Genomic DNA, 115,343 nt, shown 5'->3' with positions numbered 1-115,343 from the left:
GTAGCAGGACCCGCGGACCAGTGCGAATCGGTTACTCCCCGCCCGGCAGGACGCTCACGATGCCCCGCCACAGCGCGATCGCGGTGGCGCGGGAGCTGACGCCGAGCTTGCCGTAGATGCGGTTGACGTGGTTCTTCACGGTCTTCTCGCTGAGGAACAGCTGCCGGGCGATCTCGCCGTTGGAGCGTCCGGTGGCGATCAGGTCCATCACCTCGGCCTCCCGCGCGGACAGCCCGAGCGACACGCGGTTGGCGTCCCGGACGCTGCGGATCAGGTCGTGCACGGTGAACGCGCCGGGCACCAGGTGCCCGCAGGCGCCGCCGCGGATCGCGGTCTCGACGGCGGGGCCGTCGTCGGCGGAGGCCAGCACGAACACCCGGGACGAGCGGCTGAGCGGGGACGCGTGCTGCGCGGCGCCGGCGTCCAGCAGCACGATGTCGGGCCGCAGCCGCTCGGCCAGCGGCAGCGCCGCCGCCGCGTCATGGGTCTCGGCCACGACCTCCATCTCGCTGCTGCCGTCGAGCAGGGTGATCACGTTCGCCCGCACGCGGGCGTCGCCGTCCACCACAAGTACGCGCAGTGGGGCGGTCTCATCGACACTCATCCGTCGCCCTTGGGGTGTCGTTGGCGTTTATAGGGTCGGAGCATAACCGTCCGATCATCCTGAGCCAACGAAGAACGACGCGCGCCGCCACCGCCCGAGCGCGGCCACCGACCGCAAAAGGAAAAAGCCCCGGTCGTCTCCGCGACGACCAGGGCTTCCTTTGCCTGGGGTGAGTGAGGGGACTTGAACCCCCGACATCTTGGACCACAACCAAGTGCTCTGCCAGCTGAGCTACACCCACCATGGCCGGGATCGCTCCCGGCTCCCAGTAGTGTAGCGGCTCCCGGGGAGTGGGTCAGCCGGGTGCGGCGTCAGCGGGCGGAGATGTCCGCGGCGAGGGCGCGGGCGGTCTCGGAGTCGGGGCCGGGCTGCGGGACGAACACGGCGGCGCGGTAATAGCGCAGTTCCTGGATGCTCTCGGTGATGTCGGCGAGGGCGCGGTGCCCGCCCTTCTTCTCCGGGCTGGCGAAGTAGGCGCGCGGGTACCAGCGCCGGGCCAGCTCCTTGATGGAGGAGACGTCGACCATGCGGTAGTGGAGGTGGGAGTCCAGGGCGGGCATGTCGCGGGCCAGGAACGAGCGGTCGGTCGCGATCGAGTTGCCGCACAGCGGGGCCTTCTTGGCGTCCTTGACGTGCGACCGGACGTAGTCCAGGACGATCTCTTCGGCCTCGGTGAGGGTGATGCCGCCCGGGAGCTCCTCCAGGAGGCCGGACGTGGTGTGCATGTCGCGGACGACCTTGGTCATCTGCGCGACCGACTCGGGCGGCGGCTTGATGATCACGTCGACGCCCTCGTCCAGGATGTTCAGCTCGCTGTCGGTGACCAGAGCGGCTATCTCGATGAGCGCGTCGGCGCGCAGGTCGAGTCCCGTCATTTCGCAGTCGATCCACACGAGCCGCTCGTTCATGGGTTCACCCTACGACCATGGACGACTGCGCGGGGCATCGAGTCAGCGGGCGGCTATGTGCGCGGGGACGGAAATGCCGGGGGTGAGGGCCGGGTCGGGGACGGGCGCGCCGAACGTCTGGTGGACGGGCAGGACACCGGCCCATGTCGGGAGGGCGTGGTCCTCGTCGTCGTCGCTGGGCGGGCCCTGGCGGATCTTGACGGACGCCTCGGCGAGGGGGAGGGCGAGGACGGTGGTGCCGGCGAGTTCCTTGCGGGTGGGGTGGCGGGCGGCGTCCCACTGGCCGGGGGCGAGTTGCTCGGTGACGACGCGGAGGGCCGCGAGCTTCTCGTCCTCGCCGGTGACCGGGGACGGGACGCCGTAGACCATCGCGCTGCGGAAGTTGATCGAGTGGTGGAAGAGCGAGCGGGCCAGGACGATGCCGTCCAGGTGGGTGACGGTGACGCAGATCTCCTGGGCCGGCGCGGTCATCAGGCTGGACGCGCCGGTGGAGCCGTGCACGTAGAGGGTGTCGTCGAGACGGCCGTAGCAGGTGGGGATCACGCGGGGCGTGCCGTCGACGACGACGCCGAGGTGGCAGATCAGGCCGGCGTCGAGGATCTCGTAAAGGACGGAGCGGTCGGTGCCGGCGCGTTCGGGGGTGCGGCCGAGGCTGGTGCGGGGCGTTGCGGAGAGCGGTTCCATGCCCGTTTACGCTAGGACGCGAGTGGCCTGGTCAGTAGGGCCACTTGGAATGGAAAGCCAGAGGCCACTTTGTCGATCGATCTGCCGCTCGGCATTGACCGGGACGCGCCCGAGCCGATGAACGCCCAGCTCGTCGCGCAGCTGCGGGCCGCGATGCGGGAGGGGCGGCTCGCGGCGGGGGAGCGGCTGCCCGCGAGCCGGGCGCTGGCGGCGCTGCTGGGCGTCAGCCGGACGGTGGTGACGGAGGCCTACGAGCAGCTCTACGCGGAGGGCTGGCTGGAGGGCCGGCACGGGTCCGGGACGTACGTGACGGACGGGGTGGCGGCCGATCCGGCGCCGATCCGGGAGCAGCCTCGCAGTCTGGCGGGGAGCACGCGCAGGCCGGCGCGGCAGGGGGAGATCGACCTGCGGCCGGGGATGGCGTGGGTCGGCGCGCTGGACACCCCGGCCTGGCGGCGGGCGTGGCGGCTCGCGGCGGGCATGCCGCCGCAGCAGCGGCAGGAGCCGCACGGGGTGCCGGGGCTGCGGGTGGCGCTGGCCGAGTACATCCGGCGCAGCCGCGGCGTGGCGTGTCCGGTCGACGGCCTGCTGATCACCCGCGGCGCGACGAACGGCCTGGACCTGCTGGCGGCGACGGTGCTGCGGCCGGGCGACCGGGTCGGCGTGGAGGAGCCGGGTTACCGGCGCGCGCGTTCGGTTCTGGCGGGGCGTGGCGCCGAAATCGTGTCGTGCCCGGTGGACGAGCACGGCTTGATCGTCGACGGCCTGCCGGACGACCTGCGCCTCGTCTACGCGACGCCGTCCCACCAGTACCCGATGGGCGGGGTGCTGCCGGTCCCGCGGCGGCAGGCGCTGCTGGCGTGGGCGCGGCGGACCGGCGCGCTGATCGCCGAGGACGACTACGACGGCGAGTTCCGCTACGACGTCGCGCCGCTGCCCGCGCTGTACGGGCTCGACCCGGAAGTCGTGGTCTACCTGGGCACGTCGGCGAAGATCCTCACCGCGGACATGGGCGTCGGCTGGCTCGTCGGCCGTCCGGACCTGGTGGCGGCGATCGCGCTGCGGCGCGAGGAGCTGAACGACCGGACGGCGGTCGTCCCGCAGCAGGCGCTCCGGCTGTTCCTCGAACGCGGCGACCTGGACCGGCACGTCCGGCGGATGCGCGGGGAGTACGCGCGGCGCCGCGAGGTCGTGGTGCGGGCGCTGGACGGGCTGCGGCTGCGCGGCGACACGGCCGGGCTGCACCTGGTCGTGGACCTTCCGCACGCGGTCGCGGAGCGGGTCGCGCGGGACGCGGCGGAGCGCGGCGTCCTGGTGGATCCGCTCGAACGCCACCACGCGGGCCCCCGGTCGTTCGGCGGGCTCGTCGTCGGTTACGGCTCGGCGGGCAGCCCGGCCGAACTGCGGAACGGCTGCGCGATCGTCCGCGAACTCGCGGCGGCCGCCCTGCACGAGGCGGCGCCGACGGCGGAGTCCGGGCAGGACGCGGCCGGCGCCGCGGTCGAAGGACCGGACGCCGGGCGCGTGGAGGGAACCGCGTCCGGGAGCTAGTGCGACAGTGCCGAGGAGCCGACCGGCACGGGGTCGCCCTGCGGCGGCGGATGGTCAGGATTCGACGGGACGCCCGGCAGCGGCGCCGCCCTGGAGGGGCGCGCGGGCGCCTCGGCCGGCTCCGCCCGGACCGGCTCGGACGCCCGTACCGGGTCGGGGGCCCGGACCGGGTCGGGAGCGTGCGTCGGGCGGCTGAGCAGCAGTGGCGCGTCCGCCGCCCCGGGGATCGGCGCGCGGGGCACCGGGATCGGCGCGACCGGGGTGTCCGGGCCGGTGATGCGGCGGATGTCGATGCCGCCGGGGTCGGGACGTTCGGCCAGCGGCACCTGCGACGCGCCGAAGTGGCCGCCGAGCGCCCAGTCCCGGCGGGAGCGCAGCGCGTGGTAGGACTGCGGCGACGGCAGCGGGGGCCCGGCGGGCCAGCGGCGCGCGACCCCCCACGTCTCCAGCCACGTCACGATCGCCTCGACGCCGACGAGCAGCGAGCCGGTGAACGGGATCCGGGACTGGCCCACCACCATGATCTGCACGCAGACGCGGCCCTCCCGGCCGACCGGCGGGCCGAGCAGCCGGGCCGCCCGGGTCACCGGCACGAGCTGGACGACGTCCCCGGAGCCGGGGTGCCAGACCAGGTGCGGCGGCCGTTCCTCCTTGACCAGGTCGGCCGCGGCCGAGCGCGCCGAGACGGTGCGAGGGTCGCACTCGCCGGACAGCCATACGGCACGGGGCGCACCTCCCCGTAGCGCTCCACCGTCCTGTCGTGCCGGCATGCGGCCGGCTCCCGGCAGCCATGCGTCTGCCACGGTTGCGTCCCCCCAATCGGGCGGTCTAGCCCCGAATGGTCTAGTCCTCTTCTCTTAGCCCAGCGAGACCCATGAGTCCAGCTTGCCGCCACGGGCTGGGAACGAACGGCTGGTGCTTCCGACCACGGCGAAGCCCACTCTTCGCGGCAGTCGAAGCGAAGGCGTACCCAGGCCGTCTTCCGCTTGCACCCGTGCAAACCCGTTTTCTCAGCAAGTTTCAGGCTCCCGGAGGTTTAAGGGCATTTCGGACATCATTCGTGCAGGTCAGCACCGTCATGGGGGTCCGGTTTACCGGGTTGGAGCGGTGTCCGGATGTGGCCGAGAGGTTACCGAGCGCATATTCCGGGACGGGCGGCCGGGGGATCGGGCGGGTTGCCGGGGGTCGGCTGCGCGGCCCGGACCGAGCCGCGTTCTAATGGTGGGTCATGACCGTTGACGCTGACCTTCCGGCCGGGGTGCCCGGCATCGACGTCCCCCGCCTCGCGGACTGGCTGGACCGCGCACTGCCCGGCGCCGGCCGCATCAGCGCGGTCGACCTGATCGCGGGCGGCCGCTCCAACCTGACCTACGGGATCACCCTGGACGGCGGCCGCCGGATCGTGCTGCGCCGCCCGCCGCTCGGGCACGTCCTGCCGACCGCCCACGACATGGGCCGCGAGTACCGGGTGCTGTCCGCGCTCGGCGACGCCACCGCCGTCCCCGTCCCGCGCACCCTCGCGTTCTGCGACGACGAGGACGTCATCGGCGCCCGCTTCTACCTCATGGACTTCGTCGAGGGCCGCGTCCTGCGGACCCGCGAGGACGCCGACGACCTCACCCCCGAGCAGGCGCGCGGGCTCAGCGAGGCGCTCGCCGGCGCGCTCGCCGCCATCCACACGGTGGACGTGAAGGCCGCGGGGCTTGAGGACTTCGGCCGCCCCACCGGCTACATGGCCCGGCAGCTCAAGCGCTGGGGCAAGCAGTGGGACAGCTCCCAGGAGGCCATCAAGGCCACCGGCAACACCCACGACCTGCCCGAGTACGACCGGCTCGTGGCGCGGCTGGCCGGACGGCTGCCCGCCGACGCGCCCGCCCGGCTCGTCCACGGCGACTTCCGGCTCGACAACGCCCTCGCCCGGCTGGAGCCGCGCCCCGAGATCGCCGCCGTCGTGGACTGGGAGATGTCGACGCTCGGCGACCCGCTGTCCGACCTCGGCCTCACCCTCGTCTACTGGGCCGAGGCCGGCGACACCGACCAGCTCCCCGTCGGCGCCACGATCACCTCTGCGCCCGGCTTCTTCACCCGCCGCGAGTTCACCGAGCGGTACGCCGAGCTGACCGGCTTCGACCTCGCCGACCTCGACTTCTACGTCGCGTTCGCGTGCTTCAAGCTCGCCGTCATCCTGGAGGGCATCCACGCCCGGTTCCTGCAGAACGCGACCGTCGGCGAGGGCTTCGACCAGATCGGCGCCGCCGTCCCGCTGCTGCTCGGCCGCGCGCACGGCATCCTCGACGCCGGCTCCCCCTGGTGACCCGCGCCTGATCGACGCAGCGAAGAGCGCGCCCGCCGTCCCGGGCGCGCTCTTCTCACGTCAGCACTCGTAAGAGACAGAGACAGACGCACCGGACGAGAACGAGACGGTGCCGCTCCGGTTTCCCAAACACCAGTCGCCGGAACGGGACACGTTGACGAACGCCGTGCGCCCGGCGGCCAGGTGGCCGCCGCCGCCGGCGCTGATGGGGCCGGACGTATTCGTCACGCGCCAGTTCACGTATCCGCCCACTGCGGTGACCTTGACCGAGCAGGAGTCGTTATGGCCCATGCTGCATCCGGCGGCCGTCATGCGACCGGGATGGGGCGGCGGGGGCGCGTGGGTGACGGGCTGAGACGGGGGCCTGGTCGTCGGCGTCTTCGACGGGGACTTCGACGGCGAGGGCGACTCCGAGGGCGACTTCGACGGTGAAGGGGAGGTCGACGACACGCTGGGGGACGGGTCGGTGGGGGTCGGCTCGGCGGGCGCGCTGGGGTCTCCCGGGTCGCTGCTCGATCCGGCCGCCGCCGGCGGCGTCCCCGACGCGCCCGGCCCGGACTCGCCGCCGAACGCCGCGAACGCGCCGGCCAGCACCACGATGGCCGCGACGGCCGCCGCGCCGGCGCCGATGAGCGGTCCGCGCCGCCGGCCGCCGGTGCCCCGGTCCTTCGCCCGGGCCGGCGTCGGCTCGTAGGGCAGCGGCCAGCCGTACTCGTCGAACGGCTCGGTCCACGCCGCGATGGCCCGGCGGTTGCCGGCCCGGTCCTCGGCCGTCGCCGCGGTCAGCACGTCCAGCCGCAGGTCCGCGGGGATCGCCGCGATCGGCAGCACCGACAGCAGCCGGTCCGCGGGCAGCGGCGGCGTCTGCATCTCCGTGCAGACCGGGCAGCTCGCCACGTGCCGGACGAGCGACGTCGCCGTCTGCGGCGCCAGCGGCCACGACTCGGTCAGCGCGGCGACGCTGGGGCAGTCCTTCCAGTGGTTCTGCGCGATGAGCGACGCGCGGATCGCGGCGTCCAGGTCGAGCCGGGACCGCTCCACGAGCTCGAGGGTCTCCTCCAGCGGCATGCCGAAGATGCCGGACAGGTCCACCTCGTCCAGCTCGTGGCGGATCGACAGGTCGATGGCCTCGCGCTGCCGGCCGCTGAGCGCGGTGAGCGCGCTGTGCGCGAGCAGCCGGCGCTCCTCCCGGCGGGCCAGCTGCTCGGCGGACAGGTCGTCCTCCGCCTCCGGCGCCTCCTGCCCGACGTGCCGGTTCGGGCTGTCCCGGCGGCGCATGCACTCCTTGCGGGCGATCGCGTACAGCCAGCCGCGGAGCCGGTCCGGCTCGGCGAGCCGCCCGGCGTGCTCGCGGGCCGCGATGACGCAGTTGCGCAGCGCCCCGGCCGCCTCCACGCGGTCGCGCAGCAGGCCGTGGCAGTAGTCGTAGATGAATGGAGCGTAGGCGTCGTACACCTCGGTCAGCGCGATGACGTCTCCGGCCCGCAGCGACTCCGCCAGCCTCAGGTCGTCGTTGTGCGCGGACCCCGGCTCACCGGCCACGGGAACCCTCCAGTCGAATCGGTTTCTCGAACGTGCCCCCCGGTGAGCGCGGCGAGCGCCGGCGTCTGGACGCCTGCAGGCGCGCTCTGGTTGCCCGATCTTGCCACCAACCTGCTGGAATTTCTCCCGTCCGGCCGATAATTGTGACCGTTACGGTACGCGGCGTGGCCGTATCGCCTTGACGATCAGCGGCTACGCCAGCAAATGTGATGTGGGTCTCAGTGTTGCGAGGACCGGCCTCCGCCGTCCGGCGGCGGCGCCGCGCAGGTCCAGCTGACGGCCGCCGCCGCGCTGGGCGAGAAGGAGACCGTCCCGCTGTCGGACGAGGTGCAGCTCCCCGAGAGACTGACGGTGACGCTCGTCGAGCCGCCGGCGGAGAGCGTGCCGCCGCCTCCGGCGCTGATGAGCGACGACGAGGTGCCCGTCACCGACCAGGTCACCGAGCCTCCGACCGCCTGCACGGAGATCGCGCAGCTGCCCCCTGCCGCGGTGATGCTGCACCCGGACACCGACAGGGTGCCCTTGGCAGGCTTGCTGTGGGTGGGGGCGGGCTTGGAGGAGTGGGGCGCCTTGCCGTGGGTGCGCGTCGGGGTCGGCGTGGCCGAGGTGGGCGTCGGCGTCGGGGTCGGAGTCGCGCTGCTCGTGGTCGGGGACGGCGACGTCGACGGTTCGAGGGACGTCGTGGACTCCGACGGGTCCGGCACCGACGACGACCCGGACGGGGCGGACTGCGCGCCCGTGTTCCCCGACGACCCGTCCGGCATCAGGAAGAACGCCCCGGAGACGATCAGCAGCACGGCGACCGCGGCCGCGACCGCCGGCCACAGCGCGCGCGGGGCGCCGCGGCGGCGCCCGTCCGCGGGGTCCTGATCGGGATGCTCGGGCCATCCCCAGGCGTCGAACGGCCCGGCGCGGTGCGCGACGGCCGCCATGTCCGCGGCGAGCGCCGCGTCCGTCGCGGTCGCCATGACGAGCCCGCGCAGGTCGGTCGGCATCATCGCGACCGGCAGCACGTTCAGCAGCCGCGCCGCCGACACGTTCCGCCGGCGCCGCTCGGAGCAGACCGGGCAGTCCTGGATGTGGTGGACGAGCCGCCGGACGGTCGGCGGCGGCAGCGGCCAGTCGCCGTCGTCGGCGAGGCCCGCGACGGCGGGGCACTCGTCGCGTCCCGCGTGCGCGACGTGGGCGGCGGCGAGCGCGTCGTCGAGGCGGGCCAGCGCGGTGCCGGTGAGGTCGGTGGCCTCCTGCGCGTCCAGGCCGAGGACGGCGCCGATGTCGGCCGCGTCGAGGCCGTGCCGCAGCATGAGGTCGAGGGCCTCCCGCTCGCGGCCGCGCAGCCCCGCCAGCGCCCCGTGCACCAGCCGCCGCGCCTCCAGCCTGCGGGTCAGCTCCTCGCCGTCCAGGAAGCCGTCACCGGCCTCGGGGGCCTCGTGCCGCTCGGCGGGACGGTCCGGGTCGCGCAGCCGCCGCATGCACTCGTTGCGGGCCAGCGCGTACAGCCAGCCGCGGAACCGCTCGGGCTCGCGCAGTACCGGCACGTTCGCGTACGCGGCGACCAGCGCGTCGTGGAGGGCGCTCGCCGCGGGCTCCTGGTCGCGCAGCAGCGCGTGGCAGTAGTCGTACAGCCGGGCCGCGTAGCGATCCATGACCTGGATGAGGGCGCCGGGATCGCCGGCGGCCAGCTCCCGCGCGAGACGTTCGTCGTCCGCGCGGTCGAGGGTAGGCCAACCGGACACAGGGTCCTCCCGCGGGATCGGGTGCCGCCTCGGGCGGCTCTGGTACCGCCTCGGGGCGGCGGGTCCTCGTCCGCTCTGCCGGGGGACGGGCTCAGGGAAGAAGGGGAGCGGTTCCGCTCTCCCGGCGCGCGCTCCGGGCGGTTCCCCGTCGCGGGCCGGGGAGGAGGGAAGGTCGGAGGCCCGACGGCCCCGCTCCCCGTCGGGCCTCCACAAGAAATGACGATCGACTCCGGCGCCCGGTTGACGCCGAATCCAAGAAAATCCTTGGAAATACCCGGCGCGACCGGAGCGCTACGAAGTGATGCGCCGGGACAGCATCTTCAGGAAGATCTTGGAGATCTCCTGCGGGGTCATGGCGACCTGCACGTTCCCGTTGGTCGCCGCGGCGATCTTCTCCAGCTCGTTCTTGTCGACGCCCTTGCCGAAGCCGATCATGTTGACCTGGATCGGCTTGTTCGGGTCCTTCAGCTGCCTCAGCTCGGACAGCGTCTGGTTGAGCGTCGGCCCGTCCGGGTCGTCGTTCTGGCCGTCGGTGAGCAGCAGGATCGAGTTGCCGAACTCCGGCTTGTAGGTCTTGTTCATCAGCTTGTAGGCGTCCAGCATCGTCCGGTAGAGGCCGGTGTCGCCGGTGGGCTTCGGCTTCATCTGGTTCAGCCAGGACAGCACCAGCCCGCGCCGCGTGGTGGACCCGATGCGGTCGCCGAGCGCGCCGATCGGCACCGTCTGCTTGTACGGCGTCTTGCCGTTCATGTTCGTGGAGAACAGCCACTGGCCGAGCTCGGTGTCGTTCGACATCATCGCGAGCCCGCCCTGCGAGACCTGCGCGATCGCCTGCAGCCGGTTGGTGTGCGGGGCGACCTGCTCGGCCATCGAGCCGGACACGTCGATCAGCGTGAGCATGCGCAGCCCGAGCGTCAGCTTCGACCACGCCTGCATGACCTGCGCGACCTGGTCGCTCTTCGGCGCCGGAAGCTGCCGCGGCCGGGCCGGGCTGACGCCGGAGGCGGCGTTGAAGCCGTCCGGCGCCTTGCCGTCGGACGTGCGGAACCCGAGCTCCCGCAGGTCGCCGCGGGTCGCGTCGGTCGTCATCGCCTTCTCGAGCAGGCGCGCCGCCTTGCTCTCGTTGCCGTCCTTCGTGGTGACGATGAACGGGTAGTCCATCGACAGCGTGCCCTCGGTCGGGTACAGCGCCACGGCGGGCTCCGCCGGCTTGGTCCGGTTGTAGCTCCACAGCGCCTGCTCCGACGACAGGGAGATGGGCTGCTTGCCCGTCCGGTCCTTGCGGAAGTGCGTGAACTCCGCCGACACCGAGGGGACGAGGTTCTCCCGGACGGTCCGGACGATGCCGGTGAAGATCGAGTCCCGGTTGGGGTCGTTCGCCAGCAGCATGCTCGTGACCAGCAGCGAGCCCATGCCGGCCGCGTTCTTGGTCGGGTCCGGGACCACCATCCGGACCGAGCCCGCCGGGATCATCTGGTTCTTGGTCACCGCGCCGCCCGCGACGCCGCCCGCCGCCTTCAGCAGGTTGTCCCAGGACGGGCTCGCGGTGACGCCCTGCTTCTTCAGCTGCACGGCCAGCGACTGCGGCAGGCCCACCACGATCGGGCTGGTCGCGAGCGAGGTCTTGGCCGACTCCAGGTCCTTGTCGCCGCCCTGGCCGCGGGCCAGCGAGGCCCACAGCGAGGAGTCGGGGATCCACACGTCCGGCCGCTGGTTCGACGAGTTCGACACGCCCTGCCCGGACAGCAGCGTCGCCGCCGACGCCGGGTCGACCTTCTTCACGTCGGCCCGCACGCACTTGCCGCCGACCTTGTGCTTGGCGTCGTTGAACCGGCCCGCCGCCTTGACGATCGCCGGCTGGATGTCGGGCGCCGCCGCGACCGACAGGCTCATCGCGTCGTCGCCGGAGCACCCGCCGCCGCTCTCGGCGAACGCGTACACGCCGACCCCGAGCAGCAGCGCCAGGCCCACGGCCCCGGCCATCGGGCCGATCAGCGCGGCCTTGCTCCGCTTGCGCTTGCGCTTGCCGTACTCGTAACCGCCGGTCCCGCCGCCGTAGCCGCCCGACCCGCCGGAACCGCCGCTGGAACCGCCGGATCCGCCTGAACCGCCGCCGTATCCGCCGGAGCCGCCCGCTCCCGCGGCCCCGCCGCCGAAGAACCCGGACGGCATCTCGTCCGAACTGCGGATCGCGTCGTACTCGCTGTACCCGGTCCCGGCCAGCGGGGACCTGCCGGGCGGCGGCTCCTGCGGCGTGGGCGCCGCCATGGGGTCCTGCCGCCCGGTGCCGTACCCGCCGGACCGTCCGAGCCCGTACCCGCCCGCGTCCGACGCTCCGGTGAAGCCGCCGGCGCCGTACACGGGCTCCTCGGACGAGGCGCGCGGCGTGAACCACTCGGGCGTCTCGCCCGGCCCGGACGCCCGCGGCGCACCGCCGGGCGGGCCCGGAGGGGCACCAGCGGGCGGGCCCGGAGGCGGCCCGGCCTGCGGCTCCTGCGTCAGCGGAGGGCTCTGGGAGTCCCTGGTGCCGAACCAGTCGGAGGACCCGTCGTTCGCGGGTCCGAAGACAGGCGTGGACGGGTCATAGCCCTCCTCACCCGTCCCCTCAGGGAAGTCATTGCGATGACGTCCGCTCATGGCTGCCCTCGATTCACCAGAAACCCGCCGATGTTCCACGGCACTGTAGTAGTACGAAGTAGAGGTTACAAAGAACTCAAAATCGATGATGACGCAGGTCATCAGCGTATGTCCTGACGATCCTGGCATCGCTCCCCGCCGTCACGCCCCGGTTCCGGAGCGCCACACGGCGGTGCGGGCCCTGTGATCATGGGTGGATCGGACCCGGAGACCGTGCGCGATCCTCCCGCAAACCCGAACCACCGCGCGCGGCCGGAACCGGCCGCCGCCTCCTCTTGCCCCGGTCCGGGCACCCCGTCCGCTCCGCCACAATCGGAGCATGGCCGGCTTCTTCCCCGTCACCTCTCCCACCGACCCCCGGCTGGCCGACTACACCCGGCTGCGCGACGTCAACCTGCGCAAAAGCCTCGAAGCCGAGCACGGCCTCTTCCTCGCCGAGGGGGAGAAGGTGATCCGCCGCGCGGTCGCCGCCGGCCACCCCGTCCGCTCCCTGCTGATGGCCCGCCGCTGGACCGCCTCCCTCGCGGACGTCCTTGACAGCGTCGACGCCCCGGTCTACGTGGCCGACGACACCGTCCTGGAAGGCATCACCGGCTTCCCCGTCCACCGCGGCGCCCTCGCCTCCCTCGAACGCCTCCCGCTCCCGCCCGTCGACGCCGTCGTGAAGGACGCCCGCCGCATCCTCGTCCTCGAAGACGTCGTCGACCACACCAACGTCGGCGCGATCTTCCGCTGCGCCGCCGCCCTCGGCGTCGACGCCGCCGTCCTCGCGCCCCGCTGCGCCGACCCCCTCTACCGCCGCTCGGTCAAGGTCTCGATGGGCGCCGTGTTCGCCCTCCCGTACGCCCGCATGACCGACTGGCACAACGGCCTCGCCGATCTGCGCGCTTACGGCTTCCAGATCCTCGCCCTCACCCCGTCCGCCGGCGCCGTCCCGCTGGACTCCGTCCCGCCCGCCGACCGCCGCGCCCTCCTCCTCGGCTCCGAAGGCGACGGCCTCTCCTCCCGCTGGCTCGACGAGGCCGACCACCGCGTCCGCATCCCCATGAACGAAACCGCCCTCACCCGCGGCGTCGACTCCCTCAACGTCACAGCCGCCGCCGCCATAGCCTGCTACACCCTCCTCCGCACATAGACCCTGCTTCCTGCTGTCAATGGGACGCCGAACGCGGGAAATGCCCCGGCATTGATCTCTATACGGAAAACTCGAACTCCCAGTCATGGGACGCATGCCACCGCGAGAAGCCACAGTGTCCGACTGCGAGCGTGATATCGCAGAACACCGGCCCTGACCTGATCCTCTGTGTATTGGCGCTTTCTTCGCCCTCTATCTGCCGTTGCGCCGGGCTCCTTCGACTGTGCGGAAAGGTGGCAGGCCGTTCGACGGCTCGGCTCACTGCTGAACATCCGGCGGCTGAAGGTTCACCTTCTGATTGATCTCTTCTCTGCTGGGAATGCGGCTGGAGTCCTCCGCCGCCTGAGCGAAGCCGACGGCCACCTTGATCTCTCCGGCCACGGCGGGCGCCTCCCAGTCGTAGGCCTGTTTGAAGGGAATCCGCTGCCCGGTCATCTCCAGCGCATTGCGTGCGTTGCCGCCGCTCTCGGCGAGGCCTCGCCCGAACCCGCGTCCCGCCAGCGCATCATTCCCTCCCTTGCCGATCAGTTTCCAGAACGACTTCGCCTTCATCTCCTGAAGTGACTTAACCACCTTTGCGAGAATGGCTCGGAGGTGACGGAGGATCTCCATTACCTTCTGGGCGATCCGGGAGTTACGGTAGGCGGCGATGGCCGCTCTCCGGCGGTTGCTCCTGCGGTGGCGGTCGCGGACGCCCCAGCGACGGAATGGCGGCCGCCTGGGCGGCGAGCCATGTGACGATGAGCCAACCGACGAACTGCGAGATCAGATCGCGACGCCGACCAAGCCCTACTCGTGGCCACTTATACCAGTGCGCTTTCGCGACGCCCTGGATCGCCTTCGCTCTGTCGCTGAAGGCGTCGAGGTGGGGCTGCGGTCAGGAGTTTCTGGGGTCGTGCTCGATCTCGATTCCGCCGCCGCCCTCGCTCCTCGGGTGCCCGCGTGTCGCTGAGGTCGGGCAGCCGGGACTGCACCAGTCCGACGACGTCCATGGACAGCGCGATGTCCTGGATGTGCTCCGCCATGCGCTGCTGGTTGCGGTCTCACTTACCGGCCGAACATGCCTCGGCGGGATCGGCGGTGCGTGCCCTTCGCGCGGTGCGCGGCGGCCGCCGCGCCGGCGGGCACGCGGCGCCTGCCGAGCCGTACCTGCGTGAGCAGCACCGCGATCGCCACCATCAGCGCCGCCAGCCACGCGACCTGCGTGCTCGCGACCCGTTCGAAGGTGAGGTCCTGCGCGACGGGCGCCTTGTTCCCGCGCAGCCTGCTGTTCGGCGTCACCGAGACCGTGGAGGGGGCGATCGACGGGCTGGGCGCCGCGATCGGCGGCAAGGCCACGTGGGGATTCTGCGCCGCGAACGACGAGTTCGGCGTCGGCAGCACGTTGTCGCTGGTCGATCCGGCCGCACCGGCCGAGGACGTCCCGCCGCTGGTTCCGCTGCTACCCGAGCCGCTGCCGCCACCGGAGCCGCTGCCCCCGCTCGACGACGAGCCGGTGGACGACGGCGACGGCGTGGCGCTCTTGGAGGGGGACGGCGACTTCGACGGCTTCGTCGGCGACTTGGTGGGCGTCTTCGACGGAGACGGAGTCGGCACCACGAGTTCGACCGTCACGGATTTCGCCAAGGCCTTCGTGTCGGTCGCGTCGACGGTGATGGTGAAGGTGAGTTCTCCCGACTTCTTGATGGACTTGGGCACGGTCACGGTCGACTCGATCAGGCCGCGATGTCCTGCCGCCAACTCGCCCACGGTGCAGCCGGTCGAGGTGTAGGGCGCTGCGCAGTCGCCGCCGACGGTGGCCTTGGGCGACGTCGTGATGCCGACGACCTTGATGCCCGACACCGTGCCGCCGTCCGCGATGACGTGCGTCCGCACCTGAACGGTGCCACCTGGGCGCACGCTCTCCGAGAGGGCGCTCACATCCATCGCGAGCGTTCCCGGGGTGGGCGTTGGTGATGCGGAGGTCGAGTCTGACGGGGTCGGCGAAGATGTGTCTTCGGCGGAGGCGGATGCGCCTCCGGCGGCGAGGATGGCCGCTGCGCCGAGCCCAACAAGAATCGGTTTCACCGCCGGTCGGCAGTACACCGCCCCAGCACCTCCGTCGCATCGCCTTTGAGCGCCTGTGCCCGCTGTACCCGGGAGATCGTCCCAGGAATCATGCCAACACGGATCAACGGGCCAAAGCAACCCCGTGGACGCTCACATGACTTCCTCTCGCACGTCCTCTATCTCCGTGCTCGGCGCCCAGGCCTGCCATACGCCCTGGTCAATGCGCTCCAGGCCGAGGGATTCGGCCACCGGGGCGCGCCCGCCGACGTACTCGACCCGCAGCCAGGTCTCGTGCTCGCCGACGACGACGAACCGCTCGCCGCGCCACCGGCACGTCGTGCGGACGTAGTGGAGCTCCTCGACCTCGGACGCCGGGACGATCCGCCGGAACCGGCCGGGGCGCAGCTCCTCGAAGCCGTCCGTCGGCCCCGGCGTGTAGAGCCGGATCTCGCCGTCGGCGCCCGGCGCGGCCTCGAAGTCGCGGCCGAGCCAGCGCGCCACGTAGCCGTCCCTGATCACTGCGCGGCCCCCGTCCGCCCGTCCGCGGCGTCGGGGCCGGCGGCCGCGTCGGGCCGCAGCCACGCGAGCCGGTCCGGGTCGTACATCGCGACGAACCTCTCCGAACGATCCATGCCCAGGTAGTACATCTCCGCGCCGTAGGGCAGCCGGACGCTGTCCACCTTGTACTCGCGGATGGAGCCGGCGCTTCCCGGCGCGAACCCGCCGCCGAGGAACGGGGGCCGCTCGATCACCCATCCGGCCTCGCCCCACGCGGCCATCTCCTCGGCGTCGCGTCCGCCGAAGGGGATGCGGTACAGCTCCGGGCAGTACGCGGGCCACCGGATCACGTAGACGCCGTCGTCGGCGGGGGTGAAGGGCGTGCCCTCGTAGAGCAGGCCCAGCGCCTCGTACAGCTGGACGGGCGTCTGGAGTTCCGCGACGTCGCCGGTGGCGTGCACGAACCCGCCGACGCGGTCGTAGCCCTGCTCCAGGTACCAGCCCACATGTCCGTGCGGGACGACCTTCTGCATGATCGTCGGCTGGGACACGCGGTCGTCGAGGTCCTCGGTCCGCGGCGCCGGCGCGGCCGTCACGTCCCGCACCGTCAGGTCCGCGGCGGGCTCCCGCGGCGGCGGGGGCGCGGGGACCTGCGGCCGGGCCTGGACGAGCCCGACCCGCACGGCCCACTCGCTCAGCGCCCGCACCTGGTCGCCGCGCAGGGACGCGCCGATCCGCGTCCCCGGGTTGAGCAGCAGGGCCCAGTCCTCGCGCGGCCACGCGCCGATCAGCTCGCGGAAGTCGGCGTACACGAACCGCGACTCCGGCAGCACCTCCCGCAGCCGGACGAGGGAGGTGAACACCCGGACCGCCGCGCCGTCGCGCAATGCCGCGTCCCACCGGAACTCGCGCTGCACCGGCGTCACCTCGAGCGGCGCGTCCGGCGGGATCGGCACGAGCACGTTGGCGTTCAGCAGGACGCGCAGGAACGCGTCGGAGTCCCCGCCGAGCGCGGCTTCGTAGAGCTCCTGGTCGATCCGGTTCCCCGGCTCGAAAACCGCCTCGGGCTCTTCGACGCTCTGCAGCCGCCGCTCCGGGCCGGCGGGGCCCGTTTCCTGCGGGGGCGTTGCGGTGTCGCTTGGGGCGCCGGCGGGTTCCGCGGCTCCGACGTCCGCCGGTCCGGTCTGGGCACCGAGGCCGGCGATCGCGTGCCCGCCGGTCACGGTGGACGCGTTCTCGCTGCTCGCCACATCTTGCGCGGGCTCACCTGTGTAGCCATGACCGGGGTCGGACGGGGCGTATGTCTGCGGCGTCGGAGGGCCGGCCGGCGTCCCGTCGGTGTTCGGTGGATCCGCCGGTGCGTCGCCGGTGTATCCGGACGGCAGTCCTTGCGGGCCCCTGCCGAATCCGGCGTGCTCGCTCGGAGGCGGCGCTGCTCCGGTGTCTCCCGGTGCGTGTTCGCTGCCGGACGGGTCGTAGACCTGGGGCTGTGGGCCGGTGTGTCGCGTGACGGCTTGCGCGTTGGTGTCGGCTGTGGACGGTTCGTAGCCGGGGCCTGTGGTCTCCGGGGTGCCGAGTCCGGCTCGGTCGACCTGGGGCATCGGGCCGGTGGTGGTCGGCGCCGCCTCGTGGGTCGGTGCTCCGGTGTCTCCCGGCGCGGGGACCTGCGGTTGGGGGCCGGTGTGCTGTGCGGCGCCGACCGGTGGTCCCTGCGGTGCGTCGACGTCCGCCGGGACGGTGGCGGCGGGCGGGATCGCCGTGCCAACGGGCGGTGTTCCGGCGTCTCCCGGCGTGTGGGGGAGCGGGCCGGTGTGGTGCAGGGCGGGCGTGGGCTCCGGCACCGTGGGGGCGGGCCCGTCCGGGAGGGGCGTTGACGGTTCGCCGCTCGCGGCGGGTTCGGGCTCCGGGATCGGGCCGGTGTCGGTGGACGGGACGGGCGGGGCGACGGGAACGGCGGGGTTGTCCGGAGGAGGAGGCGTCGCGGCGGACGGCGGGGTGGCGGCCTCCTCGGGCGCGGTGCGCGGCGGGCCGCTGAGGGCGCGGACCTGCTCGCCCGGCATGGTGGCGTCGATCGGGGTGCCGGGGTTGATGACGAGCGTCCAGCCGGGGTCGGGCCAGGCGGACACGACGTCCAGCAGGCTCGGCATCACGAAGCGGGACGAGCCGATGGCGTCGTTCATCCACTTGAGCGACGTGAAGAGCTGGACGGACGTGCGGCCGTGCACGGTGACGGGTCGCCACGGGAAGCCGGGGTCCTCCGGCGCGATGCCCCACGGGGTGTCGGGATCGGCGGGGACGAGGACCTGCGCGCCGAGCAGGATCTTGAAGAAGGCGTCGGTGTCGCGGCGGCGGGCGGCGTCGAAGAGCCGCTGCTCGATGTCGTTCTGCGGCTCGAAGCGGTCGGTCATCCGGGCGGCGGCGCGCTGGTCGGCCCAGGTGGCGAGGCCGGGGAGCTGCGCGGCCATGACGGTGCCGCCGGCGGGGGAGCCGGAGTTGATGGCGAGGAGCCAGCCGTGGTCGGGCCAGTAGCGCAGCGCGACGGTGAACGGCAGCTTGATGTACTCGGTGCCGGTCCCGGCGGCGTGCGCGGCCTCGATGAGCCGCTCGGGCGAGGTGAAGACCGGGACGACGGTGTTGCCGTCGACCTCGCGGGTCCGCCACGGGAAGCCGGGACGGCCGGGGCGGAGCGTGTAGTCGGTGTCGTCCGGGACGGGCAGCAGGATCTCGGTGTCCGCCATCGTCTGCAGGAACAGGTCGTGGTCGTTGTTCGCCGCGGCGCGCAGGAGTTCGCGTTCGACGTCGTTGGCCGGCCGGAACTCGGGCCGGGACGGCTCGGGCGGTGCCTCGCGGGTCAGCTCCCGGTGCTGGCCCTGCAGTTCCTCCCAGGGCGACTCGTCCGGCGAGGACGAGGACGACGATGAGGGCGACAGCGCCGGTGAAGGCGACGGTGCCGGAGGCGGTGACGGCGGTTCCGGCGAGGACGCCGGTTCCGGCGAAGGCGAAAGCGAAGGCGCTGGTTCCGGTGAAGGCGCCGGTTCCGGAGCGGGCGCCGGTTCCGGAGCGGGCGCCGGTTCCGGGGCAGGCGCCGGTTCCAGGGCCGGTGCCGGTGCCGTGCCGGACGGGAGTTCGGGGCGGCCGACCCGGGGCGGGCGGCCGTCGCCGTCGGCGACCTGGCGGACGAACCAGGCGGGCATCCGCGACTCGATCGGCAGCGGGGTGCCGCCGGGGTGGGCGGGGGCGTCGACGGCCAGCCACCAGCGGGCGTCCGGCCAGGTCTCGGCGAGGTCGCCGAAGCGCAGCGTCATGAAGTGCCGCCAGGATGGGCCGAGGCACGCGCGCATCGCCGCCGCGGAGGTGTAGGCGAGGACGTGCACGCGGCCGTCCTCCTCCTGGGTCGGCCAGGCCGGCCGCGTCCGGCCGGCGAGGACGCCGTCGACGGCGTCGTCCGCGACGGGCACCACGAGCTCGCTGCCCGCGAGGACGCGGAAGTAGCCCTCCTGGTCCCCGGCCCGTACGGTCTCCTCCAGTCGGCGTTCCAGTTCCGACGTGGGTCGCCACGCGTCGGCCACCGCCGCCACCCCCTGTTTCGTCCGTGCTCGTCCCCGACCCGCCGGGTCCCGGTGGGAGTCCCGGCGGGAAGTAGCGCGACTGCCTACGCTACAGGGGCGAACAGGACCAAAGGCCATAAACGTCTGTGCTTGCGGGCGATTCCGCAGGTCAGCGCCGTGCCGACCCCGCCAGTCGCGCCAGCGCGGTGCACAGCCGGTCGATGTGCTCCTCGGTGCTGCCGATTCCGAAGCTCGCGCGGACGGCCGCCCCCTCGCCGCAGCCCGCGCCGCCCTCCCCGTCCAGCAGGTGCCGGACGAGCGGGTGCGCGCAGAACTTGCCGTCCCGCACGCCGATGCCGTGCTCCCCGGACAGCGTAAGCGCCACGTCCCGCGCGTTCCAGCCGGTCACGGTGAAAGACACGATCCCGACCCGCGGAGACCGGTCGCCCCACAGGGTGAGCTCGCGGACGTGGGGGAGCGCGGCGAGGCCGGCGCGCAGCCGGGCGAGGAGGCGTTCCTCGCGGGCGGCGAGCGCGTCCCAGCCGGCGGCGGTGAGCGCGTCGCAGGCGGCGGCGAGCGCGATGACGCCGAGGACGTTGGGGGTGCCGGCCTCGTGCCGCTGCTCGGCGGACGGCGCCCACCGGACGGTCTCGGCGACGGACGCGCTCGCGCCGCCGCCCTTGAGGTAGGGGTCGGCGGCGCGCAGCCAGTCGGCGCGTCCGGCCAGCACGCCGGCGCCGAACGGCGCGTACAGCTTGTGCCCGGAGAACGCGACGTAGTCCAGGCCGAGCGCGGTCATGTCGAGGGGGCGGTGCGGGACGAGCTGCGCGGCGTCCACCGCGATGCGGGCGCCGTGCCGCCGGGCGACCTGCGCCAGCTCGCGGATCGGCCACAGCTCGCCGGTGACGTTGGACGCGGCGGTGACGACGAGCAGCCGGGCCCCGGCCGGCGTCGCGGCGAGCGCGCGGTCGGCGGCGTCGATCGCCTCGGCGGGCGTGGCGGGCACGGGCAGCCGCACGGCGCGCCGCCACGGCAGCAGCGACGCGTGGTGCTCGGACTCGAACACCACGACGCTCGTCCCGGACGGGACGGCGTGCGCGAGCAGGTTCATCGCGTCGGTGGTGTTGCGGGTGAACACGACCGCGTCGCGCCGCCACGCGCCGAGGAACGTCCGCACGGTCTCCCGCGCGTTCTCGTAGGCCTCGGTGGTGACCTGCGAGGCGTAGCCGGCGCCGCGGTGCACGCTGCTGTAGTAGGGCAGCGCGCGGGTGACGGCCTCGTGCACCGCCTCCAGACAGGGCGCGCTGGCGGCGTAGTCGAGGTTGGCGTACGGGACGCGGCGGCCGTCGTCCAGCGGGACGGGCGCGTCCGCGCCGATGACGCGAGGGGCGCGAACTTCCGGCCCGGTGCCGGACGTCTCAGCACTCGTGAACGGGGAGCGGGACGGTGCGGGGGCGAGCGTGGGCATGCCGGTTCCTTCCGGGGTCAGGGACCCCGGGGACGCGCCTGCGGGATCCGCGCTTGCCGGGACGCGGTGTCGCGTCCGGCCCGGTCCTCACCCGGGGCACCCCATCGCGGACGAAGGGTTGCCGGCCAGCGAGCCGGGGCTTGGCGCTGGCGCTCATGACCTAGTGCGGAAGTATATGCGGGGCCTGTGGCAGATCAAGCGGGAGGGTGCGATGCGGTACGGGGTGGTTCGGGCGCTGGCCGGGGGCGTGGTGATGCTCGGCGTGTCCGGTCTGCTGGGCGCGTGCGGTGCGCTGGGGGGCGACTCCGGCCAGGTCTGCACCGACACCAAGAAGGCGTTCCAGCAGTACGTCACCCAGGTCAGGAGCGTGCCGGCGGCGGAGCCGGCGCAGTGGGGGCAGGCGACGCAGCGGCTCGCGACCCGCCTCGACGGGCTGGCGAAGAAGACCGATGACGGGGCGCTGAAGAAGGCGCTCCAGGACGAGGCGGGCCGGCTGCGCTCCGCCGCCGCGAGCGTGCACGCCGGGGACGCCGCGCAGCTCAGCGCCGTGCTGGACGGGACGCCCTCGCGCATCGGAAAGGCGTGCGACTAGCGGGCGTCCGGCCGGAAGGCCGCGGGCCCGGCGGGTTCACCGCCGGGCCCGCGCTGCGACGCGGCGCTAATTGAACATCTGGCCGCCGCTGCCATCGTCGCCGGTGCCACCACCGCCGCCACCGCCGTTGCCTCCGCCGTCGTTCCCGCCACCACCACCGTCGTTGCCGCCGCCGTCGTTCCCACCGCCGCCATTGCCGCCGCCGTCACCGCCGCCGGGCAGCGACGGGATGATGGTCGGCAGGCCGCCGGTGGGGGGCGTCGACCCGCCCGGCTCCTCCGTCCCGCCGGACGGGCGGTGCGACGGGCCCTGCGTGGACGGCGGCTCGGTGCTCTGGCCGCCGCCGGTGGGCGGGCCGCCCCAGCCGCTGCCGGGGGTCTCGGACGGCGACCCGAACGACTCGGGGTCGTAGCCCTTGATGTCGACCGCGTCGGCCATGTACGACCGCCACATCTGGGTGGGCAGCTGCCCGCCGTACGCGCCGTACCCGGGGATGTTCAGCGCCTTGTTGTCCTCGCGGAACATCGCCACGGTGGTCGCCATCTGCGGGATGTACCCGTTGAACCAGATCGCGCGGCCCTCGTCGGTGGTGCCGGTCTTGCCGGCGACGTCGCGGCCGTCGGGCAGCTGCGCGCCGGTGCCGGTGCCGCCCTGGACGACCTGCTGCATCGCGTACGTGGCGTCCCGCGCGACCTGCGTGCTGAACGCCCGCTGGCCCTTCTCGGCGAACTTGCGGGTCTGGCCCTCGTTGTCGGTGACCGACTTCACCACGAACGGCGTGCGGAACTGGCCCTCGTCGGCGAACGTCGCGTACACGCCGGCCTGCTGGACCGGGTGCAGCGACACGATGCCGAGCGGGAACGACGTCGCGGACCGCTGCGCGGCCGTCATCTGCGACGAGGAGACGCCGAGCTTCTCGGCCATGTCGGCGATCTTGCTGTTGCCGATGTCCTGGCCGAGGTTCACGTAGGCGGTGTTGACCGAGTGCTCGGTCGCGGTGACGAGGTTGATGTTCCCGAAGTTCTCGCCGCTGTCGTTCTCGATGCGGTGGCCGCCGAAGTACTGCGGGGAGCTGCCGTCATAGCTGTCGGACAGGCTCTTGCCGTCCTCCAGTGCGGCGGCGAGCGCGATCGGCTTGAAGCCCGACCCGACCTGCGCGGTGTCGTAGAAGGCGCTGCTCGCGGCCTCGGTCAGGTAGTTGCGGCCGCCGTAGAACGCCAGCACCTGCCCGGTGTTCGGGTCGACCGACACCAGCCCGGTGCGGATCTTCTTGCTCATCCCGGCCGGGGCGGCGGCGTCGACGGCCCGCTTCGCCGCGTCCATCAGCCGCTTGTCGAACGTCGTGGTGATCTTCAGGCCGCTGCGGTTGATCTCGTCCTCGGTGTAGCCGCGCCGCTCCTCCAGCTCCTTCTTGGCCAGGTTGACCATGTAGCCCTTCTGGCCCTTGAGGACGTCGGTGATCTTCTCCTTGCCGGGCAGCGGGAACTTCATCGCGGCGGCGTCGGCGGACGACAGCGCCCCGTCGCGGACCATGTTGTTCACCACCGCGCGCCAGCGCTGCTCGGCGTACACGCGGTGCTGGCCGGTCGGGTCGGAGAAGTTGCTCGGCTGCTGGATCGCGGCGGCCAGGTACGCGGACTCGGCGGGGGTGAGGTCCTTGACGTCCTTGTTGTAGTAGGCGTGCGCGGCCGCCTGCACCCCGTAGGCGTCGCGGCCGAAGTAGATGGTGTTGAGGTACTGCTCCAGGATCCAGTCCTTGGACTTCTCCCGGCCCACCTTCAGGGAGACCATGATCTCCTTGAGCTTGCGGGTGACCGAGCGCTCCTTGCCGATGCCGCCGTAGTAGTTGCGGACCATCTGCTGGGTGATCGTGGAGCCGCCCTGCAGCTGCTCGCCGGTCGCGGTGGACCAGAACGCCCGCGCGGTGCCCTGCACCGACACGCCCGGGTCCTTGTAGAAGCTGCGGTTCTCGGCCGCGATGACCGCGTCCCGGGTGCTCTTGGGGATCTGGTCGTACTTCACCGCGTCCCGGTTCATCCCGGTCTTGGCGATCAGCGTCTTGCCGTCGGAGTAGTAGAACGCGGGGCCCTGCGCGAGCGCCTGCTCCTGCGGGGAGGGGACCGGCGTGAAGACGTAGGCGATCGCGAACGCGGCGACGAAGAACCCGAGGATGCCGAGCAGCGTGAACAGGATCCGGCGCAGGTAGCGGGCGCGCCGGCTGCGCGGCTTCTTCGGCCCCTTGCCGCCGCCGGCACCTCCACCGCCGCCGCCGGAGCCGCCGGGGCCGCCGCCGGGGCCGCGCCCGGGTGGCCCCCCTTGCCTGGTCGAAGCAGCCGGCATGGTCTTGGTATCTCCCGCCGCCGAGTCGCTCACACCAGCGCCGGCGGAGGCGCCCGGAACGTCCCGCGCGGCGCGGGGGGTATCGGGGGACACGCCCTTTTCGACCGCCGGAGATTGGGCGTCGACCGCCGGAGATTGGGTGTCGACCGCCGGAGATTGGGCGTCGGCGGCCGGGGATTGTGCACCGGCCGGCGGCGATTGCGCCTCCGCGGCGCCCGCGATGCCCGCCGCGTCCGCCTTGTCGTCGTTCTGAGATATGTCGTCGTTCAGGGCTGATTTCGGGTCGGGGGCGGTTTCTCCGGTGTCCACGGTGAGCGTCGCCGCCCGGGTCGCGGGGGCCCCCGCCGGCCCGCCCTCCCGGCCGGGCTCGCGGTCGCCGGCCTGGTCACGGGCCTGGTCACCGGCCTGGGCGGCCTCGTCCGCCGGGTTGTGGCGCGGTGCGGCGGCGTCCCCTGCGTCCGCCGCGGCGGCCTTCGCGGGCTCCTGCCCGAGATCGCGTGCCATGCCCGGTGTGCCGTCTTCCTGACCTTTTTCCCTGCTGCTCACAAGCCCCCCGTGATTATTGCGTTACCGACGATACCTGAGGGGATCCATGCGATGGGCCGCCCAATGCGCATCCTTGGCTTCCCGATAGGAGGACGGCCGCCGGGTCCTCCGGGTTGTCGTGACGGATGTCGCAAAGCCCCCCGAACGCCCGCGCAGAGCCTCCTGACGGCGTCCTGAACGCCGAGCGGCGGGGACCCAGGACCGGGTGCCCGCCGCTCGTCTCCGCCATGCGCCGTCACGCGGCGCGCGCGCTCACTTCTGCGCCTTGGCGAGGATGTCCACCACGAACACCAGGGTGTCGGTGCCCTTGATCCCGGCCTGCGCGTTGCCCGTCTTGCCGTAGCCCTCGGACGGCGGCAGCACCAGCATCACGCGGCTGCCGACCTTCGCGCCGGTCAGGCCCTTGTCGAAGCCGGGGACGGTCTTGCCGGTGCCGATCGGGAACAGCGCCGGCTGGGCGTTCTTCCAGCTGGAGTCGAAGATCTTGCCGCCCTTCCAGATCTGCCCCTGGTAGTTGACGACGGCGTCGTCGCCCTTGGCCAGCGCCGGGCCGGTGCCCTGGACGAGCGTCTTGACCTGCAGCTTGGACGGCGCGTCCACCTTCGGGATCGTCACCTTGGGCGCCTTGCCGGTGCCCTGGTCCTCGACCTTGGGCAGGTTCTTGTCGTCCAGCTTCTGCGGGGCGCCCTGCGGGCCGGCGTTCTTCTTCCCGACCGCGGCGACGTCCACGACGAACACCACCGCGTCGTTCTTGCCGAGGCCGAGCTGCGAGCCCTGGTCGCCGAAGCCCATCGCCGGCGGGACCTCCACCAGCACCCGGCTGCCGGCCGTCTTGCCGACCAGGCCCTTGTCCAGGCCCTTGACGCCGCTCTTGCCGACGGTGAGCGCCTGCGGCCCCGACGAGCCGCTCTGCGACTGCTGCTCGTAGGACGAGCCGATCTTCTTGCTGGTGCTCTGCTTCTTGGAGTCGTCGGCGTCGGTCTTCTTCGCCCACTGGTAGAAGGAGTACTGGACGAACATCGTGTCGCCGTCGGCGATCGCGGGTCCGCCGCCCTTGATCACGGTGCGCGTCTTGAGCGACTTGGCCGGCGCGAGTTTCGAGGGGATCTTCACTTTCGCCTCGGACCCGAACTTGCCCGACACCTCGATCTTCGGGCCGGGCCGGGTCACGTAGTAGGTGACGCCGCCCGCGATGGCCAGCACGGCCACCACGATCCCGGCGATCGTCGCGATCCGCCGCTTGCGGGCCTGGGCCGCGGTCAGCCCGGACGGCCGGTTCAGCCCGCTGCCGCGGCCGGCGCTGATCCCGTGCGGGGTGAACTCCGGGCTGCGGATGTTCTTGGCGTTAGGGATCTTCGCCTTGACCGCCGGCTTGTCATCCTCGGCCATGGTTCCTCACTCGCTCCGGGGTCGACGACATCACGAAAGTGACCACCCTTCCAGCACCGGCCTAAGAACAGCGTGAAAACCGCGCAAAGGAGGCCGACCCGCAATCTACCGGTCACTCCTCGTGGAAGAGCGCTCCTGGCAGGGGAACCGCCCTCGGAGGGCGGTCTCTATGGGACACAGTGACTCGTCAGGATACTGCCGCGGGGGCGCGGGCGAGCAAACGCCGCTTCCGGCCGCCGGGCAGGTCGTCCTGCTCCAGGACCGTGAAGGCGCCGTCGAGCAGCGACGCGGGCTCGCCTTCGACGACGCACCAGTCGGCGGGGAGCGTGTCATGGCCGTGCCGCGCCCGCGCGGTGAGCGCCTCCCAGGCCAGCAGCCCGCCCGGGGCGACGGTCGCGACGGCCCGCCCGAACACGGCCCGGTCCCAGAAGCCCGTGCACAGGACGAGCGCGTACCGGTCCGATCCGGGCCGCCATGCTCCGAGGTCCTCGTGGACCAGCGTGATCAGGCCGTCCAGCCCGCGGCGGCGGGCCTCCGCGCCGAGCCGGCCGAGCGCCACCTCGGAGACGTCCACGGCCGTCACGCGCCGTCCCGCCCGCGCGGCCAGCAGCGCCGACCCCGACGTCCCGCACGCCAGATCCAGGACGGGCCCGTCCGGCAGCGCCCCTCCCGGCGTCGCCTCCAAAGCCCGCACGGCCAGCGGATGCGGTGCGAACGACGGCTCCGGCGCGCTCTCGTACTTGGCGTTCCACCGGAGCCGGTCGGGATGCCCGTCGAGCCCCGCCGGCACCCCGGCGCCGCCCGCGCCCGCGGCGTCCCGCCCGCCCGCGCCCGCGGCGTCCCGCCTGCTCGTACCCGGGGTGTTCCGCCCGGCCGCGTCCTCGCCGGGGCCCTCGTTCGCGTCCGTGCCGGAGTCCATGGGGCGACCCTAGCGGCGCTCCGCGATCAGGAGCAGGAACAGCGCCGTCGGGAAGCCCTCCCGCCACCACGGGTCGTCGCGCAGCTGCTCCGGCGTCGGATGCGGCTCGCGCAGGTCCGCGATGACGAAACCGTTGTCTCGGAGCGTTCCAGAGTAGAACTCCAGCGGACGCAGCCACGATGTGATCATCGAGGGCGACTCCAGGCCGTCCACCAGGAACCGCTGGTCGACCCCACGCGAGGCGAAGTACTGCGCCGCGGGCACGCTCCCGGTCGCGCCGCGCTCGGAGTCCTGCACGTAGAAGCACGGGTGCAGGGTCAGCGACACCAGCCGCCCGCCGCTCCTCAGCACCCGCCCGAACTCGGCGATCGCGCGCGAGGGGTCCTGCAGGTGGCTGAACAGGTGGTTGCAGACGACCAGGTCGAACCCGTCGTCCTCGACGGGCAGCGCGTCGACGCCGGCCCGGGTGAACGACAGCGAACCGGGGCCGGCGCCCGCCGTGCCGGCGAGCTTCTCGGCCGCGTCGATCAGCCCCTGGCAGGCGTCCACGCCGACGACGTCGGCGCCCATCGACGCCAGCGTCCGCGCGAGGTAGCCCTCGCCGCAGCCGGCGTCCAGCACCCGCAGCCCCTTGCACGGCCCGATCGCGTCCAGCATGGCGGCGTCGGTGAGCTCGGTGCGGTACCGGTCGCGGCCCTCCCTGATCACCTTCACCCAGTAGTCCGCGTTGGCCTCCCAGCGCTTCCGGGTGAGATTCGCGATGGCTTCCGCCGTCTCTTCCACCGGCTCCCCATTCTCCGGCCCGCTCGCGGGCCTTTCACGTCACCGACCTGATGTGCGCGGCTCCTGCGCCGCGCGGGCACCCCCGAGAATGCGGCGCCCGGCTATGGCAGCCCTTTCAGCCGCCGTACCAGGGCGTTGCACGTCTCTCTGATCTTCCGGTCGCGGCAGTCCGCGCCGCGCAGTTCGAGCGCCTGCGTCAGCTCGGCGAGCCGCCCGCCGAAGGCGGGGTCGCGCCTCAGCGCCAGCGGGATGTACGTCGACGCCAGGTAGTACACGTAGGCGTCGCTGTAGCCGGCGATCTCCCGCAGCACCTCCTCGGCGGTGTTGCGCAGCGACAGGGCGCTCGGCAGGGTGAAGTCGGAGCTGATCCGGCCGTCGCGCATGTAGGTCGGGAACGACCACTCCTCGAGCGCGGCGTAGACCGGCGTCGCGTCCAGTTCCCTGCGGTACCGCTCGGCCAGGTCGAGGTCGTCGGAGCTGATCAGCGAGCCCATCACCACGCCGCGCATCATGAACGCGGTCTGCCGGCCCGGCACCTCGAAGCCGAGGTCGGCCTCCAGTGCGCCCGTCACCTTGCTGACCTGGTGGGTGAGGATGTTCAGGGCCAGGATGGAGTGGAAGGAGTAGCTCTTGCGGTTCAGCCGGGGCGCCAGCTCGACGGACGACTCGAACAGCTTGGCCGGGTCGGACAGCAGGCCGTGCCCGGGCTCGGTGGAGTAGAGCGCCTCCAGGGCCGTGTCGGGCTCGCGCCCCCAGAACCGGGCGATGAACGACGACGTCCGCTGGTTCGCCTCGCCCCGGACGATGCGCAGCCCGGCCTCCAGCGCGTTCAGCAGCAGCTGCCGGGGGACCGGGGACCGGTCGAGCGCGTTCAGATCGACGGAGAGACCTTCGGCGCCCAGATCGGACACCAACGCGTCCAGGCGCTTGCGAATCGCGTGCGCCTTCGAGTATTCGGCGATTCCCGGAATGGACGACATCAGGCTCTGTAGGGAGCGCCCGCTGACCCGGTCGAGCCATTCCGCGTTGTCCCAGAGCCGGAAGACCGTGCTCTCGTCGAGCCCCGAGAACGCGGCCACATCGGACATGTTGAGGCCCATGTCCCTGGTGATTTCAGAGAGAGACTTCGGCGCGCCGTCCGCTGTCATCACTCGCCCTAGAGCCGGCATTTCTCGACGCCCCGATCGTAGCGAAGCGCGCGGCTCCGGGGACGGTTCGCGCGGATATGCGGCCGCCTTGTGACTGAGGGTGGAGAGCATCGCGGCCGTCAGCCCCGCTTGCGCCCGATGCAGCCGACGAGCGGCAGCGGGCCGTCCAGGCGCGCCGCGTCGGCGAGCGGCAGCGCCGCCGGGTACGGGCCCACCGGCTCCAGCGGCGCGCAGATCTCCGCGATCTCCTCGCGGCCGCGAGGCGTGAACGCCAGCCCGGCGCGCCGGGCCGTCTCCGCCAGCGACTCCAGCGCCGGCGTCCGCTCGGTGTGCGTGACCACCATGTGGCTGCCGGCCGGCAGGCCGCCGAGCAGCGCCCGGACGATCCCGCGCGGGTCCTCCTCGTCCGTCACGAAGTCCAGCACGCCGAGCAGCAGCAGCGCGACGGGCCGGCCGAAGTCGATCAGCCGGCGCAGCCCCGGATGGCCGAGCAGCGCCGCCGGGGCCCGCACGTCGCCGCCGAACGCGCCGGTGTTCCGGTCGACCGTCAGCAGCGCCCGCGCGTGCGCGAGGACCAGCGGGTCGTTGTCGACGTAGGCGACGCGGCAGGACGGCGCGGCCCGCCGCACGACGTCCCCGACGTTGCGCGCGGCGGGCAGCCCGCACCCGACGTCCACGAACTGCCGCGTTCCCGACTCGGCGAGAAGCGCCGCGGCGTACTCCAGGAAGCCCCTGTTCACCTGGGCGAGCCGCGCGACGACGGGCGCCCGGTCCAGCGCCCGCTCCGCCATCTCCCGGTCGGCCGCGTAGTTGTCCTTGCCGCCGAGGTAGTAGTCGTACATCCGGGCGACGCTCGGGGCCCCCGCGGGGACCGCGGCGACGCCGCCCTCCTCGCCGCCGGTGAGCTCCGCCCACCGGCTCAGGCTCGGCATCGGCCCTGGGATCACGGGCGCCTCCACCGCTCCCCGACCGGCACCCCGAACCATGACGTGCTCGTCCCGTTCCGGTTGCGGTGGGCGCCCTGGTCGGCGGCGAGCGCCTGCATCAGCAGCCGCCCCCGCCCGCCGCCGGGAAGCTGGTCGTCCGGCGGCCGGGGCGGGCCCGGCGGGACGCCCCCGTCGGTGATCTCCACCCGGAGGAACCGGTCGAGGTGCAGGACGGTGAGGGTCACGGTGCCGCCCGGCCGCGGCCGGGACCGCAGCACCGACTCCGTCATCGCCTCGCTGGTCAGCAGCTCCAGGTCGGCCAGCTCGGAACGGTCGGCGCCGAAGCACTGCCCGACCAGTTCGCGCACGTAGGAGCGGGCGAGCCGGACGGCGGCGGGCGTCGCCGCGAGGTCGATCTCGCCGAGCAGCCGGCCGGCGGCCGTGCCGTTGCGGGCGGCGGTGGTGCCGAGTTCCAGCGAGGGCGCGGGCGAGGGAGCCGGGACGAGCGCGCCCGTCCCCGCGTCTGTTGCGTTCATGGCAGCGACGGCTTCACGTCTCCGTGTCGGGCTGTAAGCGAACATGTGCTTCTCGGCCTGGGGGAGAGTCGGACGTGGACGTGGAACGCGCGAGCGGGTCCGGCCTTCGAGCGCCATGTCGCCGCTCACACGACAGCCACTCTGACGCAGCGAACGGGCGGCAGTCACCGTCGCTTGCACGCACGCAAGGGCCCTGCGGCACGCTGCGGACCGTCACCGTCCGTCCAAGATCCGCCACGTCGGGCCGGGCGCGTCCACCGCCGTGCCGCGGGGCGGGACGGGCGGGGCCGCCCGTCCCGCCCCGGGAACGCTACCGAGCGGAACCGCCCGTCAGGGCGAGCAGTTCGGCGACGGCTCCGGTGGTCTCCGGATGCCGCTCCAGCAGCTCCCGCACCTTCCCGTCTCCAGCCGGACGCGCGGGCTCCGCCCATTGCGCCGGGTGACCGAGGAGTGCGGCGGCGGCGTCGCACGTGAGCGGGTTGGCGGCGAGCAGGTCCGCGACCGGGCCGGACGCCACCGGCTCGGCCGGCGCGGCGGCCGGTGCCGCCGACTCCCACGGCGGGGTCCAGGAGTCCAGCGCCGGCAGCGACGCCGGGAACGTGCGCGCCGCCTCCCGCACCAGCGTCGGCACCAGCTCCCGCGCGTGCTCGCGCAGCGTGCCGATCAGGTTCGGCAGCCACGGCAGCAGCACCGCGTCGGGCAGCCGGCCGAACGCCTTCGACATCGCCTCGACCACCAGCGGCGCCAGCGCCGGCGCCGGGTCCAGCGCCTGCACGAAACCGCTCATGTACAGCGGGAACGACGGCACCACCAGCGGGTTGGCGAGCAGCTCGTCGCAGCGGGCCCGCAGCTCGTCCCGCGTCATCAGGCCGAGCTGCGCCTTCGCCGCCCACAGCAGCGCCACCTTCGCGGGCGCCTCCGGATGCGACTGCCGCACCGCCAGCTCGAGCTGCGCGTGGTCGCAGCCGAGCGACAGCGCCAGGCTCTCCATCCCGAACAGGAACCCCAGCATCGCCGCGACCTGCCGGACGCCGCCCGCCTCGTCCGCGAACGCCGTCGGCAGCAGCGTGCAGTAGTGCGCGTAGCCCTCCACCACGAACGCCTGGCACCAGCGCGGCAGCTCCGGCCCGGTCGCGCGGTAGTGCGCCAGCAGCCGCCGGATCCGCCGCACCACCTCGGGCGCCTCGTCCACGGTCCGCTCCGCGGCCAGCAGCTCCACCGCGCGGGCGCCCAGCTCGCCCGCGAACCGGCCGCCGCCCAGGTAGAGGATCGCGTCCTCGACCGCCTCCAGCGCCGCCACGGCCGTCGCGTCCGGACCCCAGGCGGCGCGCCGCAGCCGCTGCTCCAGCACCTGCTCGACGCTGACGCCCTCGTAGCCCAGCTCGACCAGCTCCCGCTGGTGCCGGCCGATCGCCAGGTCCCAGCTCTCCTGGATCGGCCGCTCGCCCAGCCGCCGCGACCCCATGATCGGCCGGGCGGCGCCGTCCGGCAGCAGCCGCCGCAGGATCCACAGCAGGTCCGAGCACGGCACCAGGTCCGGCTCGGCGTGCAGGTCCAGCAGGGCGCGCTGCACGGTCCGCCGCTGCAGGTCCAGCCCGAGCGGCTCCAGCCGGTCGTGGACGTCGCGGGCCAGCGGCGGCAGCGCGTCGTAGCCGACCGCGCCGATCCGGTCGCCGCCCAGCAGGATCTCGCACAACCGCGCCACGTCCCGGCGGCCCGGCACCCGGTCCTTCTCGATGCAGGTGACGGCCGCGTCCTGGAAGTCGTACGGCGTCGGGCGCGCGCGGCCGCGCATCCCCGCCAGCAGCACCGACGTCTCGAACACCGCGATCGCGTCGGCGGTGCTGGCGAGGTAGCCGTTGCGGCGCGCCAGCCGGACGATGTCGACGCACCAGCCGAGCAGTTCCGCCTCGTCCAGCCCGTCCAGGGCGGGCGGGCCGGACAGGAACCCCGACAGCCGGTCGGCGGGCGGCTCGTCCTTGGCCGCCCCGCCCTTGACCGGCAGGGCCTTCCCGCCGCGCGGCGCCTTCCCCTGCTGCCCGCTGATCCGGAACGGCTTGACGCCGCTGCGCTTGACGGCCTTCTCCCAGGTCGCGGCGGCGATCGACACCGACCCGGACGCCAGCCCGAACTGCGCCTCGATCGCCGAATGGCTGGACGGGATCAGCCCGTACCGCCAGCGGGTCGCCGTCCGGGGCGTGATCGCGAACGGCTCGGCGTCCGAGGTGAGCCCGAACTGCTCGACGCGGCTCGCCGCGTGGAACGCCCCGCACACGTACAGGCAGTCCGCCGGGTCGGTGCCGGTCGCGGCGAGGTGCTCGCGCATCCGCGTCCACATGTACCGCTCGCGGTCCTCGTCGCGGTCGCGGCGGGCCGCGTCCTGCGGGCGGAGCCGCCGGAACAGGCTGCCGATCATCACCATGACCTGCCGGTACGTGGCGTAGTCGGCACCCGACAGCGGCTGCTCGACGTACTGGTCCCACCACTCCGACCAGTGCCGCACCTTCCCGTGCCACAGCAGGTGCTCCTCCAGCTCCGCGAACCCGGGCCGCAGCTCGCCGATCTCGATGCCGACCGAGTCGCCGTGCAGCGCCTCCTGCCGGTCGTCGTCCTCCCCGGACGCGGGGGCGGCCGCGTCCTCGGCGCCGTCGCGCGGCTGCCACTGGAAGACGTGGTCGGTGGACCGGTCGACCAGCACGATCTCCACGCCCGGCGTGTCCAGCGCGTACGCGATCGCCTGGTACTCCGCCGACGCCTCGGTGATCGGCGCGACGACGCTCAGCGGCGCCCACGCCGCCGGGAAGCCCTCCAGCCGGCTCGCGAACGCCTGCAACGCGACCGGCAGCTTGCAGTTGCGCAGTTCCGCCAGCAGCGGGGCGAGGTCTTCGCACAGCTCCAGGTAGATCACCGACGGCCGCTTGCCGCGCAGCCGCCGTGCCATCGCCAGCGCCGACGCCGGCGAGTGGTGGCACACCGGGAAGATCTCCAGCTCCTCGGCCAGCGCCCGGTCAACGTCGTCGACGATCCCGGACAGGATCCCCGCGACCGTGTCCCCGCCGAACGCGCGGGCCGCATCGGTCAGCTGCTCCCGCAGCGGCTCGAAGACGGTCACGACAGGGTGGAGATCGCCTGGCGGCCGCCGTCGAGGAAGCCGCGCCACGGCCCGTCCCGCTCGTCGTCGCGGCTGCGCGGCTCCACCACCCCGTGCCAGAACTTGTTGAGGATCGCCAGGTCCTCCGGGCTGCGGCGGGCCAGCGACCCCACCAGCGACCCGCCGAGCGTCTCGGCCTTCAGCGTCCGGTCGCCGAAGAACTGGCTGTGCAGGATCGCGTCCTCCAGGACCCCGATCTGCTCCGCCGTCGACAGCGCCGACTCCAGCCGCTCGTCGTCGCCGGTCGCCGACGCCGCCGCCGCGCGCAGGTCGGCGAAGCTCTGCAGCAGCACGTCCAGCAGCGACGGCGGCACCTCCAGCTCGATCGCGTGCCGGCGCAGCAGCTCCGACGTGCGGAACCGGACGATCTCCGCCTCGCTCCGCCTGTTCGTCACCACCGGGATCCGGACGAAGTTGAACCGCCGCTTCAACGCCGACGACAGGTCGTTCACGCCCCGGTCCCGGCTGTTGGCCGTCGCGATGATCGAGAACCCGGGCCTGGCGAACACGATGTTGTCGGTGTCCAGCTCGGGGATCGAGACGTACTTCTCCGACAGGATCGAGATCAGCGCGTCCTGCACGTCGCTGGTCGAGCGGGTCAGCTCCTCGAACCGGCCGACCACCCCGCCCTCCATCGCCGTCATGATCGGCGACGGGATCATCGACTCCCGCGACTGCCCCTTGGCGATCACCATGGAGACGTTCCAGGAGTACTTGATGTGGTCCTCGGTGGTGCCCGCGGTGCCCTGCACCACCAGCGTCGAGTTCCGGCAGATCGCCGCGGCCAGCAGCTCGGCGAGCCAGCTCTTGCCGGTGCCGGGGTCGCCGATCAGCAGCAGCCCCCGGTCGGACGCCAGCGTCACGATGGCCCGCTCCACGAAACTGCGGTCGCCGAACCACTTCTGCGGGATGTCCCGGTCCAGGCCGTCGGCGCGCTCGGACCCGAGCACGAACAGCCGCACCATCCGCGGGCTCAGCCGCCACGAGAACGGCTTCGGCCCGTCGTCGATCGACTCGAGATGGTCGAGCTCCTCGGCGTACTTCACCTCGGCCGGGGCGCGCAGCATGTCGTCGGTCATAGCTCTCCTCATGAGTGGGGGCTCGCGTCCGCTACGCGAGGAAGGACTTCAGCTCGTCGACGAGCTTGCGGATATGGCCGGAGATCACCGGCGTCCCGAGGCTCTTCAGCCGGTCGCGGAACCAGCCGTCCACCATCGCCTGCCCGGAGCCGGTCACCGACCCGACCGGGATGAGCTTCACCCCGGACCGGTGCAGCGACTCGAAGTCGGTCATCAGCGCCCGGTTGTCGTAGAAGTCGGAGATCCACACGAGCACCGTGTCGCGCGGGTCGGTGATCTTCGGCCGGGCCAGGGCCATCGCCGCCGTCCCGTCGGTGCCGCCGCCCAGCGTCGTGCGCAGCAGCACCTCGAACGGGTCGTGCGCCCACGGCGTCAGGTCGAGCGCCCGCGTGTCGTAGGCGACCAGGTGCACGTCCACCTTCGGCAGCCCCGCGAAGATGGACGCCAGGATCGTGCAGTTGACCATCGAGTCGACCATCGACCCCGACTGGTCCACCACCACGATCATCTTCGCCGGGGTGGTGCGTTTCGCGGTGCGCTTGTAGAACAGCCGGTCGACGTAGAGCCGCTCGTCCTCAGGGCTCCAGTTCGTGAGGTTCTTCCAGATCGTCCTGTCGAGATCGAGGTTGCGGAACACCCGCTTCGGCGGGACGGACCGGTCGATCTTCCCCGCGCTCGACTGCTGCACCTGCGTCCGCAGCACCTCGGCGACCTCGTCCACGAACCGGCGGATCAGCGCCTTGGCATTGGCGAGCGCGACCCCGGACAGGTTCGCCTTGTCGCGCAGGAGCTGCTCGATCAGCGACATGCTGGGTGTGAGCTGCCGGGCGAGCCGGCTGTCCGAGAGGACCTCGCGCAGCTGCATGCGCCGGACGAGATCGCCCTCGATCTCCGCCAGCAGCGGCCGCAGCCCGTCCCCCGTCCCGAGCCCGCGCCCGAGTCCGCCGCTCCCGGCGCCGTTTCCGGTTCCGTTTCCTCCGGTATCTCCGTCGCCGGCCTCCGTACCGGCACCGGAACCCGGTCCCTGCCCCGCGCCGGCGCCCGGCCCGGCTCCGGCTCCCGGATCGCCGCCGAGGGCTCGTCTCAACCGTGCCGCGTCCCGCTGCCACTCCGTGAGCTGCGCGGCGCTGACGCTGCCCGAGCCGGTCGCGAACACGCTGAGCAGCAGCTTCGAGACCAGCGCGGCCCGCCGCACCCGCTCCCGCGAATCCTCGGCCTCCGGCGCCCCGCCCGCGGTGGCGGGGGAGGGGAGGAGGCCGTCGAAGTCGGCGGCCAGGTCGGGGAAGCGCTGGACGAGGGCGTCGACGGAGACGGACGGGTCGAGGAGTGCGGCCGGCAGGCCGAGGTCGTCGACGACGGCGACGCTCGCGGCCTCCAGCGGGGTCTGCTCCTCGGAGTCGAAGAGGCGGGCCAGCAGCCGCCAGTACAGGACCTGCCGCCGGTTCTCGTCGGCCTTCGCTTCGAGTGCGGTCATTTGCGCAGCAGCCGTCCCGCTCGTTCCTGGAGGACCAGCACCGTGTCGCCGGATCTGGCCATGGCCTTCTCGGCCTTGGGGTCGGTGGGGCCGAGGGCCCAGTCGCCGTTGTGCGCGTCCACCTGCTTCTTCTTGACGATCGCCTGGACGGCGAGGGGCTGGAGCGTCCACCGGCCGGCGTCCCAGCGGACGAGCCCGATGCATGCGGACGACGCGGCCACCAGGTCGGGGGTGAGGGGGCCGCACGCCGGGAGGCGGTCCATGTCGATGTCGAGCGCGTGGCCGTCGAGCAGCAGGGTCGTTCCGTCGACCGAGTAGCCCTCCAGCAGGACGGGTTCGCCGATGCGGGCCGGATGCCGTTCCAGCGGCGGGACGGCCGCGGCGACCGCGCCGGGCAGGTGCAGCCGGGCCGAGGCGAACGGGTCGGCGACGAAGCCGAGGCGCGCCTTGTCCTCCTCCCACAGCAGGTCGCCGCCCGCCAGCACGAGGCCCTCGACCTGGACGGCGCGCTGTTCGGCCAGCGCTCGCAGCAGCACGGGACGGTCGGCGAGGACCCGCCAGACGGCCGGGCCGACGATGGTGTCGACCTTCGCCGCCGCAGCGCTGGTGCGAACCAGGCGGGCCGGCCCGTCACCCTCCGGTTCCAGGACCCAGTGCGCCTGCACCTGGACGGCCGTTCCGTGCTCGTGGACGTCCACGCCGAGAAGCAGCAGCCGCCCGTCGACCGTCTCCCGCGCGGGCGCGGCGCCGCCCGGCTGCGCCAGCAGCAGCCCGCGCGCCCACAGGTCGGCCCAGCGGCGCGCCGGGATCTCCTCCATCGTGGCGACGGGGGAGCAGGCGCGCAGTTCGGCGGCGAGCCCGTCGAGCAGGACGGCCTGGCGGCGCAGCGCGGGCTCCGCCAGCAGCGCCTCGATGACCTGGTCCGACGCGGACACCAGGTCGTGGTCGACGCCGCGCCATCCGGCGATGGCCAGTTCGCCGAGCCAGGACCGGCCTCCGGCGAGCAGGTTCTCGGGGGCGGCCGGGGTATCCTCGCCCGCCGCCCAGCCGGCGCGGGTCCGTCCGAGCGCGGTGTCGAGGTGGGCGAGCAGGGCGTCGTGGACCGCGCCGAGCAGGGCGGTGCGCCCGCCGGCCAGCGCGGCCAGGTGCGCGCCGGCGACCGAGCCCGTCGCGACCTTCTCGGCCGCCTCGGCGGCGGGCCCGCCGAGCGGCGACCCGGCCAGCGCGCCCGCCAGCGCGCTCAGCGCCGCCGTCCCGTCGTCGCCGAGCCGCCCGAAGCCGTGGACGAGCGCGCCGTCGAACCCGGCGACGACGTCGAGCGCCTCGTCAACGCCCGGCGGCGTCGCGCCGAGCAGCCCGGCCAGATGCGTTCCCAGCATCAGTTGGCCGCTCCCATCGCCGGGAACCAGTGCATCTCCGGCAGCGGCTCGGCCGCGCCCGGCACCTCCAGGTAGGACAGGTGGCGCAGGAACCGGCTGAACACCCCGGCCGCCGGCGCGGACGCCTTGGACCCGCGCAGCGCCCCGGCGAGGTCGCCGTCGCCCGACTCCGCCTTCAGGTAGCGCGCGACCCGTTCGAGCCCGTACTGGATAACGGCCTCGTCGACGAGCGACCGCAGGTGCTTGCACATGGACGAGCCGCCCAGCCCGCCGCACGGCCGGTTGTTGTTGGTGCTGCAACTGAAGTCGTGGCTGCCGGCGGCGATGGACGACACGTACACCCGCGCGAGGTCCGACCCGCTCGACACGACCCCTTGCAGCCGGCCCTCCGCCAGCTCGACGAACGGGACCTTCGCCAGCTTTCGCGGCCGGACCGGCCGCACCACCCGCACCACGCTGCGCCGTTCCCCGCCGCTCCCGGAACGTCCGGCGGCCCTCTCCGCGTCCAACGCCTCGACCTCCACCCTCGGCGCGGACGATCACGGCCCGCGCAAAGTTCTCCCGCCCTGACCGGGCAGGTGGTGAAAGCCTTGCATCGCCCACCGACAATCCGGCGGCGATGGTGAAGGCACAGGTCAGCGGGTTGTGAGCAGCCAGTGGCCGGACGGCGCCCAGCCGGTGAACCGGCGTGCTCCCGGCGCCGTTCCGTCGTCCAGGCTCCCGCCCGTCAGGAGGTGCCGGAGACCCGCGAGCACCGGGTCGAGGCGGGCGGTGGTGTGGGGCGGCTGCCGGTCCAGCTCGTCCTGCATCCACGCGATGACGGACACCTGCTCCTTCAGCCCGCACAGCGCGAGGAAGAAGACCGCCTGCCGCCACGCGTACGCGGCGTCCTTGACGGTCCCCAGCGGGCGCGGGTTCCCGTGCACCTGCTTGACGAGCCGGCAGGTGACGGCGAACGCGCGGCGCGCCAGGTCGTCCCAGCCGGGCGACGGGCTCGCCCCGATGGGGTGGACGAGCGGGGCGAGGTTGTGGGACGTCAGGATCTGCGCCTGCTCGATGACCTTCCCGTTGGCGGCGACCCACGAGCGGCCCGCCAGGTCACCGGCCCGGGTACGGCACAGCTCGTCGAAGGCGTCGGACGTGCGCCCGCCGCCGTCCATCGTGCGTACGGCCGCGTAGTCGATCCCGTAGTAGCGCTCGTAGAGGGTGCCCTCCAGCACGTCCGCCGCGAGCTGCGCGGCAAGCAGGTACTTGGTGGAGAACGTGCCCATGAAGATGTCCGCCGCCAGTTCCTCCACGAACGGCACCTGCAGCCCCGCGCGCTTGGTGAGGGCGCTCAGCTCGCTGAGGAGCGGGTTGGGCATAACGGTTCCCGGGAAGCCCTGCAGAGCCAGTTCACCGAGCTGGACGAGAACGGCGCGCGCCTCCCGCTGACCGGTGCCGTCCGTGCGGCGGTAGCGCTGCACGGCGCGCACCCATGGCAGCTCCTCCATCCGCACCTGACTTTCCAGGTTGAGTAGGAGCAGGGTGCGGCGGTTACGGAACGCGGTGTACTGCGCCGCCATCAGGCGGCGTAGCGCGGGATCCGGATAGGCGCGCGTGGTGGCCGCCGCGACGAGCTGGGGAGTGAGCTCCGCGAGCACCTCCGCCGACGGGACGATCCCGCGTTCGATGAGCGTCGGTACCGGCGCCTGTAGGGCGTTCTTGACGATCTCGCACAGCCGGTCGGGGAGCGCGGTGCCCGCCTTGACGCCCGTACTGCGCGACTCGTCCTCCGTAACGGGCGCCACGAACGGGTCGATGGACGGCACCCCGGAGTCCTGCGGGACGTCAGCGAGGCGCGCCAGCACGATCTGCGCGAGCGTGTGGTGTGCGGGCCGCGCGCCATCGGCCGCCTGTCGCTGGCGGAGCGCCGTGTGCTCCGCGGACCCGGGCAGGCCGCGCCTGGCGACCATCGAGTCGACGGCGTGCTGCAGCAGGCGCGGCACGCCCCGTCCCTCGAAAAGGCTCTCCAGGGACGTCCGGAGAATGGCGAGGTTCTCCTTGGGGTTGCGGTGCTTGCCGCACAGGGTGTGGGTGCGGGCCAGCCGTCGGTACCGCGCCAGCAGTTCCGCGCCGCGCTCGCCCCATCCGTCGGGCAGCACCGCGAAGACCCGTCCGTCATGGACGGTCTCCAGCCAATGCTCCAGCAGTTCGTCCGCGAACGGATTCCAGACCACGAGCGCTTCGTTCATCGCGGCGACGGCGTTGTTCGTCGGCTTGTCCTCGATGCGCCTGCGCACCTGCCCGACGGTCTCCCGGTGGACGAGCGAGGCGTCGCCCAGGGGAGTGCCCGGCCGGGGAGTGAAACGGAGCCGGTCCGCGAACGGGCCGATGGCGTCGAGTATCTCCAGCGCGCCCGCGCGGTCGCCCGCCCGCAGAAGCCAGGCGACGGTGAGCAGCGCGCCCTCTTCTGGAAGGGCGACCTCGTATTCGCCGCTGTCCAGCAGCGCGTAAAGCTCGTCGATGCCCTCGTCGGTCAGGTAATGCAGGAACAGCGAGCGCCGGTCGCACGCGATGCCGGCCCGGCGTGCGGCGTGCTGCTCGTGCGGAAGCGGCGGCCCGCTCGCGGCGGCGGTGCCGGTGGCGAAGCCGCCGCGCACGACCTCCGGCGTCACCCATGCGGGAAGTCCCTTGACGGGCGTCCGGGAGCCGATCGACAGCGATCCGTCCGCCATTCCGGAGAGGACGTTCCTCCAGCGCTCCAACCGCATTTCCGCCAGCCGGCGCGTCTCCTCGCTCTCGTGCGTCAGCGCGGTCACGAAAGCCCTGGACATCTGTCCCGCGGCGTAGCCGGGATTGGCCTGTACGTCCTCGTTCATAGCCAGCGTGGCGGGTTCCGCCCCCGCGCCCTTCGGGTAGGAAGCCCGATGCTCTACTGCTGAGCTACACGCTGTTGCGCCTCAGAGTAGGAACGCCGTCATTTCGACGCAAAGGGATTTCGGGTGTCGTGGGGCTCAGGGCTTGCGGGCCCAGGTGGAGATGAGCGGTGCCGTGGTGACGTCGAGCCGGCCGTCGGAGAGGGCGGCGAGATGCTGGTCGATCTCGTCGGGGGTGGCGTGGCCTGCGGCGATGAGCTGCTCGCGGAGCTGCCGGACGGTCGCGGCCTCCAGGACGCGGCAGGCCGGGGACGTGATCGGGAAGTAGGCGTCGGCGCGGACCTCGTCGAGGCCCGCCTCGCGCAGCAGGCGCGGCAGGGTGCGGCCGTAGGCGAGATCGGCGCCGCGCCCGGCGAGGAGCGCGCGGAAGCCGTGGCGGAGCCTGTTGGCCAGGCGCTCGGCGGGCCCGTGCTCGTCCGGGCAGGCCAGTGGTTGCAGCGCCGGGTCGGCGTCCTCGATCAGCAGCGCCCCGCCGGGGCGCAGCGCGTCGATCATGGTGCGCAGCGCCCGCCCGCGGTCGGCCAGATGGACCAGGACGAGCCGGGCGTGCACCAGGTCGAACGTCTCGGCGGGCGGCGCGTCCCGGACGATGTCATGCCGGCGGACCTCCACGGCGCCGCCCGCCGCCGGGCGCGTCCAGGACACGTCGATGTCGGTCGCGAGCACCCGGCCCCGCTCGCCGGCCCGGTCGCCCAGCCACCGCGGGACGGACGGCCCGCCCGCGCCGACCTCCCAGCACCGCAGGCCGGGCCCGGCGCCCAGCTCGTCCAGGTGCCGGAACGTCCACGGGTCGAACAGCTCGGAGATCGCCTGGAACCGGACGCCGGCCTCGGCGCGCCGGTTGTCCAGCAGGTATTCGGGGTCGTCGCTCATGGAGCCGCCTTCGTCCGTCCGGCCAGCATTTCGGGGAGCAGCGCGTCCCGCAGTCCGGCGAGCGCCGCGCTCTCGGCCCTCGCGGCGCGCACCCGGTCCGCGAGGGCGTCCACGAGCTCCCCGAATTCGCGGGCGCGGGGTTCGCCCGGCCACGGGATCCCGTAGCGGGCCAGGTCGGGCCATTTGGCCCGCGGCATGCGCGTGCCGTCGCTGAGGGCGGAGGCGTGCGCGACGACCTCGTCGCTGGACAGCGCCGCGAGCAGCCAGCCGCGATGGCGCGCGTCCTTCGGGCGGACGACCAGGATGTCGGTCGAGGCGACGCCGTCCACGAAGGCCAGGCCGACCTTGTGGAAATAGGGCCGCAGTTTCCCGAAGAGCACGTCGCCCGCACTGAACCGCCGCTTGGTGCTCAGCACGGCGGACGTGCCGGCCCATTCCGAGAGCCACATGTGCCGTTTCGCAATGTGTTCCAGCCCTATGTGGTTCTCGCCGGCACCGATGTCCGCGGCCGGGACGTTCACCGTCACCGGCCCGCCGAGCGCGTCCAGCCGGACCGAGTCCGCAGCGGACGCGGCGAGTTCGGTGTATCGCGCCCTGACCAGCGCGTCGGCGTCGGCGGCGAGCCGCTCGTTGACGGCGATCTTGTCGTCGAGCGCGCCGAGGATCTCCGCCACGGCGTTCTGGCCGGCGCGCGGCAGATCGTGAACGGGAAGCGTGTTCAAAATCGCGTGGGTCAGCAGGGGTTGGCCCGACCCGATGCGATGGTGGTTCAGGCCGAGCCCTTTGAGCAGGTAATAGACGTACCGGGGATGCACGCCGTCCTTCGGCATCGCGATGATGGCATTGTCGGTGACCCAGCACCGTTCGTGCGCGTAATGGACGGCGCCGCAATAGGAGCCCACCCGCCCGACGATGGTGCTGTTCCGGTCGGCGTTGAATTCCCCGGACGTGCCGATGACGCCGTTGGCCCCGTACGTCGGGTAGCGGGTGCCGGCGGCGGACCGCGCCCGGCCGTTCGTGAAGGCGACGACGTCGCCGAGCCTGGTCATCCCCTCAGCCGTCCAGCCGCTCCAGCCGCGTCCGGACGACCTGCTCGAGCCGGGCCGATTCGTCGAACCGCGTGAGCAGTTCCTTGGTCAGCCGCTCCACCCGGTCGCGGACCGGTTCGGACGCCTCGCCCGCCGTTTCCGCCGCGCCGGCATAACGTCCGGGAGTGAGGACGTGACCGTGGTCGCGGATCTCGTCCAGCGCGGCCGAACGGCAGAAACCCGGCTCGTCGGCGTACGGCCGCGAAGCGCTCGGGCCGCCGCGCCAGGAATGGTACGTTCCCGCGATCCTGGCGATGTCGTCGCCGGTCAGGACGCGTTCGGTGCGGTCGAGCAGCGTCCCCATGGAACGGGCGTCGACGAAGAGCACCTGCCCGCGCCGGTCGTCGCGGCCGTCTTCCGCGCCTTTGTCGTTGGAGAGGAACCACAGGCACGCGGGAATGGGCGTCGTGCGGAACAGTTGCGGCGGCAGCGCGACCACGCAGGAGACCAGGTCGGCTTCGACCATCGCGGCGCGTATCCCGCTCTCACCCGATTGCCGCGACGACATCGAACCGTTCGCCATCACCACTCCGGCGGCGCCCCGGGGGCCGAGCTTGGACACGATGTGCTGCATCCAGGCGAAATTGGCGTTCCCGGCCGGCGGCACTCCGAACCGCCAGCGCGGGTCGCCGCTGTCGCGGTACCAGTCCGACATGTTGAACGGCGGATTGGCCAGCACGTGGTCGGCGAGCAGGCCGGGATGCGCGTCCTCGTAGAAGGTGTCGGCGTGCCGCGCGGACAGGTCGCCGGCGATCCCGTGGATGGCGAGGTTCATCCGGGCGAGCCGCCAGGTGCGGGCGTTGGCCTCCTGCCCGTGCACCGCGATGTCCCCGCTGCGGCCCCGCCGGCTCAGCACGAACTTCTCCGCCTGGACGAACATCCCGCCCGAGCCGCAGCACGGGTCGTACACCCGCCCCTTGTACGGTTCGAGGACGTCCACCAGCAGTTTCACCACGCTCTTCGGCGTGTAGAACTCGCCGCCGCGGCGGCCCTCCGCGCGGGCGAACGTCTCCAGGAAGTACTCGTAGACCTCGCCGAGCAGGTCGCGGGCGGACTCCCGGTCCCGGCCGGTGAACCGCGCGTCGCCGATGACGCCGGCGAGGTCGGCGAGCCGCCGCTGGTCGACGTTCTCCGCGCCGAAGATCAGGGGGAGGGCGCCGTCCAGCGACGGCTCCGCCCGCATCACCGCCGCCATGGCGGCGTCGATCCGCCCGCCGATCGGCCCCGGGCCGGACACGACGGCGGGCCATCGGGCCGTTTCGGGAATGCCGGGGAACGCGGACGAGGCGTATTTGAGGAAGACGAGGCCGAGCACGAAATCCCGGTACTGCGAGGCGTCCATGGACCCGCGCAGTTTCGCGGCGGCCTTCCACAGGACGTCCTGCAGTTCCGTGATTCCCGTCTGCGTCACATCGGCAGACTCTAGGCAGTCCGGGCCCGCGCCGCGAGCACCGGCCGCCGGCGCTCGCCGGCGGACCGGGCGCCTCCGCCGGCGGCGGCGATGCGCGCTTGTCGCGGGAAAACGCGAATTCGCCTCACCCGCCAGGTTAGGCTGAAGATCGCTCCAATGCCGGACGGGAGGCACGAGGTGAACGACGGCTGGACGCCCCGCGAAGTGGACATGCGGGTGCCGAACGTGGCCCGCATGTACGACTATTACCTCGGCGGCAAGGACAACTACGCGGCCGACCGCGAGGCGGCCGACAAGATCCTCGCCCGCGCGCCGTTCACCCCCGTCCTGGCCAGGCACAACCGGGCGTTCCTGCTGCGCGCCGCCCGGCACCTCGCCGCGTCGGGCGTCCGGCAGTTCCTCGACGTCGGGACCGGGCTGCCGACGCGCGGCAACGTCCACGAGGTCGTCCGCGAGGTCGTGCCGGACGCGCGGGTCGCCTACCTCGACGTCGACCCGGTCGTGGTCGCGCACGGGCGCGCCCTCACCGCCACCGACGACCGGACGACCGTCCTGGAGCACGACCTGCGGAACGTCGAGGCGATCCTCGCCGACCCGGTGCTGCGGGAGACGATCGACTTCGGCGAGCCGGTCGGGCTGATGCTGCTGGCCGTCCTGCACTGCCTGAGCGACGACGAGGACCCCTACGGGTCCGTCGCGGCGCTGCGCGACGCGCTGCCGCCCGGCAGCCACGTCGTGATCTCGCACATCACCGGCGACGACGCGGTCACGGAGAACTCGACCGAGGTCTACGGCCAGGCCAACACCGGCATGACCCACCGCAGCCGCGAGCGGCAGCTGCGCTTCTTCGACGGCTGGACGCTGCTGGAGCCGGGCCTGGTCCGGCTGGACGACTGGCGCCCCGAGCCCGGCACGGGCCGGATCGGCGCCGGCGGCGACTACTTCCTGTGCGGGGTCGGCGCCAAGACGTCGTAACGCGCGCGGCCGTGCGGTTTGTGGCGCGGCTGACAAGGCCGGGCCCACCGATGCGTACCGGCGCCCATTGGAATAAGTGTCTAATTACCTTAGTGTTCGGTGGCCGTCACCGGGACGGCCACGGGGGACGACACGAAGGGTTCAGGTCATGCACAGCAGTGTCCGCCGGGTCCTGCACGCCGTGGTGGCGTCCTGCGCGGGAGCCGCCGTGACGGCGGCCGCCCTGCAGGGGACGGCCGCCGCGGCGCCGCAGGACGCCCCGGCTCCCACCCAGACCCCAGCCCCGGCCCCCGCCCAGCCTCCCGGCCAGGATCCGTTCTACCAGCCGCCCTCTCCACTGCCCGCCGGGCAGCCCGGCGACGTCATCCGCTCCCGCCCGTCGCTGTTCACCGTCGACCCGGCCGGCCACTCGCCCTACGCGGGAGTGAAGTCCTGGCAGGTGCTGTACCGGTCGCAGTCGGCCACCGGCGCGCCGGCGGCGGTGTCCGGCACCGTCCTCGTCCCGGACAAGCCGTGGACGGGCGCCGGCAAGCGCCCCCTCGTGTCCTATGCGGTCGGGACGCGCGGGCTCGGCGACGCCTGCGCCCCGTCCTACACCCTCACCCAGGGCCTGGACTACGAGGAACTGTTCGTCATCGACGCGCTCAACCAGGGCTGGGCCGTCGCGCTCACCGACATGGAGGGCCTCGGCACCCCCGGCCAGCACACCTACGAGGTCGGGCGCTCGCAGGGCATGGCCGTCCTCAACATGGCGCGGGCCGCCGAGCGCCTCCCGGACGCCGGGCTCGCCGGCGCCCCCGTCGCGATCAAGGGCTACTCGCAGGGCGGGACGTCCGCCGGATGGGCCGCCGAACTCGCCAAGTCCTACGCGCCGGACCTCGACCTCAAGGGCGTCGCAGCCGGTGGCATCCCCGCCGACCTGCGCGCGGTCGCGGCGAGCCTGGACGGCAGCCCGTTCGTCGCGCTCATGTTCATGGCCGCCGTCGGCTACGACGCCGCCTACCCCGAACTGAAGCTGGACGGCTACCTCAACGACAACGGGCGCGCGCTGCTGGCGAAGGCCAAGGACATGTGCCTGGTCAGCTTCGACGGCCCCGCCACGGTGCTCGAGACCGCGTTCAAGAAGATCAGCGACTACACCACCACCGACCCGCTGAACACCCCGCAGTGGCAGGCCCGGCTGGACGAGAACAAGCTCGGCTCCACCGCGCCGAGCGTTCCCGTCTTCCAGGGGCAGGCGCTGCTGGACGAGATCATCCCGGCGAAGCAGGCCGAGACGCTCGACCACGACTGGTGCGCCAAGGGCGCCAACGTCACCTACAAGAGCTACTGGATCGCCGAGCACGCGACCGGCATGCTCCAGAGCGAGGGGGACATGATGAGCTTCCTCGCCGACCGGTTCGCCGGGAAGCCCGTCCAGGGCAACTGCCCCGCGAAGTGACGCTCTCCGTTCAATGACGCCGGGGGCGGGCCGGGAACGGCCCGTCCCTCAGGCCTCGCTCCCTCAGGCCTCGCTACGCCAGGCGTCCACGATCAGCCGCCGCACCTCGGCCTGCGTGACCGGCGCCAACCCCCGCCGCTCCCGCTCCCGGCACACCGACGTCATCTCCACGTCCGGCATCCCGCACGGCACCGCCCACGTCCACGGCGCGGGGTCGGCGTCGACGTCCATGGAGAACCCGTGCGCGCTGACGCCGCGCGAGATGTGCATCCCCAGCGAGACGATCTTGCAGCCCTCGGCCGTCCACACCCCGGTCAGCAGCGGGCTGCCGGGCGGCGTGTCCCGCCGCTCCGCCGCGACGCCCAGCTCGCCGAGCACCCCGACCAGCAGGTTCTCGATGTCGCGCAGCAGCCCCACCACGTCCCGCGGATCGGCGAGCTTCAGGATCGGGTATCCGACGATCTGCTCTGGCGAGTGGTAGGTGAGCTTCCCGCCGCGCCGCACCTCCACCACAGGGATGCCGTGCGCCGGGTCGGGCCGCTCCTCCGGCGGCGTCCGCCGCCCCACCGTGTACGTGCGCGGATGCGACAGGATCCACAGCGTGTCGTCGACCGTACCGGCCTGCCGGTCGCGCACCATCTGCTCCATGGCCGCGATCGCCTCGGCGTAGTCGACGAGCTCGCTCTCGATCACCCGCAGCGGCCCGCCCTCGCGGCGCGCCCGCAACCCGGTGCGCGCGGTGCCCGGCTCGCCATGGGACGTCGTCAATGACATGAATCCTCCCCGCCGCGAGTGTATCCGGGCGCCGATGTCGTTCCCGCGAGGCAGGATGGTCGCATGGATCTGGTGGACTTCCTGCGCGCCCGGCTGGCCAAGGACGAGCAGGTCGCCCGGGCGTGCTCCGGCGCCGCCTGGGCGGCCGCGCCCGCCGGCACCGTCCGGCTCGACGGCGGCGACGAGCCCGGCGGCGATTCCGGCGGCGGGCCCGGCTTCGTCGCGTCGGCCGAGAACGCGTCGTACGCCGAGCACATCGCCCGCCACCACCCGTCCCGCGTCCTTCAGGACGTGGCCGCCCGGCGGCAGTTCGTCGACGACTGCGAGAAACACGCCTGGATCATCGCCCAGGGCCGCGCGACGCCCGAGCAGCAGGCCGCCCAGGCCGTCCGCGAACAGGCCCTCCGCCTCCTCGCCCTGCCGTACGCGCACCACCCCGACTACCGGGAGGAATGGCGCGTCTAGACCGACTCGATGAGGGCGGGGTGGCGCGGGTCGTCGGTCTTCAGGACGACGTCGGCGGTCCGCAGCGGATCGGCCTCGCGGTCGTAGCGCGCGAACGCGGGGAGCGTCCACGCCTCCTCTTCGGGGGTGCGGCGGGCCAGCGCGGCAGGCGACATCGTCAGGTGGACGACCAGGTCGAACGGCAGGCCCCGGCCCAGCAGCAGCGCGCCGTCCAGTAGCAGGACGCCGCCGGGCTGGACGGCCGTGTACCGCGCCCGCGTCGCCCGGTCCCGTTCGCTGTCCCACAGGCTCGGCAGCACCTTCCCGGTGCCGCCGGGCTCCAGCGGAGCCAGCACCTCCCGCATGAGCCCGCCCACGTCGAGCCATTCGTCGTAGTACACGTCGGGGTCCTCGCGGCCGAACTCGTACCGCAGCGACGCGGGCCGCAGGAAGTCCCGCGCCGACACCCGCACGACGTCGCGTCCCGCCGCGCGCAGCGGACCGGCCAGCGCGTCGGCGAGCACCCACGGCTCCGCCGCCGGCGCCCCGTCGACCGCGACCCGCCGCCACGTCTCGCGCGGCGCGCCGTCGATCCGGCCGCGCACCTCCTCGACCGCCCGCTCGGGTGTGATCGCTCGCGCACGCACCCCTCCATCCTGCAACACGGCCGCGCGTGCCCCGGCCGGGAACGGGCATGCGCGGTCTTCGGCCACAATTGCCACTTAGCGGGAAATTCTCCATTTGAGCCCCCGGTTGCTTTGCCTTCGGGCGCCGTTCTTCTGTAGCGTCACCGCGACGTGTTGTTGCCACAAGGGACCTGTGGCAACAACACGTCGTCCCCTCTGATTGGGCATTCCCGGGCCGGGTAGCTAATCGTCCGTATGCGCGCGTCCGTGATGTGGGCCGGCGTGCGTCTGCGGCATCGGTTATCGGCGCGACGAGGGGGACGCATGGCATCGGCGACCGGGCCGCTGGAGTCGCGCGACGGGGCGCCTTCCGCGAAGAAGGACCTGATGGCGCCGCTGCTGCCGGGCGGTGAGCCGATCGAGAAAATGCTGCGGCAGGCGCAATTCTTCGTTCCCGGAAAGCCGTCCGGCGACTACCGGCGGCTGCACCGGAACGGCGGACGCGGCGCCGAGGAGTTCTACCGGGAGCGTTGGCGGCACGACAGGGAGGTCCGCTCCACCCACGGCGTGAACTGCACGGGTTCGTGCTCGTGGAAGGTGTACGTCAAGGACGGCATCATCACCTGGGAGACGCAGCAGACCGATTATCCGTCGGTCGGCCCGGATTCGCCGGAGTACGAGCCGCGGGGCTGCCCGCGTGGCGCGTCGTTCTCCTGGTACACCTATTCGCCGTCGCGGGTGCGGTACCCGTACGTGCGGGGCCCGCTGCTGGAGATCTGGCGGGAGACGCGGGAGCGGCTGGGCGACCCGGTGGCCGCGTGGGCGGAGATCACCGGTGACCCGGGGCGGTCGGCGCTGTACAAGGGGGCGCGCGGCAAGGGCGGGTTCGTCCGCGCGACGTGGGCGGAGGTCACCGAGTTGATCGCCGCCGCGCACGTCCACACGGTGAAGGAGTACGGCCCGGACCGGGTGGTCGGGTTCTCGCCGATCCCCGCGATGTCGATGGTGTCGTACGCGGCGGGCACCCGCTTCCTGTCGATGATCGGCGGGACGATCCTGTCGTTCTACGACTGGTACGCCGACCTGCCGATCGCGTCGCCGCAGGTGTTCGGCGACCAGACCGACGTCCCGGAGTCCGGCGACTGGTGGAACTCCTCGTACCTGATGGTCTGGGGCACGAACCTGCCGATCACCCGGACGCCCGACGCGCACTTCATGACCGAGGCCCGGTACCGGGGGCAGAAGGTCGTGGTCGTGTCCCCGGACTTCTCCGACCACACCAAGTTCGCCGACGACTGGCTGCCCGCCGCGCCCGGCACCGACGGGGCGCTCGGGATGGCGATGGGCCACGTGGTGCTGAGCGAGTTCTTCCGCGACCGGCAGGTGCCGTACTTCACCGAGTACGTCAAGACCTACACCGACCTGCCGTTCCTGGTGACGCTGGAGGAGCGCGGCGACGCCGTCGTCCCGGGACGGTTCCTCACCGCCGCGGAACTGGGCGACGAGGGAGAAGGCGCGGCGCACAAGCCGGTCCTGCTGGATGCGGCCACCGGGAAGCCGGTGGCGCCGAACGGGTCGCTGGGCTTCCGCTTCACCGAGTCCGGCATGGGCAAGTGGAACCTCGACCTCGGCGAGACCGACCCGCTGCTCACCCTGTACGGCCGGCATGACGACGCGCGCCCGATCGACCTGCCCCGCTTCGACATCGGCGAGACCGAGGGCGGCGCGGTGATCCGGCGCGGCGTGCCGGTGGCGCGGGTCGGCGGACGGCTGGTGACGACGGTGTTCGACCTGCTGATGGCGCAGTACGCGGTGCCCCGCGACGGCCTGCCGGGGGACTGGCCGGACGGCTACGGCGACGCGTCCCATCCCTGCACGCCCGCCTGGCAGGAGGACATCACCACGGTTCCGGCCGAGGCGGCGGTAAGGGTGGCGCGGGAGTTCGCCCGCAACGCCGAGGTGTCGCGCGGCCGGTCGATGATCTGCATGGGCGGCGGGACGAACCACTGGTACCACTCCGACCAGACCTACCGGACGTTCCTCACCCTGGTGATGCTGTGCGGCTGCCAGGGCGTGAACGGCGGCGGCTGGGCGCACTACGTCGGGCAGGAGAAGGTCCGGCCGCTGACCGGCTGGCAGCAGACGGCGTTCGCGCTGGACTGGCAGCGCCCCACCCGGCACATGACCGGCACGTCGTTCTTCTACCTGCACACCGACCAGTGGCGGTACGAGACGTTCGGGCCGCAGGAGATGGCGACGCCGCTCGGCCGCGGCCTGTTCCGGGACAGGACGTTCGCCGACTGCCTGGCGCAGGCGTCCCGCATGGGCTGGACGCCGAGCCATCCCGGGTTCGACCGCAACCCGCTCGACCTTGCCGACGAGGCCGCCGCCGCGGGACGTCCCGTCGCCGACCACATCGTGGATGAGCTGAAGGCGGGCCGGCTGCGGTTCGCCGGCGAGGACCCCGACGCCCCGCAGAACTGGCCCCGGGTGATGACGATCTGGCGCGCCAACGTCCTCGGCTCCTCCGGCAAGGGCATGGAGTACTTCATGCGGCACTTGCTGGGGACCGACGACGCCGTCCGCGCCGACGAGTCTCCGCCGGACCTGCGCCCGGACGAGGTGACGTGGCGGGACGAGGCGCCGCGCGGCAAGCTCGACCTGCTCACCACCATCGACTTTCGCATGACGAGTTCGTGCACCTACGCCGACGTCGTCCTGCCGGCGGCGACCTGGTACGAGAAGCACGACCTGTCCAGCACGGACATGCACCCGTTCGTGCACTCGTTCAACCCGGCGATCGCGCCGCCGTGGGAGACCCGCACCGACTTCGACGCCTTCCGGCTCATCGCCGAGGACTTCTCCCGCCTCGCCGAAGACCACCTCGGCACCCGCACCGACGTGCTGCCGGTGCCGCTGATGCACGACAGCCCGGACGAGACGGCGCAGCCCGGCGGCCGGGTCCTGGACTGGAAGGCGGGCGAGTGCGAGCCCGTCCCCGGCGTCACGATGCCGAAGCTGGTGACGATCGAACGCGACTACACGGCGGTCGCGGAGAAGATGGCCGCGCTCGGCCCGCTCGTCGACACTCTCGGCACGTCCACCAAGGGCATGACGTGGGTCCCGAAGGAAGCCGTCGACTATCTGCGGAAGTCCAACGGCGCCGTGCGCGGCGGGGTGGCGGACGGCCGCCCGGCCCTGCGCCGCGACGTGCACATGGCCGAGGCGATCCTCGCGCTGTCGGGCACCACGAACGGCCGCGTCGCCGTCCAGGCGTGGAAGGACCTGGAGAAACGCACCGGGATGCCGCTGGCGGACCTCGCCGAGGAGCGCTCCGGCGAGCACATCTCGTTCGGCGACACCGTGATCCAGCCGCGCGCCGTCATCACCAGCCCGGAATGGAGCGGCAGCGAAGCGGGCGGGCGGCGGTACTCGCCGTTCACCGTCAACGTCGAGCGGAAGCGGCCCTGGCACACGCTGACCGGGCGGATGCACTTCTTCCTCGACCACGACTGGATGCACGAGTACGGCGAGGCGCTGCCGGCCTACCGACCGCCGCTGAACTACGTCCGCCATCACGCCCACGAGCTGGGGGTGCGCGAGGAGGGCCGCCCTGAGGTGACCGTCCGCTACCTCACGCCGCACTCGAAATGGTCGATCCACTCGGAGTACGCGGACAACCTGCACATGCTGCGGCTGTTCCGCGGCGGCCCGACGATCTGGATGAGCCCGCAGGACGCCGCCCGGATCGACGTCGGGGACAACGACTGGATCGAGGCGTACAACCGCAACGGGGTGGTCGCCTGCCGGGCCGTCGTCACCCACCGGATGCCGCGCGGCACCGTCTTCATGTACCACGCGAAGGACCGGCACCTGATGACGCCGCGGTCGGAGATCTCCGGCTGGCACGGCGGCTCCGACAACTCGCTGACCCGCCTGGTGATCAAGCCGACCCACATGATCGGCGGCTACGCGCAGCTCACCTACGCGTTCAACTACTACGGCCCGACCGGCAACCAGCGCGACGAGATCGCCGTGATCCGCAAGCGCGCCCAGGAGGTGCGGTTCTGATGAGGCCGATGGCGCAGGTCGCGATGGTGATGAACCTCGACAAGTGCATCGGCTGCCACACCTGCTCGGTGACGTGCAAGCAGACGTGGACGAACCGTCCGGGCACCGAGTACGTGTACTTCAACAACGTCGAGACCAAGCCGGGGATCGGCTACCCGAAGCGGTACGAGGACCAGGAGCGGTGGAACGGCGGCTGGAAGCTCGACCGCAGGGGGCGGCTCCAGCTGAAGGCGGGCGGGCGGCTGCTGAAGCTGCTGTCGATCTTCTACAACCCGAACCTGCCGTCGATCGACGACTACGGCGACCCGTGGACCTACGACTACCAGACGGTGGTGGACGCGCCGCTCGGCACGCGGAACCCGAGCCCGCACTCCATCTCCGCGCTGACCGGCCGGGACATGGAGCTGCGCTGGGGCAGCAACTGGGACGACGACCTTGCGGGCGCCCCGGAGACCGCGGTCGCCGACCCGAACCTCGCGGGCCTGGAGGACCGGGTCAAGATGGAGTTCGAGCAGGTGTTCATGTTCTACCTGCCGCGCATCTGCGAGCACTGCCTGAACCCGTCGTGCGTCGCGTCCTGCCCGTCCGGCGCGATGTACAAGCGGTCCGAGGACGGGATCGTCCTGGTCGACCAGGACCGGTGCCGGGGCTGGCGGTTCTGCGTGTCGGGCTGCCCGTACAAGAAGGTGTACTTCAACCACCGCACCGGCAAGGCGGAGAAGTGCACGCTGTGCTTCCCGCGCATCGAGGAGGGGCAGCCGACGATCTGCTCGGAGACGTGCGTCGGACGGCTGCGCTATCTCGGGCTGTTCCTGTACGACGCCGACAAGGTCACCGAGGCCGCCGCGACCCCCGACGAGCAGGACCTGTACGAGGCGCAGCTGTCGGTGTTCCTCGACCCGTCCGACCCCGAAGTCCAGGCGGAGGCTGCGAAGGCGGGCATCCCGGCCGACTGGGTGGAGGCGGCGCAGCGGTCCCCGGTGTACGCGCTGGCCGTCCGGCACAAGGTCGCGCTGCCGCTGCATCCGGAGTACCGGACGCTGCCGATGGTCTGGTACATCCCGCCGCTGTCCCCGGTCGCGGACGTGGCGCACGCCGCCGGCTACGACCACGGCGACCCCGACCGGGTGTTCGCCACCATCGACGACCTGCGGATCCCCATCGAGTACCTGGCGAACCTGTTCACCGCGGGGAAGACCGAGACGGTCCGCGACGTGCTTCGCAAGCTGGCGGCCGTCCGGGCCGTCATGCGGGCGGGGCAGCTCGGCCTCGACCTGGACGAGGACCTGCCCGCGTCGGTCGGCGCGACGCCGGAGGACCTCGACGACCTGTACCGGCTGCTCGCCATCGGCAAGTACGAGGAGCGCTACGTGATACCGAAGGCGCACGCCGAGGACGCGGGACGGCTGATGGCCCAGCACGAGCAGCTGTTCTGCAGCCTGGACGGCGAGGGCGGCCCCGGCATGGGCGGCAACGGCCCGCCGGGCGTGACGGACTTCCACCCGGGGACGTCCGGCGGCGCGTCCGGCGGCGGCATGTTCCGTGCCGGTGACGGCCGGACGCACTTCAACCTGCTCGGCTGGAACGGCCGAGGCGACGCCCCGCACCTCTTCCCCGAAGCGGACGGGTCATGAGCCGCGACAGGGCCGGCGGCGCGGTCGACCCGTACAAGCTGGCCTCGGTGCTGCTCCAGTACCCGACGATGGCGCTGTTCGACGGGCTCGACCACCTCGACGCCGTCGCCGCGTCCGCCTCGCCGAAGCCGGCCAGGGACGCGTTCGCCCGCTTCCTCGGCTGGCTGCGCGCCACCCAGCCCACCGAGGTCGCGCAGCACTACGTCGAGACGTTCGACCTGCGCCGCCGCTGCGCGCTCTACCTGACGTACTACCGCTACGGCGACACCCGCAAGCGCGGGATGGCGATGCTGACCTTCAAGGCGACGTACCGCGCGGCCGGGTACGACCCGTCCGAGGACGAGCTGCCGGACTACCTGCCGCTCGTCCTCGACTTCGCGGCGCTCGGCCCGCGCGGCGAGAGGCTGCTGCGCGGGCACCGCGCCGACCTGGAACTGCTGCGCCGCGCCCTGGCCGAGGCCGGGACCCCCTATGCCGACGTCGTGGCGGCCGTGTGCACGCGGCTGCCGAGGCTCGGACGGCGGGACATGGCGCTGGTGCGGCAGGCCTGGGAGAAGGGGCCGCCGGAGGAGGAAGTGGGGCTGGAGCCGTTCGCCCCACCGGGGTACCTCGACGGCAGCGGAACGGGGGCACGGCGATGAGCGGCTTCGACCTGTGGTGGTGGGTGATCCTGCCCTACGCGGCGATGGTGGTGTTCGTCGTCGGGCACGTCTGGCGCTGGCGCTACGACCAGTTCGGCTGGACGAGCCGGTCCACGCAGCTCCAAGAGCGGCGGCTGCTGAAATGGGGCGCGCCGCTGTTCCACTACTCGACGTTCGCCGCGATCGCCGGGCACGTCATCGGCATCCTGATCCCGAGGTCGTTCACCGAGTGGCTCGGCATCCCGGAGCGGGCGTACACGCTGTTCTCCGGCATCGCCGGGTCGGTCGCGGCGATCGGGGTGCTGATCGGCGCGGGCATCCTGATCTTCCGGCGGATGGGGGTGCCGCGGGTGCGCGCCACCACGAGCGCGGTCGACTACCTCGCGCTGGTCCTGCTCGGCATCATCAGCCTGCTCGGCATCTACCTGACACTCGGCGTGCAGGAGTTCGGGGACGGCTACGACTACCGCACGACCGTCTCGGTGTGGTTCCGCAGCCTGTTCGCGGGATCGCCCGACTATCAGGCGATCGGCGACGCGCCGGTGATGTACCAGGTGCACGCCACCGCCGCCTGGATGATCTTCGCGGTGTGGCCGTTCAGCCGGCTCGTGCACGCCTGGAGCTACCCGCTGTGGTACCTGTGGCGGCCCTACGTCGTCTACCGCGACCGGCGCGCCGGCCCGCCGTCCGAGCCGGGCACCGGTGGCCGCAGGTGGCGGAGGATCGGCGTGCGGTACTGACCCCTCACGACCCGGCCTGCCGGTGCCAGGAGGCGATCAGGGTGCGGTTGCCGACGCCGAGCTTGTCGAGGATGTGGGAGATGTGGTTCTCCACGGTCCGCTCCGACAGGTGCAGGCGGCCGGCGATCTGGCGGTTGGTGAGGCCCTCCGCGATCAGCGCCGCGACCTGCTGCTCGCGCGACGACAGCGGGCCCGGTCCGCCCTCGCGTGCGAGGGCGCGGGCCCGCTCCGCCAGCGGCGCCATGCCGAGACGCTCGGCCAGACCTGGTCCAGGTGCGGGGCGACGCTCCGCCAGATCATGGCCGCCTCGTCCCGCCGTCCGAGATGCGCCAGGACGACCGCGAGCCAGGACCGGGCGAAGAACGGGCCGTGCTCGCTGAGCCGCCGGACCAGCGGCTCCACCTCGGCGAGGCCCTCCCCGGTGAGCATCGCGGCATGCGCGGCGAACACCAGGTCGAGATGCTCGGCGCCGCCGTGCCAGCAGCGCCGCCCGAGCGCGAGCGCCTCCGCCGCGAGGGCGCGCCCGTCGGCGAAGCGGCCCTCCGCCAACGCCACGGCCGCCCGGACGAGGAGCAGCCGCCACCGCCACAGCGGCTCGCCGGACCGTTCGACGTGCCCGCTGAACGCGGCCAGTTCCGCCTCGAACTCGACGCGGCACCCCTGTTCGGCGAACCCGTCCATGCGCCAGGCGTGCCCCCACAGGGCGGCCTCCGGCAGCGTCCAGCCGAGGAGCGCGGCGCGCTCGCCCAGCGCGAGGCGGTCCTGGACGTGGCGTCCGTTGGTCAGTTCGGTGTGCCGGGCCTGCAAGGCGAGCAGCCGCGTCTCCCGGACCGGGTCGGCGCCGTCGAGCAGCGCCAGCGCCTCACGGCACAGTGCGTGGACCTGCGCGGTCAGCGGGGAGAACGCGAGGTCGCGCGGCACCGTCGCGGCGTCGGCGACCACCCGCGCGTCACCGGTGGCGCGGCCGAGGTCGGCGGCCTCGCGGCAGTGCCGCCAGCCCTCCTCCACGTCGCCGCTGCGGAACTCGCAGCGCGCCAGCTCCACCAGCAGGCCGGCGCGGCGGGCGGCGGCGCCGGGCAGGGCGAGCGCCGCGCGGTACTGCGCCGCGGCGTGCTCGTGGGCGAGCCGGGAGGCGGCCTGCCGGGCGGCTTCGAGGGTCGCCTCCAGGGCGCGCGCGGCGTCGCCCGCCTCGCGCAGGTGGTAGGCGAGCGACTCGGCGGTGCCGTCCGCCCGCACCGCCTCGGCGGCCAGGGCGTGCAGCCGCTCGCGCTCGGCCGTGCCCAGCCGGGAGTAAAGGGCCTCCTGGACGAGCGCGTGGGAGAACCGGGCCGTCCCGCCGCACCGCCGCGGCGGCTTCCGGGCCGAGCCACCCGGCGCGCTGCTCGATCACGTCGCGGACGCCGCTCGGCAGGCCGTCGGCGTCGCCGGCCGCCTTGTGCAGCCGTAGCAGCTCCAGCACGAACAGCGGGTTGCCGCCGGAGCGTTCGCGCAGGCCGGCCAGGGCGCGGTCGTCCAGGTCGTGGCCGAGCTCGTCCGCCGCCAGCCGTCCCGTCTCGGCGGGGGTCAGCCCGCCCAGGGTCATGGGGGAGCAGCCCCGCCCGCGCAGCACCGGACGCAGGGCCTGGCCGGGGCGAAGGAGGCGGTCGCGATGGGCGTCTCGCCGACGTCGGGCGCGATGCCTGCGCAGGTCAAGGCCGCCGTCGTGGAGGTGAGCGGGCAGGCGTTCATGAACGGCGTCCACGTGGCCGTTCTGGTCACCGGCGTGCTGTGCGCGGTGGGCGCCGCCGTCGCCGCGATCGGCATCCGGCACCGCCCCGTGCACTGACCTCCGGGCCCCCCCCCCGCCCCCCGCCCCGGCCGGCGCGGCGGGGCCGAGGCGAGGACCTAGGTCGATGGGACCTCGCGGGTTGGGTCCGGCGGCCGACGCGCGACCGGGTGCGGCGCCGACAGCATGAGGTCCATGACCACCATCCGAGAAAGCGATGCCGTCGAGGCAGGGGAGCGGGATGCCGGCGGGACCCCGTCCTGGGTCGCCCTCCTCGCCGCGTCCACCGGGCAGTTCCTCGTCGTCCTGGACATCTCCGTCGTCAACGTGGCGCTGCCCGGCATGCGCGGCGGGCTCGGGCTCGGCGCCACGAGCCTGCAGTGGGTCGTCAACGCCTACTCGCTGGCCTTCGCCGGGTTCCTGCTGCTGGGCGGGCGCGCCGCCGACCTGTTCGGCCGCAAGCGGGTGTTCATCACCGGCCTCGGCCTGTTCACCGCCGCCAGCCTCGCGGGCGGCCTCGCGCAGGACGCCGGGATGCTCATCGGCGCCCGCGCCGTGCAGGGCCTCGGCGCCGCCATCCTCGCGCCCGTCACGCTGTCGCTGATCACCGGGACGTTCCCCGAGGGGCCGGCGCGGACGAGGGCGATCGCGATGTGGACGGCGGTCGGCACCGCCGGCGGCGCGACCGGCGGGCTCGTCGGCGGGCTGCTGACCGACTACCTCAGCTGGCGCTGGGTGCTGCTGATCAACGTGCCGATCGGCGCCGCCATCGCGGTCGTCGCGGCGCGGTGGCTGCGGGAGGAGGCCGCGGCCGCCGCCCGGCAGCGCCTCGACCTGCCCGGCGCGGTGCTCGTCACCGGCGGCGTCGGCCTGCTGGCCTTCGGCATCGGGCAGACCGAGCACCACGGCTGGACGTCGGCCGACTCGCTGCTGCCGCTGCTCGCCGGGCTCGTCCTGCTGGCGCTGTTCGTCCTCGTGGAGTCCCGGACGGCGCAGCCGCTCGTCCAGCTGCGGCTGTTCCGGCTGCGCAGCGTCGCGGTCGGCAACCTCGCCACCCTCGTCAGCACGATGGCGGGGTTCGCGCTCTGGTACTTCCTGTCGCTCTACATGCAGAACGTCCTGCACTACAGCGCCGTCCGGACCGGGGTGTCGTTCCTGCCGCACACCGCGGGCATCATCGTCGGCTCGAAGCTCGCGCCCACGCTGATGGCCCGGATGGACGCGCGGCTCCTCGCCGCCGGGGGCGGGCTGATGACCGCCGCCGGGTTCGCGTGGCAGAGCGCCGTCCTGGACGCGGGCGGGACGTTCGCCGGCTCCATCCTCGGCCCCGGCATCGTGATGGCGACCGGCTTCGGCCTGCTGATGACGCCGCTGGTGGAGGCGTCGACGGCCGGGGTGGGCCGCGCCGAGGCGGGCGCCGTCGCGGGCGTCGTCAACACCTCCCGGACGATCGGCGGCGCGATCGGCCTGACGATCCTCGCGACCGCGGCGGCCCGGTCGGGCGCCGACCTCGCGGGCGGCTACGCGACCGCGTTCCTGATCGCCGCGATCATCACGGCGGCGGGCACAGCGCTGGTCGCCTTCCTGCCGCGCACCCGGCGCTGACCTCAGGCCGAGGTACGGGAGGCGGCGGCGTGGCGGACGGCCCCGACCGCGACGACGGCCCAGACGGCGAGCGCCGGCCACAGCAGCACGCGGCCGAGCACGTTCAGCCAGTGCAGGCCGGCCACCGTCCCGGCCGTCATCGCGGCCGCCGCCGTCATGCCGAGCGGGAACACCGTCGACCAGCGGCGCCCGTCGTAGCCGGGCCGGGGCCGGCGGATCTCCGCGCAGAGCAGCAGGACGTACCAGGTGAACGCCACGGACAGGATCGTGAGCATCAGCCATTCCAGCGGGCGCGGCGCCGGCGGCCCGGCCGCGAGGGCGAGCTTCGCGCAGGCGAGCGCCGAGATGGACAGGGCGCCCGCCAGCACCCAGTGGTCGCCCGCCCCGTCCAGCAGCTGGCCGAAGTCGAACCGGCTGAGCACGAACACGTACAGGACGAGGCCGAGGGCGAGCAGCGCGCCCGCCGGCCAGAGCAGCCAGCGCACCGAGAGCTGCTTGGACAGCGTGGACGACAGCACCACCAGCGACTGCGTCGACACCGCCACCAGGTAGGCCGAGCCCGGCAGTCGCCGCTTGAGATGCCGCACCACCTGCGGCAGCAGCACCGCCCACACCACCACCATCAGCGCGAGCAGCGCCTCAGCCGCGACCTCGCGCTTGAACAGGAGAAGGCCGACGCCGAACACCCCGGTGCCCGCGACCATGGTCAGCGTGACCGGGCTGGACTCCTCCCTGCGCCGCCTGTCCCGCCCGCCCCGCAGCCGCAGGCCGAACGACACGGCCATCACGACCCACAGCACCGCCGTGACCGCGAGCAGGACGCGCGTCGCCCCCGTGAACCCGGCGAGGTCCAGCGCCACCGACACGATGCCGGTGGCCATGACCATCGCGCCCCACGGCTGAGGACCGCGCGCACTCTCTCCACCGCTCACCGGTCACTTCTACCCCTCGCGTTCGCGCGCACGCGAACCGGCCCCCGGCGAAGATCGGCGGTGTCAGGACACCAGCACCGGCGGCTCGGCGGCCTTGGACGGGGCGCGCCGCGCGAGGCGCCGGCCCATCCGCTGCCCGGGCGCCTCGATCCAGCGCTGGGACGCCCAGCCGGCGGCCAGCAGCACGGCGACGAAGACCAGCAGGCCCGGCACGTCCTCGCGGCCGGACCGGTCGAGGAACTGGGCCGACACCATCAGCAGCAGGGGATGCAGCAGGTACACCGAGAAGCTCATGGCGCCGAGGCTCGTCGCCCAGCGCGGGAACCGGCGGTGCCGCAGCAGCCAGGCCCCCGCGAACGTCGCCGTCGCCGTCACCACCGTCCCCGCCCAGACGAGCTGGGCGTGCCAGTAGCCGTGCATGTTCCAGACCCCGGCGGCGAGCGCGCCCGCCGGCACCAGCACCGCCGCCGCCCCGCCGGACCAGCGCGGGATCTGCCCGTGCTCCGCGCGGTAGACGGCGGTCCCGGCGAACATCAGCGCCATCATCGCCAGGCCCTGCCACGCGTCGACCCGGCCGTTCAGCGTCACCAGGACGGCCGCGAGCAGCCCGCCGAGCAGCCCGCCCGCGAGCCGCGCGCCCGGACGGCGCGACATCGCCGCCGCGACCGCCACCACCAGCGCGACGGAACCGGCCGCGACGACGACGCCGACCCCCGCCTTGCGGGACAGCAGCCCGGACAGCAGCCACGGCTGCAGCAGCCCGCCGACCGCCAGCGCCGCCGCCGCGATCCCGACGGACAACGGCGCCGACCGCCGGTGCGCGCGCACCACGAACAGCGCCACGACGAGCAGGTAGAACGCCATCTCGTACGACAGCGTCCACAGCACGTTCATCGCGTTCGGCACGGCGAGGAGGTCCTGCATCATCGTCATGTGCGCGAGGACCGCCGTCACGGGGTGGTAGTGCTCCAGCCCCGCCCGCAGGCCCAGCACGCCCAGCAGGAACGGCAGCACCGCGAGGAAGGACGCCACCGCCAGCAGCGGGTAGATGCGGAAGAACCGGCCGATCCAGAACCCGCGCACGCTCTCCCGCCGCTCCAGCGACGCCGGGACGATGTACCCGCTCACCAGGAAGAAGACCAGCACCCCGTAGGTGCCGGGGTCGAACCAGCCCTGCAGCGAGATCCGGACGTCCGGCAGGTACACGTACGTGGCGTGGTGGAGCGCCACCGCCAGCGCCGCCCACCCCCGCAGCACGTCCAGCCACCCGAGCCGCGTCGCGGGGGTGGAAACGCCTAAGGGCGGGATCATTCCGACAGGTTAGACCTGCGTGGAAGAAACGCCGCGAATTTTGTCAAGATCTCCAGAAAACCCCCAGACTCGCCGTCGCCGGACCGGCCCCCGGTCGCGAGCCGTCATCGGTGAGGATCGTGGATGTCGGGATACGTTCCCTATCGCCAGGGGATGACAGAGGTGGCGCGGTTCCCGAGCGACCCGGCTTGATTTGGACTGAGCAGCATCATTGACGTGTGCTGCGCCATACTGCTAGAAACAGGGCGCGGCAAGATAGGTTACGTATCGATGGACAGGAGCGGCCCGTGAGCGAGGAGTCCGGCCGGTCCCCGGCGGCGGACGCGCGGGACGAGGCGGCGGCCGAGAACCGCCGGCTGAGCAGCCCGAACGCCCGCTACGGCGCGCGCCTGCGGCGGCAGTCCTCGGCCTCGGTGCTGCTCAACGCGGTGATCGAGGCGGACCGCGCCAACCTCGACCACACCATGACCGCGCTGCAGGCCGACGGGACGCTGGAGCAGGCCGCCGCGCGGGTCGTCGCGGCCCGCCGCCGCTTCGTCCTCGGCAGCGCCAAGAGCCGCGCGCACGCGGCGCTGCTGCACCTGGAGCTGTCGGCCAGCCTCGCCGGGGTCACCCTGATCGACGATTCCGCCGTGCGGGCCATCGACGTGCTCAGCGACGTCCGGCCCACGGACGTGCTCATCGCGTTCTCGTTCCGCCGGTACGCCCGCCCCACCATCGTGGTGGCGTGCGAGTTCGCCGCGGCGGGCGGGCACGTCGTCGCGATCACCGACGACGCGGGCAGCCCGCTGGCCGCCGCCGCGCACACCACCGTGGTGGTGGACACCGGAAGCGCGTCCTTCAGCGACTCCCCGACCGCGATCTCCGCCGTCGTGCACGCGCTGGCCACGCTCACCGCGGCCAGCGCGAAGGGTGCGCGGCGGCGGCTGGCCAGGCGCGAGGGGCTGGCGCGGGCCCTGGCGATCTACTCCGACGAACGAGGGGGCGCGGACGGATGAGGCACGCGACGCACGCGAGGCACGTGAGACACGAGGCGGACGACGTCGTCATCACCGGCGGCGACGTGCTGGACGGCACCGGCGCGCCGGCGCGGCGGGCCGACGTGGTGGTGCGCGAGGGCGTGATCCGCGACGTCGTCCCGCCGGGCAAGACGCACGAGGGCCCGGAGCTGGACGCGACCGGCCTGGTCGTCGCGCCCGGCTTCATCGACCTGCACTCGCACGCCGACTTCACCGTCCAGGAGCGTCCGGCCGCCGAGACGGCCGTGCACCAGGGCGTGACGACGCTGCTCGGCGGCAACTGCGGGTTCTCTCCGTTCCCGGTGGCCGCCGAGGCCGAGGAGCTGCGCGGCGCCGCCGGGTTCCTGGCGTCCGGCGTCGACTTCGAGTGGAGCGACCTGGACGGCTACGCCCGCGCCGTCGAGGCGGACCGGCCGGCGATCAACCTGGCGACGCAGGTGGGGCACCAGGCGCTGCGGACGCTGGTGATGGGCGCCGACGAGCGCCCCGCCACCGCGGACGAGCTGGCGCGGATGCGCTCGCTGCTGGCCGCCGCCGCCGAGCAGGGCGCGTTCGGCTTCTCCACCGGGCTGATCTACGCGCCGGGGTCGTACGCCTCGTCCGCCGAGGTCGCGGCGCTCGCCACCGAGGCGGCGGCGCGCGGCCTGCTGTACTCCACGCACATGCGCAACGAGAGCAACGAGCTGCTCGCGGCGGTCGACGAGGCGCTGGACGCGGCGCGCCGGTCGGGCGCACGGCTGGAGATCTCCCACCTCAAGGCGATGGGCCCGGCGAACCACGGCGCCGTCCACGAGGCGCTGGCGAAGATCGAGGCGGCCCGCGCCGAGGGCGTGGACGTCGCCGCCGACGTGTACCCCTACACCGCGTCGTCGACGACGCTGACGTCGCGGCTGCCGGGCTGGGCGATGGACGGCGGCGCCGCGCGGCTGCTCGAACGCCTGATGGAACGCTCCACCCGGAGCCGGATCGCCGCGGAGCTGCGCGGCCGGTTCGGCCGCGACATCGACCCGGCCGGCGTGGTCGTCGCCGGGCTGCCGGACGGCCCCTACTCCCGGTTCATCGGCCGCAGCCTCGCCGAGATCGGCGAGGAGATCGGCACGGACCCGGCGGAGGCGGCGCTGGAGCTGCTGGCCGCGCACAACGCGACCGTCTCGATCGTCAACCACGCGATGTCCGCCGGCGACGTGTCGGCCGTCCTCGCGCACCCGCTGGTCAGCGTGGCCAGCGACGGCTGGACGCTCGCGCCGTCCGGCGAGGGCCGCCCGCACCCGCGCAGCTTCGGCACGTTCGCGCGCGTGCTCGGCCGCTACGTCCGGCAGGACGGGCTGCTCACGCTGCCCGAGGCCGTCCGGAAGATGACCTCCCTGCCCGCCGCGCGGCTCGGGCTGGCCGACCGCGGCGAGATCCGGCCGGGCCGCGTGGCCGACCTCGCCGTGTTCGCCCCGGACGCGGTGATCGACAACTCCGACTTCGCAGATCCCTGGCGGCTCGCCACGGGTGTGCGGCACGTGCTCGTGCGCGGCGTCCCCGTGCTGCGCGACGGCACGGCCACCGGCGCGCGTCCCGGACGCGTGCTGCGCCGTGCCGGCTGAGCGCGCATTCTTCCGGATCCCCCCGGGATCCCCGTTGAACAGGAGCGCGATTGAGTAGCGCTGTCACGCTCGGCGGACGGCTCGACCGCAGGCAGCTCACCGCGGTGGTCTGCTTCGCGATCTGCGTCGTCGCGGGCATCGTGCTGGCCGTCGCAGGCGGCAAGGCCGGCATCTGGGGCCTCGTCCCCATCATCATGTACGCGGTCCTCGCGCTGCTCGGCGTCGACGTCGTGCTGGCCACGATCGGCGCCGTCATCGTCGCCGCGATCATGACCAGGACCGCGCCGGTGCCGCTCGGCGAGCAGCTCGCCACGTCCATGGGCTCGCTGGTCGCGGTGATCGGCCTGATCATCCTGCTCGGCGCCGGCCTCGGCCACGTCGCGCAGGAGACCGGCGCCGCGCAGACCCTCGTCCGGACGGTGATGGGCCGGATCGGGCTCAGCACCCCGACCCGCGTCCAGCTCGGCGTCATGGTGTCGTCGCTGGTCATCGTGGGCGCGCTCGGCACCCTCGCCGGCGGCAACGCGATCATCGCGCCGATCGTCATCCCGATCGCGGCGCGGATGGGGTGGCGGCCGCCGGCCGTCGCGGGGATGTTCCACGCGGCGGGCGCGGCCGGGCTGATGCTCGGCCCGTTCACCCCTCCGGTCGTGACGATCACGGCCGCCGCGAAGCTGTCCTACGGCGACTACCTGCTGCACGCGGGCCTGCCCGTCGGCGCGATCACCCTCGTGACCGGGTTCTTCATGGCCCGCTGGATCCAGAAGCACACCGACCAGGAGTACGCGCCGGAGGACGCCGCCAAGGACGACGACGCCGACGCCGCGCCGGACAGGCGCGGGCAGTGGGCCGCGCTCGCCTTCATCGCCGTGCTCATCGCGCTCGCCGTGTACGGCGTGTGGGTCAAGGCGGGGTACTCCTACGCGCTGGTCGTCATGGTCGTCACCGCCGCCGCGACCGGCCTGGCCGGCGGTCTCGGCGCCAAGGGGACGGCGGAGGCCGTCTATGCGGGCGCGGCCCGGCTGATCTGGCTGTTCATGCTGTTCTGGCTGCTGGACCCGCTGCTGACCCTGGTGCAGAAGACCGGCGCGTTCGACACGATCTTCGACCACCTCAAGGACGTCATGCCGGACGTCGGCCCGTACGTGTTCCTGCTGCTGGTGGTGCTTCTCGGCTACGTGCACGCGGTGCCCGGCGCGGCGGTCGCCCAGGTCGTCCTGATCAACAAGCTGTTCGGGCCGCTGGTGACGTCGCTGGGCGTGCCGCCCGCCGCGTGGGCGGTGTCGCTGCTCGGGACGGCGCAGATCGACCAGCTCGGCCCGTACCCGACCGCGGACATGATGGGGCAGATGGGCCTGGCCCGCTCCAGCGATCTGCGGATGATGCTGTTCAACGGCTGGGCGATCATGGTCGCGAACACGGCCGGGTTCCTGGTGCTGTTCGCGATCCTGCTTTAATCCGACGAAGCCGGCCCGGGGGTGTGGGGGGCCGTCCCCCCTCGGGAAGAACTGCCCCTGGGAGGCCTGACATGCGCGGCGAACTCGACGGGCTGGTGCGGCGGGCGGACCGCCTGGGCGGGACGCTCGGCGTCGTCGCGCACGACCTCGGCACCGGCGAGCGCGCGGAGATGAACGCCGGCCGCCGCTTCACCTCCGCGTCGGTGATCAAGCTCGCGGTCATGGCGACGGTGCTGGCGGAGGCGGGGGCCGGCGGCCTTTCGCTTGACGACCGGGTGCCGGCGCCGCCGGACGCCCGGGTGCCCGGCAGCGGCGTCATCAAGGACCTCGCGGACGCTGCGGAGTTCAGCGTCCGCGACCTGGTCACCCTGATGATCATCGTCAGCGACAACACCGCGACCAACCTGCTGATCGACCTGGTCGGGAGGGACGCGGTGAACGCCTGGTGCGCCCGCCGCGGCCTGCACGGCACGGTGCTGGCCCGCGTGATGATGGACGCTGCGGCCCGCGAGCGCGGCGACGAGAACCTCACCATCCCGGCGGACGTCGCCGCGCTGCTGACCGGCCTTGTCAGGGGCGAGCTGCTCGGGGAGGAGGGCACCGCGTTCGCGCTCGACGTGCTGGCCCGCCAGCAGGTCAACGACCGCCTGCCCCGCCACCTCCCGCCGGGCGTGACGCTGGCCCACAAGACGGGCGAGCTGGCGTCCGTCTGCCACGACGCCGGGATCGTCCTCGCCGAGGGCCGCGACCCGATCATCCTCGTGGCCATGACGGAGGGCATCGACAGCGAGCACGAGGCCGCCGCCCTCATCGCCGAAACCGGCCGAGCCGTCTACACCGCGACCGGCCTCACACCCCCGCCCCACCCGTCCCCGACCCACCCGTCCCCGACCCCGTAATCGTTGACTTGCGGCGAGTCGTCGTTATGAGCCGCGCCATAACGACGACTCGCCGCAACTCAACGTGGGGTGTGGAAGGTCTCGGTCGCCTGGGCGCGGATCAGGGATTCGTCGACCTCGTGGCCCAGGCCGGGCGCGGACGGCACGGGCACCGTGCCGTCGGTCGCGCGGATGGGCGGGGCCACGATGTCGTGGGCGTAGTACTTGTCGGAGCCGGACACGTCGCTGGGCAGGTCGAAGCCGGGCAGGGACGCGATCGCGACGTTCGCGGCGCGGCCGACGCCGAACTCGTGCATGCCGCCGCACCACACCTTCCAGCCGGCCGCCACGGCGCGGTCGTGCGCCGCGCGGGCCGCCGTGAGCCCGCCCATCCGGGACACCTTGACGTTCAGGATGCTCCCGGCGCTCAGCGCGATGGCCGTGTCGAGCTGGTCCAGGTCGTCGACCGACTCGTCCAGGCAGACGGGCGTGCCGATCGTGGCGGCGAGGCGGGCGTGCGCGGCGAGGGCGCCCGGCGCGAACGGCTGCTCGATGAGCAGCAGGCCGAGCCCGTCCAACTCCCGCATGGTCGCCAGCGCTTCGAGCGACTCGGGGTAGACGCCGTTGGCGTCGACCTGGACGGCCAGGTCCGGGTACGCCTCGCGGACGGCCCGCGTCGGCGCCACGTCCCAGCCGGGCGCGATCTTCAGCTTGATGCGCCGGTAGCCGTCGGCGGCGTGCCGCCCGACCTGCGCGAGCAGGTCCTCGACGGTCGGCTCGATGCCCAGGCTGACGCCGGCGGCGATGCGCTCGCGGGTGCCGCCGAGCGCGGCGGCGAGCGAGGCGCCGGTCGTGCGGGCCCACAGGTCCCAGCAGGCGATGTCGAGCCCGGCCTTGGCGAAGTGGTGGCCGCGGACCCGCGCCCAGGAACGCCCCGCCTCGGACGGGTGGTCCCACTCGGCGCCGACCAGCGCGGGCGCGAGGTAGCGGCGCAGCATCATCCAGCAGGTGTCGACGGTCTCCGGGCAGTAGTACGGGTCGCTCGGCGAGGCGATCTCGCCCCAGCCGGCGGCGCCGGAGCCGTCGGTGACCCGGACGACGATGTGCTCGAGATGCGACTTGCGGTGCGAGCTGGTCTGGAAGGTGTGGACGAGCGGCAGGCGCAGCCGGAACGCCTCGACGGCGGCGACGGCGGGCATCAGTTCTTCTCCTGCGGGTCGGGGACGAACCGGTAGACGGCGGTGTCGCCGGAGGCGACCTTGCACGAGACGGCGGCGTAACCGGCTGCGACCAGGCGGCCCATGACGTCCGCGACGCGTTGCCGGAGCGCGACGGAGGCGGCCCGGTCGGCGGCGACGTGGGCGTCCCAGTCGCCGGGCAGGCCGAGCAGCACGGCGTCCCCGTCGCGGGCGGTCTCGCCCCAGGGCACGCGCGGCGGCGCGGGCGCCCGGCGGGGCGCGGAGTCCGGATCGGCCGTCAGGTCCCATTCGACGATGAGGCGGTCGGTGCGCATGCCGCGGTCGCGGCCGACGTCCTCGACGCCCAGCAGGTTCGGCTCGAACCAGCGCGCGACCGCGCCGAGGACGTCGAGGTTGAAGTGCGCGTTGCGGGTGCGGGCCGGGTCGAACGACCAGCGCATCGCGGTGACGCCGGTGGACAGCACCTGCTCGCGCTGCCCGAGCTTGAGGGCGCGGCCGACGCCGCGGCCCTGCTGGTCGTCGCGGACGGCGGCCATCTGCGAGTAGTGGTAGACGGCGCCGGACGGGTCGATGCCGCCGAAGCCGTAGGCGAACCCGACGAGCTCGCCGCCGTCGAACGCGCCGACGACCGACCCGCCGTTGTGCGCGAGCGAGATGAGCAGCCGCGGGCTGACCGCGGGGTCGGTCTCGCCGAGCCGGAACACCTCGCGGTACAGGGCGACCGCGGCGCGCATCTCCGCGGGCCCGGACAGGGGCCGCACGTGGACGGCCGGGGATCTCACAGGCATCGCATCGCTTACTGTCAGCACATGTCCTGACCTAGATATGTTGTAGATCTATGTCCTCGTTGTAGCATCACGCCTTGTCAGCGTCAAATATTGCGAGGATCATGACAGATATACGATTCGTATGTTCGTCAACGATCTTCGGGAGCCGGAGGGACATGACCGCGCTGGACCCTGCTGCCGCCGCCCGCATCACCGAGGCCGCCGCCGCTCTTCTGGACCCTTCCCGCGCCCGCCTGCGCGAATACGCCCTCGCCGAGTCGCCCAGCGGCGACGCCGCGGCCCTGGCCCGCTGCGCCGGCCTGGTCGAGGCCGGGCAGGCCGCCGCCGGCGGCCGGGTGCGCCGGGTGCCGTCCCCGGGCGGCGACCATCTGGTCACGTCCTGGGGCCCGGACGGTCCCGGGCACCTGCTCGTGGTCGGCCACTACGACACGGTCTGGCCGGTCGGGCGACTCGCCGACATGCCGTACACCGACGACGGCACGACCATCACCGGCCCCGGCGTCTTCGACATGAAGGGCGGCCTCGTCGCGCTGGAGACCGCCTTCCAGGCGCTCGACGCCGCCGGGATCGCGGTGCCCGCGCCCGTCCGCGCCGTCGTCGTCGCGGACGAGGAGGTCGGCAGCCCCACCGGCCGCGCGCTGGTCGAGGCCGAGATGGAGGGTGCCGCAGCGGTCATCGGCCTGGAGTCGCCGCACCCCGACGGCGCGCTGAAGTCCGCGCGGCGCGGCAGCACCCGCGTCGCGCTGCGGGTCCGGGGCCGCGAGGCGCACGCCGCCCTCGACCCGGGCCGCGGCGTGTCCGCGATCGACGAGCTGCTCGACCAGCTCGCCGCCGTCCGCGCCGCCGTGCCCGACGACGGGACGACCCTGCTCAACATCGGCCGGATCGAGGGCGGCAGCCGCGCCAACGTGATCGCCGGGGACGCCTGGGCGGAGATCGGCCTCCGCTTTACCGACGCCGGATCCGAGCGCCGGATGCTGGACGTGCTCCGCGCCGCCCGCCCGGTCAGGGACGGCGCGCAGGTCGAGGCCGAGGTGCTGACGTCCCGCCCGACCTGGCAGGACGACCCGGCCAACCCGCTGCTGGCGCACCTGGCGGAGGTGGGCGCCGCGCTCGGGCAGACCGTCCGGGGCCGCCCGGCGGCGGGCGCGGGCGACGCGAACCTGCCCGGCTCCCGCGGCCTGCCCACGCTCGACGGCCTCGGCCCGCGCGGCCGGGGCGCGCACGCCGCGGACGAGCACATCCAGGTCGCCGACCTGTCCCGCTGCGCCGCCCTCCTCGCCGCGCTGATCGCCGCGCCTTTCCGGCCCTGACCCGCCCACAAGGTCAGAAACCGGGTCGACGTCGCAAGCCGGGCGGGCAAGACTCGACCTTGTGAAGATCAGGCTCGCGGGCGGAGTCGTCGCCTCGGACATGGGCGCGTGGACGGCGGGGCCGTCCGGCGCCCCGGCCCGGGTCGCCGGCGGGGCCGTCGCGCAGCCCGGCGCGCCCGTCGCGCTGGGGCCCGCCGGCGCGTCCGGCGCGGACGTCCGGCATGCCGTCGAGGAGCTGTCCGCGCTGGTCGAGGCCGGTGGAGTGGTCGCCGCGGGGGCGGGCGCCGACCTCGGCGCCGGATTCCGCTCCGCCCGCCTGGAGGGGGCGCGCGGCGACCAGCGCGACGCGGTCCTCGCGGCGTTGCGGGCGCTCGGGCTAGAGCACGCGGACCGGCTGGGGGACCGGACCCGGTTCCTGGTGGCGCTGTTCGGCCCGTCGGTCACCAGGCGGGTGGGTGCGGCGGCGGCGAAGGCGGCCGGTGACGGGCGGTGGGCCGCGCTGCGCCTGGCGTCCGCCGCGAGCGACGTCCTCGGGCCCGAGCAGCTGGAACGCGTCCTCGACCTGGACGGACCTGACACCGCCGTGCCGGGGGCGCCGTCCGTGCTCGGCGGCTACCTGCGCCGGGTGCTGGACGGAGTGCCGCGCCCCCGCCGGCTCGACCTGCTCCTCGACCTGTGGTCGGAGGTGCTCGGGCACCAGGAGCGGCTCGGCCGCCGCGACCGCCGCCTGGCCACGCAGAGCCGCCGCGACCGGCTCGCCGACCTGCGCGAACGCCGCGTCCGCCACGAGGACGAGGTGGTCGTCGGATGGTTGAAGGGCGAGCTCGGGCACGAGCCCTCGCTCGCGGACGCCGCGCGGTGGACGCCGCCCGACGCCTACTGGCGCGACCAGCTCGTCCGGATGTTCCAGGACGCGATCGCCGCCACCGCTCTGCTGCGCACCGCCGTCGCGGTCGCCGACCACGGCTTCGAGGAGGGCCTGGCGCGCTCGGCGGCGCTCCTCGGCGCCGTCATCGAGCGGTGTCCCGCGTGGACCGGCGGCCGCGGCCGTTCCGGCGGGCTGCCCGCCCGGCCCACCGTCCCCGTGGGCGAGATCCACCGCAGGCTGTCCGCCGGCAAGCCGGTCGACGCCCGGCTCATCGGCTTCGTGAAGCCGCGCCTGACCCGCGCCAAGGAGTACGGCATCCTCGTCATCGAGACCGTCGAGGCGGTCATGGACCGGATGATCGGGCACCAGGACGATCCGCTGCGCGACTGGGGCGCGCACGACCTGCGCGGCTGGCGCGCCGCGTCCGGGTACAGCGCGGTGCGGCCGCTCGCCGGATGGGGCGGCATCCCGCCGTGGACCGGCCCGATCCTCGGCGACCGCGAGCCGCTGCGCGAGCGCGAGGAGCTCGTCGGGGACCTGCTCTGGTACGTCGACCTGATCGACGCGCTCGCCCAGCTGCACGGGCACGACGCGGCGCGCTCGGTGGACGGCACCGGCGCCCCCTGGTTCGACTACGACCCGCCGCCGCTGGAGGAACCGGAGCCCCTCACGCCCCGGCTCGACTCGGTGACGCTGGCGGTGTCCGGCGCCGCGCAGCTCGTCGCGCTCGGCGGCGTCCCGCCGAAGGGCGTGCGCACCTGGACCGGGTTCACCGAGGGCCTGACCGCCGGGACGGCGATCAGCGAGGCGCTGACCGGCGAGTTCAAGGTCCCGCCCGCGCTGGCCGCCCGTGAGGGAGCGGCCGTGCCCGGCGCGAAGGTCCGCGTGAGGGTGGCCCGCAGCGCTCGCGACCTCGCCGAATGGTCGGACCACATGGGCAACTGCATCGCCAGCCCGTGGTACGTCGACGACGCCCGCGAGGGACGCGTCGCCCTGGTCGGCCTCTACGACCAGGACGGCGTGCTCGTCGCCAACGCCGAGGTGAGCCCGCGCCGCCCGCAGTCGCGCGGCTGGCATGTCACCGAGATCGCGGCGCGCTTCAACGGGGCGCCCGACACCGAGCTGGAGCGCCGGTTCCGCGCGTGGGTCGACGCGATCCCCGGAACGAGGCCGCCCGAGGAGCCGGTGCCGGAGGAGGTCCCACCCGTCCGGACGCCGCGCCGGCGGCCAGCGCCGCGCCTGGTCGAGGAGGTGGGACCGGCGCTCGGCGACCTCGCCCGCGCGGCCTGGGACGGCACCCGCCCCGGGACGCTGGAGGTGTTCGCCGCGCTCGCCGCGACCCCGCCGGACGCGGCGCTCACCAGGCTTCGCCGGCTCGGGTCCGCGCAGCTCACCGCCGCCGTCCGCCGCGCGCTCGGCACCGGGTCCGTGACGCTCGCCGGGCTGTGGGGCGCGACGGGGGAACGGCCGCTCGCCGCCGCGCTGGAGGGTCTCGATCCGGCCTTGCGGCAGCGCTACGACCAGCTTCCTCTGCTGCTTGGAGAGCCACCGCTGCCGAAGACGCTGCGCAGGCTCGTCCGGCTGCCGGCGATCGCCGACCCGTACGCCCTGGACCTGGTCGCGCGCCGGGTCCGCGCGGCGGTCGGGAGGCTGGCCGTCCAGGACGACCCGGCCGTCGCCCGCGCCGTGGCGCACCGGCCGACCGAGCCGCTGCTGTGCGCACTGGCCGTCCTCGTCACCTGCGCCGCGCCGGACGTCCCGCTCGCGACCGTCGTGCCGCCGCGCGAGATCGCCGTTCCCGGCTACCCGGCGACCACCCTCGAGGACGAGGACGGGCCGTGGCGGCGCGCGCTGCCCGACGCCGCCGAGCTCGGCGCCGACACCGGGCTGTTCTGGGACGAGGTCGCCGAGCACGGGCTGCGCGTCCCCGCGTCCTGGCTCGGGGCGGGCGGCTGGACCGCCCTGTGGTCGCGCGCCCACAGCCACCGCTGACGGCCGCCCCGCGGGCGATGAGCCCGCGGAACGGCCACCAACGAACCGCCTACTTCTTCGCCTCGGCCGCCTCCAGATCGGCCTTCGCGGCGCGCGGGCTCCACCGTCCGGCGAGCGGCAGCATCAGCGCGAAGAACAGCAGCTGCGCGACGATGCACACCCACCACCAGTGCTGCCACTGGTGCGGGGCGTCCGCCGCCGCCTGCTTGATGTCGGCGAGCTGGTGCATCAGCGCAGCCGAGGGCGCGTGGCCCGCCTCCTGCGCCGCCTTGGCCTCCGCGAGCTTCCCGGGGGCGTCGACCAGGGTGTTCGCGCTGCTCACCACGTACTGCAGCGCGAAGACGGAGCCGGCGACCGCGATCCGGGTCGTCCAGCCCCAGACGGCGAGCCCGTGCGCCATCAGCGCCGGGTTGCGCCGCTCGATCGTCTCGGTGAACGCCGCCATCCACGGCGCGTACGCGATGGCGAGGCCGACCGCCAGGAGGCTGACGATCGTTGCCAGCGCCGTGAAGCTGGTGTGCGGATGGGAGGCGCGGGTCAGGAACACGTACGTCATGACCACCGCGAGGACGGTCCCCCCGGCCATGAACGGCTTGCGCACCCGGGTCCGGTCGGACACGACCCCGACGATCACCAGCGCGATCGCGTCCATCGCCCAGTACCAGGTGTTGATGCCATTGGCGCGGGACGTGGAGAACCCGAACGTGGTGGTCAGGTAGATGGTGAAGAACCCGACCGCCGTGTAGTAGATGATCAGGAAGATCGAGATCCCGGCGGCCGGGGCGAGGATGTCGAACTTCAGCATCTGCGCCCACGGCCGGCCGAGGTCGGCGCTCGCCTCGGCCTGCGCCGCGTGCGCCTCCACCTTCGCGCGGTCGTCGGCGCTGACCATGACCTGGCTGCGCAGGCCGGGTTTCAGCTCCCGCAGGCCGCCGAGCGCGATCGCGAAGACGACGAGCCCGAAGGCGCCCATGATGTAGTACTGGCTGGCCCAGCTGTTGTCGAGGCGCTCCAGCGTCCGGTTCGCGACGAAGCTGACGATGAGGCTCGCGACGACCGGGCCGAGCGTCCAGAAGCCCATCGCGGACGCGCGGCCGAGCTGCGGGGAGAAGTCCCGGACCAGCGCGGGCGTGGCCACCAGGATCACCCCCTCGACCATCCCGATCACGGTGAGCAGGACGACGAACGCCCACTTGTTCGGCATCGACGGGATGAGCAGCGTCAGCACGCCGGTGACGCCGAGCCCGTAGGCGACCAGGTTCGCGCGGCCCCACTTGTCGCAGAGGCCGGCGGCGAGCGCGCCGAACGCGCCGACCAGCCCCCCGATGACCAGCGCGTTGACGTAGAAGAGGAACGACATCTCGAAGTGGGCGAGGACGAGCGGCGCCACGCCGCCCGTCACGTACTGCTCGCAGTACAGGACGATCGTGGCGAGGACGACCACCGCGAGGTACCACACGCGGGGGCCGGTTTCCGGATAGCGGTCGAGGTCGCGCTTCCAGAGGCGGTCGATCGCGGCTCTGGGTTCGGGGGCGGCCGGGTGATCGAGGGTGGTCATGGCACCTCTTTCCGGTTGTCCCGGCGGGGGGCTTTCGGGCCCGGTGGTTCTAGAAGCGAACTCTAGGTTCGGGTCCTTAAATTTTCCAGAGCAAAGTTCTAGAATCTCGATCTAGAACTCTCAACGAGGAGGGCGATGTCCACCGCCTCCAGGCCCGCACCGTCCAGGGCTCCGTCCAAGGCACCGTCCAAGGCCGTCCCGCGGCCCACCCCCGACACCCGGCCGTTCTGGGACGGCGCCGCCGCCGGCGAGCTGCGCGTCCAGCGCTGCCGAGCCTGCGCCCGGCACTTCTTCTATCCGCGCCCCGCCTGCCCGCACTGCGGCTCCGGCGACGTCGAGTGGGTGACCGCCACCGGGCGCGCCACCCTCCACTCGTACGTGATCAACCACCGTCCGGCGCCCGGCTTCGAGGACGAGGCGCCCTACGTCATCGCGATCGTCGAGCTGGAGGAGGGCGTCCGGATGATGAGCAACATCGTCGGCGTCCCCGCCGACCCCGGGCACCTGCCGCTCGACCTGCCGCTCCGCGTCGTCTTCGAGCGGCGCGGCGACGTCGAGCTGCCGCTCTTCACCCCGGTGGAGGAGGCCCGGTGAACATCGTCATCGCGGGTGCGGCCGAGACCGACGAGATCGGCCGGCTGCCCGACCACTCCACCCGGCAGCTCCATCTCGAAGCCGCCCGCAACGCCCTCGCCGACGCCGGGCTGACCAAGGACGACATCGACGGCGTCGCAGCCGTCGGCACCCCCGGCCCCGTGGAGATCGCGCATTCGCTGGGGATCGAGCCGGCATGGCTGGACGGCACGCAGGTCGGCGGCTCGTCGTTCCTGTTCCACGTCCGGCATGCCGCCGCCGCGATCCGCGCCGGGATGTGCGGCACCGTCCTCATCACGCACGGCGAATCGGGCCGCTCCCGCGTCGGCGCGCCCCGCTACGCCCGCTCGCCCGACTCGCTGAGCGGCCAGTTCGAGGCCCCGTACGGCGTGTTCGGCCCGACGAGCGCCTTCACCCTCACCGCGCTGCGGTACATGAAGGAGACCGGCCTCACCCACGAGCAGCTCGCCGAGGTCCCGGTGGCGCAGCGGCGCTGGGCGAACCACAACCCGCGCGCGATGTACCGCGAGCCGATCACGGTCGAGGACGTCCTCGCGTCCCGGATGGTCGCCTACCCGTTCCACCTGCTGGAGTGCTGCCTCGTAACCGACGGCGGCGGCGCGCTGATCGTCACGTCCGAGGACCGCGCCCGCGCGCTCGGCACCCGCCGCCCGCTCGTCCACCTGCTGGGGGCGGGGGAGTCCGCCGAGTCGCCGATCATCTCGCAGATGGCCGACCTGACCAGCTCGGCGGGGTTCCGCCGGGCGTCCCGCGCCGCGTTCGCGGAGGCGGGCGTCGGGCACGGCGACGTCGACCATGTGATGATCTACGACGCGTTCGCGCACCTGCCGATCTACGGCCTGGAGGACATGGGGTTCGTCGGGCGCGGTGAGGCGGGCGCGTTCATCGCCGAGGGCCACACCTCGCCCGGCGGCCGCCTCCCGCTGAACACCAACGGCGGCGGCCTGTCCTACACCCACACCGGCATGTACGGGATGTTCGCGATCCAGGAGGCCGTCCGCCAGCTCCGCAAGGAGGCCGCCGCGCAGGTCCCGGACGCGGAGGTCAGCGTGGTGCTGGGCAACGGCGGCATGTTCATGTCCGCCGCCGTGCTCGTCCTCGCTTCTCACCGCTGAGCCGCGGCGTGCCGCCCCCCGGGCTGGCCGTCATAGGGGGGCGACACGCCGCCACGGCGTCAGTTCCAGGTGATGAGGGCGTCGAGGACCTCGACCTCGGCGCCGTCGACGCGGAGCGGGTTGATCTCCAGCGCCTCGAGCCGGTCGCCGAGGGACGCGGCGACCGCGGCGACGCGCGACACCACGTCCGCGACCGCGTCGAGGTCGGCGGGCTTGGCGCCGCGCGCGCCGTTCAGCAGTGCGGCGCCGCGCAGCTCGCCGAGCGCCTCCCGGACGTCGCGGGCGTCCACCGGCAGCAGGCGCAGCGCGGAGTCGCGCAGCACCTCGACCCACACGCCGCCGAGCCCGACCGCGAGCGTGAGGCCCCACGCCGGGTCGCGGACGATCCCGGCGAGCAGCTCCACGCCGCCCGACCGCTGCGGCTGGACGAGCGCGCCCGCACCGGCGTGCCCCGCGAGCGCGGCCATGACCTCGCGGTAGGCGGTGCGGACCGCGTCCGGCCCGGCCAGGCCGAGGCGGACGCCGCCGATGTCGCTCTTGTGGGCGAGGCCGTCCGCCGCCGCCTTCAGGACGACCGGGTAGCCGAACCGGTCCGCCGCCGCGACCGCCGCGTCCTCGCCGCCGACCAGCTCGGACGGCACCACGGGCAGCCCGGCACCGGCGAGGAGCGCGGCGGCGCGGTGCTCGGCCCACACGCCGGACGCGCCGTCCACCGCGATGTGCTCGCCGGCCACCGGGCGCTCCGGGCGTTCCAATGCGCGCCGCCGCGCCGCCGACCAGCGGACGGCCGCGCCGATCGCCTGCATCCCGTGCTCGATCCCGCCCACCACGTGCGGGAACCCGGTCTTCTCCTGGACGGTCCGCCCGAACTCCGACACGTCGGTCAGCGTGTTGCCGACCACCACGACCGGACGCGGCGACGCGGCGATGCGCCGGGCGTGCGTCTCGAAGTTCGCCATCGGCACCGACGGGTCGGGCGGTGTGAATCGCGGCAGGTCGGTCAGCAGCATCACCGCGTCGATGCCCGGATCGGCGGAGACGATCTCCAGCGCGCGGCCGAGGAGCGTCCGGTCGATGAGCACGTAGCCGGTGACGTCCAGGGGGTTCTGCACGGTCGCGAACGGCGGCAGGATCTCTGCCAGCGCGGCGGCGGTCTCCGGGGCGTACGCGGGCAGTTCGAGACCCTCGTCCTCGGCCCGGTCGGCGATGATCTCCGACGCGCCGCCGGACGGGGTGACCACGCCGATCCGCGGGCCCGGCAGCGGCCCGGCCGAGGCGAGCAGCCCGGCGGTGACCATGAGGTCCTCCAGCGACCGGACCCGGAGCACGCCGAGCCGCCGGAACGCCGCGCCGACCACGCCGTCGTCGCCGACGAGCGCGCCGGTGTGCGCCCGCGCGGTGCGCGACGCCAGCCGGCTGCGCCCGATCTTCAGCGCGACGACCGGCTTGCCCGCCTCCAGCGCCCGCCGCGCCGCCCGCGCGAACGCGTCCGGGTCCCGCACCGACTCCAGGAACAGCGCGATGACCTTGGTCGCCGGGTCGTCCACCAGGTAGTCGATCACGTCCGGCACGGTGACCAGCGACTCGTTGCCCATCGAGGTCAGCAGGCTGAGCCCGATGTTGCGGGCCTGCGCGAACGCCAGCACCGAACTGGCCAGCGCGCCGCTCTGCAGGACGACGCCGACCGGCCCGCGCAGCAGCGGCGGCGGGATCGGCAGCCCGTACGGGGTGATCCCGGCGGCGGCGTTGATGTAGCCGTTGCCGTTCGGGCCGAGCACGGTCAGCCCCGCCTCCCGCGCGAACGCGACGACCTCGGCCTCCAGCCGCGCGCCGTCCTCGCCCGCCTCGCCGAACCCGGCGGTCAGCACGACGTAGTTCCTGATGCCGGCCCCGGCGCCGTCCCGCAGCACGGGCAGGACGGCGCGCGTCGGCACCATCACGTACGCGAGGTCGACCGGCCCGGGCAGCTCCGCCAGGCTCGGGTACGCCGCGTGCCCGTGCACGAGCCCGCCGCGCGGGTTGACGAGGTGGACGGGACCGGCGAACCCGTGCACCCGCAGGTTCCCGAACGTGCTCACCGACCAGCCGGACTTGTCGCTCGCCCCGACCAGCGCGATCGAGCCCGGATTGAACAGCGCGCGGACCCCGGCCCGCGGATCGCGAGAGGTCATCTCACTCCCCGATGGCGCCCAGGCGGACGTGCCCCCTGAGCAGGTTGCGGGCGATGGTCCGGCGCTGGATCTCGTCGGTGCCCTCGAAGATCCGCAGCAGCCGCAGCTCCCGGTACCAGCGCTCGATCGGCAGTTCCTTGGTGTACCCCATGCCGCCGTGGATCTGCAGCACCCGGTCCACGACCTGGTTCGCCATCGTCGCGCCGTTCAGCTTGGCGATGGACGAGGCGTGCCGCGCGTCCAGCCCCTCCTGCACCCGCCACGCCGCGTACAGCGTCAGCCACTTGGCCGCCTCGATCTCCACCTGCGAGTCGGCGATCATCCACTGGATGGCCTGGTAGTCGGCGATCGGGTGGCCCATGGACACGCGCACCTTGGCGTAGTCGACGGCCATCTGCAGCATCCGCTCGGCCGCGCCGATCGCCCGCGCCGGGATCATGTAGCGGCCCTGCCCGATCCACCGCATCGCCAGGTCGAAGCCCTTGCCGACCTCGCCGAGCACGTTGGCGGCGGGCACCCGGACGTCCTCGAACACCAGCGACGCCGGGCCCCACTCGCCCATGGTCGGGATCGGCTCGGACTTCCAGCCCATGTCCCGGTCGACGAGGAAGCAGGTCACGCCGCCGTCCGCGCCGAGGTCGGGGTCGGTCACGGCGAACACCATGACGAAGTCGGCCTCGTTGCCGCCGGTGATGAACGTCTTCTCGCCGTTGATGATCCAGTCGTCGCCGTCGCGCACGGCGCGGGTGCGGATGCTGCGGGCGTCCGACCCGGCGCCGGGCTCGGTGATGGCGAAGCAGGACCGCCGCTCGCCCTCGATCGTCGGGACCAGGTAGGCGCGCTTCTGCCGCTCGTCGCACGCGTACAGGATGTTGTCGGCGGTGCCGCCGAAGCTGAACGGGACGAACGTCCGGCCGGTCTCCATCGCCACGATCGCCGACATCAGCGGGCCGAGCGCGGCGCCGCCGTACTCCTCGGGCGTGTTGATCCCCCAGAACCCGGACCGGCGCGCCTTGTCGCGCAGGTCGCGCAGCACCCGCGGGTCGAGCCCCGGGCGCCCGGCGCGCTCGTTGCGCAGCACGTCCGGTTCGAGCGGCACGACCTCCCGCTCGACGAACGAGCGGACGGTGTCGCGGATCTGACGTTCCTCGGCGCTCAGCGAGAAGTCCATGGACCGGCCCTCCGATCAATCCTAGAATCTATTTCTAGGAATCGGTTCTAGGTTGCGCATCGGGCCGTCCCGCCGTCAAGTCGTCCGGAGCGCTTTCTAGAATCTGTTCCACCGACGGCCGGACGGCGGCCGCCGACGGACGGGGGACCGATGGCCCGCAAGCCCGGCGGCAGGGGCGGATGGGAATGGAGCCGCACCGCGCAGACGCGCCGCACGATGCTCGAGGCGGCGCGCGAGGTGTTCTGCGCGCACGGCTTCGCCGACGCCGCGATCTCCGAGGTCGTCGAGCGCGCCGGCTCCAGCGTCGGCAGCCTCTACCACCACTTCGGCGGCAAGACCGAGCTGTTCCTCGCCCTGTGGGAGGAGCACGAGGGCGCGCACGAGAAGGCCGCCACCGCGAGCGTGGCCGAGGCCAAGAACGCCGGCGTCGACGACCCCGTCGGCCTGTTCATCACCGGTGCGCGGGCGTTCCTCGCCGGCTCCTGGGAGCGCCGCGACCTCGCCCGCCTGTTCATGGACGGCGACGGCCCGCCCGGCTTCGACCTGATGCGCCGCACCCGCCGCCGCGACTGGGTCCGGCAGAACGCGGTGCTGCTCGCGCTCGGCGGCGAGCCCATCGACCGCCTCACCGTCGCCGTCCTCACCACGGTCATCGGCGAGGCCGGCCGCGAGGTCGCCACCAGCGAGGACGAGGCCGAGGCCCAGGAGGTCATCGACGCCGCGATCGAGCTGATCCGCCGCTTCGACCGCGCCACCGCGACCCCCTGACCGCCGCCGGCCTCCGCCCGGCCCGCGTCGGAGGTGAGGAACCGGGCGAATTCCGGCCATTCTCGATCGCCTCGGCAAATGCTTTGGCTCCTTTTTGCGAGCCGCGTCGCCTGCCTTTATAGTCGCCGATGTCGATCGCCCGTGACGGGCGCAAAGCGCTGCCGGGCCGTGGGCTCGCGTGGAGATGAAGGCAGGAGATTCGTGCAGGTATTTCGTGGGGTCGCCGCGTGGCGGCGCAGGGCCGGAGCCGTCCTCGCCGCCGGGGCCATGACCACGACCGTGGCCGCCGCCCCGCCGGCGGCGCCGTCCGCCCCGGCGACGTCCCCGTCCGTCACGCACAAGCATTACGGGAATGCGGGAGACATTCCGAAATGCCGCCCGGGTTATGTCTGTGCGACCGTCGCCTATGGCGGGAAATACCATGTCTTCGACTTCTACCGGTACGGCACCTACGGTCTGAGTAACTGGCACGGTCGGGGCGGGCTCGCCAACGAGCAGGCCGGCGGCGCCGCGGCCAGGCTCTACGACCGGTCCGGCGCCGAGATCGAATGCGTGGCGGCGGGTACCGCGGCGGCCGGCGTGGACTGGGACCGCGCCGGGAAGATCAAGCTGACGACGGTCCGCTGCTGACTCCGGCCGCCGGGTCGCGCTGGGCCGCCGTGCCGTGCCGGGCCGCCGTGCCGCGGGCGGTCGGGTCGCGCTGGGCCGCGACGAGGCCCTCGCCCGCCTCCGTCCGGTAGTACAGGACCGAGCGGCCGGCACGGCGGCGGCGGACGAGCCGGGCGTCCAGAAGGATCTTGAGGTGCCGGCCGACGCTGCCGAGGCCGTGGCCGGTCAGGGCCACGAGCTGCGTGGTGCTCTTCGGGGTGTCCAGCAGGACGAGCACCGACGCGCGCACGGGACCGAGCAGCGCGCCGAGCGCGTCGGGCACCGGGGCGGCGTCCGCGCCGGCGAGGATGCCGGAGCACGCGTAGACGACCGCGTACCGGGACGACGCCCGATCCCAGGAGACCCAGGTCTGCCCCGGGGTGACCGGCACGAACATCAGCGGTTTCCCCGCCAGGTCGCGCGGCGGGTAGTCGGCGGTGTTGATCTGCAGCCGGTTCTCGCCGAGCCAGCGCATGCCGGGGCGCATGTCGTCCAGCGCCGCCGCCCAGCCGCCCTGGCTCAGGTGCGCGACGCGGGAGACGATGTCGGCCTCGATGATCCGGCGCCGCCGCGGCCAGTCGGGCAGGACCATCTCCCGCCAGATCCAGGTGAGCAGGTCGGCGGCGCGTTCGGGCAGGTCGTCGCGGTCGAGGGCGGGCGGGAGCGGGCCGTCGAGGGAGACGGCCAGGTCGGCGCGGGCGGCCTCGGGGGCCGTGCGCCGGATCCCCTCCAGCTCGGCCTCGAACGACGCCTCCGGCTCCCCGGACGGGGTCGGGACGATGAAGTCGGCGTTCCACCTCGGTACGAAGGCCGCTTGCACGAGCTGCGCCGTCACCGGGTCGGCGGCCGTCCGCGCGCGGTAGGCGGGCAGGCGGGCGTCCAGCCATGTGCGCTCGGCCGGATTCCCGGCCCTCTCCCAGCGCAGCGCCTTCAGGCAGGCGGTGGCCTCGGCGAGGGGCGAGACGACGAACCGGCTCCCCGCGAGCGTGTCCGCGTTGATCTCCCACCAGCCCAATGGTTTCGCCTCCCCGCGAAAGAGTAACGGGCCCGGCGGGATGCCCCGGAGACTCCGGTCATGCGCACCTACGGGGACCTGTTCCGCACGCCGGAGTTCACGCCGCTGTTCCTGACCTCGGCGGGACAGGTCGCGGCGCAGACGGTGAGCGGGCTGGCGCTCGGCACGCTCGTGTACTCCAGGACCGGTTCGCCGCTGCTGTCGTCGCTGGCGATGTTCGGGCCGATGCTCGCCCAGCTCGCGGGGGCGCTGACGGTGCTGTCGGCGGCCGACCGGCTTCCGCCGCGCGCGGCGCTCGCGGGCCTGTCGCTGCTGTTCGCCGCCGGCACCGCCGCGCAGGCCGTCCCGGGGCTGGCGGTGTGGGGCGTGTTCGCCCTCGTCCTCGCCCTCGGGGTGGTGAGCGCGGTGGGCGGCGGGGTGCGGTACGGGCTGCTGAACGAGATCCTCGACCGGGAGGGGTACCTGCTCGGCCGGTCGGTGCTCAACATGTCGGTCGGGCTGATGCAGATCATCGGGTTCGCGGCGGGCGGCGTCCTGGTCAACACGCTCTCCGCGCGCGGGACGCTGCTGACCGGTGCCGCCCTGTACCTCGCGGCGGCGGCCGTCGCCCGGTTCGGGTTGAGCGCGCGCGGGCCGCGCGCCACCGGACGCGCGACCGCGGGCGAGACGTGGCGCAACAACGTCCGGCTGTGGTCGTCGGGGCCGCGGCGGGCCGTCTACCTGGCGCTGTGGGTACCGAACGGGCTGATCGTCGGCTGCGAGTCGCTGTTCGTCCCGTACGCGCCGCGGCACGCGGGGCTGCTGTTCGCGGCCGGCGCGGTCGGCATGCTCGCCGGGGACACGCTCGCCGGGCGGTTCGTCCCGCCCGCCTGGCGCAAGCGCCTCGACGCGCCGATGCGGCTGCTGCTCGCCACCCCCTACCTGGTCTTCGCGCTGCGCCCGCCGCTGCCCGTCGCGGTGGCCGCGATCGTCGCGGCGAGCGTCGGGTACTGCGCGACCCTGCTGCTCCAGGACCGGCTGCTGCACCTCACCCCGGACGAGCTGAGCGGCCACGCCCTCGGCCTGCACTCGTCCGGGATGCTCGCCATGCAGGGGGTCGGCGCCGCGCTCGCGGGGGCGATCGCGCAGGCCACCTCGCCGGCGACGGGGATGGCGGTGATGGCGGCGGCGTCGGTCGCGGTCACCCTGTCGCTCGTGCCGGGGCTGCGGGTGCGCCCCGCGCCCGGCCCCGCGCCCGGACCCGCACCTGTGGGCGAGCGGGTTTAGCGGGCGGGCCCGGTGGCAGGCTGAGGGCATGCGTGCCGCCACCTACGACTCCTATGCCTCCGACAACTCCCGCCTCACCGCCGGCGAGGCGCCCGACCCCAAGCTCGGCCCGAGCGAGGTGCTGATCGAGGTCCGCGCGGCGGGCGTCAACCCGGTGGACTGGAAGGTGATGTCCGGCGGGCTCGACGCGATGATGGACGCGGTGTTCCCGGTGATCCCCGGCTGGGACGTCGCCGGGGTCGTCCGCGCGCTCGGCCCGGACACCCCGGAGTTCGCGCCGGGCGACGAGGTCATGGCCTACGCCCGCAAGAACGTCGTGCACGCCGGGACGTTCGCGCAGTACGTCGCGGTCCCGGCCGTGCACTGCGCGCGCAAGCCGGCCGCGCTCGGCTGGAGCGAGGCGGGCGGGCTGCCGCTCGCCGGGATGACCGCCCAGCGGTGCCTCGACCGGCTGGAGGCCGGCAAGGGCGACGTGCTGCTCGTGCACGCGGCGTCCGGGGGAGTGGGCAGCTTCGCGGTGCAGATCGGCGTCGACCGCGGCGCCCGCGTCATCGGCACCGCGTCCGAGTCCAACCACGACCACCTGCGCGAACTCGGGGCCGAACCGGTCTCCTACGGCGACGGGCTGGTGGAGCGGGTCCGCGAGCTCGCGCCGGACGGCGTCACGGCGGTCGCCGACTTCGTGGGCGGGCAGCTGGACGCGACGCTCGCCGTGCTCGCGCCGGGCGGGCGGCACGTGTCCGTCGCCGACAACAGCGTGGAGCAGCACGGCGGCCACTGGATCTGGGTGCGCCCCGACGGCGCGAAGCTCGCCGAGCTGGCCGCCATGGTCGAACGCGGCGCGCTGCGGGTTGACGTCGCCAGGACGTTCTCCCTCGACGACGTGGGCGCCGCCTTCGACGAGAGCCGGAGCGGCCACACGCGCGGGAAGCTCGTCATCACCCCGTAGGACCGGGCCGCCCGGCCAGGACCGGGCCGCCCGGCGGACGGCCCGGTCCGGGGTTCAGCAGCCGGAATCGGCGATGACGTAGTAGTTCGCGGACGTCTCCTTCAGCGTGTGCGTGACGAACACGTTGTAGAGGCCCATGTTCTGGTTGGAGCCGTTGGCGTAGGTGTAGCCGCCGCTCATGTGCGCCCGCCCGGCCACGACCTGCGCGTAGTTGCCGGCCGTGAAGCACTGCTGCGGGCCGCCCGGGTCACCGGGGTCGCCGGGATCACCCGGGTCGCCCGGGTCGGTGCCGTCCGAGCCGTCGAGTCCCCAGAACTTCGCCGTGTACGAGGTGGAGCAGATGGCGTCGAGGAAGTACGCGCCGGTGGTGCCGCACTGGTCGGTGCCCGAGCCGGGGTCGACGGCGAGGCCGTGGCCCATCCCGGAAATGGAGTACACCTCGACGGCCGGTTTCCCGTTCGCGTCGTTGTAGACGCTCTGCGTGGTGCCGCCGGGCAGGCTGTGCGTGCTCGACGGCGTCTGCGAAATGCCCCAGACGTTCGTCCACTGGTCGCGCAGTTCGGTGGCGTTCACCGGATAGACGGTGTAGTCGGCAGTGCCTTGCCAGATGGCGACGCGCGGCCACGGTCCGGTGTAGCCGGAGTGGCTGTTGCGGACCTTGTCGCCCCACTGCGCGGGTGTGAGATTCTGATTGTTCATCTGGCAGCCCGAGGCGGCGACGAGGCTGGTGGCGCACTGCGCGGGAAGGCCCGAGTCGATCGCGCCGCCGGCGAAGACGTCCGGGTAGGCGGCGAGCAGGTCGGCCGTCATTCCGCCGCCCGCCGAGAGCCCGGTGGCGAACACCCGGTGCGGATCCGAGCCGTGCTTCTGCTCGGCGTAGGAGACCATCTGGACGATCGACGCCGACTCGGTGCCGCCGCGCGCGTCCTTGGCGGGATCGAACCACTGGAAGCATTTCTGGATGTTGTTGGACGTGGTCGTCTGCGGGAACACGACCGCGAACTTCCACTGGTCGGCGAACTGCGGCCAGCCCGAATGGGAGTAGTAGTCGTCCGCGCTCTGGGTGCAGCCGTGCAGCGCCACCACGAGCGGGGCGCCGGACGGCAGCCCGGCCGGGACGTACTCGTACATCTGCAGGTTCCCGGGGTTGGATCCGAATCCGGTGACCTGCTGGTAGGTGCCGGTCGCGGCGTGCGCCGGCGCGGTGGTCGCGGCCGCGCCCAGCACGGCGGCGGGAAGGGTGAGGGCGGCGGCGGACGCGAGCCATTTCGCGAGGCGCCGCAGAATGCGCGGGGGTGGTCGGTACATGAGGGCTCTCCCGGATCGGTCGAACGGGGTGGGGATCGGGAAGGAGGGGCGCCCATCCGGCAGTCAAACCAATGCGGTGCCCTTTCGAAATGTGCGGGGCGCCCATGTCGCCCCGGGGCCGCTATGGTGCCGTTCCCCATGCGTCACGGGTGGTGATCGGGGAAGACCCTCCGTATGCGGTGGCGGTCGTGGGGCTGGTACGTCCTCGCCGTCATCGTCATGGCCGGTGTCACGGCCGACGTTCTGGCGGACGGCCCGCTCCGGCATCTCGACTGGACGGTCCACAGGTTCTGCGACGCCGATGTCCGGGGCGGGTGGATGTCGGTCGTCGGGGTTTTCACGCAGCTTGGGCAGCGCGGCGTCATCGTGAAATACGTCCTGGTCCCATTGGCGGTACTCGGGGTCATCCGGGCGCGTTCGCCGCGTCCCGCGCTGGTGCCGTTCGTGGTGGTGGGCCTGCTTTCGCTGCTCCAGTTGGGGTTGAAGTCGGTGATCCCGCGGACGTATCCGCACGGGAACACCGACGTTCTGTGGACGCACGGCGACGCTTATCCGTCCGGCCACACGCTGAACGGCTTCGTGCTCATCTGGGTCGCGGTCGAACTGCTCGTCATCGTCGTCCCGGCCCTCGGCCGGTGGCTGACGGCGCGCGTCCGGCGCGACGTCGCGCTGGTCACCGGGTTCCTGACCGGCGCGTCCCTCACCCTCGCCGACGAGCACTGGCTCACCGACGTGCTGTTCAGCCTGGCGCTCGGGCCGGTGCTGCTGACCGGGCTGGCGGCGGTGGACCCCTTCACCCGCCGGTCGTGGCCGGGGCAGCCGGCGCGCGCCGGCTAGCCGCGGATATAGCGGATGACCAGCTCGGCCAGCTCGTCGAGCATCCGCTCGCGGGGGATCGGCGGCCGGTCCAGCACGTACTTGATCGACAGCTCGCCGACGGTCTCGGCGAGGATCCACAGCGCGGCGTCCACGTCCAGGTCGTCGCGGAAGGCGTCCCGGTTCACCAGCAGGTACACGCGGACGAGGTCGGTCAGCCGCCGCTGCAGCGCGGCCAGCTTGTCGAACGGGCCGAGCCGCGGGATCTGCTCGACGATGATCCGCAGCAGGTCGGCGTGCTCCTCGAACAGCCGCATCTGCACGTCCAGCAGCGCGCGGCCGGCCTCCTGCCACGACGCGTGCATGGTCGACTCGATCTGAGCGCCGAGCCGGTCGGCGAGGTGGTCGGCGAACCGGTCGATGACGGTGATGACGATCGCGTCCTTGTTGGGGAAATACTGGTAGAGCGAGCCGTTGCTGATCCCGGCCGCCCTGGCGATGCGGTTGGTGGACGCGCCGTCGTAGCCGTGCTCGGACAGAACGCGAGTGGCGGCGTCCAGGATGCGCTCCACCATCTGCCGCGACCGGTCCTGGCGCGGCGTCCGGCGGGGCGAGAGCCCAGGTGAGCGGGGCATCGGCGGACCCTCCCGGAACGCGACTTGTAAGCGACTGCTTATTCGCGTTTCACTGTAATACGAGACGCATCGGGAGGCGAGACCATGACGATGACCGAGAACGCGGCTGCCGCGCGGGCAGCGGCCGCCGCGCCCGCGGCCCGGGTCGCCGCGCGCCCCGAGCCCGTCCCGTTCGAGCCCGGCTCGATCCTGTGGGACACCATGGGGCTCTACACCTCGGCGATCGCGGGCAACAGCGTGTTCATCCTGCAGACCATGCACCCGGCGATCGGCACCGTGGTCGACCGGCTGTCCAGCTTCCGCCGCGACCCGCTCGGCCGCGCCGCGCGCAGCTTCGCGTCCGTGCAGACCTGGGTGTACGGCGGGCGGACCGCGATCGAGGAGGGCAGGCGGCTCCGCGAGATGCACAAGCCGCTCAGCGCGGAGGACGAGGAGGGCACCAGCCACCACGCGCTGTCGGCCGAACCGTGGGCATGGGTGCACCTGACCGGCTTCTACGCCGCCGTCACCGCGTCCAAGTACTTCGCGCCCGAGCCGATGACCCCCGACGAGCAGCAGCAGGTGTTCGACGAGTTCCTCAACCTCGGCCGGATCCTCCAGGTCCCGGAGCGGATGCTGCCCGGCACCATCGAGGAGTACTGGGCGTACTTCGACGACATGGTGGAGAACACCCTCGTCCCGCACAAGGTCGCGCTGGAGGTCCTCGACCGGATGGACAAGCTCCCGCCCGGCGTCCCCGCGCCGCTGCGCCCGCTGGCGACGCCCCTGATCGCCGCCACCGGACGCCTCGGCCGCTTCATCTCCGTCGGGACGCTCCCGCCGGCCGCGCGCGAGAAGCTCGGCCTGTCGTGGAGCAAGGCCGACGAGCGGAGGCTGCGCGCCGTCGGGCAGGTCATCGGCCGCAGCACGCCGCTCCTGCCCGAGCGCCTCCGCTACATGCCGATCGCCTACCGCGCCCGCCAGGCCGCCCGCGCCCAGGAGAAGCTCCAGCAGGTCCTGGAGACGCGCCCGCTGTAGCGCGGAGCGTGTTACTCGGTGCGCAGGGCGGTCGCGGTGCGGGCCTTCGCGGCCCAGCCGGCCGGCAGCAGCGCGCCGAGCATCGCGATCACGATGCCGCCGAGCGCCAGCGGGACGACCAGCGGCACGTCGTAGACCGCCGTCATGTGCGGGGTCAGCCGGGTGCCCGCGGCGTCCCCCATCAGCGGCATGACCAGGTGGTGCAGGGCGATGCCCGCGGGCAGGCCGGCCAGGCCGCCGGCCGCGCCGAGAGCGGCGACCGAGGCGAGCACCATCGCGATGGTCTGCCGGGGCGACATCCCGATCGCCTTGCAGACGCCCAGGTCGTGCACGCGCTCGCGGGTGTCCAGGACGACCGCGTTGAGGACGCCGAGCCCCGCCACCGTGACCAGCAGCAGCGTGAGCAGCGCCGCCAGCGAGTCCAGGATGACGATCGTGCTGCTGGTGTCGTCGGCGGACGCCATCGCCTGCGCCCCGAGCGGCTGTAGCGCGCTGTTCAGCCCGCTGATGTAGGACGCCGTCGAGACCCCCGGCTTCAGCCGGACGAGGTACTCGTCGGCCGCGCCCTGGTTCTCGACTCCGGAGAACGAGGAGGCGGCGGCGTGCACGCGCATCCCGTCGTTCTCGAGGTCGAACGCCTCGCCCACGATCCGCAGCCGCACCGCGGTGCCCTGGCCCAGCACGGTGATCGTGTCGCCGACGCGGTGACCGGTCACGTCGAGGAAGTGCGTCGGCACCACGGCCTGACCGGGGCCGGTGATCCAGTGCCCCGCGATGATGTCGTACGCGGCCGCCCGTAGGTCGTCCTGGTAGAGGCGCATGTCGATCGCTCCCACGACGCCCGTCACGGTCGCCTGCGCGGTGCGCACTCCGTAGAACGACGCCGTGCCGGACTGGGCGGAGATCGCGGCCTTCACCTTCGCGCCGTCCATCGAAGGCGGCCCCTCCGCCGGTCCCTGCGCCGGTTCTTGCGCGGGTCCCTGTGCCGGTCCTTGTCCGGGCGGCGGGCCCTGTTGCTGCGGAGCGGGGTCTCCGCCCATCACGCTGACGGCGGCGGACGCGGCGGGGTCGCGGGCGGCGCCGATGGTGTTCAGCGACGCCGCCAGGCCGATCGCGAACGTCGCGGCGGCGGTTCCGAACATCACGGCCGCGAGCATTGACGCCGACCGGACGGGACGCGCGAACGGCGTCGCCAGCCCGAGCGTCACCGCGCGGTGCAGCGGCAGCCGCCCCGCGATCCGCTGCGCCCACCGGCCGCGGCCGGTGCTCGGCGCGCGGCCGACCGCGATCGCCTCGGCGCTCCGCAGCCGTCCCGCCCGCAGCGCCGGGACGAGGGCGGCGACCGCCACGACCAGCAGCGCGCCCGCCGCGACGGCGACGTCGACCCACCAGGCGACCGACAGGCCGGTCGTCCCGTACACCTGCTGCACGTCGCCGAGCAGCGGGTAGGCGATCAGGTTCCCGAGCACCACGCCCAGCAGGGTGCCGGCGCCGGCCGGGACGAGCGCCTGCGCGACGTACGCGCGGACGACCTCGGCGGGCGTGCAGCCGATGGCCTTCAGGATCCCGATCCGCCGCAGGTTCGCCCCGACCGTGCCGCCGACCACCCCGGCGACGACGATGACCGACATCCCCAGGCCGAGCGCGCCGAACGCCATGAGGAACGGCACGAATGTGGCCGCCTCGCGGTCGGCGACGTACTTGGCGTCCAGATACGACTGGGTACCGGCCAGCGCGCCCTTCGGCAGGGCCGCCGCCAGCTTCGAGCGGTCGGCGGCCAGCGCGGACTTCGCCGGCGACCCCGAGAACCGGTACAGCATCTGCGTCGTCGCGGGCGCCTTCGCCGTTCGGAGCGCGGCGAGCCCGGCCGGGGTCGTCCACGCGTCGGCGGAGCCGGTGACCGAGCGGGCCTGCCCGACGACCTTCAGGGTCCGCCCGCCCGGCGCGGTCAGCGTCGACCCGACGCCCACGTCGGGCGGGACCTGCACCGGCATCATGATCTCGTCCGGCCCGGACGGCCACCGGCCCGCCGTGATCTCCAGCCGGTCGACCGGGCCGCCGGAGGACGAACGCCCCGCCACGGTCAGCTCGGGCAGGGGGCCCCCGCCCCGCGCCGTGAGCGAGACCACCGCGACCGGGAACGGCCCGGCGCTCGCCGTGACGCCCGGCAGGTCGGCGGTCGCCGTGGCCTGCGCCGCGGTGGCCTTCCCGCCGTCGATCTGCGCGGTCAGGTGCGCGCCGTGCGCCCGCCCGAACGCGTGTTCGAACGGCGCCGATGACGCGACGACCAGCGACCCGGCGACGACCGCCGACGCCACCGACATCAGCGTGGCGAGCGCGACCACCAGCGTCTGGACGCGCCGCCGCCCCACGCCCGAGCGCACCACCCGGCCGAGCGCGCTCATCGCCGCACCCCCGCCCTGTCGTCGGCGGCGATCGCGCCGTCGACCAGCGTGACCGTCCGGCTCGCCAGCGACCGCGCGAGCGCCATGTCGTGCGTGACCAGCACGATCGTCTGCCCGCCCGCGTGCACCTCGGCGAGCAGCTCGCGCACCTCGTGGCCGGACGCGGTGTCCAGCGCGCCCGTCGGCTCGTCGGCCAGCAGCAGCGCCGGCCGGTTGACCAGCGCGCGCGCCACCGCGACGCGCTGCCGCTCACCGCCAGACAACCGCCCCGGGTACGCGCCCGCGTGCCGGCCGATGCCGAGCATCTCCAGCAGCTCGTCGGCGCGGCCCGCCGCCTTGCGGCGCGGCGTCCCCGCCAGCTGCGCGGGCAGCCGCACGTTGTCGGCGACGGTGAGGTCGTCCAGCAGGTTGAAGAACTGGAACACGAACCCGATCCGCTCCCGCCGGAACCGGGCGAGCGCCGCCTCCCCGAGCCGGTCGACGCGCCGCCCGTCCACCGTCACCGTCCCGGCGGACGGCCGGTCCAGCCCGGCGACCAGGTTCAGCAGCGTCGACTTGCCGCTGCCCGACGGCCCGACGACCGCCAGCGCCTCGCCCTCCTCCACGCCCAGCGACACCGGCCCGAGCGCCGGCACGGCCGCGCCGCCGTACTCCTTCGTCGCGCCGTCCAGCTCGATCACCTGTCCCATGAGGCTCCCGCCCTCCGCCTGCGGGCGGCACGCCGCCGCCCGGTCTCAGCGGACGTGAAGCTATGCGCGGCGGGCCGTCCGGGGCGTCCGCCGCCGCACCGACATCCGGTACGCCGCGCGGACGATCCCGCCGGGCGTCATCCTCGCGATGTACGCCGCACGGGCGAGGATCCCGCCCGCCCAGCCGATACCGGGCCGGCGCGGCGGGGGACACAATGTGGGGCATGCAGGTGGAGAGACCGCGCGACTGGCGCGGGGGGCTGCGCGGGCTCCTCCGGCCCGAGCCGGCGGAGGGACCGCCCTCGCGCCGCGCCCTCGCCAGGGACACGGCGTTCGCCCTCATCCTGACCGCGGTGGCGCTGCTCGTGGCGGCGAAGACGGGCGGCGACCACCCCCAGAGGATCGACTTCGGGCCGGACGGCCCGCCCGCCCCGCCCGCCCCTCCCGACGGCTTCGGCGAGAGGTCGGGCGGGGGCCACCCGTCCTGGAGCCTGACCGTCCTGTCGGTGCTGCCGCTGGCCTTCCGGCGCGTGTACCCGCTCAGCACGTTCTGGGCGGTGCTCCTGGCGGCCTGGGCGCTGCGCCACGGCCTGTCCTGGGTGTCGGTGCTGGCCTGCCTGATCGGAGGCTTCGGCGCGATCGCCTACAGCCGCTACCGGGTGCAGTCCGTCGCGAGCCTGGGCGCCGCCGCCGTCCTCGCCGGCGTCGTCTACCGGGGCACCTCGGTCTCGCTGCCGGACTGGTCGGCGCCGTTCTTCGTCCTGCTCGCCGCCGGCGTCCTGGCGATGGCGGTCCGGTCCTGGCGGCGCCGGCTCGCCGAGATCGAGCAGGAACAGGGCGAGGCGACCCGCCGCGCCGTCGAGGTGGAGCGCGCCCGGATCGCGGCGGAACTGCACGACGTGGTGACCCACAATGTGAGCGTGATGGTGATCCAGACCGGCGCGGCCCGCAAGGTGGTGGACGCCGACCCGGAGCTGTCGAAGAAGGCGCTGCTGGACGTCGAGGCCAGCGGGCGCGCCGCGATGGCGGAGCTGCGGCACGTCATGGGCCTGCTCGCGCCGTCCGGCGACGAGGCGGCCGGGGTGCCCGTCCCGCAGCCGGGCCTGGACCGGCTCGGCCCGCTCATCGACCGGGTCCGCGCCACCGGCCTGCGCGTCACCGCCGACCTCGATCCGCCGCCGGGGCCGCTGCCGCCCGGCGTCGACCTCACCGCCTACCGGGTCGTCCAGGAGGCGCTGACCAACGCGATGAAGCACGCGTCCGGCGCGTCCGCCGCGGTGGCGGTCCGGTGCGACGGCGACCGCCTGCGCATCGAGATCACCGACACCGGCGGCGCGCCCGGCGGCGGCGCGGCGGGCGCCCGGGCGGGCAACGGCCGCGGCCTGATCAACCTGCGCGAGCGGCTCGCGGTCTACGGCGGGACGCTGGAGTCCGGCCGCACCCTCGCCGGCGGGTTCCGCGTCGCCGCCACGATCCCCTGGAGGACGCCGTGACCGGGCCCGGCGCCGTCCCCGCGGACGGCGGCGCGGGCCTGCGGGTCGTGATCGCCGACGACCAGGCGCTCGTCCGCACCGGCTTCCGGATGATCCTCGCCGCCGACGGCATCGACGTCGTCGCCGAGGCCGCCGACGGAGCGGACGCGGTCGCCGCCGTCCGCCGCACATGCCCCGACGTGGTGCTGATGGACATCCGGATGCCGGAGACGAACGGGATCGAGGCGACCCGGCAGATCACCGCCGCCGGCGGCGGCACCCGCGTGCTCATCCTCACCACCTACGACCTGGACCACTACGTCTACGCGGCGCTCACCGCGGGCGCCAGCGGCTTCCTGCTCAAGGACGTGTCGCCCGAGCAGCTCACCGCGTCGGTCCGGCTCGTCCAGGCGGGGGACGCGCTGCTCGCGCCCGCCATCACCCGCCGCCTCATCGAGCGCTTCGCGCCCCGCGACGAGGCCCGCACCGCGGCCCGGCCCGCGGTGCACCGCGACCTGTCCCAGCTGACGCCGCGCGAGCTGGAGGTGCTCGGGCTGCTCGCCACCGGGCTGTCGAACGCCGAGCTCGCCGAGCGCCTCACGCTGAGCGCCGCGACCGTCAAGACGCACGTCGCGCGGATCCTGTCCAAGCTGAACCTGCGCGACCGCGTCCAGGCCGTCGTCCTCGCCTACGAGACCGGGCTGGTCTCGGCGGGCCGGGGACCGCTCGGAAGCGGCGATTCCGCCCCTTGATCACGCGTCCGCCGGGCGGCGTTCTCCCGGCCCGGTGAATTCACCGCGCGGGCGTTCACATGGCCGATCTTCTGGATTTCGGTGCGGCCGATGACGGCCTTCCGCAATTTCCCGGAAGATCGGCGGTTCTCATGGTCAGCACGGCCGTAGCGCCAGTTCGCTCGCCATCTGCGCCCAGGCGTCGAGCGCGTCGTAGGAAGTGTCGTAGCAGTGCGCGAGGTTGAACCCGGAAGCCGAGCGGACGGCGAGATGCGCGCGGCCGTCCGGCGGGCCCTCCAGCACGACGGCCGCCCGGGTGCTGTTGACCCGCATGTCCGCCAGATGGCCCCCGGCGTCCTGGATGGCCAGCGTGACCACGTCCCAGAACACCCGCTCGGCGGCGGCGTGGTCGACGAAGCTGCCGAGCCGCAGGATGCCGTTCGCGCTCACGCACAGCAGGGCGGGCACCGCGGTGCTGGTGAGCATGTACCGCCAGGTCCGCCATGTGTATTCCAGGTGGACGGCGTGCTCGGTGAAGTCGTCCTCGTCAATGTCGGTCATCGCGCGCTCTTCTGGACGATGCTCTCGGCATGGCGGCCCCGCGTGCCGAAGGGCACGGAGGTTGATGTGGTACGGGACGGTACCACGGTGCGGAACGCCCGCCTACCGTGCCGGAGAAGGGAAATTCGGCGGCGCGGGCGCCGTTCGGAAGATCAGTTCCGTGGGTCCGCAATACCGTCGTCGTAACGCGGGGGCCGAGCGCCGCCGGGCATGGGCGGCGGACCGTTCTCGGGCACCGGGCGGAACAGCGCGATGGTCGCCTCGACCGCGACCTCGGTGATGTCGCCGACGTCCGCGCCGTCCTCCACGAGGGTGGCGGTGAGCTCGCGGAGCCCGCCGATCAGCAGCAGCGCGAAGGGTCGGCTGACCGGACGGGTGCCGGCCCGCAGCATCCCGGCGTTGCCGGTCACGTCCTGCAGCAGCCGGAAGAGCGCGTCGACCGCCTCGCGCTGCATCCGCCGGGCCGTGCCGGCGCCGAGCGCCTGCAGTTCGCGGATCCAGCTCAGCGTGATCTCCGGCTCGGAGGCGACCATCTCGACGTACGCCTGGACGCCCTGGCGGATCTGCGTCTCCCACGGGGCGGCCGGGTCGATCGCCCCGGTGACGCGGCGGCGCAGGATCCGGTTGGTGACCTGGAGGAGCTCGACGAAGCAGGCGTCCTTGGTGGGGAACTCCGCATAGAAGGTGCGCCGGGACGTGCGGGCGTGGCGGACGATGTCGGAGACGGTGGTCTCGCGGAAGCCGCGCTCGCGGATCGAGTCGGCCAGCCCCGCCAGCAGGCGCCCGCGGAAGGACGCGGCGCTCCCGGCGTGCGCGGCATCGCCGGCGTGCGTGCCGTCGTCCCGGCCGGGCCGCCGCGCCCCGCCGAGGGACACTCCAGCGGATTCCACCGTTGGAAGCTATCCCATCGGGCCTCCCGGCGCCGGTGCCCCCCGTTCCATCCGGTTCGGCGGCGCCGGTCCCATTGACATCCGGGTGTTCCCGTCGCATGGTTTTGAAAGCTAATTCTAGAAACCAACTCTAGTTCAGTGCGCGCCGGAACGGGTGCCGGCCCGTCCGGGGCGGGAGGGAGCGAGCATGGCCGCGATCGCCGACGGACGGGTGGTCATCGTGACCGGGGCGGCCCGGGGGATCGGCCGCGAGCACGCGCTGGAGTTCGCCCGGCACGGCGCCCGCGTGGTGGTCAACGACCTCGGCGCGCAGGTGGACGGCACCGGCTCGTCCGACGGCCCGGCGGGCGAGGTCGTGGAGGAGATCCGCGCGATGGGCGGGGAGGCCGTCGCGGACGGCACCGACGCGTCCGACTTCGAGGGCGCCCGCCGGCTCGTCGCCTCGACCGTCGAGCGGTTCGGCGACCTGCACGTCCTGGTGAACAACGCTGGCATCCTCCGCGACCGGATGCTGGTCAACATGTCCGCCGAGGAATGGGACGCGGTCATCAACGTCCACCTTCGCGGCACGTTCGCGCCGCTGCGGCACGCCGCCGCGTACTGGCGGGAACGCCACAAGGCCGGGCACGAGGTGGACGCCCGCGTCATCAACACCAGTTCGTCGTCCGGAATCTACGGCAACGCCGGGCAGGGCAACTACGGTGCGGCCAAGGCCGGGATCGCCGCGCTGACCGTGATCGCGGCCCGCGAGCTGGGGCGCTACGGCGTCACGGTGAACGCGGTCGCGCCCGCCGCGCTGACCCGGATGACCGAGAACCTGGTGCCGGGGCGCGAGCGCCCGAGCGAGGGCTTCGACCCGGCGGACCCGTCCAACATCGCGCCGCTGGTGGTGTGGCTGGCGAGCCCGGGCGCGCGCGGGATCACCGGCCGGGTGTTCAACGTGCGGGGCGGGCGGATCAGCGTCGCGGAGGGCTGGCGGGCCGGCCCGGTGGTCGACAAGGGCGCCCGCTGGGACCCGCACGAACTGGACGACGTCATCCCCGCCCTGGTGGAGAAGGCCCGCCCGAACGTCATGCCGGACGGCGTCACCCCCGAACCCGGAGCATGATCGGACCGCCCCGCGCGTCCAGGTGACGGCACGCCCCGGACGGGGAAGAACATCCGGGCATCGCCGTTGCGGCAGGAAGGACGCGGATGACCCGGGAAGAACGGTACGGACCGCAGTTCGGCCCCGACATCACCTTCCTTGGCGTGCCGCGCTGCACCTGGTCCGACCCCGCGACCTACGCCGGCGCCGACGTGGTCGTCCTCGGCGCCCCGTTCGACGGCGGCACCTCGCACCGGCCCGGCACCCGGTTCGGGCCGCAGTACATCCGGCAGACCTGCTACCTGCCGCAGAACGGGTCGCGGCCGTCGCTGGCGCTGCGCGTGGACGGCCTGCGCGGCGACCTCGCCGTCCTCGACGCCGGGGACGTCGAGATGTACTCCGGCGACGCCGCGCGCTCCGTCCGCGACCTGGAGGAGGCGGTATACACCCTCACCAGGAACGGGGCGATCCCGCTGGTCCTCGGCGGCGACCACACCATCGCCTGGCCCGACGCCGCCGGGGTGGCGCGGCACCTCGGGCAGGGCCGCGTCTCGATGGTCCACTTCGACGCGCACGCCGACACCGGCGACGTCGAGTTCGGCTCGCTGGTCGGGCACGGGCAGCCGATGCGCCGGCTGATCGAGTCCGGGGCCGTCCGCGGCGACCGGTTCCTGCAGCTCGGCCTGCGCGGCTACTGGCCGGGCCCGGAGACGCTCGCCTGGATGGCCGCGCAGGGCATGCGCTCCTACGAGATGACCGAGATCGTCGCGCGCGGGCTGGACGCATGCCTCACCGAGGCGTTCGCGACCGCCACCGACGAATGCGACGGGGTCTTCCTGTCCGTCGACATCGACGTCTGCGACCCCGGCCACGCGCCCGGCACCGGCACGCCCGAGCCCGGCGGCCTCACCGCGCGCCAGCTCCTCGACGCGGTGCGGCGCGTCGCCTACGAGCTCCCGGTCGCCGGCGTCGACGTGGTCGAGGTGTCACCGCCCTACGACCACGCCGACATCACCTCGGCGCTGGCCAACCGCGTCGTCCTGGAGGCCCTTTCGGGCATCGCCCGCCGCCGCCGCGACGCCCGGGACGGCACCGCCTGGGACCCGCGGCGCCCGCTGCTGGACGGCCGCTGACCCGGATCAGGGCTTGCGGGCGACGCCGCAGAGCGTGGACGTGGCCGGCGTGTCGCCGAACGGATTCGGCTCGGGGCGCCATTTCTCGCAGGCCGTCACGCCGGGCTCGACCAGCTCCAGCCCGTCGAAATAGGCGGTGATCTGCCCGGGCGGGCGGAGCCGGTAGGGGACGGCGCCGGTGTCGTCGTACTGCTGCTGCGCCTCGTTGTGCGCCTCGTCGGTGTCGGTGTCGTCATAAAGGGCGAGGAAGCTGCCCGAGGAGAGGCCGCCCGCCAGCGTCCGGATGATGTGCAGGACGTCGTCGTAGGAGTCGATATGGCCGAGCACGCCCATGAGCATCACCGCGATCGGCCGGTCGAAGTCGAGTTTCTCCCGAGCCATGCGCAGGACCTGCTCCGGGTCACGCATATCGGCCTCGATGTAGCTCGTCTCGCCCTCGGGACGGCTCGTGAGCAGCGCGTGCGCGTGCGACAGGACGAGCGGGTCGTTGTCGACGTAGACGATGTGCGAATCCGGTGCGACGCGCTGAGCCACCTCGTGGGTGTTGTCGACGGTCGGCAGCCCCGTCCCGACGTCGAGGAACTGCCGGATTCCCTGCTCGCCCGCCAGGTAGCGGACGGCGCGGGCGAGGAAGTTGCGGCCGGCCCGCGCGATGTCCGCGATTCCCGGGTAGACCTGCAGGTACTGGTCGCCGGCCTCCCGGTCGACGGGATAGTTGTCCTTGCCTCCGAGCCAGTAGTTCCAGATACGCGCGGAATGCGGCACGGACGTGTCGATGATGCTGCCCGCCTCTTCGGCCACGGCACACTCCCCAATTCGCGGTCGGCCTTTCCCCGTAAAACTAGTCGCAATGGGCGGCGCTTGGGCGCCCCATTCGCCGCCGTGCCGAATCGATTTCGGCCGCCTTCGGCCGCGGCGGCGGTGCGCGCCGTTCCTCGGCTGGACCGGGGAACGGCGCGCGTCCGAGGGGTGCCGAGGTCAGGCCCGGGTGGCCTTGCGGGTCAGCCAGGTCTGCGACGGCCGGCAGGCCAGGAGCGTGCCGTCCGCCCGGCACCAGGTCTGGTAGCCGCCCGAGTAGAGCCGCTCTCCCAGCCAGTGGTAGCCGGTGCGCGGCTCGTCCCGGGGCGTGGCGGCGGTGAAGTTCGCCGCGTCATCGGTGCTGCCCGAGCCGTCGTAGCGCGCGACCTGCGGATAGGGGTAGACGGGACGGGTGCGGGTCACGGTGCCGTCCGCCACCTTGGACGCGACGATCCTTCCGGGGCGCCGGCCGCTCTCCGTCCAGGCCATCACGGGCGTGAGCACGTCGAAGGTGTCGGGCCCCTCGCCGCCGCCGCAGTGCGCGACGCCGGGGAAGAGGTAGAGCCGGGAGAAGTCGTCGACGCCCTTGCGGCCCATGGTCTTCTGCATGGCGTCGTAGTAGGCGAGCGTGCTCTGCGGGGAGATGTGCTGGTCGCTCCAGCCGTGCCACAGAAGCAGCTTTCCGCCGCCGCGCTGGAATCGGCTGAGGTCGGGGTCCATCGCCGAGAGGTAACTCGACGACTGCACGGTGTTCCAGAACGATTCGACGGTGAACTTGAGGTCGGACAGTTTCCAGTCGGGCTTGACCTGGTTGGTGTAGCCGAGATAGCGGGCGAAGGACTCCACGAAGTTCTGGCTGCCGACCGTCTGCCCCTGCTTGGACGGGATGAACAGCGTCCATTCGAGCTCGGAGCCCCATTCATGGGAGATCGCGGGCTCCAGCCGCGTGCCGTGCTCGTCGACGGCGCCGTCGTGCAGCCGCCGGACGACACCGGCCGCGGCCTTGCTCAGGCACGTCGACGGGTCCTGCCCGGACTTGCACAGCAGCGTGGCCGGGTCGAAGTTGCAGCGCCGCGGGTCGCCGATCAGGCCGTCCTTCAGGCTGTCGAGCCTGTCGCATGCCGACAGCACGGCCTGGTGGACGAGCGGGAGCTTGCCGGCGAGCAGGATGTAGTGCCCGTCGCCGTCGAGGTTGGTCAGGACGTTCCACGCGTGGTGGAAGGTGTTCTGGACGACCATGTCGTTCGCGGGCGCGCCTGCGGCGATGCCGTCGAAGTCGCCGGGGTAGCGCTGCGCCTCCATCAGCGCCTCGCGGCCGCCGTCGGAGCAGCCGTCGAAGTAGGAGTAGGCGGGGGAGCGGCCGTAGAACCGCTTGATGAGCGCCTTGGCCGCCTGCGAGGTCACGTGCACGCCCCGGTAGGCGAAGTCGATCTGCGCCTGCGGGTCGTTCGCGGCCCACGACCCGTCCGGTGAGCCCTGGTGGCCCATGTCGGTCGTGGCGCTGGCGATGGTGCCGCCCGCGACCGGCGCGCACGTCGCCGCCTGCGTGTAGTTGATGTTGGAGCTGCCGCACTCGCCGCCGCAGCCGGTCTGCAGGTAGCGCTGCGTCCAGCCGTGGACGGGCAGCCGCATGACGATGGTGTCCGCCGGGGCGATGGTGCCCCGGACGTCGCAGTACGGCGCGGGCGCGCCCGCGGTCGAGACCGTCGCGGACGTGATCGTGACGGGTGCGTCGGTGGCGCCGTCCAGGCGGAGGCCCGCCAGGTCGGCGCAGTCCATCGCCGGTTCGACGGCGGGCAGGTCGGCGAGCCCGTCCGCCGTGACGCGCTGCTGCCGGGGCTGCGCGGACGCGCCGCCGGTCCCGAGCGCCGACACCACGGCCGCCACGAGCACCGCGGCGACGAGCGGGCCGACGATCGGCCGGAGCCGGCCGCGCGCGCGTCTCAGGACGCACGCTCCGAACACCGTGCCCCGAGTGAAGAACCCATGCATGGAGTACCGCCTCCTCGGAAGGGCGGGCCCGCTGCCGGCGGGTGCCGCCCGGCCGGGTGAACCGCACGGCGGATGCTACAAAAATGTTGACAATCCAACAAGCAATCTGGAGTACAAGATCTGGACATAACGCCAGAGCGTGCGCATGCTGCCAGGGTGAGCGGCGCTGTCAGGCCACGTGCGACCGGAACCGGACGGTGAAAATCGTCGTCACTTTGGTTTTCAAATCGTTGACAATCTTGTCCGTTGCTCCTTAGCATCGCCGTCACGCCAGAGGGGACCCCACCCGACCGACGCCCAGGAGAAGCACTGTGAACAGAATCCGGGCGGCTCTGGCCGCCGCCTCCGTACTCCTCCTCGCAGCAGCGTGCGGCGGGGGCGGCGGTTCCTCCGACGCCTCCGACAAGGGCCCCGCGACCGTGAAGGTGAGCGTCATCCCGATCGTCGACGTCGCGCCCGTCTACCTCGGGGCCCAGCAGGGCTTCTTCGCCGAGCAGAAGCTGAAGCTCCAGTTCGAGACGGCCCAGGGCGGCGCGGCGATCGTGCCGGCCGTCGTCAGCGGCCAGGTCGACTTCGGGTTCAGCAACTACACCTCGCTCGTCCTCGCCCGGTCCAAGGGCCTGCCGCTCAAGGTCGTCGCGCCCGGCAACGCCTCGACCGGCGCCGACAAGAAGGACTTCGGCGGTGTGGTCGTCAAGTCCGGCAGTCCCATCAGGACGGCCAAGGACCTGGTCGGCAAGCGCGTCGCGGTCAACACCCTGAACAACATCAACGACACGACCGTCCGCGCCTCGATCCGCAAGGCCGGCGGCGACGCCAAGAACGTGAAGTTCACCGAGTTGGCCTTCCCCGACATGCTCGCCGCGCTCGACAAGGGGAACGTGGACGCGGTCCAGGTCGTCGAGCCGTTCCTCACCACCGCGCTGAAGAACGGCGGGCGGCTCGTCGCGTCCAACTACGTCGACACCGCCCCGAACCTGACCATCGCCGCCTACTTCACCTCGCAGAAGACCGCCGCGTCCAAGCCCGACCTGGTCAAGCGGTTCGCGGCGGCGATGCAGAAGTCGCTGCAGTACGCCGACCAGAACCCCGACGCGGTGCGCAAGATCCTCGGCACCTACACCAAGATCGACCCGTCGGTGGCGAGCGCGCTGACCCTGCCGAAGTTCCCGGCCCGGGTCGACCAGGCCGGACTCCAGACGCTGGAGAACCTCGCGGTGCAGGACGGGCTCATCAAGAAGGCCCCGGACGTCAAGGACCTGCTGCCGTGACGGCGGCGGTGACGGCGGACGCCGTGGGGGACGGCCGGGGCGGGCGCCGTCACCGCACCGTGCCCGGCTGGCTCCTCGGCCTCGCCGGCCTGGCCGGGCTGATGGCGCTGGCGGAGGTCGTGCCCCGCGCGGGGCTGGTGAAGAAGCGGTTCCTGCCGCCCTTCAGCGACATGCTCTCCGCGCTGGCCGACGAGGCCGGGACGGGCGCGTTCTGGCGCGCGCTGCTGGAGACGCTGCGCGGGTGGGCGATCGGGCTGGCGGTCGCGACGGCCGCGGGCGTGGTGCTGGGCATCGCGATCGGCGGCCTCCCGCTAGTGCGGGCGGCGATGTCGTCGACGATCGAGTTCCTGCGCCCGATCCCGTCGGTCGCGCTGATCCCGCTGGCCGTGCTGCTGTACGGCACCACGATGCGCTCCACCCTCCTGCTGGTCGTCTACGCCTCCTTCTGGCAGGTCCTCGTGCAGGTCCTCTACGGGGTGCGGGACGTTGACCCGGTGGCCCGCGAGACGGCCCGCTCGTACCGGTTCCGCCCGCTGACGCAGGTGCGCACCGTCCTGTGGCCGACGGCGCTGCCGTACGTCATGACCGGGTTCCGGCTCGCCGCCGCGGTCGCGCTGATCCTGGAGATCACCGGGGAGCTCGTCATCGGGTCGCCCGGGCTCGGCAAGCAGATCGCGGTCGCGCAGGGCTCCAACGCCGTCGCCTCGATGTACGCCCTGGTCATCGTGGTCGGCCTGATCGGAGTGGTGGTCAACGTGATCGTCCGGGCGGTCGAGCGCCGCGTGCTGCGCTGGCATCCCTCCGTCCGCCGGGAGGTGGTCTCGTGACGGTCCTGAACGCGGTGCGCAGGGTCCTGCTGCTGCTCGGCATGCCGGTCGTGCTGGTCGCCGCCTGGTGGCTGGTGACGGCGGGCAGCACCGATTTCTTCTGGCCGCCGCTCAGCACGATCCTCGGCACGTTCGACGACACCTGGTTCCACGGCCGGATCACCGGCGACGTGCTGCCCAGCCTCGGCCGGCTGCTCGCGGGCTACCTGCTGGCCCTGGTCCTGGGCGTGGGCCTCGGCGTCGCGATCGGCTCGGTCCGGGTGCTGCGGGCCCTGCTCGAACCGGTCCTGGAGTTCTTCCGGGCCATCCCGTCGCCGGTGCTCGTGCCGATCCTGATGCTGTTCGCCGGCATCGGGAACGGGATGAAGATCCTCGTCATCGTCTCCGGCTGCGTCTGGCCCGTCCTGCTCAACACGGTCGAGGGCGTCCGCGCGCTGGACGAGGTGCTGCGCGACACGGCCCGCTGCTACCGGATGCGCCCGCACTCGCGGCTCGTCCACCTGGTGCTGCGCGGCGCCAGCCCGCAGATCACCGCCGGCGCGCGGCAGGCGCTGTCCATCGGGATCATCCTCATGGTGATCAGCGAGATGTTCGCCGCGAGCAACGGCGTCGGCTTCACCATCATCCAGTTCCAGCGCGGCTTCTCGATCCCGCAGATGTGGAGCGGGATCATCCTGCTCGGGCTGATCGGCATCGCCCTGTCGGCCGCCTTCCACGTCGTGGAGACGCGGGTGCTGCGCTGGTACACCGGCCTGCGCCGGGCACAGCGGGAGGGCTAGAGATGACCACTGCACCGATCGGCGGGGCGCGGCGCCCGGACACCTCCGCGGCCCTGCTGGACGTCCGCCGGCTGAAGAAGGTCTACCAGGGCCGGGGACGCGCCGTCGAAGCCGTCCGGGACCTGACGTTCACCGTCGGCGCGGGCGAGCTGGTCTGCATCGTCGGGCCGTCCGGCGCGGGCAAGACCACCCTGCTGCGCTGCGTCGCGGGCCTGCTCGGCTGCACCTCCGGGGAGGTGGTGCTCGAAGGGGAGAGGGTGACGGGCCCGCCCGCCGGCATGGCCGTGGTCTTCCAGGAGTACGGGCGCAGCCTGTTCCCCTGGATGACCGTGCGGCAGAACGTCGAGCGCCCGCTGAAGGAGAAGCGGATCGCCAAGGCCGAACGGCGGCGGCTGGTGGACGAGGCGCTGGACGCCGTCGGCCTTTCCAAGGTCCACGACGCCCACCCGTGGCAGCTGTCGGGCGGCATGCAGCAGCGCGTCGCGATCGCCCGCGCGGTCGCCTACGAGCCGCACATCCTGCTGATGGACGAGCCGTTCGCCGCGGTCGACGCGCAGACCCGCGCCGACCTGGAGGACCTCGTCCGCGCCCTGTGGAAGCGCCTCGGGGTCACCGTCCTGTTCGTCACCCACGACATCGACGAGTCGGTCTACCTCGGGCAGCGCGTCATCGTCCTGTCGAACTCCCCGACGGTGGTCCTGGAGGAGGTCGCCGTCGACCTGCCGGACGAGCGCGACCAGCTCACCACCCGGTCGGACCCGCGCTTCGCCGAGCTGCGGACGCGCATCTACAAGCTCGTCCAGCAGGCCAAGGGCGGCCACCGGCCGGCGGAGTGAGGCCCGGCGCCGCCGCGCCCGCGGGCGATGATGCGCCCGGGAGGCGGGAAGGGCGGCGGGCTCTAGAATCGGTCGCCGGATCCCTCGACGATCCACGCGGCGACGCCCGGCGACGCGGCGGGCGCGCGCCCGGCGAAGGCCGCGAGTGAGGAAGCATGTCAGCGCACGAGCAGACCACGGATGCCCCCGGGGGCGGACGCCCGGACGTCGCCGGCGCGATCCGCGAGGCCATCGTCCGGGGCGACTTCGCCCCCAACCAGCGGCTGGTCGAGGCGGACCTGTCGGACATGTTCGGCGTCGGCCGCAGCAGCGTGCGCGCCGCGCTGTTCGAGTTGACCAACGAGGGCTTGGTCGAGCGCGTGCAGAACCGCGGCGCCCGGGTCCGCGCCGTGACCGTGGCGGAGGCGATCGAGATCTCCGAGATCCGCATGGTGGTCGAGGGGCTGTGCGCGGCCAAGGCCGCCGAGCGCGTCACCGACGCGGAGATCGCCGAGCTGCGCGGCCTCGGCGAGGCCATGCGCGGCGCGGTCGCGCAGGGCCACGTCCTGGAGTACTCCGAGCTGAACAAGGCGCTGCACCTGCGCATCGTCGAGATCAGCGGCCAGCGCACCGCCGCCGGGGTGCTGCGGCGGCTGCGCGCCCAGAACGTCCGGCACCAGTTCCAGCTGGCGCTGGTCCCCGGCCGTCCCAGCGTGTCGGTGGCCGAGCACCTGGCCATCATCGACGAGATCTGCGCCCGCGCCCCCGACGCGGCGGAACGCGCTGCCCGCCGCCACCTGCTCAGCGTGATCGACGCCCTCAAGAGCATCTGACCAGCCGCAATGTATGTTGAGGTGAGGGGCGGCCGATAGCGGTCCGGACGGCGACTTGGGGGAGGCGCCTTGGGCGGTGACCGGGCGCGCGGGGACGGCGGCCTGGCGCTGGAGGTGTTCGACCGGGCGCCGGTCGCGGTCGCCCTGATCACCGGGCCGGAGCACCGCCTCGCCTACACCAACGACGCCTTCCGCGAGATGTTCGGGGAGCGGCCGGTCGGGCAGCGGGTCCGCGAGGCGTTCCGCGACCTCGTGCAGCGCGGCTACTTCGGCCTCCTCGAACGCGTCCTGGAGACGGGGGAGCCGGTCACCCTCGCGGAGGCCCCGGTGAGCCTTTTCTTCCCCGACCGGGGGTACGAGGAGCGCTTCTTCTCCTTCAGCCTGTCCCGGGCGCCCGGGGAGGAGCCCGCGGTGCTGTCGGTGGCGGTGGACGTCACCGACCACGTCGCCGCGGTCCGGCGGGCCGGCGCCACCGCCGACGAGCAGCGCCGCGTCCTGCGCAGGTTCCAGAGCCTCATCCGGGTGAGCGCCGAGATCGTGTGGGTGACGAACACCGCGGGCGAGCCCGTCGAACCGAGCCCGGGCTGGGAGCGGGTGACCGGCCAGACCTGGGAGGGGTTCCGCGGGATGGGCTGGACGCGGGCGCTGCACCCCGACGACCGCGAGGCGGCCGTGCGGTCATGGAAGCGGGCGATCTCGCAGGCCCGCCCCTGGCGGTACGTCTACCGGCTGCGGACGGTCGGCGGCGACTACCGGCACTTCGAGGTCAACGCGGCGCCGGTGTACGAGGGCGGCGACGTGGTCGAATGGGTCGGGACCTGCGCCGACATCGAGCAGCGCTGGCGGCGGGACCGCCGCCGCCGGCTGCTCGACCGCACCGCCGCCGCGACCGCCGAGCACGCCGGGCCGCGGGAGATGCTCGGCGCGGTGGCGGACGTGATCGTGCCGGCGCTCGCCGACGGCTGCGGCGTGCACCTGCTGCCGGACTACGTCGACCGGCCCGACGGCGCCCCGCTGCTCACCGAGCGCGTCGCCACGGCCGCGCGGGAGGGCATGCCCCGGCAGCCTCCGTTCGGCCAGGAGTGGTACGCCGCCGACAGCGGGTTCACCCGGACCGTGCAGCGCGGCCGCCCGCTGCACCACACGTTCGCGCCGGGGAAGCCGCCCGCCGAGATGCTGCCCGAGGGCACCACCGCCTGGCTGGCCGCGTCCAACGCCAACAGCGTGGTGGTGATGCCGGTCGCCGTGGACGGGACGGTCGCGGCCGTGGTGACCGCCGCCGTCTGCGGGGACCGCGAGCCGCTCGGCCAGGACGACGTCGACCTGATGCGGCAGATGTTCGACCACGCCCACGACGCGCTGAGCAGCGCGATCGAGTACCAGCGCACCCAGCGGGTGGCGCTGGCCCTGCAGCACGGCCTGCTCGCCGAGCCGCCCGAGGTCCCCGGCCTGGAGATCGTCGCGCGGTACCGGGCCAGCCCCGCGACCGCCGAGGTGGGCGGCGACTGGTACGACTCGTTCGTCCTACCGGACGGCGCGATCGTGCTGGCCATCGGGGACGCGACCGGGCACGACCTGGCCGCGGCCGTGGCGATGAGCCAGCTCCGCAACATCCTGCGCGCCCTGATCGTCGACCGCCCGGAGCCGCCCGGGCGGATCCTGCGGCGGCTGAACATCGCGATGGAGACCCTGATCCCGGACGGCTCGGCGACCTGCGCGCTGGCCCGCGTCCAGGAGACCGGGCCGGGCGGGCTGCGGCTCGACTACGCGGCGGCCGGGCACCCGCCGCCGCTGCTGGTCGGCGCGGACGGCCGCTCCCGCCTGCTGGAGGAAGCCTCCAATCCCCTCCTCGGCCTGGGCCTGCTCTACGACGAGCCCTACGACAGCGCGGCCCTGGACCTCGAGCCCGGCTGCACGCTCCTGCTCTACACCGACGGCCTGATCGAGCGGCCCGGCGAGAACCTGAGCGAGGGCCTGAACCGGCTCTGCGAGAAGGCCGGGCTGCTCGCCCGCCGGCCGCTGCCGGCCTTCTGCGACGGTCTGCTCACCCATCTTCCGATCGCCGGCATCGACGACCTGGCCCTGATCGCCCTCCGCGTCCCGGACGCCGAGGTCCCGGCCCGTTCCTAGCCCGTCCCGGGCGGCCGGGCGGCGTTCGCCGGCCGAGGGGGCTTTGCACGATTCCCACAACTCCGGCGGCGCAGCATGCGATGTCAGCGACATGGAGCTACCAGCGGGTAACCGGAAGGGTGGGCACAGCCGAGAGCCGTCGTTTCCCGGCGCACATCGTGGTCTACAGGAGGGCTCGGACGGGTGTTCAGTCGTGTCGCCATCGTCAATCGTGGTGAGGCCGCCATGCGGCTCATCCACGCCGTACGGGACATCGCCGCCGAGACCGGGACGCGGATCGAGACCGTCGCCCTGTACACCGACGTGGACCGCACGGCCACCTTCGTCCGCGAGGCGGACCTGTCCTACGACCTCGGCCCCGCGTCCGCGCGCCCGTACCTGGACCTGAAGGCGCTGGAGCGCGCCCTCGTGGAGACCGGGGCCGACGCCGCGTGGGTCGGGTGGGGCTTCGTCGCGGAGGACCCGGCGTTCGCGGAGCTGTGCGAGACGATCGGCGTCGCCTTCGTCGGGCCGAGCGCGGACGCGATGCGCCGGCTCGGCGACAAGATCGGCGCGAAGCTGATCGCCGAGGAGGTCGGCGTGCCGGTCGCGCCGTGGAGCCGCGGCGCGGTCGAGACCCTGGAGGCCGCCCGGGCGGCGGCGGCCCGGATCGGCTACCCGCTGATGCTCAAGGCGACCGCGGGCGGCGGCGGGCGCGGCATCCGGGTGATCACCAGCGAGGCCGAACTGGACGACGCCTACGAGCGCACCAGCCAGGAGGCCGCGCGCGCGTTCGGCAGCGGCGTGGTGTTCCTGGAGCGCCTGGTCACCGGCGCCCGGCACGTCGAGGTCCAGGTGATCGCCGACGGCGAGAGCGCGTGGGCGCTCGGCGTGCGCGACTGCTCGGTGCAGCGCCGCAACCAGAAGATCATCGAGGAGTCGGCGTCGCCGGTGCTGCCCCCCGCGCGGGCCGCCGAGCTCAAGGCGTCCGCCGAGCGGCTGGCGGTCGCGGTCGGCTACCGCGGCGCGGCGACCGTGGAGTTCCTCTACCACCCCGGCGACGACCTGCTGGCGTTCCTGGAGGTCAACACCCGGCTGCAGGTCGAGCACCCGATCACCGAGTCCACCACCGGGTTCGACCTGGTCAGGGCGCAGCTGCACGTGGCGTCCGGCGGACGGCTGGAGGGCGCGCCGCCCGCCGAGCGCGGGCATGCGATCGAGGCCCGGCTGAACGCCGAGGACCCCGACCGCGACTTCGCCCCGTCCCCGGGCCGCATCGCCCGGCTGGACCTCCCGGCGGGCCCGGGCGTCCGGGTCGACACCGGCGTCAGCGAGGGCGACACCATCCCCGCCGACTTCGACTCGATGATCGCCAAGATCATCGCCTACGGCCGCGACCGCGGCGAGGCGCTCGGCCGGCTGCGCCGCGCGATGGCCGCGACCACCGTGATCATCGAGGGCGGCGCCACCAACAAGAGCTTCGTCCTCGACCTCCTCGACCGGCCCGAGGTGATCGACGGCAGCGCCGACACCGGCTGGATCGACCGCGTCCGCGCCGAGGGCGACCTCGTCTCGCACCGCCACTCCGCCGTCGCGCTCGCGGCCGCCGCCATCGAGGCCTACGAGGTGGAGGAGGCCGCCGGGCGCGGGCAGCTGCTGTCGACGGCGTCGGGCGGGCGCCCGCAGGTCCGGCACGAGAGCGGCCGGCCGCTGGAGCTCAAGCTGCGCGGCGCCGGCTACCGGGTGCGCGTCGCGCGGATCGGCGCGCAGCGGTTCCGCGCCGGCATCGAGGCGGGCGACGGCGAGGTCCGCACCGCCGTCGTCGAGCTCGACCGCTTCGACCGGCACACCGGGCAGATCGTGGTCAACGGCGCTCGGTACCGCCTGGTCACCGGCACGCACGGGCCGGTCCACCTGGTCGAGGTGGACGGCGTGACGCACCGGGTCAGCCGCGACGAGGGCGGCGTCGTCCGCTCGCCCGCGCCCGCGCTGGTCGTCGCGACGCCGCTGGAGGTCGGCGGCGAGGTCGAGGCCGGCGCGCCGGTGCTGGTGCTGGAGAGCATGAAGATGGAGACGGTGCTGCGCGCGCCGTTCAAGGCGCGGCTGAAGGAGTGCCTCGTCTCCGTCGGCGGCCAGGTGGAGACGGGCGCGCCGCTGCTGCGGCTGGAGCCGCTCGCCGACGCCGCCGAGGCCGAGGAGGCCGCCACCGGCACCGTCGAGCTGGACCTGCCCGCCGCGCCGGGGGAGATCCCGGCGGCGGAGCGCGCCGCCCGCGCCCTGGAGGACCTGCGCTGCCGGCTGCTGGGCTTCGACGCCGACCCGCACGACGAGCGCCGGGCCCTGGACGACTACCTCGCCGCGGGCCGCGCCGACGCCGCGGACGGCCGCCGCCCGCTGGCCGCCGAGCTCGCGCTGGTCGAGGTGTTCGCCGACCTCGCCGAGCTGAGCCGCGACGCCCCGGCCGCCGGCGACGGCGCCGACGGCGGCCACGTGCACAGCGCCCGCGAGTACTTCCACACCTACCTGCAGAGCCTCGACGTCGAGCGCGCCGGGCTGCCGGAGGCGTTCCAGGCCAAGCTCGCCAACGCGCTCGGGCACTACGGGGTCACCGACCTGGACCGCACGCCCGAGCTCGAGGCCGCGGTGTTCCGGATCTTCCTCGCCCAGCAGCGCGCGTCCGCCGACGCCGCGGTCGTGCTGGCGCTGCTGCGCGCGTGGCTGCAGGAGCCGCCGCCGGACGAGGCGCTGCGCGAGCCCGTCGGCCTCGCCCTGGAACGGCTGGTCGCCGCGGCGCAGGTGCGCTTCCCCGTCGTCTACGACCTCGCGTGCGGTGTGGTGTTCGCCTGGTTCGCCCAGCCGCTGCTGCGCCGCAACCGCGCCCGCGTCTACGCCGGCGTCCGCCGGCACCTGCGCCACCTGGACGCGCACCCCGACGCCCCCGACCGCGCCGAGCGCATCGCCGAGATGGTGCGCAGCACCGAGCCGCTGGTGCGGCTGCTCGGGCAGCGGCTCGTCCGCCACGACCAGGACAACTCGGTCATGCTGGAGGTGCTGACCCGGCGGTACTACGGCAACAAGGGCCTCACCGGCGTCCGCACCGTGGTCGTCCCCTGCGGGGACGGCGACGCCGCGGGCTGCCGGTTCGTGGTCGCCGAGCGCGCCGGATCGTCCCTGGTGTCCGCCGCGGTGCGGTTCGAGTCGCTGGGCGACGTCCTGCACGGGCTCGTCGGGCTGGCGGGCGGCGAGGACGCCCTCGACGCCGACGTCTACCTCGCCTGGGAGAACCAGCCCGAGGACTTCGACGCGATGGCGGCGGCGCTGCAGGAGGTCATCGCCGAGCACCCGCTGCCACGGCAGGTCCGCCGGCTCACCGCCACCGTCGCGGGCAGCGCCGGCGACGTGATGCACCACCACTTCACGTTCCGCCCGTCCACCACCGGCATGGCCGAGGAGCGGCTGATCCGCGGGCTGCACCCGCACATCGCGCAGCGGATGCAGCTGGAGCGGCTGAGCAGGTTCGACCTCACCCGGCTGCCGTCGGCGGACGAGGAGGTCTACCTCTTCCAGTGCGTGGCGCGGGAGAACCCGTCCGACGACCGCCTCGTCGCGTTCGCGCAGGTGCGGGACCTGACCGAGCTGCGCGACAACGAGGGCCGGCTCGCCACGCTGCCGATGGCCGAGTACTCCATCGCCACCTGCCTCGACTCGATCCGCCGCGCGCAGTCGCGGCGGCCGTCCAAGAACCGCTTCAACACCAACCGGATCGTGCTGTACGTCTGGCCGCCGATCGACCTCACCCGCGCGGAGCTGGAGACGATCGTCGGGCGCGTGCTGCCGACGACCGCGGGCGCCGGGCTGGAGGAGATCCTGCTCATCGGCCGGCAGCGCGACCGGAGCACCGGCGAGCTGACCAAGATCGCGGTGCGGCTGTCCTTCGACGCCGCCGGCGGCGCCGAACTGACCATCGGGGAGCCCTCGGACGAGGCGATCGAACCGGTCGACGGCTACCGGCAGAAGGTGCTGCGCGCGAGCGCCCGCAACACGGTCTACCCGTACGAGCTGACCGGGATGCTGGGCGACTTCGTCGAGCACGACCTCGATGAGGACCACGCGCTGGTGCCCGTCGCCCGGCCGAAGGGACGCAACACCGCCGCGATGGTCGCGGGCGTCGTCACCACGCGGACCGAGCGGCACCCGGAGGGCGTCACCCGGGTCGTGCTGCTCGGCGACCCGACCAAGGCGCTCGGCGCGCTGTCGGAGCCGGAGTGCCGCCGCGTGATCGCCGCGCTGGACCTCGCCGAGCGGATGCGGGTGCCGCTGGAGTGGTACGCGCTGTCCGCCGGCGCCCGGATCTCCATGGAGTCGGGCACCGAGAACATGGACTGGGTGGCCGCGGCGCTCAAGCGGATCGTCGAGTTCACCCAGGACGGCGGCGAGATCAACATCGTGGTCGCGGGCATCAACGTCGGCGCCCAGCCGTACTGGAACGCCGAGGCGACGATGCTGATGCACACCAAGGGCGTCCTCGTGATGACGCCGGACTCGGCGATGGTGCTGACCGGCAAGCAGGCGCTCGACTTCTCCGGCGGCGTGTCGGCCGAGGACAACTTCGGCATCGGCGGCTACGACCGGGTCATGGGCCCGAACGGGCAGGCGCAGTACTGGGCGCCGAACCTGACCGCCGCCCGGGACATCCTGATGGCGCACTACGACCACACCTACGTCGCGCCCGGCGAGCAGGCGCCGCGCCCGGCCGTCACGACCGACCCCGTCGACCGGGACGTCTCCGACTTCCCGCACGTCGTGGAGGGCAGCGACTTCGCCACCGTCGGCGAGATCTTCTCCGCCGCGGCCAACCCGGACCGCAAGAAGCCGTTCGACATCCGGACCGTGATGCGGGCGCTGTCCGACCAGGACCACCCGGTGCTGGAGCGCTGGGCGGGGATGGCCGACGCGGACACCGCGGTGGTCCAGGACGTGCATCTCGGCGGCATGCCGGTGTGCCTGCTCGGCATCGAGTCGCGGGCGGTGCCGCGGCGCGGCTTCCCGCCCACCGACGGCCCGGACGCCTACACCGCGGGCACGCTGTTCCCCCGGTCGTCGAAGAAGGCGGCGCGGGCGATCAACGCGGCCAGCGGCAACCGGCCGCTGGTGGTGCTGGCGAACCTGTCGGGCTTCGACGGCTCGCCGGAGTCGATGCGCAAGCTCCAGCTGGAGTACGGCGCCGAGATCGGCCGCGCGATCGTGAACTTCCGCGGCCCCATCGTGTTCTGCGTGATCTCCCGGTACCACGGCGGCGCGTTCGTCGTGTTCTCCAAGGCGCTGAACCCGAACATGACCGTGTTCGCGCTGGAGGGCTCGTTCGCCTCGGTGCTCGGCGGCGCCCCGGCCGCCGCGGCGGTGTTCAGCCGGGACGTCGACGCCCGCACCGCCGCCGACCCGCGCGTGCGGGACCTGGAGGGCCGCGTCGCGGCGGCCACCGGCCCGGTCCAGGCCGCCACGCTGACCGCGGAACTGGACGAGCTGCGCTCCTCGGTCCGCGCGGAGAAGCTCGGCGAGGTGGCCGCGGAGTTCGACCGGGTGCACGACATCCGGCGCGCCGTCGAGGTCGGCTCGGTCGACGCCGTCATCGGCGCGGCGGACCTGCGCCCGCGGATCATCGAGGCCATCGGGTCCCATCCGGTGTGAGCCCGGCCCCCCTTCGGCCGCGCCGGACGCATGTGCCCTGGTCAGCCGGGTACCAGCGGATTGTGCCGCCGGCCTGGCGGCGGCGCGCCGATGGGGGGAGCGGGAGATGAACGACGGACCCGGCAGGGCGGACGCCGAGACGGACGTCCGGCGGCGCGTCCAGCGCGTCGGCACCGGCGCGAGCGGTGCCCGCGGGACGCTCGGGGCGGACGCCGCCCCGGGCGCCGGCGGCGCCGAGACCGACGTCGAGCGGCGCGTCCGGCACATGGGCACGGGCGGCGACGACCACGTCGGAGGCGCGCCTCCGGACGCGGGCCCCGGCATCGAGGACGCCCGGGCGGACGTCCGGCGGCGCATCGGGCACGTCGGCACGGGCGCGAGCGGGGACGGCGGAGACCTCCTCGGGCACGCGGTGCCGGGCACCGACGGCGCCAGGAAGGGCGTCGAGCGGCGCGTCCGGCACATGGGCACGGGCGCCAGCGACAGTCCCGGAGACGCGACGAGGGACTGAGCCCGGCCGTCCGGTGATCAGGGCGCGGGAGCGGGGTGTCCGGCCGCGCGCGAGCGGAAGGTGCGGCGGTAGGTGTCCGGAGGGACGCCGACCGTGCGGTTGAAGTGCCGGCGCAGCGTCGTGGCGGTGCCCATGCCGGTGGCCGCCGCGATGGCGTCGACGCCGTCGTCGGTGGTCTCCAGCAGCTGCTGCGCGTGCCGGATCCGCTGGGCCAGCAGCCATTGCAGCGGGGTGGTGCCGGTCACCGCCCGGAAGTGGCGGCCGAGGTTGCGCGGGCTCATCCGCGCCCGGCGGGCCAGGTCCGCCACGGTGAGCGGGCGGTCCAGCCGTTCGATCGCCCAGGGGAGCAGGCCGGCGAGCGGGTGGTCGCCCGGGGCCGGGACCGGTGCGGTGACGAACTGGGCCTGGCCGCCGTCCCGGTGCGGCGGCACGACCAGGCGGCGGGCGACCGTGTTCGCGATCGCGGAGCCGCGGTCGAGGCGGACGAGGTGCAGGCACAGGTCCATGGCGGCGGCCTTGCCGGCGGAGGTGAGCACGCTGCCGTTGTCCACGTAGAGGACGTCAGGGTCCACCTCCACCCGGGGATAGCGCTCGGCCAGGGCCCGGGTGTGCGCCCAGTGGGTGGTGGCGCGCCGTCCGTCCAGCAGGCCCGCTGCGGCCAGCACGAACGCGCCCGTGCAGAGGGAGGCCACGCGCGCGCCCGCCTCGTGGGCCGCGCGCACCGCGTCGACCAGGCCGGCGGGCGGATCGATGTCGACGTCCCAGCCCGGGACGATCACGGTGTCGGCGGACGGCAGCCGGTCGAGGCCGTGATCGGGCTCCAGGCGGAATCGGCCGGCCCGCGCGGGCCCCTCTCCGCAGACGACGAGGTCGTACCAGGGGCCGGGCACGCTGGGCGGTTTCGAGCCGAAGACCTCGTACGCCATGGACAGCTCGAAGTGGAGCATTCCCTCGGCGGCGGCCAGCGCGACAGTGGTCATGGCCGGAATTGTACGGGTAATGGCGTTACGGACACTCGCGCCGGGACGCCCCTGCTCGCCAGGATGTCCACGACGGATCGAAGCAGGTCACGAGGTGGAGAAACCCCATGCACAAGGTCGCGGCGTTCGGCGCGTACGGGCACACCGGACGTTTCGTGGTGGACGAGCTGAAGGAGCGCGGATTCGTCCCGATCCTGTCCGGCCGTGACGCGGGCAGGCTGGACGCCCTGGCGTCCGGCTCGGGGCTGGAGGCGCGCCCGGCCTCGGTCGACGACCCGGCCTCGCTCGACCGCGCGCTGGCCGGCGCCGCGGCCGTGATCAACTGCGCCGGGCCCTTCGCCGCGACGGCGGCGCCCGTCATCGAGGCGGCCCTGCGCGCCGGGATCCCGTACGTGGACGTGGCCGCCGAGATCGAGGCCAACGCCGACACGCTCGCGCACTTCGCGGACCGCGCCGGCGGAACGGCGGTCGTCCCGGCCATGGCCTTCTTCGGCGGCCTCGGCGACCTGCTGGCCACCGCCGCGCTGGGCGACCGGACGGAGGCCGACGAGGTGCACGTCGCCTACGGGCTGAGCAGCTGGCACCCCACTCATGGGACGCGCGCCGCGGGCGCCGTCTCCCACCGCCGCCGGAACGGCCGGCGAGTCCGCTACGCCGGCGGCCGCCTGGAGTACCGCGACGACGAGGCGCCGACCCTCGAATGGCCCTTCCCCGACCCGATGGGCTCCCGGACCGTCATCGGGGAGTTCGCCATGGCCGACGTCGTCACCGTCCCCAGCCACCTGTCCGTCCCCGAGGTGCGCACCTACATGACGGTCGAGGCGGCCAGGGACCTGGCGGACCCGGACACCCCGGCCCCGGCCCCCGCCGACGAGCGCGGGCGGTCCGCGCAGACCTTCCTCGTCGACGTCGTCGTGCGCTCCGGCGGCACCGAACGGCGCGCGGTGGCGAGGGGCCGCGACATCTACGCCGTCACCGCGCCGCTCGCCGTGGAGGCGGTCGACCGCCTCCTCACCGGCCGGACCAAGACGACGGGCGCCGCGTCCGCCGGCAAGATTTTCGACGCCCCCGACTTCCTCCGCGCCCTGTCCCCCCACATCTCCGTCGACCTGTCTAGGTCGTGCGCTTCGTGAAGGGGAGGACGAGGCGGGACGGGTGGGCGGCGTCGCGGTAGATCTTGTGCGTGACGGGGCGGCCGACCGGGAGGTGGAACGCGTCCGGCGGCAGCAGGGCGTTGTGCTCGTCGGCCAGGGGCTCGTCGTTGGAGAGCTCCACGACCAGCTTGTGGCCGGGCAGGAACGTCGCCGCGAACGGGTAGACGCGCAGCACGTACTCCTCGATCTTCCCCGGTTCGACCGGCACCGCGCGGGTGTGCGAGTGGTGGGGGTCGCCCTCGGTGGTGCGCTCCTCGTCGAGTTCGCGGTGCGAGGCCTTGAGGTAGGCGGTCGTGATGAGCTGCCGCTCGCCGGTCGGGGCCTCGTCCCACATGCGCAGGATGAAGTTCGTGTCGGGCTGGTCGATCTCCGCGAAGAGGTGCGCGGCGCCCTGGCCGATCATCTCGGTCGGCTCGTCGAACGGGGCGGTGCTCCAGCTCAGCGTCTCCACCTTGTCGGTCACCGTCAGCGGCGCCTGGTAGAAGCCGTCGGGGGCGGCGTGCTCGGGGCCCATCAGCTCGGGCTCGAAGGAGAGCTTGCGGCGCGGGCGGAGGTAGAGCGAGGTGTACTCGACGTCCTTCGGCGGCCACTGCGCGCCCGTCACCCACTCGCGGGAGCCCTCGACGTGGACGGTCACCGCGGGCTCGTCCATGACCCCGTTGTCGATGCCCTTGATCCAGTGGTCGTACCAGCGGAACATCTTGTCGTGCTCCTCGATGAAGGGGCGCGACTGCATCGGCGGGTACGGGCCGATGTCGAGCTTCTTCGGGCCCTTCAGCGCGTTGAAGAGCTCGATGGTGCCGTCCATCGTCCAGCCGCGGCCCTGGTCGATCTGCAGCCAGACGGGGATGTCGATGTTCGGCGCGAGCGTGACGGGGTTGCGCTCCTCGTACCACTCGCCGTCGACCTCGTTCATCACGATGTCGAACCAGGCCTCGTGGTTCTTCGGGTAGTTCAGCACGTGGACGAGGTTCGGCCAGGCGGCCACGTCGGGGTCTTCGAGCCGCCTCGCGACGCGCTCCCTGATCTCCTCGGGGGAGCAGGTCTCCAGCATGCGGGACTTGACGCGGTCGGTGAACGCCCAGCCGGAGTCGCCGCCGCGGCCCTCGCGGGCGGCGCGCGGCATGAACCACATGACGCCGCCGTGGTAGGTGGTCTCGTAGAAGTCGTAGTGGCCGCCGCTGACGAAGATCGCCTTGAGGCTCGGCGGACGCTCGGCCGCCGCCAGGACCTGCATGGAGCCGAAGTAGGAGATGCCGATCATGCCGACGTTGCCGTCGCACCACGGCTGCGCCGCGACCCACTCGATGAAGTCGTACGCGTCCTGGCCGAGGGAGACGCCGCCTGCGTTGTAGTTGCCGATGTGCTCGCCCTCGGACGCGCCGGAGCCGCGCAGGTCGCCGATGACGTGGACGTACCCCTCCTTGACGACGCGCGCGATGTCACCCGCCTCGATGCAGCCGTCCCACATCGGGCTGGGGCGCCGCTGCGGCGGCGTCGTGAGCGCGAGGGCCTGCAACTCCTTGCCGTACGGGCTGAGCGCCACGAGTGCCGGACGGGGCTCGTCGTCGACGCCCTGGTAGGCGTCGGCCGCCAGCGTGACCACGTCGCGCATCGGCACGCGGAGGTCCTTGCGGACGGCGATCTCGTCCAGGCCCGCCTGGATGGTCCGGAAGTCAGCCATGGCTGCGAAGCTCCCTGTCTGGTTGAAGTGCGTGCGGTAGCCGTGCATCGACGTGAAGAACGGCGACGGCTCCAGCGTGGGATCGGCGGTGTAGCCGACCTCCTGCGCCACGGGCGCGAAGGGGGAGTACGCCGAGTCGGTCTCCCGGAGGCCCGCGCACAGGCAGTCGTGGGCGGCCCTGCCGACCCGGCCCTCGACGTCGAGGCTCTCGCGCAGTGCTTCGGCGGCCTGCTCCGCGTCGAGTTCGACGCCGTACGGCGTGCCGTCGGTGCGGCGGTACGGGTGGCCCAGGTAAAGGTGCTGCGGACGTATCTCGTCGCGCAGGTACTCCAGGCTCGCGCGGTAGGCGACCGGGTCCTCGAAGCCGGGAAAGCCGTTGGCGGCCCCGTGCACCTGGACCGCGTCGCCGACGAAGACGGAGCGCTGCCCGTCGACGACATAGGCGACCGATCCCGGCGTGTGGCCGGGAATCGAGTGGACGGAGACGGTGACGTCCCCGCCGAGGGGGATCGTCTCGCCTCCCTTGACGAGCATGGTCGGCTCCATCTCGCCGGAGATGACGGTGTTGGCCGCGTCGGTCACCTTCGCCTC

Annotated in this window: 90 protein-coding genes, 2 tRNA genes and 1 riboswitch (1 of these 93 running past the window's edge); of the genes, 40 read left to right on the top strand and 52 right to left on the bottom strand. The window is 73.3% G+C overall.

Going from position 1 to position 115,343, the window contains the following annotated elements; translation table 11 throughout:
• Positions 1 to 31: 31 nt before the first annotated feature.
• From ABD296_RS05290 to ABD296_RS05275, 4 genes are all read right to left on the bottom strand, one after another.
• Complete coding sequence (locus ABD296_RS05290; protein ID WP_344262035.1) at positions 32 to 604, bottom strand: response regulator transcription factor; 573 nt, start codon at positions 602 to 604, stop codon at positions 32 to 34.
• A gap of 165 nt (positions 605 to 769) precedes the next feature.
• Positions 770 to 845: transfer RNA gene (locus tag ABD296_RS05285), tRNA-His, on the bottom strand.
• Between the two features lie 70 nt (positions 846 to 915).
• Complete coding sequence (orn, locus tag ABD296_RS05280; RefSeq protein ID WP_344262033.1) at positions 916 to 1,512, bottom strand: oligoribonuclease; 597 nt, start codon at positions 1,510 to 1,512, stop codon at positions 916 to 918.
• Positions 1,513 to 1,554: 42 nt separating this feature from the next.
• Positions 1,555 to 2,196 (bottom strand): pyridoxamine 5'-phosphate oxidase family protein, encoded by a 642-nt coding sequence (locus tag ABD296_RS05275; RefSeq protein WP_344262031.1) that lies wholly within the window; start codon positions 2,194 to 2,196, stop codon positions 1,555 to 1,557.
• 69 nt (positions 2,197 to 2,265) lie between these two features.
• Between ABD296_RS05275 and pdxR the strand changes: the two genes are divergently transcribed.
• Positions 2,266 to 3,747 (top strand): MocR-like pyridoxine biosynthesis transcription factor PdxR, encoded by a 1,482-nt coding sequence (gene pdxR, locus ABD296_RS05270; protein WP_344262029.1) that lies wholly within the window; start codon positions 2,266 to 2,268, stop codon positions 3,745 to 3,747.
• Here the strand turns inward: pdxR and ABD296_RS05265 are convergent.
• The gene (locus ABD296_RS05265) at positions 3,744 to 4,517 is read right to left on the bottom strand and encodes a hypothetical protein (protein ID WP_344262027.1); all 774 of its coding nucleotides are present in this window, start codon (positions 4,515 to 4,517) and stop codon (positions 3,744 to 3,746) included. The two genes, pdxR and ABD296_RS05265, sit on opposite strands and share 4 nt — an antisense overlap.
• Before the next feature lie 458 nt (positions 4,518 to 4,975).
• Here ABD296_RS05265 and ABD296_RS05260 point away from each other — a divergent pair, with 458 nt between their 5' ends.
• Positions 4,976 to 6,061 carry a phosphotransferase family protein gene (locus ABD296_RS05260; protein ID WP_344262025.1) on the top strand — a complete coding sequence of 362 codons (1,086 nt, stop codon included), beginning with the start codon at positions 4,976 to 4,978 and terminating at the stop codon, positions 6,059 to 6,061.
• A gap of 60 nt (positions 6,062 to 6,121) precedes the next feature.
• Here the strand turns inward: ABD296_RS05260 and ABD296_RS05255 are convergent, their stop codons facing one another.
• The 3 genes from ABD296_RS05255 to ABD296_RS05245 all read right to left on the bottom strand — a co-directional run bounded on the left by ABD296_RS05255 (position 6,122) and on the right by ABD296_RS05245 (position 11,976).
• Positions 6,122 to 7,603 carry an RNA polymerase sigma factor gene (locus tag ABD296_RS05255; RefSeq protein ID WP_344262023.1) on the bottom strand — a complete coding sequence of 494 codons (1,482 nt, stop codon included), beginning with the start codon at positions 7,601 to 7,603 and terminating at the stop codon, positions 6,122 to 6,124.
• Positions 7,604 to 7,821: 218 nt separating this feature from the next.
• Positions 7,822 to 9,339: an RNA polymerase sigma factor gene (locus ABD296_RS05250; protein WP_344262021.1), complete on the bottom strand. Its 1,518-nt coding sequence runs from the start codon at positions 9,337 to 9,339 to the stop codon at positions 7,822 to 7,824.
• A gap of 291 nt (positions 9,340 to 9,630) precedes the next feature.
• Positions 9,631 to 11,976 carry a substrate-binding domain-containing protein gene (locus ABD296_RS05245; protein WP_344262019.1) on the bottom strand — a complete coding sequence of 782 codons (2,346 nt, stop codon included), beginning with the start codon at positions 11,974 to 11,976 and terminating at the stop codon, positions 9,631 to 9,633.
• Between the two features lie 319 nt (positions 11,977 to 12,295).
• Between ABD296_RS05245 and ABD296_RS05240 the strand changes: the two genes are divergently transcribed.
• A complete protein-coding gene (locus ABD296_RS05240) occupies positions 12,296 to 13,111 on the top strand; it encodes a TrmH family RNA methyltransferase (protein ID WP_344262017.1) in 816 nt (271 codons plus the stop codon).
• 258 nt (positions 13,112 to 13,369) lie between these two features.
• Here ABD296_RS05240 and ABD296_RS05235 read toward each other — a convergent pair whose 3' ends face one another.
• The 5 genes from ABD296_RS05235 to ABD296_RS05215 all read right to left on the bottom strand — a co-directional run bounded on the left by ABD296_RS05235 (position 13,370) and on the right by ABD296_RS05215 (position 20,674).
• Positions 13,370 to 13,663 carry a hypothetical protein gene (locus ABD296_RS05235; protein WP_344262015.1) on the bottom strand — a complete coding sequence of 98 codons (294 nt, stop codon included), beginning with the start codon at positions 13,661 to 13,663 and terminating at the stop codon, positions 13,370 to 13,372.
• 495 nt (positions 13,664 to 14,158) lie between these two features.
• Complete coding sequence (locus ABD296_RS05230) at positions 14,159 to 14,986, bottom strand: hypothetical protein (RefSeq protein ID WP_344262013.1); 828 nt, start codon at positions 14,984 to 14,986, stop codon at positions 14,159 to 14,161.
• Between the two features lie 324 nt (positions 14,987 to 15,310).
• Positions 15,311 to 15,679, bottom strand: coding sequence for a hypothetical protein (locus tag ABD296_RS05225; protein ID WP_344262011.1), 369 nt, complete (start codon positions 15,677 to 15,679; stop codon positions 15,311 to 15,313).
• Positions 15,676 to 19,227, bottom strand: coding sequence for an SseB family protein (locus ABD296_RS05220; RefSeq protein WP_344262009.1), 3,552 nt, complete (start codon positions 19,225 to 19,227; stop codon positions 15,676 to 15,678). Before ABD296_RS05220 ends, ABD296_RS05225 begins: the two co-directional genes overlap by 4 nt.
• 148 nt (positions 19,228 to 19,375) lie before the next feature.
• A complete protein-coding gene (locus tag ABD296_RS05215; protein ID WP_344262007.1) occupies positions 19,376 to 20,674 on the bottom strand; it encodes an aminotransferase class V-fold PLP-dependent enzyme in 1,299 nt (432 codons plus the stop codon).
• 44 nt (positions 20,675 to 20,718) lie between these two features.
• Positions 20,719 to 20,835: riboswitch (SAM riboswitch) on the bottom strand.
• 50 nt (positions 20,836 to 20,885) lie between these two features.
• On the opposite strand from ABD296_RS05215, the gene ABD296_RS05210 reads away from it, so the two are divergent.
• On the top strand, positions 20,886 to 21,266 hold the full coding sequence (locus ABD296_RS05210) for a hypothetical protein (protein WP_344262005.1): 381 nt from the start codon (positions 20,886 to 20,888) through the stop codon (positions 21,264 to 21,266).
• A gap of 66 nt (positions 21,267 to 21,332) precedes the next feature.
• On the opposite strand, the gene ABD296_RS05205 is transcribed toward ABD296_RS05210, so the two are convergent.
• From ABD296_RS05205 to ABD296_RS05125, 17 genes are all read right to left on the bottom strand, one after another.
• Positions 21,333 to 24,110: a transglycosylase domain-containing protein gene (locus ABD296_RS05205; protein ID WP_344262003.1), complete on the bottom strand. Its 2,778-nt coding sequence runs from the start codon at positions 24,108 to 24,110 to the stop codon at positions 21,333 to 21,335.
• A gap of 294 nt (positions 24,111 to 24,404) precedes the next feature.
• Positions 24,405 to 25,541, bottom strand: coding sequence for an FKBP-type peptidyl-prolyl cis-trans isomerase (locus ABD296_RS05200; RefSeq protein ID WP_344262001.1), 1,137 nt, complete (start codon positions 25,539 to 25,541; stop codon positions 24,405 to 24,407).
• Between the two features lie 187 nt (positions 25,542 to 25,728).
• The gene (locus ABD296_RS05195) at positions 25,729 to 26,460 is read right to left on the bottom strand and encodes a class I SAM-dependent DNA methyltransferase (RefSeq protein WP_344261999.1); all 732 of its coding nucleotides are present in this window, start codon (positions 26,458 to 26,460) and stop codon (positions 25,729 to 25,731) included.
• 9 nt (positions 26,461 to 26,469) lie between these two features.
• Positions 26,470 to 27,243 carry a class I SAM-dependent methyltransferase gene (locus ABD296_RS05190; RefSeq protein ID WP_344261997.1) on the bottom strand — a complete coding sequence of 258 codons (774 nt, stop codon included), beginning with the start codon at positions 27,241 to 27,243 and terminating at the stop codon, positions 26,470 to 26,472.
• 101 nt (positions 27,244 to 27,344) lie between these two features.
• Positions 27,345 to 28,331 (bottom strand): hypothetical protein, encoded by a 987-nt coding sequence (locus ABD296_RS05185; protein WP_344261995.1) that lies wholly within the window; start codon positions 28,329 to 28,331, stop codon positions 27,345 to 27,347.
• Positions 28,332 to 28,510: 179 nt separating this feature from the next.
• Positions 28,511 to 29,338 carry an SAM-dependent methyltransferase gene (locus ABD296_RS05180; RefSeq protein ID WP_344261993.1) on the bottom strand — a complete coding sequence of 276 codons (828 nt, stop codon included), beginning with the start codon at positions 29,336 to 29,338 and terminating at the stop codon, positions 28,511 to 28,513.
• Entirely contained in the window at positions 29,335 to 29,853 is a 519-nt protein-coding gene (locus tag ABD296_RS05175; protein WP_344261991.1) for an ATP-binding protein, read from the bottom strand. Before ABD296_RS05175 ends, ABD296_RS05180 begins: the two co-directional genes overlap by 4 nt.
• 310 nt (positions 29,854 to 30,163) lie before the next feature.
• Entirely contained in the window at positions 30,164 to 32,965 is a 2,802-nt protein-coding gene (locus ABD296_RS05170) for a DUF5682 family protein (RefSeq protein ID WP_344261989.1), read from the bottom strand.
• Positions 32,962 to 34,083 (bottom strand): AAA family ATPase, encoded by a 1,122-nt coding sequence (locus ABD296_RS05165; protein WP_344261987.1) that lies wholly within the window; start codon positions 34,081 to 34,083, stop codon positions 32,962 to 32,964. Before ABD296_RS05165 ends, ABD296_RS05170 begins: the two co-directional genes overlap by 4 nt.
• A gap of 31 nt (positions 34,084 to 34,114) precedes the next feature.
• Entirely contained in the window at positions 34,115 to 35,557 is a 1,443-nt protein-coding gene (locus ABD296_RS05160; RefSeq protein WP_344261985.1) for a VWA domain-containing protein, read from the bottom strand.
• The gene (locus ABD296_RS05155) at positions 35,554 to 36,936 is read right to left on the bottom strand and encodes a hypothetical protein (RefSeq protein WP_344261983.1); all 1,383 of its coding nucleotides are present in this window, start codon (positions 36,934 to 36,936) and stop codon (positions 35,554 to 35,556) included. Before ABD296_RS05155 ends, ABD296_RS05160 begins: the two co-directional genes overlap by 4 nt.
• On the bottom strand, positions 36,936 to 37,382 hold the full coding sequence (locus ABD296_RS05150; RefSeq protein WP_407061443.1) for a hypothetical protein: 447 nt from the start codon (positions 37,380 to 37,382) through the stop codon (positions 36,936 to 36,938). Before ABD296_RS05150 ends, ABD296_RS05155 begins: the two co-directional genes overlap by 1 nt.
• A 189-nt stretch (positions 37,383 to 37,571) precedes the next feature.
• Complete coding sequence (locus tag ABD296_RS05145; RefSeq protein WP_344261979.1) at positions 37,572 to 39,797, bottom strand: transcriptional regulator; 2,226 nt, start codon at positions 39,795 to 39,797, stop codon at positions 37,572 to 37,574.
• Between the two features lie 2 nt (positions 39,798 to 39,799).
• Positions 39,800 to 39,871 (bottom strand) — tRNA-Gly (locus ABD296_RS05140).
• 61 nt (positions 39,872 to 39,932) lie between these two features.
• Positions 39,933 to 40,727, bottom strand: a complete 795-nt coding sequence (locus ABD296_RS05135) for a methyltransferase domain-containing protein (protein WP_344261977.1) — start codon at positions 40,725 to 40,727, stop codon at positions 39,933 to 39,935.
• The gene (locus tag ABD296_RS05130; protein WP_344261975.1) at positions 40,724 to 41,776 is read right to left on the bottom strand and encodes a restriction endonuclease subunit S; all 1,053 of its coding nucleotides are present in this window, start codon (positions 41,774 to 41,776) and stop codon (positions 40,724 to 40,726) included. Before ABD296_RS05130 ends, ABD296_RS05135 begins: the two co-directional genes overlap by 4 nt.
• A gap of 4 nt (positions 41,777 to 41,780) precedes the next feature.
• On the bottom strand, positions 41,781 to 43,226 hold the full coding sequence (locus ABD296_RS05125; RefSeq protein WP_344261973.1) for a type I restriction-modification system subunit M: 1,446 nt from the start codon (positions 43,224 to 43,226) through the stop codon (positions 41,781 to 41,783).
• 156 nt (positions 43,227 to 43,382) lie between these two features.
• Here ABD296_RS05125 and ABD296_RS05120 point away from each other — a divergent pair, with 156 nt between their 5' ends.
• Together ABD296_RS05120 and ABD296_RS05115 are read left to right on the top strand one after the other, a co-directional pair.
• On the top strand, positions 43,383 to 44,201 hold the full coding sequence (locus ABD296_RS05120) for an SAM-dependent methyltransferase (RefSeq protein WP_344261971.1): 819 nt from the start codon (positions 43,383 to 43,385) through the stop codon (positions 44,199 to 44,201).
• A gap of 148 nt (positions 44,202 to 44,349) precedes the next feature.
• Entirely contained in the window at positions 44,350 to 45,642 is a 1,293-nt protein-coding gene (locus ABD296_RS05115) for a lipase family protein (RefSeq protein WP_344261969.1), read from the top strand.
• Positions 45,643 to 45,705: 63 nt separating this feature from the next.
• On the opposite strand, the gene lipB is transcribed toward ABD296_RS05115, so the two are convergent.
• Positions 45,706 to 46,416, bottom strand: a complete 711-nt coding sequence (gene lipB / locus ABD296_RS05110) for a lipoyl(octanoyl) transferase LipB (RefSeq protein ID WP_344261967.1) — start codon at positions 46,414 to 46,416, stop codon at positions 45,706 to 45,708.
• A gap of 63 nt (positions 46,417 to 46,479) precedes the next feature.
• On the opposite strand from lipB, the gene ABD296_RS05105 reads away from it, so the two are divergent.
• Positions 46,480 to 46,881 carry a DUF6221 family protein gene (locus ABD296_RS05105; RefSeq protein ID WP_344261965.1) on the top strand — a complete coding sequence of 134 codons (402 nt, stop codon included), beginning with the start codon at positions 46,480 to 46,482 and terminating at the stop codon, positions 46,879 to 46,881.
• Here the strand turns inward: ABD296_RS05105 and ABD296_RS05100 are convergent.
• Entirely contained in the window at positions 46,878 to 47,507 is a 630-nt protein-coding gene (locus ABD296_RS05100; protein ID WP_344261963.1) for a nucleoside/nucleotide kinase family protein, read from the bottom strand. The genes ABD296_RS05105 and ABD296_RS05100 overlap by 4 nt on opposite strands.
• A gap of 366 nt (positions 47,508 to 47,873) precedes the next feature.
• Between ABD296_RS05100 and ABD296_RS05095 the strand changes: the two genes are divergently transcribed.
• Genes ABD296_RS05095 through narI form a run of 4 tightly spaced genes read left to right on the top strand, consistent with a single transcriptional unit; the run spans position 47,874 to position 54,572 of the window.
• Positions 47,874 to 51,557, top strand: coding sequence for a nitrate reductase subunit alpha (locus ABD296_RS05095; protein WP_407061442.1), 3,684 nt, complete (start codon positions 47,874 to 47,876; stop codon positions 51,555 to 51,557).
• Entirely contained in the window at positions 51,557 to 53,191 is a 1,635-nt protein-coding gene (narH, locus tag ABD296_RS05090) for a nitrate reductase subunit beta (RefSeq protein ID WP_344261959.1), read from the top strand. Before ABD296_RS05095 ends, narH begins: the two co-directional genes overlap by 1 nt.
• Positions 53,188 to 53,832 carry a nitrate reductase molybdenum cofactor assembly chaperone gene (gene narJ, locus ABD296_RS05085; RefSeq protein WP_344261957.1) on the top strand — a complete coding sequence of 215 codons (645 nt, stop codon included), beginning with the start codon at positions 53,188 to 53,190 and terminating at the stop codon, positions 53,830 to 53,832. Before narH ends, narJ begins: the two co-directional genes overlap by 4 nt.
• Positions 53,829 to 54,572: a respiratory nitrate reductase subunit gamma gene (gene narI, locus ABD296_RS05080; RefSeq protein WP_344261955.1), complete on the top strand. Its 744-nt coding sequence runs from the start codon at positions 53,829 to 53,831 to the stop codon at positions 54,570 to 54,572. The genes narJ and narI overlap by 4 nt, the downstream gene beginning before the upstream one ends.
• Positions 54,573 to 54,576: 4 nt before the next feature.
• Here the strand turns inward: narI and ABD296_RS05075 are convergent, their stop codons facing one another.
• Together ABD296_RS05075 and ABD296_RS05070 are read right to left on the bottom strand one after the other, a co-directional pair.
• A complete protein-coding gene (locus tag ABD296_RS05075) occupies positions 54,577 to 54,816 on the bottom strand; it encodes a response regulator transcription factor (protein WP_344261953.1) in 240 nt (79 codons plus the stop codon).
• The gene (locus ABD296_RS05070; protein ID WP_344261951.1) at positions 54,726 to 55,808 is read right to left on the bottom strand and encodes an ATP-binding protein; all 1,083 of its coding nucleotides are present in this window, start codon (positions 55,806 to 55,808) and stop codon (positions 54,726 to 54,728) included. Before ABD296_RS05070 ends, ABD296_RS05075 begins: the two co-directional genes overlap by 91 nt.
• Positions 55,809 to 56,091: 283 nt before the next feature.
• Here ABD296_RS05070 and ABD296_RS05065 point away from each other — a divergent pair, with 283 nt between their 5' ends.
• Together ABD296_RS05065 and ABD296_RS05060 are read left to right on the top strand one after the other, a co-directional pair.
• Positions 56,092 to 56,397: a hypothetical protein gene (locus tag ABD296_RS05065; RefSeq protein WP_344261949.1), complete on the top strand. Its 306-nt coding sequence runs from the start codon at positions 56,092 to 56,094 to the stop codon at positions 56,395 to 56,397.
• 135 nt (positions 56,398 to 56,532) lie between these two features.
• Positions 56,533 to 57,942 (top strand): MFS transporter, encoded by a 1,410-nt coding sequence (locus ABD296_RS05060; protein ID WP_344261947.1) that lies wholly within the window; start codon positions 56,533 to 56,535, stop codon positions 57,940 to 57,942.
• A gap of 2 nt (positions 57,943 to 57,944) precedes the next feature.
• Here ABD296_RS05060 and ABD296_RS05055 read toward each other — a convergent pair whose 3' ends face one another.
• Together ABD296_RS05055 and ABD296_RS05050 are read right to left on the bottom strand one after the other, a co-directional pair.
• Complete coding sequence (locus ABD296_RS05055) at positions 57,945 to 58,874, bottom strand: tellurite resistance/C4-dicarboxylate transporter family protein (protein WP_344261945.1); 930 nt, start codon at positions 58,872 to 58,874, stop codon at positions 57,945 to 57,947.
• A gap of 63 nt (positions 58,875 to 58,937) precedes the next feature.
• Positions 58,938 to 60,185, bottom strand: coding sequence for an acyltransferase family protein (locus ABD296_RS05050; protein WP_344261942.1), 1,248 nt, complete (start codon positions 60,183 to 60,185; stop codon positions 58,938 to 58,940).
• 287 nt (positions 60,186 to 60,472) lie between these two features.
• Between ABD296_RS05050 and ABD296_RS05045 the strand changes: the two genes are divergently transcribed.
• From ABD296_RS05045 to ABD296_RS05030, 4 genes are all read left to right on the top strand, one after another.
• Positions 60,473 to 61,183 carry a MurR/RpiR family transcriptional regulator gene (locus ABD296_RS05045; protein WP_344261940.1) on the top strand — a complete coding sequence of 237 codons (711 nt, stop codon included), beginning with the start codon at positions 60,473 to 60,475 and terminating at the stop codon, positions 61,181 to 61,183.
• Between the two features lie 23 nt (positions 61,184 to 61,206).
• Positions 61,207 to 62,796 carry an N-acyl-D-amino-acid deacylase family protein gene (locus ABD296_RS05040; protein ID WP_344261938.1) on the top strand — a complete coding sequence of 530 codons (1,590 nt, stop codon included), beginning with the start codon at positions 61,207 to 61,209 and terminating at the stop codon, positions 62,794 to 62,796.
• A gap of 50 nt (positions 62,797 to 62,846) precedes the next feature.
• On the top strand, positions 62,847 to 64,253 hold the full coding sequence (locus ABD296_RS05035; RefSeq protein ID WP_344261936.1) for an SLC13 family permease: 1,407 nt from the start codon (positions 62,847 to 62,849) through the stop codon (positions 64,251 to 64,253).
• A gap of 71 nt (positions 64,254 to 64,324) precedes the next feature.
• Entirely contained in the window at positions 64,325 to 65,152 is an 828-nt protein-coding gene (locus tag ABD296_RS05030) for a serine hydrolase (protein ID WP_344261934.1), read from the top strand.
• A gap of 59 nt (positions 65,153 to 65,211) precedes the next feature.
• Here ABD296_RS05030 and menC read toward each other — a convergent pair whose 3' ends face one another.
• On the bottom strand, positions 65,212 to 66,330 hold the full coding sequence (gene menC, locus ABD296_RS05025; protein ID WP_344261932.1) for an o-succinylbenzoate synthase: 1,119 nt from the start codon (positions 66,328 to 66,330) through the stop codon (positions 65,212 to 65,214).
• Positions 66,330 to 67,118 (bottom strand): GNAT family N-acetyltransferase, encoded by a 789-nt coding sequence (locus ABD296_RS05020; RefSeq protein WP_344261930.1) that lies wholly within the window; start codon positions 67,116 to 67,118, stop codon positions 66,330 to 66,332. The genes menC and ABD296_RS05020 overlap by 1 nt, the downstream gene beginning before the upstream one ends.
• A gap of 155 nt (positions 67,119 to 67,273) precedes the next feature.
• On the opposite strand from ABD296_RS05020, the gene ABD296_RS05015 reads away from it, so the two are divergent.
• The gene (locus tag ABD296_RS05015; protein WP_344261928.1) at positions 67,274 to 68,431 is read left to right on the top strand and encodes a M20/M25/M40 family metallo-hydrolase; all 1,158 of its coding nucleotides are present in this window, start codon (positions 67,274 to 67,276) and stop codon (positions 68,429 to 68,431) included.
• 61 nt (positions 68,432 to 68,492) lie between these two features.
• Positions 68,493 to 71,291 (top strand): hypothetical protein, encoded by a 2,799-nt coding sequence (locus tag ABD296_RS05010; protein ID WP_344261926.1) that lies wholly within the window; start codon positions 68,493 to 68,495, stop codon positions 71,289 to 71,291.
• A 49-nt stretch (positions 71,292 to 71,340) separates the two neighbouring features.
• Here ABD296_RS05010 and ABD296_RS05005 read toward each other — a convergent pair whose 3' ends face one another.
• On the bottom strand, positions 71,341 to 72,849 hold the full coding sequence (locus ABD296_RS05005) for an MFS transporter (protein ID WP_344261924.1): 1,509 nt from the start codon (positions 72,847 to 72,849) through the stop codon (positions 71,341 to 71,343).
• Positions 72,850 to 72,984: 135 nt separating this feature from the next.
• On the opposite strand from ABD296_RS05005, the gene ABD296_RS05000 reads away from it, so the two are divergent.
• Together ABD296_RS05000 and ABD296_RS04995 are read left to right on the top strand one after the other, a co-directional pair.
• Positions 72,985 to 73,443, top strand: a complete 459-nt coding sequence (locus ABD296_RS05000) for a Zn-ribbon domain-containing OB-fold protein (protein WP_344261922.1) — start codon at positions 72,985 to 72,987, stop codon at positions 73,441 to 73,443.
• The gene (locus tag ABD296_RS04995) at positions 73,440 to 74,579 is read left to right on the top strand and encodes a thiolase C-terminal domain-containing protein (RefSeq protein WP_344261920.1); all 1,140 of its coding nucleotides are present in this window, start codon (positions 73,440 to 73,442) and stop codon (positions 74,577 to 74,579) included. Before ABD296_RS05000 ends, ABD296_RS04995 begins: the two co-directional genes overlap by 4 nt.
• 59 nt (positions 74,580 to 74,638) lie before the next feature.
• Here the strand turns inward: ABD296_RS04995 and ABD296_RS04990 are convergent, their stop codons facing one another.
• Entirely contained in the window at positions 74,639 to 76,750 is a 2,112-nt protein-coding gene (locus ABD296_RS04990) for an acetate--CoA ligase family protein (RefSeq protein ID WP_344261918.1), read from the bottom strand.
• 1 nt (position 76,751) lies between these two features.
• A complete protein-coding gene (locus ABD296_RS04985) occupies positions 76,752 to 77,921 on the bottom strand; it encodes an acyl-CoA dehydrogenase family protein (RefSeq protein ID WP_344261916.1) in 1,170 nt (389 codons plus the stop codon).
• A gap of 150 nt (positions 77,922 to 78,071) precedes the next feature.
• Here ABD296_RS04985 and ABD296_RS04980 point away from each other — a divergent pair, with 150 nt between their 5' ends.
• Both ABD296_RS04980 and ABD296_RS04975 read left to right on the top strand, forming a co-directional pair.
• Entirely contained in the window at positions 78,072 to 78,689 is a 618-nt protein-coding gene (locus ABD296_RS04980) for a TetR/AcrR family transcriptional regulator (protein ID WP_344261914.1), read from the top strand.
• Between the two features lie 267 nt (positions 78,690 to 78,956).
• The gene (locus ABD296_RS04975; RefSeq protein ID WP_344261912.1) at positions 78,957 to 79,319 is read left to right on the top strand and encodes a hypothetical protein; all 363 of its coding nucleotides are present in this window, start codon (positions 78,957 to 78,959) and stop codon (positions 79,317 to 79,319) included.
• Here the strand turns inward: ABD296_RS04975 and ABD296_RS04970 are convergent.
• Positions 79,294 to 80,352: a transcriptional regulator gene (locus tag ABD296_RS04970; RefSeq protein WP_344261910.1), complete on the bottom strand. Its 1,059-nt coding sequence runs from the start codon at positions 80,350 to 80,352 to the stop codon at positions 79,294 to 79,296. The two genes, ABD296_RS04975 and ABD296_RS04970, sit on opposite strands and share 26 nt — an antisense overlap.
• A gap of 60 nt (positions 80,353 to 80,412) precedes the next feature.
• Here ABD296_RS04970 and ABD296_RS04965 point away from each other — a divergent pair, with 60 nt between their 5' ends.
• Complete coding sequence (locus ABD296_RS04965) at positions 80,413 to 81,618, top strand: MFS transporter (RefSeq protein ID WP_344261908.1); 1,206 nt, start codon at positions 80,413 to 80,415, stop codon at positions 81,616 to 81,618.
• Between the two features lie 28 nt (positions 81,619 to 81,646).
• Positions 81,647 to 82,567, top strand: coding sequence for an NADP-dependent oxidoreductase (locus ABD296_RS04960; protein ID WP_344261906.1), 921 nt, complete (start codon positions 81,647 to 81,649; stop codon positions 82,565 to 82,567).
• A gap of 54 nt (positions 82,568 to 82,621) precedes the next feature.
• Here the strand turns inward: ABD296_RS04960 and ABD296_RS04955 are convergent, their stop codons facing one another.
• Positions 82,622 to 83,875: an extracellular catalytic domain type 1 short-chain-length polyhydroxyalkanoate depolymerase gene (locus ABD296_RS04955; protein WP_344261904.1), complete on the bottom strand. Its 1,254-nt coding sequence runs from the start codon at positions 83,873 to 83,875 to the stop codon at positions 82,622 to 82,624.
• 174 nt (positions 83,876 to 84,049) lie between these two features.
• Here ABD296_RS04955 and ABD296_RS04950 point away from each other — a divergent pair, with 174 nt between their 5' ends.
• Positions 84,050 to 84,712 carry a phosphatase PAP2 family protein gene (locus ABD296_RS04950; protein ID WP_344261902.1) on the top strand — a complete coding sequence of 221 codons (663 nt, stop codon included), beginning with the start codon at positions 84,050 to 84,052 and terminating at the stop codon, positions 84,710 to 84,712.
• On the opposite strand, the gene ABD296_RS04945 is transcribed toward ABD296_RS04950, so the two are convergent.
• Entirely contained in the window at positions 84,709 to 85,326 is a 618-nt protein-coding gene (locus ABD296_RS04945) for a TetR/AcrR family transcriptional regulator (RefSeq protein ID WP_344261900.1), read from the bottom strand. The genes ABD296_RS04950 and ABD296_RS04945 overlap by 4 nt on opposite strands.
• 84 nt (positions 85,327 to 85,410) lie before the next feature.
• Between ABD296_RS04945 and ABD296_RS04940 the strand changes: the two genes are divergently transcribed.
• A complete protein-coding gene (locus tag ABD296_RS04940; protein ID WP_344261898.1) occupies positions 85,411 to 86,343 on the top strand; it encodes an oxygenase MpaB family protein in 933 nt (310 codons plus the stop codon).
• Positions 86,344 to 86,354: 11 nt separating this feature from the next.
• Here the strand turns inward: ABD296_RS04940 and ABD296_RS04935 are convergent, their stop codons facing one another.
• Both ABD296_RS04935 and ABD296_RS04930 read right to left on the bottom strand, forming a co-directional pair.
• On the bottom strand, positions 86,355 to 88,748 hold the full coding sequence (locus ABD296_RS04935) for an ABC transporter permease (protein WP_344261896.1): 2,394 nt from the start codon (positions 88,746 to 88,748) through the stop codon (positions 86,355 to 86,357).
• Positions 88,745 to 89,437, bottom strand: coding sequence for an ABC transporter ATP-binding protein (locus ABD296_RS04930; RefSeq protein ID WP_344261894.1), 693 nt, complete (start codon positions 89,435 to 89,437; stop codon positions 88,745 to 88,747). Before ABD296_RS04930 ends, ABD296_RS04935 begins: the two co-directional genes overlap by 4 nt.
• 224 nt (positions 89,438 to 89,661) lie before the next feature.
• On the opposite strand from ABD296_RS04930, the gene ABD296_RS04925 reads away from it, so the two are divergent.
• Both ABD296_RS04925 and ABD296_RS04920 read left to right on the top strand, forming a co-directional pair.
• On the top strand, positions 89,662 to 90,930 hold the full coding sequence (locus tag ABD296_RS04925) for a sensor histidine kinase (protein WP_344261892.1): 1,269 nt from the start codon (positions 89,662 to 89,664) through the stop codon (positions 90,928 to 90,930).
• Positions 90,927 to 91,661: a response regulator transcription factor gene (locus tag ABD296_RS04920; RefSeq protein WP_344261890.1), complete on the top strand. Its 735-nt coding sequence runs from the start codon at positions 90,927 to 90,929 to the stop codon at positions 91,659 to 91,661. The genes ABD296_RS04925 and ABD296_RS04920 overlap by 4 nt, the downstream gene beginning before the upstream one ends.
• 135 nt (positions 91,662 to 91,796) lie before the next feature.
• On the opposite strand, the gene ABD296_RS04915 is transcribed toward ABD296_RS04920, so the two are convergent.
• Together ABD296_RS04915 and ABD296_RS04910 are read right to left on the bottom strand one after the other, a co-directional pair.
• Positions 91,797 to 92,201, bottom strand: a complete 405-nt coding sequence (locus tag ABD296_RS04915) for a hypothetical protein (protein WP_344261888.1) — start codon at positions 92,199 to 92,201, stop codon at positions 91,797 to 91,799.
• A gap of 152 nt (positions 92,202 to 92,353) precedes the next feature.
• Positions 92,354 to 93,091: a TetR/AcrR family transcriptional regulator gene (locus ABD296_RS04910; protein ID WP_344261886.1), complete on the bottom strand. Its 738-nt coding sequence runs from the start codon at positions 93,089 to 93,091 to the stop codon at positions 92,354 to 92,356.
• A 187-nt stretch (positions 93,092 to 93,278) separates the two neighbouring features.
• Between ABD296_RS04910 and ABD296_RS04905 the strand changes: the two genes are divergently transcribed.
• Together ABD296_RS04905 and speB are read left to right on the top strand one after the other, a co-directional pair.
• The gene (locus ABD296_RS04905) at positions 93,279 to 94,199 is read left to right on the top strand and encodes an SDR family oxidoreductase (protein ID WP_344261884.1); all 921 of its coding nucleotides are present in this window, start codon (positions 93,279 to 93,281) and stop codon (positions 94,197 to 94,199) included.
• An 86-nt stretch (positions 94,200 to 94,285) separates the two neighbouring features.
• On the top strand, positions 94,286 to 95,311 hold the full coding sequence (gene speB, locus ABD296_RS04900; RefSeq protein WP_344261881.1) for an agmatinase: 1,026 nt from the start codon (positions 94,286 to 94,288) through the stop codon (positions 95,309 to 95,311).
• Between the two features lie 6 nt (positions 95,312 to 95,317).
• Here speB and ABD296_RS04895 read toward each other — a convergent pair whose 3' ends face one another.
• Positions 95,318 to 96,112, bottom strand: coding sequence for an SAM-dependent methyltransferase (locus tag ABD296_RS04895; RefSeq protein ID WP_344261879.1), 795 nt, complete (start codon positions 96,110 to 96,112; stop codon positions 95,318 to 95,320).
• A gap of 177 nt (positions 96,113 to 96,289) precedes the next feature.
• Positions 96,290 to 98,101 (bottom strand): tannase/feruloyl esterase family alpha/beta hydrolase, encoded by a 1,812-nt coding sequence (locus ABD296_RS04890; protein ID WP_344261877.1) that lies wholly within the window; start codon positions 98,099 to 98,101, stop codon positions 96,290 to 96,292.
• Positions 98,102 to 98,412: 311 nt separating this feature from the next.
• Here ABD296_RS04890 and ABD296_RS04885 point away from each other — a divergent pair, with 311 nt between their 5' ends.
• From ABD296_RS04885 to ABD296_RS04850, 8 genes are all read left to right on the top strand, one after another.
• Positions 98,413 to 99,372 (top strand): ABC transporter substrate-binding protein, encoded by a 960-nt coding sequence (locus ABD296_RS04885; RefSeq protein ID WP_344261875.1) that lies wholly within the window; start codon positions 98,413 to 98,415, stop codon positions 99,370 to 99,372.
• Positions 99,369 to 100,199, top strand: coding sequence for an ABC transporter permease (locus tag ABD296_RS04880; RefSeq protein ID WP_344261873.1), 831 nt, complete (start codon positions 99,369 to 99,371; stop codon positions 100,197 to 100,199). Before ABD296_RS04885 ends, ABD296_RS04880 begins: the two co-directional genes overlap by 4 nt.
• A gap of 5 nt (positions 100,200 to 100,204) precedes the next feature.
• Positions 100,205 to 100,978 carry an ABC transporter permease gene (locus ABD296_RS04875; protein WP_407061441.1) on the top strand — a complete coding sequence of 258 codons (774 nt, stop codon included), beginning with the start codon at positions 100,205 to 100,207 and terminating at the stop codon, positions 100,976 to 100,978.
• Between the two features lie 2 nt (positions 100,979 to 100,980).
• Positions 100,981 to 101,814 carry an ABC transporter ATP-binding protein gene (locus tag ABD296_RS04870; protein ID WP_344261869.1) on the top strand — a complete coding sequence of 278 codons (834 nt, stop codon included), beginning with the start codon at positions 100,981 to 100,983 and terminating at the stop codon, positions 101,812 to 101,814.
• Between the two features lie 155 nt (positions 101,815 to 101,969).
• Positions 101,970 to 102,626, top strand: a complete 657-nt coding sequence (locus ABD296_RS04865; RefSeq protein ID WP_344261867.1) for a GntR family transcriptional regulator — start codon at positions 101,970 to 101,972, stop codon at positions 102,624 to 102,626.
• Positions 102,627 to 102,695: 69 nt separating this feature from the next.
• The gene (locus ABD296_RS04860; RefSeq protein ID WP_344261865.1) at positions 102,696 to 104,756 is read left to right on the top strand and encodes a SpoIIE family protein phosphatase; all 2,061 of its coding nucleotides are present in this window, start codon (positions 102,696 to 102,698) and stop codon (positions 104,754 to 104,756) included.
• A 183-nt stretch (positions 104,757 to 104,939) separates the two neighbouring features.
• Positions 104,940 to 110,423, top strand: coding sequence for an ATP-binding protein (locus ABD296_RS04855; protein ID WP_344261863.1), 5,484 nt, complete (start codon positions 104,940 to 104,942; stop codon positions 110,421 to 110,423).
• Between the two features lie 106 nt (positions 110,424 to 110,529).
• Positions 110,530 to 110,934: a hypothetical protein gene (locus tag ABD296_RS04850; RefSeq protein WP_344261861.1), complete on the top strand. Its 405-nt coding sequence runs from the start codon at positions 110,530 to 110,532 to the stop codon at positions 110,932 to 110,934.
• 17 nt (positions 110,935 to 110,951) lie between these two features.
• Here ABD296_RS04850 and ABD296_RS04845 read toward each other — a convergent pair whose 3' ends face one another.
• Positions 110,952 to 111,914 (bottom strand): helix-turn-helix domain-containing protein, encoded by a 963-nt coding sequence (locus ABD296_RS04845; RefSeq protein ID WP_344261859.1) that lies wholly within the window; start codon positions 111,912 to 111,914, stop codon positions 110,952 to 110,954.
• A gap of 107 nt (positions 111,915 to 112,021) precedes the next feature.
• On the opposite strand from ABD296_RS04845, the gene ABD296_RS04840 reads away from it, so the two are divergent.
• Positions 112,022 to 113,047 (top strand): saccharopine dehydrogenase family protein, encoded by a 1,026-nt coding sequence (locus ABD296_RS04840; RefSeq protein ID WP_344261857.1) that lies wholly within the window; start codon positions 112,022 to 112,024, stop codon positions 113,045 to 113,047.
• Here the strand turns inward: ABD296_RS04840 and ABD296_RS04835 are convergent.
• A protein-coding gene (locus tag ABD296_RS04835) for a CocE/NonD family hydrolase (RefSeq protein WP_344261855.1) crosses the window boundary here: on the bottom strand, positions 113,028 to 115,343 show its 3' portion. The gene runs 357 nt beyond the window's last position; only the last 2,316 of its 2,673 coding nucleotides appear in the window; the start codon falls outside the window, past its right edge; the stop codon is at positions 113,028 to 113,030. The two genes, ABD296_RS04840 and ABD296_RS04835, sit on opposite strands and share 20 nt — an antisense overlap.

Origin of the sequence: Actinomadura napierensis (assembly GCF_039529375.1) — a bacterium.
GTDB classification, from domain to species: Bacteria; Actinomycetota; Actinomycetes; order Streptosporangiales; family Streptosporangiaceae; genus Spirillospora; species Spirillospora napierensis.
This window is presented reverse-complemented; position numbering and strand designations above follow the sequence as displayed.

Excerpts from the sequence above, each read along its gene's own strand:
- ABD296_RS05240 (WP_344262017.1), top strand. The coding sequence starts at position 12,296 with ATGGCCGGCTTCTTCCCCGTCACCTCTCCCACCGACCCCCGGCTGGCC.
- ABD296_RS04990 (WP_344261918.1), bottom strand. The coding sequence starts at position 76,750 with ATGACCTCTCGCGATCCGCGGGCCGGGGTCCGCGCGCTGTTCAATCCG.
- ABD296_RS05205 (WP_344262003.1), bottom strand. The coding sequence starts at position 24,110 with ATGGCACGCGATCTCGGGCAGGAGCCCGCGAAGGCCGCCGCGGCGGAC.
- ABD296_RS04955 (WP_344261904.1), bottom strand. The coding sequence starts at position 83,875 with ATGTACCGACCACCCCCGCGCATTCTGCGGCGCCTCGCGAAATGGCTC.
- ABD296_RS05155 (WP_344261983.1), bottom strand. The coding sequence starts at position 36,936 with ATGCTGGGAACGCATCTGGCCGGGCTGCTCGGCGCGACGCCGCCGGGC.
- ABD296_RS04930 (WP_344261894.1), bottom strand. The coding sequence starts at position 89,437 with ATGGGACAGGTGATCGAGCTGGACGGCGCGACGAAGGAGTACGGCGGC.
- ABD296_RS05060 (WP_344261947.1), top strand. The coding sequence starts at position 56,533 with ATGACCACCATCCGAGAAAGCGATGCCGTCGAGGCAGGGGAGCGGGAT.
- speB (WP_344261881.1), top strand. The coding sequence starts at position 94,286 with ATGACCCGGGAAGAACGGTACGGACCGCAGTTCGGCCCCGACATCACC.
- ABD296_RS05195 (WP_344261999.1), bottom strand. The coding sequence starts at position 26,460 with ATGGACTCCGGCACGGACGCGAACGAGGGCCCCGGCGAGGACGCGGCC.
- ABD296_RS04905 (WP_344261884.1), top strand. The coding sequence starts at position 93,279 with ATGGCCGCGATCGCCGACGGACGGGTGGTCATCGTGACCGGGGCGGCC.
- ABD296_RS05160 (WP_344261985.1), bottom strand. The coding sequence starts at position 35,557 with ATGACCGCACTCGAAGCGAAGGCCGACGAGAACCGGCGGCAGGTCCTG.
- ABD296_RS05210 (WP_344262005.1), top strand. The coding sequence starts at position 20,886 with ATGCGGTACGGGGTGGTTCGGGCGCTGGCCGGGGGCGTGGTGATGCTC.
- ABD296_RS04840 (WP_344261857.1), top strand. The coding sequence starts at position 112,022 with ATGCACAAGGTCGCGGCGTTCGGCGCGTACGGGCACACCGGACGTTTC.
- ABD296_RS04985 (WP_344261916.1), bottom strand. The coding sequence starts at position 77,921 with ATGGACTTCTCGCTGAGCGCCGAGGAACGTCAGATCCGCGACACCGTC.
- narH (WP_344261959.1), top strand. The coding sequence starts at position 51,557 with ATGAGGCCGATGGCGCAGGTCGCGATGGTGATGAACCTCGACAAGTGC.
- ABD296_RS04960 (WP_344261906.1), top strand. The coding sequence starts at position 81,647 with ATGCGTGCCGCCACCTACGACTCCTATGCCTCCGACAACTCCCGCCTC.
- ABD296_RS04915 (WP_344261888.1), bottom strand. The coding sequence starts at position 92,201 with ATGACCGACATTGACGAGGACGACTTCACCGAGCACGCCGTCCACCTG.
- narJ (WP_344261957.1), top strand. The coding sequence starts at position 53,188 with ATGAGCCGCGACAGGGCCGGCGGCGCGGTCGACCCGTACAAGCTGGCC.
- ABD296_RS05120 (WP_344261971.1), top strand. The coding sequence starts at position 43,383 with ATGCCGGACGGGAGGCACGAGGTGAACGACGGCTGGACGCCCCGCGAA.
- ABD296_RS04925 (WP_344261892.1), top strand. The coding sequence starts at position 89,662 with ATGCAGGTGGAGAGACCGCGCGACTGGCGCGGGGGGCTGCGCGGGCTC.
- ABD296_RS04935 (WP_344261896.1), bottom strand. The coding sequence starts at position 88,748 with ATGAGCGCGCTCGGCCGGGTGGTGCGCTCGGGCGTGGGGCGGCGGCGC.
- ABD296_RS05050 (WP_344261942.1), bottom strand. The coding sequence starts at position 60,185 with ATGATCCCGCCCTTAGGCGTTTCCACCCCCGCGACGCGGCTCGGGTGG.
- menC (WP_344261932.1), bottom strand. The coding sequence starts at position 66,330 with ATGCCCGCCGTCGCCGCCGTCGAGGCGTTCCGGCTGCGCCTGCCGCTC.
- ABD296_RS04975 (WP_344261912.1), top strand. The coding sequence starts at position 78,957 with ATGACCACGACCGTGGCCGCCGCCCCGCCGGCGGCGCCGTCCGCCCCG.
- ABD296_RS05005 (WP_344261924.1), bottom strand. The coding sequence starts at position 72,849 with ATGACCACCCTCGATCACCCGGCCGCCCCCGAACCCAGAGCCGCGATC.
- ABD296_RS04870 (WP_344261869.1), top strand. The coding sequence starts at position 100,981 with ATGACCACTGCACCGATCGGCGGGGCGCGGCGCCCGGACACCTCCGCG.
- ABD296_RS05000 (WP_344261922.1), top strand. The coding sequence starts at position 72,985 with ATGTCCACCGCCTCCAGGCCCGCACCGTCCAGGGCTCCGTCCAAGGCA.
- ABD296_RS05200 (WP_344262001.1), bottom strand. The coding sequence starts at position 25,541 with ATGGCCGAGGATGACAAGCCGGCGGTCAAGGCGAAGATCCCTAACGCC.
- ABD296_RS04865 (WP_344261867.1), top strand. The coding sequence starts at position 101,970 with ATGTCAGCGCACGAGCAGACCACGGATGCCCCCGGGGGCGGACGCCCG.
- ABD296_RS04890 (WP_344261877.1), bottom strand. The coding sequence starts at position 98,101 with ATGCATGGGTTCTTCACTCGGGGCACGGTGTTCGGAGCGTGCGTCCTG.
- ABD296_RS05030 (WP_344261934.1), top strand. The coding sequence starts at position 64,325 with ATGCGCGGCGAACTCGACGGGCTGGTGCGGCGGGCGGACCGCCTGGGC.
- ABD296_RS05105 (WP_344261965.1), top strand. The coding sequence starts at position 46,480 with ATGGATCTGGTGGACTTCCTGCGCGCCCGGCTGGCCAAGGACGAGCAG.
- ABD296_RS04850 (WP_344261861.1), top strand. The coding sequence starts at position 110,530 with ATGAACGACGGACCCGGCAGGGCGGACGCCGAGACGGACGTCCGGCGG.
- orn (WP_344262033.1), bottom strand. The coding sequence starts at position 1,512 with ATGAACGAGCGGCTCGTGTGGATCGACTGCGAAATGACGGGACTCGAC.
- ABD296_RS04845 (WP_344261859.1), bottom strand. The coding sequence starts at position 111,914 with ATGACCACTGTCGCGCTGGCCGCCGCCGAGGGAATGCTCCACTTCGAG.
- ABD296_RS05175 (WP_344261991.1), bottom strand. The coding sequence starts at position 29,853 with ATGAACGCAACAGACGCGGGGACGGGCGCGCTCGTCCCGGCTCCCTCG.
- ABD296_RS05245 (WP_344262019.1), bottom strand. The coding sequence starts at position 11,976 with ATGAGCGGACGTCATCGCAATGACTTCCCTGAGGGGACGGGTGAGGAG.
- ABD296_RS05260 (WP_344262025.1), top strand. The coding sequence starts at position 4,976 with ATGACCGTTGACGCTGACCTTCCGGCCGGGGTGCCCGGCATCGACGTC.
- ABD296_RS05290 (WP_344262035.1), bottom strand. The coding sequence starts at position 604 with ATGAGTGTCGATGAGACCGCCCCACTGCGCGTACTTGTGGTGGACGGC.
- ABD296_RS04965 (WP_344261908.1), top strand. The coding sequence starts at position 80,413 with ATGCGCACCTACGGGGACCTGTTCCGCACGCCGGAGTTCACGCCGCTG.
- narI (WP_344261955.1), top strand. The coding sequence starts at position 53,829 with ATGAGCGGCTTCGACCTGTGGTGGTGGGTGATCCTGCCCTACGCGGCG.
- ABD296_RS04945 (WP_344261900.1), bottom strand. The coding sequence starts at position 85,326 with ATGCCCCGCTCACCTGGGCTCTCGCCCCGCCGGACGCCGCGCCAGGAC.
- ABD296_RS04950 (WP_344261902.1), top strand. The coding sequence starts at position 84,050 with ATGCGGTGGCGGTCGTGGGGCTGGTACGTCCTCGCCGTCATCGTCATG.
- lipB (WP_344261967.1), bottom strand. The coding sequence starts at position 46,416 with ATGTCATTGACGACGTCCCATGGCGAGCCGGGCACCGCGCGCACCGGG.
- ABD296_RS05215 (WP_344262007.1), bottom strand. The coding sequence starts at position 20,674 with ATGCCCACGCTCGCCCCCGCACCGTCCCGCTCCCCGTTCACGAGTGCT.
- ABD296_RS05275 (WP_344262031.1), bottom strand. The coding sequence starts at position 2,196 with ATGGAACCGCTCTCCGCAACGCCCCGCACCAGCCTCGGCCGCACCCCC.
- ABD296_RS05165 (WP_344261987.1), bottom strand. The coding sequence starts at position 34,083 with ATGACCGACGACATGCTGCGCGCCCCGGCCGAGGTGAAGTACGCCGAG.
- ABD296_RS05235 (WP_344262015.1), bottom strand. The coding sequence starts at position 13,663 with ATGAAGGCGAAGTCGTTCTGGAAACTGATCGGCAAGGGAGGGAATGAT.
- ABD296_RS05135 (WP_344261977.1), bottom strand. The coding sequence starts at position 40,727 with ATGAGCGACGACCCCGAATACCTGCTGGACAACCGGCGCGCCGAGGCC.
- ABD296_RS05130 (WP_344261975.1), bottom strand. The coding sequence starts at position 41,776 with ATGACCAGGCTCGGCGACGTCGTCGCCTTCACGAACGGCCGGGCGCGG.
- ABD296_RS05075 (WP_344261953.1), bottom strand. The coding sequence starts at position 54,816 with ATGGCGCCGCTGGCGGAGCGGGCCCGCGCCCTCGCACGCGAGGGCGGA.
- ABD296_RS04940 (WP_344261898.1), top strand. The coding sequence starts at position 85,411 with ATGACGATGACCGAGAACGCGGCTGCCGCGCGGGCAGCGGCCGCCGCG.
- ABD296_RS05115 (WP_344261969.1), top strand. The coding sequence starts at position 44,350 with ATGCACAGCAGTGTCCGCCGGGTCCTGCACGCCGTGGTGGCGTCCTGC.
- ABD296_RS05020 (WP_344261930.1), bottom strand. The coding sequence starts at position 67,118 with ATGCCTGTGAGATCCCCGGCCGTCCACGTGCGGCCCCTGTCCGGGCCC.
- ABD296_RS04980 (WP_344261914.1), top strand. The coding sequence starts at position 78,072 with ATGGCCCGCAAGCCCGGCGGCAGGGGCGGATGGGAATGGAGCCGCACC.
- ABD296_RS05265 (WP_344262027.1), bottom strand. The coding sequence starts at position 4,517 with ATGCCGGCACGACAGGACGGTGGAGCGCTACGGGGAGGTGCGCCCCGT.
- ABD296_RS05095 (WP_407061442.1), top strand. The coding sequence starts at position 47,874 with ATGGCGCCGCTGCTGCCGGGCGGTGAGCCGATCGAGAAAATGCTGCGG.
- ABD296_RS05145 (WP_344261979.1), bottom strand. The coding sequence starts at position 39,797 with ATGAACGAGGACGTACAGGCCAATCCCGGCTACGCCGCGGGACAGATG.
- ABD296_RS05015 (WP_344261928.1), top strand. The coding sequence starts at position 67,274 with ATGACCGCGCTGGACCCTGCTGCCGCCGCCCGCATCACCGAGGCCGCC.
- ABD296_RS05185 (WP_344261995.1), bottom strand. The coding sequence starts at position 28,331 with ATGTCCGATGTGGCCGCGTTCTCGGGGCTCGACGAGAGCACGGTCTTC.